The organism is Roseibium sp. HPY-6 (assembly GCF_040530035.1).
GTDB lineage: Bacteria > Pseudomonadota > Alphaproteobacteria > Rhizobiales > Stappiaceae > Roseibium.
The window spans coordinates 1-115343 of the sequence record NZ_JBEWCD010000002.1 but is presented as its reverse complement, the minus strand read 5'-3'; the positions used below and the strand labels follow the sequence as shown (position 1 = coordinate 115343).

The 115343-nt window shown below is 57.2% G+C and carries 101 protein-coding genes and 1 pseudogene (1 of these 102 running past the window's edge); 37 read left to right on the top strand and 65 right to left on the bottom strand.

Going from position 1 to position 115343, the window contains the following annotated elements; translation table 11 throughout:
• The 9 genes from ABVF61_RS12015 to gmd all read right to left on the bottom strand — a co-directional run.
• Positions 1 to 3, bottom strand: the start of a protein-coding gene (locus tag ABVF61_RS12015) for a glycosyltransferase (protein ID WP_353993795.1). Its footprint begins 921 nt before the window's first position; 3 of the gene's 924 nt are visible here — the first part of the coding sequence; the start codon lies at positions 1 to 3; its stop codon lies off the left edge, out of view.
• A 74-nt stretch (positions 4 to 77) separates the two neighbouring features.
• Positions 78 to 1259 (bottom strand): hypothetical protein, encoded by a 1182-nt coding sequence (locus ABVF61_RS12010; protein ID WP_353993794.1) that lies wholly within the window; start codon positions 1257 to 1259, stop codon positions 78 to 80.
• Positions 1256 to 2044: a glucose-1-phosphate cytidylyltransferase gene (rfbF, locus tag ABVF61_RS12005; RefSeq protein ID WP_353993793.1), complete on the bottom strand. Its 789-nt coding sequence runs from the start codon at positions 2042 to 2044 to the stop codon at positions 1256 to 1258. Before rfbF ends, ABVF61_RS12010 begins: the two co-directional genes overlap by 4 nt.
• Entirely contained in the window at positions 2041 to 3138 is a 1098-nt protein-coding gene (gene rfbG, locus ABVF61_RS12000) for a CDP-glucose 4,6-dehydratase (RefSeq protein WP_353993792.1), read from the bottom strand. The genes rfbF and rfbG overlap by 4 nt, the downstream gene beginning before the upstream one ends.
• A 29-nt stretch (positions 3139 to 3167) precedes the next feature.
• Positions 3168 to 4061 (bottom strand): NAD-dependent epimerase/dehydratase family protein, encoded by an 894-nt coding sequence (locus ABVF61_RS11995; protein ID WP_353993791.1) that lies wholly within the window; start codon positions 4059 to 4061, stop codon positions 3168 to 3170.
• Between the two features lie 251 nt (positions 4062 to 4312).
• Positions 4313 to 5164: an FkbM family methyltransferase gene (locus tag ABVF61_RS11990; protein ID WP_353996407.1), complete on the bottom strand. Its 852-nt coding sequence runs from the start codon at positions 5162 to 5164 to the stop codon at positions 4313 to 4315.
• A gap of 235 nt (positions 5165 to 5399) precedes the next feature.
• A complete protein-coding gene (locus ABVF61_RS11985) occupies positions 5400 to 6650 on the bottom strand; it encodes a hypothetical protein (protein ID WP_353993790.1) in 1251 nt (416 codons plus the stop codon).
• Between the two features lie 6 nt (positions 6651 to 6656).
• Positions 6657 to 7628, bottom strand: coding sequence for a GDP-L-fucose synthase family protein (locus ABVF61_RS11980; RefSeq protein WP_353993789.1), 972 nt, complete (start codon positions 7626 to 7628; stop codon positions 6657 to 6659).
• Positions 7629 to 7640: 12 nt separating this feature from the next.
• Complete coding sequence (gene gmd, locus ABVF61_RS11975) at positions 7641 to 8720, bottom strand: GDP-mannose 4,6-dehydratase (RefSeq protein ID WP_353993788.1); 1080 nt, start codon at positions 8718 to 8720, stop codon at positions 7641 to 7643.
• A 362-nt stretch (positions 8721 to 9082) separates the two neighbouring features.
• Between gmd and ABVF61_RS11970 the strand changes: the two genes are divergently transcribed.
• A complete protein-coding gene (locus tag ABVF61_RS11970; protein WP_353993787.1) occupies positions 9083 to 9829 on the top strand; it encodes a hypothetical protein in 747 nt (248 codons plus the stop codon).
• A gap of 8 nt (positions 9830 to 9837) precedes the next feature.
• Here ABVF61_RS11970 and ABVF61_RS11965 read toward each other — a convergent pair whose 3' ends face one another.
• Genes ABVF61_RS11965 through ABVF61_RS11955 form a run of 3 tightly spaced genes read right to left on the bottom strand, consistent with a single transcriptional unit; the run spans position 9838 to position 12497 of the window.
• Positions 9838 to 10581: a sulfotransferase family protein gene (locus ABVF61_RS11965; RefSeq protein WP_353993786.1), complete on the bottom strand. Its 744-nt coding sequence runs from the start codon at positions 10579 to 10581 to the stop codon at positions 9838 to 9840.
• Between the two features lie 44 nt (positions 10582 to 10625).
• On the bottom strand, positions 10626 to 11543 hold the full coding sequence (yegS, locus tag ABVF61_RS11960) for a lipid kinase YegS (RefSeq protein WP_353993785.1): 918 nt from the start codon (positions 11541 to 11543) through the stop codon (positions 10626 to 10628).
• A gap of 30 nt (positions 11544 to 11573) precedes the next feature.
• Positions 11574 to 12497, bottom strand: a complete 924-nt coding sequence (locus ABVF61_RS11955) for a LysR substrate-binding domain-containing protein (RefSeq protein ID WP_353993784.1) — start codon at positions 12495 to 12497, stop codon at positions 11574 to 11576.
• A gap of 172 nt (positions 12498 to 12669) precedes the next feature.
• Here ABVF61_RS11955 and ABVF61_RS11950 point away from each other — a divergent pair, with 172 nt between their 5' ends.
• Positions 12670 to 13887 (top strand): acyl-CoA dehydrogenase, encoded by a 1218-nt coding sequence (locus ABVF61_RS11950; RefSeq protein ID WP_353993783.1) that lies wholly within the window; start codon positions 12670 to 12672, stop codon positions 13885 to 13887.
• Positions 13888 to 14063: 176 nt separating this feature from the next.
• Here ABVF61_RS11950 and ABVF61_RS11945 read toward each other — a convergent pair whose 3' ends face one another.
• Positions 14064 to 15122: an N-formylglutamate amidohydrolase gene (locus ABVF61_RS11945; RefSeq protein ID WP_353993782.1), complete on the bottom strand. Its 1059-nt coding sequence runs from the start codon at positions 15120 to 15122 to the stop codon at positions 14064 to 14066.
• 370 nt (positions 15123 to 15492) lie between these two features.
• Between ABVF61_RS11945 and ABVF61_RS11940 the strand changes: the two genes are divergently transcribed.
• Positions 15493 to 16671 carry a pyridoxal-phosphate-dependent aminotransferase family protein gene (locus ABVF61_RS11940; RefSeq protein ID WP_353993781.1) on the top strand — a complete coding sequence of 393 codons (1179 nt, stop codon included), beginning with the start codon at positions 15493 to 15495 and terminating at the stop codon, positions 16669 to 16671.
• A gap of 92 nt (positions 16672 to 16763) precedes the next feature.
• On the opposite strand, the gene pap is transcribed toward ABVF61_RS11940, so the two are convergent.
• Positions 16764 to 18230 (bottom strand): polyphosphate:AMP phosphotransferase, encoded by a 1467-nt coding sequence (gene pap / locus ABVF61_RS11935; RefSeq protein WP_353993780.1) that lies wholly within the window; start codon positions 18228 to 18230, stop codon positions 16764 to 16766.
• 243 nt (positions 18231 to 18473) lie between these two features.
• Here pap and ABVF61_RS11930 point away from each other — a divergent pair, with 243 nt between their 5' ends.
• From ABVF61_RS11930 to ABVF61_RS11905, 6 genes are all read left to right on the top strand, one after another.
• Positions 18474 to 20522: a bifunctional DedA family/phosphatase PAP2 family protein gene (locus tag ABVF61_RS11930; protein ID WP_353993779.1), complete on the top strand. Its 2049-nt coding sequence runs from the start codon at positions 18474 to 18476 to the stop codon at positions 20520 to 20522.
• A gap of 162 nt (positions 20523 to 20684) precedes the next feature.
• Positions 20685 to 21113: a YeeE/YedE family protein gene (locus ABVF61_RS11925; protein WP_502949954.1), complete on the top strand. Its 429-nt coding sequence runs from the start codon at positions 20685 to 20687 to the stop codon at positions 21111 to 21113.
• A 1-nt stretch (position 21114) separates the two neighbouring features.
• A complete protein-coding gene (locus tag ABVF61_RS11920; RefSeq protein WP_353993777.1) occupies positions 21115 to 21555 on the top strand; it encodes a DUF6691 family protein in 441 nt (146 codons plus the stop codon).
• 38 nt (positions 21556 to 21593) lie between these two features.
• The gene (locus ABVF61_RS11915) at positions 21594 to 22487 is read left to right on the top strand and encodes an MBL fold metallo-hydrolase (RefSeq protein WP_353996406.1); all 894 of its coding nucleotides are present in this window, start codon (positions 21594 to 21596) and stop codon (positions 22485 to 22487) included.
• A 28-nt stretch (positions 22488 to 22515) separates the two neighbouring features.
• On the top strand, positions 22516 to 24192 hold the full coding sequence (locus tag ABVF61_RS11910) for a bifunctional protein tyrosine phosphatase family protein/NAD(P)/FAD-dependent oxidoreductase (protein ID WP_353993776.1): 1677 nt from the start codon (positions 22516 to 22518) through the stop codon (positions 24190 to 24192).
• 85 nt (positions 24193 to 24277) lie between these two features.
• Entirely contained in the window at positions 24278 to 26062 is a 1785-nt protein-coding gene (locus ABVF61_RS11905; RefSeq protein ID WP_353993775.1) for a SulP family inorganic anion transporter, read from the top strand.
• Positions 26063 to 26080: 18 nt separating this feature from the next.
• Here ABVF61_RS11905 and ABVF61_RS11900 read toward each other — a convergent pair whose 3' ends face one another.
• Positions 26081 to 26569 carry a hypothetical protein gene (locus ABVF61_RS11900; RefSeq protein ID WP_353993774.1) on the bottom strand — a complete coding sequence of 163 codons (489 nt, stop codon included), beginning with the start codon at positions 26567 to 26569 and terminating at the stop codon, positions 26081 to 26083.
• A gap of 132 nt (positions 26570 to 26701) precedes the next feature.
• Between ABVF61_RS11900 and ABVF61_RS11895 the strand changes: the two genes are divergently transcribed.
• The 3 genes from ABVF61_RS11895 (at position 26702) to ABVF61_RS11885 (ending at position 29008) form a co-directional block, all read left to right on the top strand.
• Positions 26702 to 27211, top strand: coding sequence for an MmcB family DNA repair protein (locus ABVF61_RS11895; RefSeq protein WP_353993773.1), 510 nt, complete (start codon positions 26702 to 26704; stop codon positions 27209 to 27211).
• A gap of 82 nt (positions 27212 to 27293) precedes the next feature.
• Complete coding sequence (locus ABVF61_RS11890) at positions 27294 to 28850, top strand: FAD-binding domain-containing protein (protein ID WP_353993772.1); 1557 nt, start codon at positions 27294 to 27296, stop codon at positions 28848 to 28850.
• A gap of 2 nt (positions 28851 to 28852) precedes the next feature.
• Positions 28853 to 29008: a DUF2256 domain-containing protein gene (locus tag ABVF61_RS11885; RefSeq protein ID WP_353996405.1), complete on the top strand. Its 156-nt coding sequence runs from the start codon at positions 28853 to 28855 to the stop codon at positions 29006 to 29008.
• 500 nt (positions 29009 to 29508) lie between these two features.
• Here ABVF61_RS11885 and xylA read toward each other — a convergent pair whose 3' ends face one another.
• The 5 genes from xylA to xylF form a co-directional block, all read right to left on the bottom strand.
• Positions 29509 to 30828: a xylose isomerase gene (xylA, locus tag ABVF61_RS11880; RefSeq protein WP_353993771.1), complete on the bottom strand. Its 1320-nt coding sequence runs from the start codon at positions 30826 to 30828 to the stop codon at positions 29509 to 29511.
• Between the two features lie 10 nt (positions 30829 to 30838).
• Positions 30839 to 32290, bottom strand: a complete 1452-nt coding sequence (gene xylB, locus ABVF61_RS11875; RefSeq protein ID WP_353993770.1) for a xylulokinase — start codon at positions 32288 to 32290, stop codon at positions 30839 to 30841.
• Positions 32291 to 32449: 159 nt separating this feature from the next.
• A complete protein-coding gene (locus tag ABVF61_RS11870) occupies positions 32450 to 33217 on the bottom strand; it encodes an ATP-binding cassette domain-containing protein (protein ID WP_353996404.1) in 768 nt (255 codons plus the stop codon).
• Between the two features lie 24 nt (positions 33218 to 33241).
• Entirely contained in the window at positions 33242 to 34537 is a 1296-nt protein-coding gene (locus tag ABVF61_RS11865) for a sugar ABC transporter permease (RefSeq protein WP_353993769.1), read from the bottom strand.
• A gap of 125 nt (positions 34538 to 34662) precedes the next feature.
• Positions 34663 to 35694, bottom strand: coding sequence for a D-xylose ABC transporter substrate-binding protein (gene xylF / locus ABVF61_RS11860; protein WP_353993768.1), 1032 nt, complete (start codon positions 35692 to 35694; stop codon positions 34663 to 34665).
• Between the two features lie 267 nt (positions 35695 to 35961).
• On the opposite strand from xylF, the gene ABVF61_RS11855 reads away from it, so the two are divergent.
• From ABVF61_RS11855 to ABVF61_RS11845, 3 genes are read left to right on the top strand one after another with little or no spacing between them, the layout of a single operon-like run.
• The gene (locus ABVF61_RS11855) at positions 35962 to 37227 is read left to right on the top strand and encodes an ROK family protein (RefSeq protein ID WP_353993767.1); all 1266 of its coding nucleotides are present in this window, start codon (positions 35962 to 35964) and stop codon (positions 37225 to 37227) included.
• Positions 37224 to 38651 carry a di-heme oxidoredictase family protein gene (locus ABVF61_RS11850; RefSeq protein WP_353993766.1) on the top strand — a complete coding sequence of 476 codons (1428 nt, stop codon included), beginning with the start codon at positions 37224 to 37226 and terminating at the stop codon, positions 38649 to 38651. The genes ABVF61_RS11855 and ABVF61_RS11850 overlap by 4 nt, the downstream gene beginning before the upstream one ends.
• Complete coding sequence (locus tag ABVF61_RS11845; RefSeq protein ID WP_353993765.1) at positions 38648 to 40309, top strand: CRTAC1 family protein; 1662 nt, start codon at positions 38648 to 38650, stop codon at positions 40307 to 40309. Before ABVF61_RS11850 ends, ABVF61_RS11845 begins: the two co-directional genes overlap by 4 nt.
• Positions 40310 to 40801: 492 nt before the next feature.
• Here the strand turns inward: ABVF61_RS11845 and ABVF61_RS11840 are convergent, their stop codons facing one another.
• The gene (locus ABVF61_RS11840; protein WP_353993764.1) at positions 40802 to 41548 is read right to left on the bottom strand and encodes a helix-turn-helix transcriptional regulator; all 747 of its coding nucleotides are present in this window, start codon (positions 41546 to 41548) and stop codon (positions 40802 to 40804) included.
• A 109-nt stretch (positions 41549 to 41657) separates the two neighbouring features.
• Between ABVF61_RS11840 and ABVF61_RS11835 the strand changes: the two genes are divergently transcribed.
• From ABVF61_RS11835 to ABVF61_RS11815, 5 genes are all read left to right on the top strand, one after another.
• A complete protein-coding gene (locus tag ABVF61_RS11835; protein WP_353993763.1) occupies positions 41658 to 42251 on the top strand; it encodes a VPLPA-CTERM sorting domain-containing protein in 594 nt (197 codons plus the stop codon).
• A 910-nt stretch (positions 42252 to 43161) separates the two neighbouring features.
• The gene (locus ABVF61_RS11830) at positions 43162 to 43416 is read left to right on the top strand and encodes a hypothetical protein (protein WP_353993762.1); all 255 of its coding nucleotides are present in this window, start codon (positions 43162 to 43164) and stop codon (positions 43414 to 43416) included.
• 279 nt (positions 43417 to 43695) lie between these two features.
• On the top strand, positions 43696 to 45045 hold the full coding sequence (locus ABVF61_RS11825; protein WP_353993761.1) for an NAD(P)-dependent oxidoreductase: 1350 nt from the start codon (positions 43696 to 43698) through the stop codon (positions 45043 to 45045).
• Between the two features lie 37 nt (positions 45046 to 45082).
• Complete coding sequence (gene preA / locus ABVF61_RS11820) at positions 45083 to 46396, top strand: NAD-dependent dihydropyrimidine dehydrogenase subunit PreA (RefSeq protein WP_353993760.1); 1314 nt, start codon at positions 45083 to 45085, stop codon at positions 46394 to 46396.
• A gap of 124 nt (positions 46397 to 46520) precedes the next feature.
• A complete protein-coding gene (locus ABVF61_RS11815) occupies positions 46521 to 48032 on the top strand; it encodes a BCCT family transporter (protein WP_353993759.1) in 1512 nt (503 codons plus the stop codon).
• Between the two features lie 143 nt (positions 48033 to 48175).
• Here ABVF61_RS11815 and ABVF61_RS11810 read toward each other — a convergent pair whose 3' ends face one another.
• From ABVF61_RS11810 to ABVF61_RS11765, 10 genes are all read right to left on the bottom strand, one after another.
• Entirely contained in the window at positions 48176 to 48655 is a 480-nt protein-coding gene (locus tag ABVF61_RS11810) for a DUF2269 family protein (protein WP_353993758.1), read from the bottom strand.
• Positions 48655 to 49953 carry an SDR family oxidoreductase gene (locus ABVF61_RS11805; protein WP_353993757.1) on the bottom strand — a complete coding sequence of 433 codons (1299 nt, stop codon included), beginning with the start codon at positions 49951 to 49953 and terminating at the stop codon, positions 48655 to 48657. Before ABVF61_RS11805 ends, ABVF61_RS11810 begins: the two co-directional genes overlap by 1 nt.
• 119 nt (positions 49954 to 50072) lie before the next feature.
• Entirely contained in the window at positions 50073 to 51062 is a 990-nt protein-coding gene (locus ABVF61_RS11800; RefSeq protein WP_353993756.1) for an ABC transporter substrate-binding protein, read from the bottom strand.
• A 381-nt stretch (positions 51063 to 51443) separates the two neighbouring features.
• Positions 51444 to 53291 carry a V-type ATP synthase subunit A gene (locus ABVF61_RS11795; RefSeq protein ID WP_353993755.1) on the bottom strand — a complete coding sequence of 616 codons (1848 nt, stop codon included), beginning with the start codon at positions 53289 to 53291 and terminating at the stop codon, positions 51444 to 51446.
• Positions 53288 to 54031: a hypothetical protein gene (locus ABVF61_RS11790; protein ID WP_353993754.1), complete on the bottom strand. Its 744-nt coding sequence runs from the start codon at positions 54029 to 54031 to the stop codon at positions 53288 to 53290. The genes ABVF61_RS11795 and ABVF61_RS11790 overlap by 4 nt, the downstream gene beginning before the upstream one ends.
• Before the next feature lie 2 nt (positions 54032 to 54033).
• Positions 54034 to 54735, bottom strand: coding sequence for a hypothetical protein (locus ABVF61_RS11785; protein WP_353993753.1), 702 nt, complete (start codon positions 54733 to 54735; stop codon positions 54034 to 54036).
• 9 nt (positions 54736 to 54744) lie between these two features.
• Entirely contained in the window at positions 54745 to 55194 is a 450-nt protein-coding gene (locus ABVF61_RS11780) for an ATP synthase subunit C (protein ID WP_299483593.1), read from the bottom strand.
• Positions 55191 to 56984 carry a V-type ATP synthase subunit I gene (locus ABVF61_RS11775; RefSeq protein WP_353993752.1) on the bottom strand — a complete coding sequence of 598 codons (1794 nt, stop codon included), beginning with the start codon at positions 56982 to 56984 and terminating at the stop codon, positions 55191 to 55193. The genes ABVF61_RS11780 and ABVF61_RS11775 overlap by 4 nt, the downstream gene beginning before the upstream one ends.
• Complete coding sequence (locus ABVF61_RS11770) at positions 56981 to 57604, bottom strand: V-type ATP synthase subunit D (RefSeq protein WP_353993751.1); 624 nt, start codon at positions 57602 to 57604, stop codon at positions 56981 to 56983. The genes ABVF61_RS11775 and ABVF61_RS11770 overlap by 4 nt, the downstream gene beginning before the upstream one ends.
• Entirely contained in the window at positions 57604 to 58974 is a 1371-nt protein-coding gene (locus ABVF61_RS11765) for a V-type ATP synthase subunit B (RefSeq protein ID WP_353993750.1), read from the bottom strand. Before ABVF61_RS11765 ends, ABVF61_RS11770 begins: the two co-directional genes overlap by 1 nt.
• Before the next feature lie 643 nt (positions 58975 to 59617).
• Here ABVF61_RS11765 and ABVF61_RS11760 point away from each other — a divergent pair.
• Positions 59618 to 61405, top strand: coding sequence for an ethylbenzene dehydrogenase-related protein (locus tag ABVF61_RS11760; RefSeq protein ID WP_353993749.1), 1788 nt, complete (start codon positions 59618 to 59620; stop codon positions 61403 to 61405).
• 30 nt (positions 61406 to 61435) lie between these two features.
• Positions 61436 to 62452 (top strand): 2Fe-2S iron-sulfur cluster-binding protein, encoded by a 1017-nt coding sequence (locus tag ABVF61_RS11755; protein WP_353993748.1) that lies wholly within the window; start codon positions 61436 to 61438, stop codon positions 62450 to 62452.
• A 31-nt stretch (positions 62453 to 62483) separates the two neighbouring features.
• Here ABVF61_RS11755 and ABVF61_RS11750 read toward each other — a convergent pair whose 3' ends face one another.
• The 3 genes from ABVF61_RS11750 to ABVF61_RS11740 form a co-directional block, all read right to left on the bottom strand.
• Positions 62484 to 65375, bottom strand: coding sequence for a bifunctional diguanylate cyclase/phosphodiesterase (locus tag ABVF61_RS11750; RefSeq protein WP_353993747.1), 2892 nt, complete (start codon positions 65373 to 65375; stop codon positions 62484 to 62486).
• 12 nt (positions 65376 to 65387) lie between these two features.
• On the bottom strand, positions 65388 to 66191 hold the full coding sequence (locus ABVF61_RS11745; RefSeq protein ID WP_353993746.1) for a PstS family phosphate ABC transporter substrate-binding protein: 804 nt from the start codon (positions 66189 to 66191) through the stop codon (positions 65388 to 65390).
• Between the two features lie 395 nt (positions 66192 to 66586).
• Positions 66587 to 67621: a LacI family DNA-binding transcriptional regulator gene (locus ABVF61_RS11740; RefSeq protein ID WP_353993745.1), complete on the bottom strand. Its 1035-nt coding sequence runs from the start codon at positions 67619 to 67621 to the stop codon at positions 66587 to 66589.
• 182 nt (positions 67622 to 67803) lie between these two features.
• On the opposite strand from ABVF61_RS11740, the gene ABVF61_RS11735 reads away from it, so the two are divergent.
• From ABVF61_RS11735 to ABVF61_RS11695, 9 genes are all read left to right on the top strand, one after another.
• Complete coding sequence (locus ABVF61_RS11735) at positions 67804 to 69036, top strand: ABC transporter substrate-binding protein (protein ID WP_353993744.1); 1233 nt, start codon at positions 67804 to 67806, stop codon at positions 69034 to 69036.
• A gap of 132 nt (positions 69037 to 69168) precedes the next feature.
• Positions 69169 to 70062, top strand: a complete 894-nt coding sequence (locus tag ABVF61_RS11730) for a carbohydrate ABC transporter permease (RefSeq protein WP_353993743.1) — start codon at positions 69169 to 69171, stop codon at positions 70060 to 70062.
• A 49-nt stretch (positions 70063 to 70111) separates the two neighbouring features.
• Complete coding sequence (locus ABVF61_RS11725) at positions 70112 to 70993, top strand: carbohydrate ABC transporter permease (RefSeq protein WP_353996403.1); 882 nt, start codon at positions 70112 to 70114, stop codon at positions 70991 to 70993.
• Positions 70994 to 71004: 11 nt separating this feature from the next.
• Complete coding sequence (locus ABVF61_RS11720) at positions 71005 to 72099, top strand: ABC transporter ATP-binding protein (protein ID WP_353993742.1); 1095 nt, start codon at positions 71005 to 71007, stop codon at positions 72097 to 72099.
• A 31-nt stretch (positions 72100 to 72130) separates the two neighbouring features.
• A complete protein-coding gene (locus tag ABVF61_RS11715) occupies positions 72131 to 72877 on the top strand; it encodes a sugar phosphate isomerase/epimerase family protein (RefSeq protein WP_353993741.1) in 747 nt (248 codons plus the stop codon).
• A gap of 9 nt (positions 72878 to 72886) precedes the next feature.
• Entirely contained in the window at positions 72887 to 74023 is a 1137-nt protein-coding gene (locus ABVF61_RS11710; RefSeq protein WP_353993740.1) for a Gfo/Idh/MocA family protein, read from the top strand.
• Entirely contained in the window at positions 74020 to 75063 is a 1044-nt protein-coding gene (gene mgrA / locus ABVF61_RS11705) for an L-glyceraldehyde 3-phosphate reductase (RefSeq protein WP_353993739.1), read from the top strand. The genes ABVF61_RS11710 and mgrA overlap by 4 nt, the downstream gene beginning before the upstream one ends.
• Positions 75063 to 76655 carry a glycoside hydrolase family 43 protein gene (locus tag ABVF61_RS11700; RefSeq protein ID WP_353993738.1) on the top strand — a complete coding sequence of 531 codons (1593 nt, stop codon included), beginning with the start codon at positions 75063 to 75065 and terminating at the stop codon, positions 76653 to 76655. The genes mgrA and ABVF61_RS11700 overlap by 1 nt, the downstream gene beginning before the upstream one ends.
• Before the next feature lie 41 nt (positions 76656 to 76696).
• Positions 76697 to 77752, top strand: a complete 1056-nt coding sequence (locus ABVF61_RS11695; protein WP_353993737.1) for a sugar phosphate isomerase/epimerase family protein — start codon at positions 76697 to 76699, stop codon at positions 77750 to 77752.
• Between the two features lie 210 nt (positions 77753 to 77962).
• Here the strand turns inward: ABVF61_RS11695 and ABVF61_RS11690 are convergent, their stop codons facing one another.
• The 5 genes from ABVF61_RS11690 to ABVF61_RS11670 form a co-directional block, all read right to left on the bottom strand.
• Positions 77963 to 78913, bottom strand: coding sequence for an ABC transporter permease (locus tag ABVF61_RS11690; protein WP_353993736.1), 951 nt, complete (start codon positions 78911 to 78913; stop codon positions 77963 to 77965).
• Positions 78910 to 79857, bottom strand: a complete 948-nt coding sequence (locus tag ABVF61_RS11685; protein WP_353993735.1) for an ABC transporter permease — start codon at positions 79855 to 79857, stop codon at positions 78910 to 78912. Before ABVF61_RS11685 ends, ABVF61_RS11690 begins: the two co-directional genes overlap by 4 nt.
• On the bottom strand, positions 79854 to 81335 hold the full coding sequence (locus ABVF61_RS11680) for a sugar ABC transporter ATP-binding protein (RefSeq protein WP_353993734.1): 1482 nt from the start codon (positions 81333 to 81335) through the stop codon (positions 79854 to 79856). Before ABVF61_RS11680 ends, ABVF61_RS11685 begins: the two co-directional genes overlap by 4 nt.
• Before the next feature lie 38 nt (positions 81336 to 81373).
• Positions 81374 to 82351 (bottom strand): ABC transporter substrate-binding protein, encoded by a 978-nt coding sequence (locus ABVF61_RS11675; RefSeq protein ID WP_502949995.1) that lies wholly within the window; start codon positions 82349 to 82351, stop codon positions 81374 to 81376.
• Between the two features lie 82 nt (positions 82352 to 82433).
• The gene (locus tag ABVF61_RS11670; RefSeq protein WP_353996402.1) at positions 82434 to 83318 is read right to left on the bottom strand and encodes an SMP-30/gluconolactonase/LRE family protein; all 885 of its coding nucleotides are present in this window, start codon (positions 83316 to 83318) and stop codon (positions 82434 to 82436) included.
• A 236-nt stretch (positions 83319 to 83554) separates the two neighbouring features.
• Between ABVF61_RS11670 and ABVF61_RS11665 the strand changes: the two genes are divergently transcribed.
• Together ABVF61_RS11665 and ABVF61_RS11660 are read left to right on the top strand one after the other, a co-directional pair.
• Positions 83555 to 84853: a GAF domain-containing sensor histidine kinase gene (locus ABVF61_RS11665; RefSeq protein WP_353993732.1), complete on the top strand. Its 1299-nt coding sequence runs from the start codon at positions 83555 to 83557 to the stop codon at positions 84851 to 84853.
• Positions 84834 to 85577 carry a response regulator transcription factor gene (locus tag ABVF61_RS11660; protein WP_353993731.1) on the top strand — a complete coding sequence of 248 codons (744 nt, stop codon included), beginning with the start codon at positions 84834 to 84836 and terminating at the stop codon, positions 85575 to 85577. The genes ABVF61_RS11665 and ABVF61_RS11660 overlap by 20 nt, the downstream gene beginning before the upstream one ends.
• A gap of 53 nt (positions 85578 to 85630) precedes the next feature.
• On the opposite strand, the gene ABVF61_RS11655 is transcribed toward ABVF61_RS11660, so the two are convergent.
• The 7 genes from ABVF61_RS11655 to ABVF61_RS11625 form a co-directional block, all read right to left on the bottom strand.
• Positions 85631 to 86755, bottom strand: coding sequence for an enolase C-terminal domain-like protein (locus ABVF61_RS11655; RefSeq protein ID WP_353993730.1), 1125 nt, complete (start codon positions 86753 to 86755; stop codon positions 85631 to 85633).
• A gap of 45 nt (positions 86756 to 86800) precedes the next feature.
• Entirely contained in the window at positions 86801 to 87235 is a 435-nt protein-coding gene (locus ABVF61_RS11650) for a universal stress protein (protein WP_353993729.1), read from the bottom strand.
• A gap of 73 nt (positions 87236 to 87308) precedes the next feature.
• Complete coding sequence (locus tag ABVF61_RS11645; RefSeq protein WP_353993728.1) at positions 87309 to 88619, bottom strand: TRAP transporter large permease; 1311 nt, start codon at positions 88617 to 88619, stop codon at positions 87309 to 87311.
• A gap of 3 nt (positions 88620 to 88622) precedes the next feature.
• Entirely contained in the window at positions 88623 to 89150 is a 528-nt protein-coding gene (locus tag ABVF61_RS11640; protein WP_353993727.1) for a TRAP transporter small permease, read from the bottom strand.
• Positions 89072 to 90202, bottom strand: a complete 1131-nt coding sequence (locus ABVF61_RS11635) for a TRAP transporter substrate-binding protein (protein ID WP_353993726.1) — start codon at positions 90200 to 90202, stop codon at positions 89072 to 89074. The genes ABVF61_RS11640 and ABVF61_RS11635 overlap by 79 nt, the downstream gene beginning before the upstream one ends.
• Positions 90203 to 90272: 70 nt before the next feature.
• Positions 90273 to 91526 carry an NAD(P)/FAD-dependent oxidoreductase gene (locus ABVF61_RS11630; RefSeq protein WP_353993725.1) on the bottom strand — a complete coding sequence of 418 codons (1254 nt, stop codon included), beginning with the start codon at positions 91524 to 91526 and terminating at the stop codon, positions 90273 to 90275.
• A 4-nt stretch (positions 91527 to 91530) separates the two neighbouring features.
• Positions 91531 to 93234 (bottom strand): thiamine pyrophosphate-binding protein, encoded by a 1704-nt coding sequence (locus ABVF61_RS11625; protein ID WP_353993724.1) that lies wholly within the window; start codon positions 93232 to 93234, stop codon positions 91531 to 91533.
• A 147-nt stretch (positions 93235 to 93381) separates the two neighbouring features.
• Between ABVF61_RS11625 and ABVF61_RS11620 the strand changes: the two genes are divergently transcribed.
• On the top strand, positions 93382 to 94080 hold the full coding sequence (locus ABVF61_RS11620) for a GntR family transcriptional regulator (RefSeq protein ID WP_353993723.1): 699 nt from the start codon (positions 93382 to 93384) through the stop codon (positions 94078 to 94080).
• 51 nt (positions 94081 to 94131) lie between these two features.
• Here the strand turns inward: ABVF61_RS11620 and ABVF61_RS11615 are convergent, their stop codons facing one another.
• The 3 genes from ABVF61_RS11615 to ABVF61_RS11605 all read right to left on the bottom strand — a co-directional run bounded on the left by ABVF61_RS11615 (position 94132) and on the right by ABVF61_RS11605 (position 96288).
• Entirely contained in the window at positions 94132 to 94878 is a 747-nt protein-coding gene (locus ABVF61_RS11615; RefSeq protein ID WP_502949953.1) for an aspartate/glutamate racemase family protein, read from the bottom strand.
• A 255-nt stretch (positions 94879 to 95133) separates the two neighbouring features.
• On the bottom strand, positions 95134 to 95484 hold the full coding sequence (locus ABVF61_RS11610; protein ID WP_353996401.1) for a BA14K family protein: 351 nt from the start codon (positions 95482 to 95484) through the stop codon (positions 95134 to 95136).
• A gap of 102 nt (positions 95485 to 95586) precedes the next feature.
• Positions 95587 to 96288: a Crp/Fnr family transcriptional regulator gene (locus ABVF61_RS11605; protein ID WP_353993721.1), complete on the bottom strand. Its 702-nt coding sequence runs from the start codon at positions 96286 to 96288 to the stop codon at positions 95587 to 95589.
• A gap of 124 nt (positions 96289 to 96412) precedes the next feature.
• Here ABVF61_RS11605 and ABVF61_RS11600 point away from each other — a divergent pair, with 124 nt between their 5' ends.
• Positions 96413 to 96925 carry a FecR domain-containing protein gene (locus tag ABVF61_RS11600; protein WP_353993720.1) on the top strand — a complete coding sequence of 171 codons (513 nt, stop codon included), beginning with the start codon at positions 96413 to 96415 and terminating at the stop codon, positions 96923 to 96925.
• Positions 96922 to 98784 (top strand): CHASE2 domain-containing protein, encoded by a 1863-nt coding sequence (locus tag ABVF61_RS11595; RefSeq protein ID WP_353993719.1) that lies wholly within the window; start codon positions 96922 to 96924, stop codon positions 98782 to 98784. The genes ABVF61_RS11600 and ABVF61_RS11595 overlap by 4 nt, the downstream gene beginning before the upstream one ends.
• Positions 98785 to 98886: 102 nt before the next feature.
• Here the strand turns inward: ABVF61_RS11595 and ABVF61_RS11590 are convergent, their stop codons facing one another.
• From ABVF61_RS11590 to ABVF61_RS11520, 15 genes are all read right to left on the bottom strand, one after another.
• Entirely contained in the window at positions 98887 to 99429 is a 543-nt protein-coding gene (locus tag ABVF61_RS11590; protein ID WP_353996400.1) for a cytochrome b, read from the bottom strand.
• A 310-nt stretch (positions 99430 to 99739) separates the two neighbouring features.
• Positions 99740 to 100435 carry an RraA family protein gene (locus tag ABVF61_RS11585; protein ID WP_353993718.1) on the bottom strand — a complete coding sequence of 232 codons (696 nt, stop codon included), beginning with the start codon at positions 100433 to 100435 and terminating at the stop codon, positions 99740 to 99742.
• Positions 100432 to 101127, bottom strand: a complete 696-nt coding sequence (locus ABVF61_RS11580; RefSeq protein ID WP_353993717.1) for an alpha/beta fold hydrolase — start codon at positions 101125 to 101127, stop codon at positions 100432 to 100434. Before ABVF61_RS11580 ends, ABVF61_RS11585 begins: the two co-directional genes overlap by 4 nt.
• Positions 101124 to 102257 (bottom strand): cobalamin-independent methionine synthase II family protein, encoded by a 1134-nt coding sequence (locus ABVF61_RS11575; protein WP_353993716.1) that lies wholly within the window; start codon positions 102255 to 102257, stop codon positions 101124 to 101126. The genes ABVF61_RS11580 and ABVF61_RS11575 overlap by 4 nt, the downstream gene beginning before the upstream one ends.
• 165 nt (positions 102258 to 102422) lie before the next feature.
• Positions 102423 to 103388 (bottom strand): cupin domain-containing protein, encoded by a 966-nt coding sequence (locus ABVF61_RS11570; RefSeq protein WP_353993715.1) that lies wholly within the window; start codon positions 103386 to 103388, stop codon positions 102423 to 102425.
• 24 nt (positions 103389 to 103412) lie between these two features.
• Entirely contained in the window at positions 103413 to 104381 is a 969-nt protein-coding gene (locus ABVF61_RS11565; protein WP_353993714.1) for a nuclear transport factor 2 family protein, read from the bottom strand.
• Positions 104368 to 105399 carry a LacI family DNA-binding transcriptional regulator gene (locus ABVF61_RS11560; RefSeq protein ID WP_353993713.1) on the bottom strand — a complete coding sequence of 344 codons (1032 nt, stop codon included), beginning with the start codon at positions 105397 to 105399 and terminating at the stop codon, positions 104368 to 104370. The genes ABVF61_RS11565 and ABVF61_RS11560 overlap by 14 nt, the downstream gene beginning before the upstream one ends.
• On the bottom strand, positions 105399 to 106166 hold the full coding sequence (locus ABVF61_RS11555) for an SDR family NAD(P)-dependent oxidoreductase (protein WP_353993712.1): 768 nt from the start codon (positions 106164 to 106166) through the stop codon (positions 105399 to 105401). Before ABVF61_RS11555 ends, ABVF61_RS11560 begins: the two co-directional genes overlap by 1 nt.
• Positions 106163 to 107212: an ester cyclase gene (locus ABVF61_RS11550; RefSeq protein ID WP_353993711.1), complete on the bottom strand. Its 1050-nt coding sequence runs from the start codon at positions 107210 to 107212 to the stop codon at positions 106163 to 106165. The genes ABVF61_RS11555 and ABVF61_RS11550 overlap by 4 nt, the downstream gene beginning before the upstream one ends.
• 2 nt (positions 107213 to 107214) lie before the next feature.
• Positions 107215 to 108525 (bottom strand): histidinol dehydrogenase, encoded by a 1311-nt coding sequence (gene hisD / locus ABVF61_RS11545; RefSeq protein WP_353993710.1) that lies wholly within the window; start codon positions 108523 to 108525, stop codon positions 107215 to 107217.
• A gap of 143 nt (positions 108526 to 108668) precedes the next feature.
• Positions 108669 to 109205, bottom strand: coding sequence for an ester cyclase (locus ABVF61_RS11540; protein WP_353993709.1), 537 nt, complete (start codon positions 109203 to 109205; stop codon positions 108669 to 108671).
• 42 nt (positions 109206 to 109247) lie between these two features.
• A complete protein-coding gene (locus ABVF61_RS11535; protein ID WP_353993708.1) occupies positions 109248 to 110414 on the bottom strand; it encodes a carbohydrate ABC transporter permease in 1167 nt (388 codons plus the stop codon).
• The gene (locus tag ABVF61_RS11530; RefSeq protein WP_353993707.1) at positions 110411 to 111436 is read right to left on the bottom strand and encodes a carbohydrate ABC transporter permease; all 1026 of its coding nucleotides are present in this window, start codon (positions 111434 to 111436) and stop codon (positions 110411 to 110413) included. Before ABVF61_RS11530 ends, ABVF61_RS11535 begins: the two co-directional genes overlap by 4 nt.
• 70 nt (positions 111437 to 111506) lie before the next feature.
• On the bottom strand, positions 111507 to 112712 hold the full coding sequence (locus ABVF61_RS11525; protein ID WP_353993706.1) for an ABC transporter substrate-binding protein: 1206 nt from the start codon (positions 112710 to 112712) through the stop codon (positions 111507 to 111509).
• Between the two features lie 80 nt (positions 112713 to 112792).
• Positions 112793 to 113848 carry an ABC transporter ATP-binding protein gene (locus ABVF61_RS11520; protein WP_353993705.1) on the bottom strand — a complete coding sequence of 352 codons (1056 nt, stop codon included), beginning with the start codon at positions 113846 to 113848 and terminating at the stop codon, positions 112793 to 112795.
• 149 nt (positions 113849 to 113997) lie between these two features.
• On the opposite strand from ABVF61_RS11520, the gene ABVF61_RS11515 reads away from it, so the two are divergent.
• Positions 113998 to 114981 carry a nuclear transport factor 2 family protein gene (locus ABVF61_RS11515; RefSeq protein ID WP_353993704.1) on the top strand — a complete coding sequence of 328 codons (984 nt, stop codon included), beginning with the start codon at positions 113998 to 114000 and terminating at the stop codon, positions 114979 to 114981.
• A gap of 52 nt (positions 114982 to 115033) precedes the next feature.
• On the opposite strand, the pseudogene ABVF61_RS11510 reads toward ABVF61_RS11515, so the two are convergent.
• Positions 115034 to 115343, bottom strand: a pseudogene (locus ABVF61_RS11510) (FAD binding domain-containing protein); the annotation flags it as partial.

The following is a 115343-nucleotide window of genomic DNA, read 5'->3' as shown; positions in this document are numbered from 1 at the left end:
CATTTGATGGCCCTCCTGCGCGTCTGTCACTGCACGCTAAACCCGACACTCATGAAAGATCTCGCGTAAAACAATCTTCAAACTGCACTTCTCATCTGTTCATTTATGTTCTGGATGTAGGTGCTGTTTCTCTTCGTAAACGAGTCCAGCCATTCTCGTTTCTGGTCACTATCCGCCGATCGCCCTGAAGACAGGTACTCTGCCAGTTGCGTGGCAGCTTTTTCAGGATGAGCGTCCAAATGCAAAATGACGCCTTCCGGTATTTCATCCGAGAAGCTCGTGGCATTCGCAGCAACCGCTGTCGTTGAAGCGAAGCGAATGTTCTTGACAAGAGCCCCTTCGATCGACGCCGACCAGAAGGACGGCGAAAGAACGACTTTGCAGGAAGAGACTGCGTCTCTGAGCCCGCTCGTCCAACTCATCTGAACAAAGGAACAGTTTTCAGGTGCATCCTCAACATCCGCAGGGCACTTGAACGGAAACAGGAATGAAAGCTGCGGCGCATGGCGCGCGACCGAAAGCGCCCAGCGGCTACCTTTTGCAAGAACGTCATTCCCGTGAAAGACAATATCCCACCGGGTATCGCCCGACTTCGACTCGTCCGAGCCCTTTGTGCCTGCAATCAGAGACTCTTCAATGTCCGCCGTCCAAAGACCCACGACAGGCACAGGCATTCCAAATTGCTGTTCGGCGAGCTTTGCCTGCCGTTCGTTTTGCGCCAGAAAATGAACCTTCCCGGCGCGCGCGAGTGAATGCAGCTTGCGGACAAACACGGTGGCGCTTGATGTCTGCCGGGGAAATGGCGAACACCCGTACATCTTGGCCGCGTGCTGGTCGGGGTCGCCCAGACATCGCAGACATGCCGCGTGTTCCATTGGCTGGTGATTGTAGCTGCGCACGCAGAAGAAGCTCGACTCCAACAAGTAGATCCAGCAGTTCCCGCGCAGGAATTTGATGATCCTCAACGTCGCGGAAAAGCCGAGGTCCTGCGGGTGCAGCAGGAGCACCGGCGTCTTCGACCTTCTCAGAAACCAAAGGCGCACAAAAAACAGAAGCCAGCGCGGTGCGCCTTTCAGCCACAAGAACAGTTCGCGAAACACCGACCGGTCGTCCCGCTTGTCCAGCCTGGGACCGGGCTCGATGTAGGGCAGTCCTTGCGCCACCAAGTAAGCCACCAGCTGACCGGTGCCGGATTTTCCCGCCGGAATCCCGCTCACGACTGCAAAATCACCTGAGATTTTCGGCGCGGCACCGCTCAACGGATATCCCTCCAGACTTTCCAGGGGGCATCACCGCTTTGCCACAGGTTTTCCAGATACTGCTTTTCGCGCAAGGTATCCATCGGCTGCCAGAATCCCTCGTGAACGAAGGCCGACATCTGGCCGTCATGCGAAATGCCCTTCATCGGAGCCTGTTCCCATGGAGTGTCTTCGATATCTGGGGCCTGAAGATAGGCTTCGATCTTCGGTGAGAGGACAAAAAAACCACCGTTGATCCAGCCGCTTTCCCCTCTGGGTTTCTCCACGAAGCCGCTCACTTTCGTGTCTTCTATTTCAACCGCGCCGAAACGGCCTGGCAGCCTCACTGCAGTAACTGTTGCCAGCCTGCCTTCCTTGCGGTGAAAGGCGATGCTCTCGGTGATGTCGATATCGGACAGACCGTCGCCATAGGTCATGCAGAAATCGTCATCCCCCACATAAGGCAATATCTTCTTGATCCGGCCGGCCGTCTGTGTGTTCAGCCCCGTTTCGATAAGGGTAATTTTCCAGGGTTCGGACCTGTTTTCGAGCAGCTCCACGCCGCCGTTTTTCAGGTCTATCGTGACGTTCGATACGTGCATCAAGTAGTTGGCAAAAAACTCCTTGATCATATAGCCCTTGTAGCCGAGGCATATGATGAACTCGTTGATCCCGTGCGCGGAATACATCTTCATGATGTGCCAGAGGATCGGTTTGCCACCGATTTCGACCATTGGCTTCGGCCGGGAAACCGTTTCTTCGGCCAGCCTCGTTCCAAGGCCCCCCGCCAGAATTACCGCTTTCATCTTATCGGTTCCATTTGTTCCATTGAGCTTAGAGCGGTCTCATATTCATTGATCTGGGCCAGCGTCAATGCTGTCAGATCTTCGCCGTCGTGGAAGCTTCTGTACCAGTCGACCGTTCTTTGCAGTGCAGTCCAGGTGTCCCACACGGGACGCCATCCCAATCCGAACAGCGCTTTCGAATTATCCAGTGCAAGGATCCTGGCTTCTTTCTTCTCCGCGTCAGCGTGCCCCGTAGTGCCCCAATCGGCGCTCCCGCCCCAACACGCTTTCAGGACATCCGCTATTTTCCTGACTTCCCAGATGCCTTCGACATTCGGACCGAAATTCCAGCCATCGCCAAATCGTTTCGGGTCTTCGGCGAGCCGTTCAGCAAGGAGCATATACCCGCTCAGCGGCTCCAGTACGTGTTGCCAAGGCCTGATCGCATGCGGGTTCCTTATGATTGCAGTCTCGTTCTTCATGAAAGAACCGACGATATCGGGAACAAGTCTGTCGATTGCCCAGTCGCCACCACCAATCACGTTGCCGGCCCGGGCGGTTGCCAATCCCGTCGGGATTTGCGCAAAGAAGGAATGCCGGTAGGACGCGGTTAGAATTTCCGCCGCCCCCTTGCTCGCTGAATAGGGGTCCTTTCCGCCCAGTGCTTCGTTCTCACGATAGCCCCAGACCCATTCCTTGTTGTCGTAACACTTGTCGCTGGTTATGACGACAATCGCCTCAAGCCCCGTTCCCGTCCGGAGCGCGTCAAGCAGATATGCGGTCCCCATGACATTTGTTTCGAACGTTTCGAGCGGGCTGTCATAGGACAATCGCACGAGAGGCTGTGCGGCGAGATGGAAGACGATTTGAGGGCTGCAACGGTCAATCGCGTCCCGTACTTGCGCCGAATTCCGCAAATCCATCCTGAAGTCGTTTTCCAGACCCGTGCCCGCGTCCGTGCAGACATAAAGATGCCGTTCGCTTTCCGGGTCGAGTGCAAGGCCGCTTACATTAGCGCCGAGGCTTTTCAGCCAGTGGAGCAGCCAGCTGCCCTTGAACCCCGTATGACCGGTGACCAGAACGCGCTTGCCCTGCCAAAATTCTTTTCTGAGCATGATATCTTTCTGACGCTTGATGCCCCGGGTTAACCGGCTGTGTCATCCCATTCCCGCAGCAATTCTTCAACACCTTCCGCGATTTTTATCTTCGGCTCCCAGCCACTGAATTTTGGTCCGACAAACGGCACCATGAGCTGATTGCTGCGATAAGGACGCGCGCCCCAATTGACATTCATAGCCCGGCCAGAAACCGTTTCGACAACGCGCGCCAACTCTCTCACGGTTATCACCTCATCGCCGCAAACATACTGATTTGGGTTCGGCGAGCCGGTACTGCTGCTCAGGTTCTCGAGCGCCAAAAGAACTGCAGAAACCGCGTCCCGAACGTGGAGCGGCACCATTTTCTGCAAGCCCGGGGTTGCATCCATCTCGTTGCCGGTCTTGGCAGCCGCAATCAGCTCCGGAAGAAGCTTCGGCCTGGTGTCGCCAGGGCCATACAAGTCGTACAAAACAAGAGTTATCGCATTCAAATCATGCCAGTCAGCATAATAGCTCAGCATCTCGGAAAACGCTTGCTTGGTGGCCGCGTAGAGCGAATTCGGCTTCACATCACCGTTTTCGCCAAACTGCGAAAAGGTGCCCATGTTTATAAAACCTGTGATGCCTGCCAGCCGCGAAGCCTCTAGGATCTTGCCGCCAAAAAGCAAATTGGCGTTCAGAATGTCCATGGCGTTCCCGGCAGATTCATCAGCCGGATAGATCGTCGCCACATGGATAACGCGCGATATCTCCTCGCGTTTGAAATCATCGGCAAGCTTCTGGACGTCACCGTCATCGCGAAGGATTTGACAGTTCGTATATGCCTCAGGCGGTCGTCCTGCCCTCACCAGGGCGAAGGCGGGAATGTCTCGCTTTTGGAGTTCACGCAATATGTTCCTTCCCAAGAACCCGCTCGCCCCTGTTACCAGAACAGCACTCATTCATTTTCCCTTTCAGCGGTAAAATAGCGGAGAGACGTCTCCTTCGAAGTACGGACAGTCAATAAAACGAGACGTACTGCCATCTAAAGATCCACGCTTAAACCGTTCTGAACTATCCCAGGTACCAATCACCCTTGGCAGCATGACCGACAGAGTGTGGTTGGTTGTCCGATACATATCTCACCTTGTGCGGCACTTCATTAGAACGCACGGTTTCATCTTCTTCTGACACGTTTTCCGCAAAAGAGAGCCTATTGCTTTCTGTAGAAGAGAAAGTTTGCGCGTCCGTCAGACCAAACGACTTTGTAGCCACGTTTCTTGAGAAGGGTGCTTACCTCAGTGGCCCTGCCATAAGCTACCTTGGAGGGGAAATTCAATTCATCAATTTCCAGAAGTATCTGTTTTGGAAAGAAGTCATTGGCAAGCATATGCCTGATGACTTCAATCTCCGCCCCTTCGATGTCCAGTTTGACAAGTTTGACCTGAGACCGATCGACACCCATTTCGTCAAGCAACGAAATCATATCGATTGCCGGCACATCAATGTAATCCGTCTCTTTGCTGTACTCGTTTTGGAAATTGCTGATCGAATGCGAGACGTTTTTCTTGTCCTTCGGCTCGTAGAACCGAACGGATGTCACTGCATTCCAAAGAGCCTTTTTCACAAGTATCAGCCTGGACGCATCGATTGCCGACAGTTCATACGCAGCAGGGTCTTGCTGTCCTGTAGAGTTGAAAGACTGGCTGCTTGGCAGACCAAACCTCTCGCTAATCTGTTCGAAGTGAACGACGGCTCGAGGTGTCGGATCAACGATGATTACCTTCGCGCCGTATCGATTTGCAAAAGCAACATCAAAAGAAGCGTCTTCGCCCAGTCCCGCAGATATGATCACGGAGCCGTTGAGGTCGTTGTCGTCAACGAAGGTCCAGCCGCCATACTCAGTTCCCAGCGAGCTGAGCGGATGATCACTGGATGAAAAGCGAAACTGCAACGAATGTTTCTGGCCGCGAAGCACCTTGATTTGATGTTTAGCTCTTTTGACCAGATCAGAGATCGGTCTTTTTTTCGTTTTTGACTTCGCAGGTTTCAACATTCGCCCCATTTCTTGCAAATCTTCACGCGTGATCTTGGCATCGCGCTGCCAACCTGTCTTTGTTTGACATTCAAATTACGAGGTGGTGTTCGCCGGACCAGCTCCTGGAATGCGCACCGTGACATGATGCAAAGCGTTTTCCAACATTCCCCTATAGTCGGCTCGCCCACGACCTTTATTGTTTTTCAGACAACAGCGAGCTTATCGGATCACGTCGGGTTGGCGACGATCAGCGCTCGCAGTGTTATTCTTGCGCACCTGCTCCGATCAGAAAATTGTTCTCAAGACTGGCCAGATATTTCTCCCGCGCCGCACGGCGACTGTCATGACTGCCCCCCGGCGACATAGCCGCTTCACAGATTGCCTCCGCAAAAATTTTGTCCGAGGAGGCCGCACGCGCGTTGCCACTGTTCAAAAGGTTCTGCATCGAGATCCCCTCTGAATGAATGACAAACTTTTCTGCTGCGACCGCATCCTGGATAATCCCTGACCCTTGCAGGCCATACACAGCCGTGTCGTATGGCAGCAAGATCGCATCGGCTGAAAGAAAACGGTTCGTAAACTCACTCGGGTCCAGGCGGTCAGAGAGTTTCAAAACACGAAGCATGCCCTCGTCGGCATTGAACTTGTCTGCGAAGGCGTAGACACCGCCGTCAGAATAGTCTTCTTCAGCGCCTTGAAGCAGTATCTCGATTGGTCTTTCCTGTGGCGCTGTTTTCAACCGGTCTTCGACACAGGACACAATGGCACCTATGCGTTCGTAGCCTTTTCCGGGCCGCGGTGCGCCAAAAAGCCCGATCCTGAAGGCGTCGGATTTTGGCCGCACCTGCTGTACCGGTGGGTTCGCGGGGTCGAAGCTGCACGGGAGATAAAAACCGCCCCTAACATCCAGCCCATATTGCGCATTCAAATAGGCAGCCATTTCCTCGGTTTCGCAGTAAAGCACAAGACTGTTGGCAGCGGACAAGGTCTTTGACAGAACCTTCAAACGCGCATTGCGACGGGAACTTTTGTGCTCACCCAATTCCGGATCGAGGAAGCGAAGAAGAAGGCGCGGTGTTTGGCCTTGGCTGTTTTCAACAAACCAGCATGCGGATTCGAGTGCCTCCAGATCTGCCGAGGGGACAATCAGCAGGTCGTCAGCGCTCATCTGCAACGCGCTGCAGGTCTCGGACAAGACATGACCGTAAGGTGACCCGGGCAAAGACCGGATCTGTCCCATAGCCAACGCCCGCAGAGTTGCATCGGCTTTCTGTCTCAGGGATCCGTGCCTCGTCCGCCAGGACAGTTTCGACAAGTACCTGGAGCGCTTTGACGTCTTCGCAGTCGCTTCGCCCAGGAACCCGTCGTAATCCTCCCCGGTGATCAAATGAAGATCAAAGCCCGGCAGCATTTTGCGCAACGCGCCGATCTGAGTGTGCTGGTGCCCGCGATTGCGGACGAGTTTCTGCTCGACGATGACCAGTTTTCGTTGAGGACTATCCTGGAATGACATGCCGCTTCAGCGTCCGGAACCAAAGGCCTGGGTATAGGTATCCGAGATGCCTTCGCGCAGCGGGCGGGCAGCGTTCCAGCCGAGCGAATTCAATAAGGTTGTATCGGCCAGCTTACGAGGCGTTCCGTCAGGTTTGCCTGCGTCGAATTTCAAAGTTCCGTCAAAGCCGACAATCTCGCAAACGAGTTCCGCAAGGGCCCTGATGCTGATTTCCTCTCCAGATCCGATATTCACCGGCTTTGCACCTGAATAGCTCTTTGCCAGATGTACGACCGCATCGGCGAGATCATCGACATGCAAAAATTCCCTCAACGGAGTGCCGCTGCCCCAAACCTCAAGTGTGTCCTGACCAGCTCCCTTCGCTTCGTGCGCTTTTCGCAAAAGAGCCGGAAGCACGTGGCTGAACTCAAGGTCGTAGTTGTCCCCGGGACCGTAGAGATTCGTGGGCTGGACTGAAATGAAATCGCTTCCATGCTGCGCACGATAGGCCTGACACAATTTCACACCTGCTATTTTCGCGATCGCATACCACTCGTTTGTTGGCTCGAGCGGTCCTGTCAGGAGACTGTCCTCGCTAATCGGCTGGGGCGCCATCTTGGGATAGATGCAGGTCGACCCCAGAAAGACGAGTTTTTTGACCGAAGTCTGATGAGCCGCATGAATGACATTGGCTTCAATCATCAGGTTGTCATAGAGAAACTCTGCCGGATGAGAGCTGTTAGCCTGTATGCCGCCGACCTTCGCAGCGGCCAGAAATACGACGTCAGGCCTGTTGGCATCCATCCATGTTTCAACGTCACCCTGCTGCTTCAAGTCAACTGTCTGCCTGTCGACCGTGAGAATGTCGCATGCTTCGCTCTGTAAACGGCGGCAGAGCGCGCTTCCGACCATGCCATTGTGACCGGCAACGAATACCCGTTTTGCCGCGAGATCGAATCCGGACCGGCCAGTCAGGTCGCTTGAGGGTGTTTCTTGCATGAAAGCCTCAGTTCAAGCGTCCGTCCGAGAGGAATTCTTGGCGTTGTCCAGCTCGGCCGGTACCGTTTCCAAATCGGATCGCACCATTTGCGCCACCATCTCCTTGAAGGAGGTTTCGGGTACCCACCCCAAGGTGTCGCGCGCTTTGCGGGCATCGCCGATCAGCAGGTCAACTTCAGTCGGCCGGAAGTAACGTGGATCGACCGAGACGATTACATTGCCCGTCTCCTTATCAACACCCTTTTCGTTCACACCTTCACCTTCCCAACGAAGGGCAATGCCCACCTCGCCAAAGGCCAACTCAACAAATTCACGAACGGAATGCTTTTCGCCCGTCGCGAGCACAAAGTCATCCGCGGTATCGTTTTGAACGATCCGCCACATGCCCTCGACATAATCCTTTGCGTGACCCCAGTCGCGCTCTGCATCCAGGTTGCCAAGGTAAAGCTGCTCCTGCAAACCCAGCTTGATCGCGGCAACCGCACGGGTGATTTTGCGCGTGACGAAGGTCTCTCCGCGGATCGGGCTTTCGTGATTGAACAAGATCCCGTTGCTGGCGTGAATTCCGTAGGCTTCACGGTAGTTCACAACAATCCAGTAAGCATAGAGCTTGGCTGCCGCATAAGGGCTACGCGGGTAAAATGGAGTCTTTTCCGTTTGCGGCACCTCCTGCACCTTGCCATAGAGCTCGGAGGTGGATGCCTGATAAAATCTCGTTTTTTCCGTCAGGTTCAAAAGACGAATTGCCTCGAGCAGACGAAGCGTTCCAAGAGCATCCGCGTTGCCTGTATACTCTGGCGTTTCGAATGAAACCTGCACGTGACTTTGGGCGGCCAGATTGTAGACTTCGTCAGGCTGAACTTCCTGCATGATGCGGATCAGGTTGGTTGAGTCCGTCATGTCCCCGTAGTGCAGGTGCAGCTTTACATTCTGCTCGTGCGGGTCCTGGTAGAAATGGTCGATCCGCGCGGTGTTGAACGACGAGGATCTGCGTTTGATCCCGTGAACCGTGTATCCCTTGCCAAGCAGCAGTTCCGCGAGATAGGCGCCGTCCTGCCCTGTGATACCGGTGATAAGTGCTGTTTTTGTCATCTGTCCCGAATGTATTGTGCGCGGATGCCCGTGATTGCCGACTGTCAATCTTTGAGGAATATCTGTGCCGTGAGCGCCGAACCAATTCTCACATTGAATTCAACGCGTAACCGGCTTGCCGACGGGTCGGTGGATCGCAGCGTTATAGTCGCTCCGACTTCAAAAAAAAAGCGGAAAACGCCAGTTTTCGGACGTATTGCGGCCGTATCGCACAAATCGGGATTACCGGTACTTTGGAAGAGTTCGTGCGCACCTGTTTGCGGAACAATCACTGGATTTCTGGTATCCCCATTGGCATAAGGCTTTAGTTGCGTTCGCCAGGTGGAGAGGCACGAGCCGGTTCCTTGCCGGCCCGAACAAAAATGAACAAAAAAATCCCGATCGACGTCACGCTTGTATCCGGCGCACGAACCGGTCTTCTGCAAAAAACGCTTGAGAGTTTCTCCGCGCGGCTTTTCCGGCATTTCACGCTGGAAACACTTTACGTGAACATCGATCCGTTCGAAGGCGGACCTGCGGAGGTCGAAGAATGCGAGCGCATCTGCAAAGACTTTTTCCCTGTGGTCGTGGCCAACAAACCGGACACGCCGCACTTTACGAGAGCTGTGAAATGGCTTTGGAGCCAGCCAAGTGCCGCATGGAGCTTTCATCTCGAAGACGACTGGGTGTTGATGCGCGATGTCACCTATGACGACTTTGCAAATGCACTAAAGCGACGTGTGACCCAGATCTCTCTCATGACCAAAGAGAAAAACTGGGGGTACCGCTCCCCGTTTCACTATGAACCGAACCGCTTCAAAATCCTCGGGCGCGATCTCGGAAAAGGTCTCAACAAGAAGAGACCGATTTTCACGACCAGCCCAAGTTTCGTCCAACGGGAATTTGCGCATCAATGCGCGTCCTTGATGCGCGACGAGCTCGACCCTGAAAAACAGCTGAACGTTCTCAATCCCGCACTCAACCAATACACCGCAAATTATCGCAACCATTTCATCGGAAAGCGCAGAGAGTACGTGGCTGCTGACATCGGTCGAGAGCACCGGGAAGAAGTGGGTTTGGAAAAGACGGTTGTCGCAGGAAACAGCGTCTGGACCGAAAAGGGCGAGTAAACCGCCCCTTACAGAGCGGTTGTGAAAACCGTGCCTTTTTGCGCCGCCGTATCGAAGTCAAAGCCGAACATCTCAAGATCGGACGCGTACCAGTCGGCTATCTCCTGGATTGTGCTTTTTGTGTAGAAATCCTTGTAGGAAGCGCCCGCGTTGCGGGAAACGTTTTTGGACTCGAGCCGGTCCGCAACGTTGAAATAACGCGAGACCTCATCGCTGAGGTTTTCCTGACGCAAAATCTCAACTGCGAGCTTCCCGGTTTCGTCAACAACATAGTCCGCTTGCGGATACCAGCCGAGCGACGCCCTGTGCCAGAAAAAGTCCTGGTTGCCGACGTCGTGTCGCGTATCCAGGAATTTTTCAAACCCCTGGATCGAGAGCTCGGTTTTCGGCAGTTTCCCGCCGCCGGTCTGAAGATAGAACTTGTACCGCGAAAAAGTCCGGGCCCAGGGATTCCTGATCACGGCAAAAGGGATGGTTCCGTTGCGCACCGATCTGTCGATATCGCGCAGCCGCGCATGCTCGTATCCGGGATGAAGTTTCCTGGAAGTCATGAAGTTCTGCAGCTCGTCGGCATACTTCCGGCTGATCAAGCGCCTGCGATGGGCGATGACGATGCGGTCCTTCAGGGCCGGCGCTTCACGAAGCGCGATCCCGCCATTTTTCGGGATGTGTACCAAAAGGTGTTTTTTAGCGGCAAGACCAAGACGCGCGGGCGCAAATTTCACGAAGTTTTTGAGCTGGTACTCGTCCATGTTTTCTTCTGGATCTTTTCGACCGCTGCCGGATGGGCGGCGTTTTATCGCCGCATGTCAATTTGGTGGTGCCTTATCCCAATCTTCCAGTCCTGTCCATTCATCGGCTCACCATCCAGGTTGAACTGAACGGGTTTCGCGGTCTGAATGACGATCTCGCGGGCTTTTCTCTGGACAATGCCGTTCTTCATGCCGTCCACGCCACTGTCCAGGAGTGTCGAAAGCAGGTCTGTAACCTTGCCGGATTTCGGAAACGGCACGATGGTCAGGTCAAGAAAGCCATCATCGAGTTTCGCGCGGGGGCAGAGACGGATCCCTCCACCGGCGCGCCGTCCATTGCCAACCGCAATCGCCAGAAATGCACCTTCCCAGCTAAACCCTTCCGCTTCGATACGGCCTTCGCAGGCGGCCAATTCTGAAAATCTGTGCAGGCCGGTAAACAGGTAGGCCGCCCCGCCGAGGACACGTTTCAGGTTCGGGTCCGTTTGCGACGTCACCTTTGTCCCGAATCCTCCCGTCGCCATATTGACAAAACAGCATCCGTTGACGTCACCAACATCCATCGGCTTGGCGCTGGCGCGCGCGATAAAACGCAGACAGCCCGGAATGTCGGCGGGGTCCAGACGTATGTGACGGGCAAAATCGTTCGCAGTTCCCAGCGGAAGAACCGCGAAGGAAAAAGGCGGTTTCGCGCCGTCGCTCAGCTCTTGAAGGACAGCATCCACGACTTCATGAATCGTTCCATCGCCACCGGCGCTGACCAGCGTGTCTATTTCGTCGGCCGCATGGTCCCGCAACGCCTCCTTTGCAAGCCGCGTCGTATCCCCGGCCTCGTAGGTCACACGAACCGAAACCGTATGACCCATCGCCCTGACCGCGCTCACCGCCGTGCGCACGTCATTCCGGGCGGCAGACTTTCCATTCAGGATCAGGCGCAGATGTTGCTTTTCGTTCCGTCGCATATGTTTGTCGCATTCAGTTGTTCTGGCAGTTTATTCCGGCAGCATCGTTTCCCGGTCAACCCGTGCCGTTCTCGCCTCTTCCGTGAGCCATTGCCGGAACGCGGCCACAACAGGCCGCATTGTCCGCCCCTCCGGGTAGACAAAGTAATAGGCGGTCTGCTGGTCGAGTGACAGATCAAACAAACGGACAAGACGGCCCGATGCCAATTCGGCCTCAATGAAAAAACGTGGGATGAGCGCTGCTCCAGCATGGTGAATTGCGGCCTCGGATATCATCACAAATTGTTCGAAACGTGCTCCCTGAAAAGCGCTGTCCGTTTCAACGCCGGCCAGATCGAACCACTGCCGCCATGCCAAAGGTCTCGTTGCCAGCTGAAGCCGGGGCACACGTGTCAGATCCTGAGGCGTTCGGATTTCATGCCTGTCCCGGAAGACGCGAGATGACACCGGGATGACCTCCTCGGCAAAAAGCCTTTCCGTGATCGCGCCGGCCCAAACCGGATCGCCGTGGTGTATCGCCCCGTCAAATGGTTGCTCATCAAAGTCGAAGGGCTGAAGGCGCACACTCAGATTCAGCCCGGCATGGGGGTACCGGCGTCCGAAGTCAGCAAGCCGCGGAGCAAGCCAGCGTGTTCCGAACGTGGGCAGCACCGCGAGGTTCAAAACGTCGGCGCTGCCTGCGTACGACATCACCTGACGGGTCGCCGCGGTCATCTGCTCCAAGGCTCCGCGAATGTCGTGAAGATAAAGGCGCCCGGCATCCGTAAGCACGATGCGTTGTCTGACACGCCGAAAGAGCTCGACGCCAAGCCGGTCTTCCAGATGTCGCACCTGTTTTGAAATTGCCCCTTGAGTGAGATGCAGCTCTTCGGCGGCCCGGGTAAAGCTCAGATGCCTTGCTGCGCATTCGAACGCAATCAGCGTATCCGCCGCAGGGATAAAGGCTCGCTTCATCACATTCCTTTACTTCATTCCAATTGGTTATGAACTTTGAACGAGGTTTCGCTTTTCCGCAAATGAAAATCCGTTCACACTCTCCAAATCAGAATGATCTCCGACCATGTCGCGAACGCATGCCGCTACCCGGAGGTTGACAGATTTGCCGCCCTTCAACAGGAGCTGTGCTATGAATGCACCCGTACAGATCAAGTCCTCCCCCTCCGGAGGCGGAACGTTTGACTGGGAAGATCCGTTCCACCTGCGCGATCAGCTGAAAGAGGACGAACAGCTTATCCAGGATACGGCGCGCGCCTTTGCACAGGAAAAACTGCTGCCGCGTATCATCGATGCCTATCGTGAAGAGACAACGGACCGGAGCATCTTCAACGAAATGGGCGCCCTTGGTCTGCTTGGCGTTACCCTTCCTGAAGAATATGGCTGCGCAGGAGCTTCCTACGTGTCTTACGGTGTGGTTGCGCGAGAGATCGAACGGGTCGATTCCGGCTACCGGTCGATGATGAGCGTGCAATCTTCTCTCGTCATGTATCCGATTTATGCATACGGCTCTGAAGAACAACGCCGGAAATACCTGCCCAAACTGGCCACTGGCGAATATGTCGGCTGTTTCGGGCTTACCGAGCCTGACGCCGGTTCGGACCCCGCTGGAATGCGGACCCGCGCAGACAAGATCGATGGCGGTTACCGGCTGACAGGCAGCAAAATGTGGATTTCAAACGCCCCGATTGCAGACGTCTTTGTCGTCTGGGCGAAGTCGGAAGCCCATGACGGTGCAATTCGGGGTTTCGTGCTCGACAAAGGCATGAAGGGTCTCACGGCACCCAAGGTCGGTGGCAAGCTGTCGTTGCGCGCTTCGATCACAGGCGAGATCGTCATGGACGGTGTGGAAGTCGGAGAAGAGGCTCTTCTGCCGAACGTCTCCGGATTGAAAGGGCCGTTCGGATGCCTAAACCGGGCGCGGTACGGGATCGCCTGGGGGTCCATGGGAGCGGCTGAAGATTGCTGGACCCGGGCACGTCAGTACGGTCTTGATCGTGTGCAGTTTGGCCGTCCTCTGGCTCAAACCCAGCTGTTTCAAAAGAAACTTGCCGACATGCAGACCGAGATTGCACTCGGCCTGCAGGCCGCGCTGCGCGTCGGGCAGCTGTTCGACGCTGGTCAGGCGTCCCCGGAAATGATCTCCATCATAAAGCGCAACAATTGCGGCAAGGCGCTGGAGATCGCACGGCAGGCACGGGATATGCACGGCGGAAACGGTATTCAGGAAGAGTACCACGTTATGCGGCATAGCCAGAACCTTGAAACCGTCAACACCTATGAGGGCACGCACGATATCCATGCGCTGATCCTCGGGCGCGCGCAGACCGGTCTCCAGGCATTCTTTTAAGGCGAGACGTCCAAAAAACGTGTGCGGGAATGGCCCGCACACCCTCTTTCCCTGGCTGATGCCGCTCAAATGGAGGTTTGCATCAGGATCGCGATGAAGTCCGGAACCTTCTCCAAAGGCAACAGTTTTGTTTGCAAGGATTGGCGCATGCCCGTCGATCGAGGGGCCGTGTCACTTCACTCGGCCACCAAAAGCGGCATCTGCCTCTGTAGGCTCTGAGGATCATCGCCGGGTGCAGCCTGCTGTGTCAGCGTCATGGGATCAACCGGAATTATTTCTTTTTGATCGAGCGACGCTTGCGTTTCCCCTTCATCGGATCGAGAGCCGCTTTCATCAGCCGGTTCGTCTCCGTCGCCTCGAGCAGGCGGTATGTCCGCCTCAGTCGTATATTCAACGTCTTCCGGCGGGGCCGGTGCACTTTCGTTCGCGGTCGCCGCGTGAGCCCGGTCCTGAGATCCGAGCCAATCGATAATTCTTGAGAAACTGTCCGCGAGAACGGATTGCAAGCGTGACACTCTCGTTCGGTCGGGTTCGAAGGGCGGAGATTCGTGACGCAAATAAGATCGCTGCGCCAGCAACAGGGTCAGGCTGTGAATGCCATGATCAGGCTTGCCGTAGCTCTGCACGATGTACCCACCGGTCGTTTGTTCATCAACACCGACCGTAAGACCTTCCAAACCACTGAACGAGCCGACGAAAAGGTTTCGCAGATCGGCATCACAGGACAAGCCACCGGCGCTTCCGATATTAAAGACCGACAGTCCCTTGTCAGTTACGCCTTTGATCTGCGAACGCATCGACTGACAGTCAAGCAAAACGATGTGCCGGTGCCTGCGCATCAGTCGGTCGATCTGCTTACGCAGCTCGTTGTGAAACGGCGTGTGAAACAGCAGGACGCGTTGTTCTATTTCAGTTGGACCAGGCTCTTCTCCATCCTGGTAGATCCGCTTGCCATCCAGTGTCGTTTCGGGGCAAAGGGCGGGCTTGTCTGCGTCTGCGCCCGGTTGCAGCGCCGGATCGACATCCGGGTCGATGACGTAACGCGAAACGGAAGATCGCAAGACGGTCAGGTCGAGATCGGCGTGAAACCCGAACACCCGCTCCAGCCGCCAAGCCAGATCTGCCTGCAGACGGCCGGTTGCGTTCAGCCGGCCAGACACCGCATTGGGCACATCGGTGCCGCTGTGCGGCAGGCACAGGATGATCGGGCTCTGTCCTTCATCAACCAATATCATGTTGCAACGCCTAACCGACGACACGGGACCTTCGTTAGAGTGAAGAATTTACTTTGCGGAAACAAGACATTTTCTTTTCAGCAATACGACATCCGCTTTCACGGTAAACGGCAGCGGATGCCGCAGCTGCCTGTGATTCCTAGGCTTATTACAGTCAACCCGTCTTTCCAAGGCGCGACGGAATCAACTGATCGGGATGCGGCACCCGGACCGGCCTTTCGTGCGCGCACAAAAGCCAGGGCCGGCGCGGGCCCGGCCCGCTCCCTTGACGCGCGCACCAATGCGGGCAATTTTCTGTGCATTGCTTCCAACCTGCGGGCGCAGTCGATCGCCCGGCCCAGTCTGAGAACCGACCGCAAAAGGAAACCGGATGTCACTTCGCCACGGCAAAGAATTCCTGATGATTCCAGGACCGACCAATGTGCCCGACGAGGTTCTAAGAGCAATGCATCGCCCGGCGGTCGATATCTATGAAGGCCCGCTGCTGGAGACGACGGATTTTTGCCTGACGAGCCTTAAGCGGCTGTTCCGGACAGAGGGCAAAACCTACATCTACACCGCCAACGGCCATGGCGCCTGGGACGCGGCTTTGTGCAACACCTTGAAACGCGGCGACAAGATCCTGGTTCTGGAGTCGGGCCGCTTTGCGCTCGGATGGGGGGAGGCTGCGGAAATTGCCGGGATTGAGGTCGAGATTCTTGAAGGATCCTGGGACAAGAGCGTCGACCCGGCACGTCTGGAAGAGCGTCTGCGCCTGGATACCGGGCATGATATTGCCGCGATCCTTGTGGTTCAGGTCGATACGGCTTCCGGGGTCTGGAATGACATCCCCGCCTTGCGCAAAGCGATCGACGCGACCGGGCACCCGGCACTCTTCATGGTCGATACCATCGCTTCTTTGGGGTGCATGCCCTTTGAAATGGATGCCTGGGGGGTCGATGTTGCCCTCACCGGATCGCAAAAGGGCCTGATGTGCCCCCCCGGTCTTTCCTTTGTCGCTGCAAGCGCCAAAGCGGACAAAGCACACGAAACCGCTACCTTAAGGACCAATTACACAGACTGGACCTTCCGGCAGGGCCCCGAGCATTACCAGAAGTACTGCGGCACACCTCCGGAACATCTGCTTTATGCCTTCCAGAAGGCGCTTGAGCTTTTGTTTGAAGAAGGACTGGAGCAAGCCTGGCAACGCCACGCACTTCTTGGCGAGGCCACCCGGCGCGCGGTATCAAAGTGGTCGCAAGAAGGCGCGGTTCATTTCAATATCAGCGAACCCCATGCACGTTCAGACAGTGTCACTGTCGTACGCCTTGACAGCACGCATGCCACCGAGCTGCGGGAATTCACAAAGACTGTCTGCGGTGTGACGATCGGCGGCACGATCGGCGACATATCCGGCAAAGGCATCCGCATTGCGCATATGGGTCACGTAAACGCGGTGATGCTGCTGGGCACTCTTGGCGCGATTGAGCTTGGCTTCGATAAACTGTCGATTCCACACGGCAAAGGCGGTGTTCAGGCGGCCATCGATTATCTCGCTGGGGCGCTGTAGCAAACGAGCCTGAGCTCCCTGGTTTTGGCCTTACTAAAAATCTGTTTCATTCGACGCAGCGAACGTGTCACGACGCTTAAACGTCGAAGGCGCTAAAGGGTTTCTTCCAGGCGGCCACAGATCGTTTTCAGCACCTGGATGCGTGCGTGTCTTTTGTTTTCCGACGAGACCAGCGTCCATGGAGCGTAGTTCGTCGACGTCCTGTCGACCATATCCCCAGCGGCAATGGCATACTGGTCCCATTTCAACCGGTTGCGCCAATCCTCGTCGGTAATCTTATGCTGCTTGTAGGCTGTATCCTCCCGGGCCTTGAAGCGGCGGAGCTGTTCCGCCTCGGAAATGGCCAGCCAGAATTTGCAGACGATGTAACCGAAGTCGGTCAATTCCTGTTCAAATTCATTGATCTCGTTGTATGCCCGCAGCCAGTCATCATGTCCCGCATAACCCTCGACACGTTCAACGAGGACCCGCTCATACCAGGACCGGTCGAAAATCGCGAAATGCCCCTTACGCGGAACGCGGCGCCAGAACCGCCAGAGGTAAGGGCGCGCCTTCTCTTCGTCCGTCGGTGCCGAAATCGGATGCACCTTGTAAATACGTGGATCAAGCGGACGAATGACACGGCGGATCGCGCCCCCCTTGCCAGCCGCGTCGTTTCCCTGAAACACAAGAACAACACCGGTCTTTGACATTGATTTGCGGTCGGACAGCTCTGAAAGCGTGTCCTGATACTTGCGCCGGAGTTTCTCGTATTCCTCTTTTTCCAGCTTCTCGGTCAGATCGATGGCGTCGACCGCCGTTTCCGGCTGCAGTCCACTCACCACGGGTGGTGCGGCGACGGATTGCGGTTCACCATCTTCCAGTTTCAAGCTCATCGACCTTGCCACTGTCTGCGCGAGCGCGGCGTCACGGTACTCAGGGTCCTGCGAGGGAATGACGAACCAGGGTGCATACCCCTTGCTTGTTTCAAGCACGATTTTCTCACCCGCCTCGCTTGCCCTCTTGTGATGCTTGAGGGCTGCCCAGTCGGCAAGAACATGGCGGGCAGCGTTTTTCTTCTCGATCTTTTTCAGCCGTTCCTCCTGCACATCCTTGGGCAGGAGGAACCAGAACTTGAGGATCAGCACGTCCTCATTGGAGAGCATTTCCTCAAACTTGCGAATTCTCACAAGCGCTTTTTCGAACGCGTCCTCGTCGATTTTCTTGTAGATCCAGTCCCGCAAGACGGACTGGTACCAGCTCCCGAATACAATCGCCGTCTCCCCCTTGGCAGGCAGATCGCGCCAGTAGCGCCAGAGGGGCGGACGAAGACGGGCCTCGTCGGTCGGCTCGCCGTAGGCGTTGCAGACCAGATGACGCGCGTCCATCCAGCCGTAAAGCCGCGCGACCGCTTCGCCTTTGCCGGCGCCGTCCAAGCCGTCGACGAGGATCAACGTGGAGTAGGGCTTTTGCTCAATGACCGGCAGCTGAGCCGCAAGCAAGGCTTCCCGCAACTCGGGCTCCATCTTCTTGAAGATCTTTTTCGTCATTTTTTGCGGCAAACGGGCGGATTCAAACATCAACAGCTCCTGAAAAGGCGTGCTGAGTGCATCTTGTCGCAGCCAGCGACAAAATTCCATGGTTGAGATCATTCAAGCACCAAAGCGATTTTTCGCTATTGGTTGCAAGGTTCAGCGCTTATATGAAACCCTAACCGAATCATCCGGGCCGGTTTTTTGCTCCCGGGCCCGGCTCAATTGATATGTTTTGTCGTATGCCGAGCCTTTTGAAACGTTGCTTTACAGTCAGACAGACAGACGTCCGTGACCGAACTTCTTGACCCCGTACTGAACTTTATTGCCGAAAACCCGGGGCTGGCCGGCCTGATTTGCTTTCTGGCCGCCATGGGCGAAGCGCTTTTCATCATTGGTCTTTTCGTTCCAACAACCGTTGTTCTTGTCGGTGCGGGAACTCTTGTCGGGTTGGGCAAGCTGGATCCGGTCCCACTTTTCATCTGGACAACGCTTGGCGCGACGGCAGGGGACGCAATTTCCTATTGGATCGGCTACCGGTTCAAAGACAGGATCAAAAGCATGTGGCCGCTCAACAAGTACAGCCACATGATTGAAAGCGGTGAGAAATTCTTCCAGCGCCATGGTGGAAAGAGCGTGTTCTTCGGACGGTTCGTTCCGGGCGTAAAGTCCGTCGTGCCCGGGATTGCGGGCATGGCGGGCATGAACTTCACGCGTTTTTCCGTCGTCAATGTCACGTCGGCCTTTGCGTGGACGATCGCCCATATGGGCCCTGGTATCATCGCAGGCTCCGCCCTCAGCGCCATCGGTCAGATCAGCGGCCGGCTTGCCTTTGTTCTCGGCGCCCTTTTGCTCATCATTTTCCTGATCGTGATGCTTGGCCGCTGGCTAATCCTGATCATTCTGCCGCTCTTTCCAAATGCTCATGCCGCGATCATTTCCTGGGTCGCCAAACACCCTGACAGGGTTTCGCAATGGATCGCACGCAATTTCGATCCGACGCATCCGCGCTCTGCCGGCATGCTCGCCTCGGCATTGCTGCTGTTGATCACCATGCCGGCCTTCTTCTGGGTTGTCGGGCAGGTGGCCCCAGGCGAACCGATGGTGCGCGCCGATCTGTCGATCCTGAACTTTTTTGACAGCCTGCGAACACCAGTCGGCGACAAGATCATGGTGTTCTTCACAACGCTCGGCGACGGGGTTGTGGTGACGGCGGTGACGCTGGCAGTCGCAGCCTATCTTTTTCTTAGGAAGGCCTGGCGCCGGGCCATCGGGTTCGTCATCGCCATGGCCGGAACGGCCATGTTCGTTCCCCTTTTCAAACTCCTCCTGCACCGTTCGCGCCCGATAGAACTCTACGCCGGAGCAGACGCCTACAGTTTTCCAAGTGGCCACGCCACACTGACCGCTGTCTTGTTCGGCATCTGCGCTGTTCTGATCGCCCATGACCTGAACCGCTGGCTTAAGGCCACAGTCTTCACCGTTATCGCGACGCTGGTGATCACAATCGGGTTTTCCAGGGTCTATCTGGGCGCCCACTGGATGTCGGATGTCCTTGCCGGTCTCTTGTTCGGAACGGCCATGGTTTCCGCCTTCGCCTTTGTTTTCGGTCCGATCCACAACGAAAAGATCGGACGGGCGACCCTTGCCGGTCTTGTCTTTTCTACATTGGTCATTTTCGGTGGATGGCACATTCACGCAACCTTCGACCAGGCACTTGTGACATATCAACCGCGTAGCGATACGGAAGTTCTGACTGCGTCAGGCTGGCGGGACGGAGGCTGGCTTTCGCTGCCTGCCAGGCGGATCGAATTGAATGGCGATCGGGAAGAGCCCCTTGTTATCCAGTATGCCGGTTCGCTCTCAGCTTTCGCGGCAAGCGCGGAAAAAGACGGATGGCTGCGCCCCCCGAAATGGTCTCTCACAACCGCAGGCGGTTTCGTGGAAGGCAAGACGCCTCCCGATTCCCTGCCAATCCTGCCGCGCAGCCAGAACGGCAGGCAACCGGACCTTGTCCTGATCCACAAGGATTGGGACGGCGATCAAGCTGGCCGTTGGGTTCTGCGGCTGTGGCCGAGCCGATATCAGATTCTTGAGGGTGGCAACCTGCAGCCGCTTTATCTTGGCAGCGTGGTTCACGAGGATATTCTGCGCCCCATGGGCGAGTTTTCGGGCCCCAGAACGGATCGCTACACACCACCCGTTTCCGAGAATCCGGCCCTGTTGATACCAGGAGCCCTGCAGAAGAAACGTCCTGACGGAACCGGAGTCGTCCTGAGCTTCGGCACGGAAGGTTCTGCCTCTACAGGCGAATCCGCGACAGGTGCCACCGGTCAGTAACCGGGACTTGAATCTTCGGCCTTCAGCGCGTTGTAACCGCCCATCTTCCCTAAACCGGTTTTCGGCACGGCCCGGATGAAGCCTTCCGCCAAGTGCGAAAATCGGCTTGCTACTTTTTCATTATATTCATATATTCGAAAATAATCTAAATATGGAGCCATGATGACTGACTTCACACCTCTTCAAAGCCTTACGGGCGGTTTGCTGATCGGACTGGCAGCGGTTGCCCTGATGATGTTGCACGGGCGTATCGCCGGGATCAGCGGTATTGTGAACGGGTTGCTAAGCCTGCAGTTCAATCAGGACTGGACCTGGCGTGCGGCATTTGTCGCAGGAATGATCCTCAGCCCTTTGGTTCTGCTGGTTGTGACCGGTGGGGTGCCGGAAATCGAGATACCGGTGTCGACGCCACTTCTTGCCGCCGGCGGCTTTCTCATCGGTATCGGCGTGACGCTTGGGTCCGGCTGCACGAGCGGTCATGGTGTCTGCGGAATGTCACGCCTGTCAGGACGCTCGATCACGGCAACACTCACTTTCATGACCACCGCTTTGATCACCGTGTTTGTGATCAGGCATGCTTTTGGAGGCTGACATGGCTCGCATATTCTCAGCCTTTGTCATCGGCCTCGTCTTCGGCACGGGGATCCTGGTGTCCGGAATGGGAAATCCGGCAAAAGTCCTGAACTTCTTCGATGTCGCGGGAACATGGGACCCAAGTCTCGCCTTCGTCATGGGAGGGGCCCTTCTTGTCACGGCGATCGGCTATCGCCTGGTCCTCAAAAGGTCCGAACCCGTTCTTGAACGATCCTTTGCGCTGCCCGCCAGGCGTGACCTCGATCTGAAACTTATCGGAGGTTCCGCGGTATTCGGTATCGGCTGGGGTATGGCCGGATTTTGCCCGGGTGGCCTCGTGCCTGTTCTTGGCCTCGGACTGGCCGAACCCGCTCTAGCGGCAGTTTTCATCCTGGCCGGCATGCTAGCTGCCAGATGGGCAACCCGCACAGTCCTTAGCAAACAACCGGCCAGCGCCTGATCACTTCGGCGACTGGCTTACCCCATGGAGGAAAGATGATGATCCGTTCGAATTACCCGGTCGACATGGCTGTTGTCCCCGAGGTGAAGGCGTTCTTCGATCCGGCAACGAATACCATCAGCTATGTGGTCAAGGACCCGGCGTCGAATGCCTGCGCGGTCGTCGACAGCGTCATGGATATCGACTATGCCGCCGGGCGGATCACCTATGACAATGCGGATGAAATCATCGCCTATATCCAGGACAACGGCCTGGAGCTGGAATGGCTGATCGAAACTCATGTCCATGCCGACCACCTGTCCGGTGCGCCCTATATCCAGCAAAAGCTCGGCGGCAAGCTGGGCATCGGCGACAAGATCACCGTGGTGCAGGAAACCTTCGGCAAGGTGTTCAACGAGGGCACGGAGTTCCAGCGCGACGGCAGCCAGTTCGACCGCCTGTTCCAGGACGGCGATACCTACACGATCGGCGGGATGACGGCCTTTGCCATGTCGACCCCGGGGCACACACCGGCCTGCATGGTGCATGTGATGGGGAATGCCGCCTTTGCGGGCGATACGCTGTTCATGCCGGACGGGGGCTCTGCGCGGGCGGACTTTCCGGGCGGTGATGCGGCCATGCTCTACGATTCAATCCAGAAGGTCCTGGCGCTGCCGGACGAGATGCGGCTTTACATGTGCCACGACTATGGCCCGAACGGGCGCGACATCCAGTGGGAGACCACGGTCGGGGACGAGAAAGAGCACAACATCCATGTCGGCGGGGGCAAGTCGAAGGAGGACTTCGTCAAGTTCCGCACGGAACGCGATGCGCAGTTGGCCATGCCGAAGCTGATCATCCCGTCCCTTCAGGTCAACATGCGAGCGGGCAAACTGCCACCGGCCGACGACAGCGGAAAAACCTTCCTGAAGGTCCCGGTGAACGGGATCTAGAGACTTTCGCAAACCCAGGGAGGACACAATGCCAACAAACAAGATCGATGAGCAGCTTTCCGTTGCGCCTCAAATAAAACCGGAAGATATTGCTGACATTGCGCAGTCAGGTTTCCGGTCCGTTATCTGTAACCGGCCGGATGGCGAAGGCGCAGACCAGCCGACCTTCGAAGAGATCGAGACTGCTGCGAGCAAATGCGGTATCGAAACGCATTATCTTCCCATCGTTGCCGGGAAGGTCCGGGACGAAGATGCGGCAGAGTTCGGCGATCTTTTAAAAAGATTGCCAAAACCGGTGTTTGCCTATTGCCGGACAGGAACACGATCGGCAACGCTCTGGTCACTGTCACAGGCCGGGTCGCTTTCCGTTGCCGATATCCTGGCGCGGACGAAGACTGCCGGATACGACATGGCGGGAGTAGTCCGCCGTATCGTGAATGGCGGACGCACGCCAACGGAAACCGCCGAAGACGCGCGCTTCGACGTTGTCATAGTCGGAGGCGGTGCCGCCGGCATATCCGTTGCGTCCAGTCTCCTTTCCCGGAAACCGGATCTCGAGATCTCCGTCATCGATCCAGCCGACGTCCACTACTACCAGCCCGGCTGGACCATGGTCGGAGGCGGCGTTTTCGATGCTGCTCATACCGCCAAGACCATGGGGTCGCTCATTCCCAAAGGCGTTCACTGGATCAAGTCGGCGGTCGCGGCGTTTGAACCGAAAGACAACGCGGTTGTTCTGGACGGATGCAGGGTCGTGAAATATGGCCGTCTTGTCGTGTGTCCCGGTCTGAAACTTGATTGGCATGGCGTTGAAGGGCTTGTCGACACGCTTGGCAAAAACGGCGTGACGTCGAACTATCGGTATGACCTAGCACCCTACACCTGGCAACTGGTTCGGGAGACACAAACAGGCCGCGCGGTCTTCACACAACCGCCAATGCCGATCAAATGCGCCGGTGCGCCTCAAAAGGCCATGTACCTGTCAGCCGATCATTGGCAAAAAACGGCAAGGCTCGGCAATATGGACATTCAGTTCATGAACGCAGGCGGCGCCCTGTTCGGAGTGAAGGACTACGTTCCCGCCCTCATGGACTATGTAAAACGCTACGGCATCGCGTTGAATTTCTTTCACAACCTGGTTTCGATCGACGGGCCTGCAAAGCGCGCGACCTTCGAGGTGCGCGAAGCGGACAAGGAAGCGCGCCAGGTCGATATCGAATTCGACATGATCCACGTGACACCGCCGCAGTGCGCGCCGGATTTCATCCGGGTATCGCCGCTGGCTGACGCAGCGGGGTGGGTTGATGTCGACCAGTCGACGCTTCGCCACAAGACTTATGAGAACGTTTGGTCCCTCGGCGACGTCATGAACGCTCCCAACGCAAAAACGGCGGCAGCAGCGCGCAAGCAGGCTCCAGTCGTCGCCGAAAATCTGATTTCGGATATCAACGGCCACAGTGCCACGGCTCAGTATGACGGATATGGATCCTGTCCGCTCACGGTCGAGCGCGGCAAGATCGTCCTGGCCGAATTCGGCTACGGCGGCACGCTGTTGCCGAGCTTTCCGCGTTGGCTGGTGGACGGGACCAGACCAACGCGGACGGCATGGCTCTTAAAGGAACGGATCCTGCCACCTGTTTATTGGCGTGCGATGCTGCGCGGCAAAGAGTGGATGGCGAAGCCGGAAAAAGTGTCAGCTGCTTAACAATGCTTTTGAGCAAGTTAGTGGGTGTCAAGCAAATCGAGCCGGGTAACCGGCTCGTTTCACGTCGGTGCCAGAAAGTTTGCAAATGAAATTCATACAGCGCTACCTGCCCATTCTTGACTGGGGCCGCACGTATGACAGGGCCACGGCGACGGGCGATCTCGTAGCGGCGGTCATTGTGACCATCATGCTGATACCGCAATCGCTTGCCTACGCCTTGCTTGCAGGGTTACCTGCTGAAGTCGGCCTATATGCGTCCATCCTGCCGCTGGTTGCCTATACGCTCTTTGGCACGAGCCGCGCCCTTGCCGTTGGACCGGTTGCGGTCGTTTCCCTGATGACCGCCTCGGCAGTGGGTGAACTCGCAGCGCAGGGCACACCGGAGTATTTAGGTGCCGCGATCGTTCTGGCGTTACTATCCGGCATCATTCTGCTGGTCATGGGCTTTTTGCGTCTCGGATTTCTGGCCAACCTGCTCAGTCATCCGGTGATTTCAGGTTTCATCACCGCGTCCGGATTGCTGATTGCCACCAGTCAGTTGAAGCATATCCTCGGCATACCGGCCAGTGGCCACACGCTTATTGAGATCCTGCAGTCGATATTGCAGCATGCGCATGAAATCAACTGGCTCACGTTTGCGATCGGGGCAGGCGCGACAGCTTTTCTGTTCTGGGCGCGAAAAGGTCTCAAGAAGCGTCTGTTGCGCCTCGGTTCGGGTGTATTTCTTGCCGATATTCTTGCAAAAGCCGGGCCCGTCGCAGCCGTGGCTGTCACGACGCTCGGCGCAGCCTTCTTTGGCCTGGCGGACAAGGGCGTGCGTCTTGTCGGTGACATCCCGCAGGGCCTACCAACTCCGCAGCTTCCCGGCTTTGACAGCAAACTGTGGCTTGCTCTGGCAGGGCCGGCATTACTGATTTCGGTCATTGGCTTCGTGGAATCTGTTTCGATCGCGCAGACACTTGCAGCTAAAAGGCGCCAACGGATAGACCCGGATCAGGAGCTTATCGGTCTTGGCGCATCAAACATCGCCTCCGCTGTCTCGGGCGGTTATCCCGTTACCGGAGGATTTGCGCGCTCGGTCGTCAATTTCGATGCCGGAGCCGCAACACCGGCCGCAGGAGCCTTTACCGCTGTCGGCATTGCACTGGCAGCACTCTTCCTGACCCCTCTTCTGTCCAATCTTCCGCAGGCAACGCTTGCCGCAACCATTATTGTCGCGGTCTTATCTCTCGTCGATTTTGCGGCCATCAAGCGCACATTTATCTATTCAAAAGCCGACTTTTCGGCGATGGCCGTCACAATTCTGGTAACACTTTTCGTCGGGGTCGAAACCGGTGTCGTCACGGGCGTTGCGCTATCGCTGGCGCTTCATCTTTACCGCAGCAGCAGACCCCATATGGCCGTCGTGGGCGTTATTCCGGGCACAGAACATTTCCGCAATGTCGACCGGCACAAGGTGGTGACGGGCGACAGTGTGCTAACGCTCAGGGTCGATGAGAGCCTGTTCTTTGCCAATGCCAGATTTCTGGAAGACAGAGTCTACCAGCTTGTGGCGGAAAGGCCTGAACTCAAACACATTGTGCTCATGTGCCCGGCGGTCAACGCGATTGACGCAAGCGCCCTTGAAAGCCTGGAAGCCATCAATCACCGGCTTTCGGAAGCAGGCGTTCAGTTCCACCTCTCAGAAGTCAAAGGGCCGGTCATGGACCGCCTGAAGCGCTCTGATTTCCTGCAAGAGCTTTCAGGCCAGGTGTTCCTGAGTCAGTACGACGCACTTTCAACGCTTGATCCGCTGACATCCCATATCGCGAATGGAGACGGCAAAAAAGATCCGGCTAAAACACCCGCCTGGACCGGACCTGTGATTTAAGATTTCTCCGCGAAAAACCTATTGCCCGTCTTCCGCCTTCAGGACCGGTGTGATCATTTCACAAAAGCGAAAATGAACCGGGGGCCGCTCGCCCTCCTGGACCAACAGACCACGGGTTCCGCGTGGCTGCACCGTCACGAGTTCGATCGATTCAGCGCCATTGTCCAACACGCAATTGATGGCCGCGCGCTGCGTGTCCTGCCGCCCGAGTTCGGCCCCGTAGACCTGGCAGATACGGTCGGGCATTTCCCAAAGTCCGCGATAGATGGCCAATGTGCTTCCCGGTTCGCTTTGGTCGATGCGCGAAGCCGGGCAGTCGTTCAAATCCCGCACCCAGATTCCTTGTGCGAAATCGGCAAAACGCAAATCCAGTGCCCGCCCTTTCAAAAGCGGTGCAGATTTCGGCACCTGTACTTTCAGATCACCCTTGGTGGCATTAGCGGCATTGACCGGCAGGAAGACAATTGCGGTCACCACAATTGCCCGCCGAAGAAAATCGAAACGCATAACCCCTCCTGGTTTCCTAGCCTTCACCATAGCCGCGCTGCACAAATCTAGAAACCGGCAATTTATCCCGCCTAGGAAACCGGGTTGATCAGAGCTCTTGCATTATGCGAACAAAAATGGAACAAAATAGGTATGATGGAAAATTCGCAGCACGCAAAAGGACGCATTCGATTAGATGATCCGCTGGTCGACGGACGGCAGTCGGAAACTGCGTTGAAGGTCTGGCGGGGAACCGCAAGGCTCATGCGTCAGCTGGATTTTTCGTGTCTCGCCGAGGTTACGCTTGCCTCGTCTCGCCGGGCTGATCTGCTCGCGCTCGGACCAAAGCACGAGCTCTGGATCGTTGAAGTCAAATCATCGATTGCGGACTTTCGCGCCGATACGAAGTGGCCCGAGTACAGGCAGCATTGCGACCGGCTTTTCTTTGCAACCCACCCGGATGTCCCGATGGATATTTTTCCGAAAGAAGCAGGTCTTATTGTTTCAGACGGATTTGGTGCAGAAATCCTGCGTCAAGCGCCGGAACACAAATTGGCGGCCGCGACGCGAAAGTCTGTAACCCACCGGTTCGCGCGTCATGCCGCCAACCGCTTGCAAGACATTTCCGATCCGGATGGACGGCGGTTCCCGGAGGGGATTTGATCACGGAACGCTGGAGGCGATCCATTTGTTTTGCGATGCGTAGACTGTCCCGTTACCACCGACAAATGAGCGTGCTGCATCCGTGTCTCTTACCGTACAGGTTGTCTGGTTCAAGAAAGACCTGCGCATTCAAGATCATGCGCCTTTAAAACGTGCCAGCCTGCGCGGACCTGTCTTGCCGCTCTATGTGGTGGAGCCGGATTTCTGGCGGCAGCCCGACGCCTCCGAGCGTCACTATCAGTTTTTGAACGAATGCCTCGCAGACCTGCAGCAGGAACTGGCAGTGCAGGGGCAACCGTTGATCATTCGGACCGGCGAAATCGTCGAAGTACTTGAGCATCTTTCAAAAGATATTGTGATTGCAGGTCTCTGGTCTCATGAAGAAACCGGCAACGGCTGGACTTACACGCGCGACAAGAAAGTCGCGGACTGGTGCAGACTGAAGGGCATTCCGTGGACAGAATGCCGCCAGACCGGGGTGTTGCGGCGTCTGAAAAGCCGGGATGGCTGGGCCGCAAAGTGGGACAGTTTCATGGCAGAACCTCCTGTCGACCCTCCCCGTCTGCAGCCAGTTCATGCGCTCGAACCCGGAAATCTGCCGGACGCGAGCTCGATCGGACTTGCTGCAGATCACTGCCCTCAGCGGCAAATCGGAGGGCGCGCGCGCGGTCTTGAAACCTTACAGAGTTTTCTCTTCGACCGCGGCAAGCCCTACAGAGCTGCGATGGCAACCCCGGTTCGCGCTTTTACGGCCTGCTCAAGGCTGTCTCCGCATCTCACCTTTGGAACACTTTCCCTGCGAGAAGTCGCACAAGCCACCTGGGCGCGGCAGAAAGACCTGAAACAAAACGATTTCAAGGGCCGCAGCACCTGGCAGGGCGCCATGCGCTCTTTTTCAGGACGGCTGCACTGGCACTGCCATTTCATGCAGAAGTTGGAGGATGAACCGCGCCTGGAGTTTGAAAATCTTCACTGTGCCTATGACGGGCTTCGTCCCAGGGAATCAGATCGCTCACGCCTGGCGGCTTGGCAAGCGGGCGAAACGGGCCTTCCCTTCGTTGATGCCTGCATGCGATGCCTTGCTGCGACCGGCTGGATGAATTTTCGCATGCGCGCCATGCTGATTGCTGTCTCCAGCTATCATTTGTGGCTCGACTGGCGTGCGCCCGGTGAACATCTCGCGCGCCTTTTTACAGACTACGAGCCCGGCATTCACTGGCCGCAGGTGCAGATGCAGTCCGGCACCACCGGGATCAACACGATCCGCATCTATAATCCCGTCAAACAGGGACAGGATCAGGACCCGGACGGGGTATTCGTCCGGAGGTGGGTGCCGGAACTCCAACAGATCGACACGGCCCACATACATCAGCCCTGGAAAGCGGAAAATGCAGGCAGTGTCCTCGGAAAGATCTATCCGTTTCCGGTTGTTGATCACGTGAGCGCGGCACGCGACGCACGAGAAAAGGTCTGGGGCATTCGAAAGGGACATGCCTTCAGAGGGAGGGCGGCTGACATTCAGAACAGGCATGGCAGCCGCAAGAGCGGCATACCCATGCGGGGCCAGGAGCGTTCCCGGGGGCGACGGCGCAGGAAATCTTCGCCGGACCAGGCCGATCTCTTTGGCGAAACTTCATGAAAATGCTCAGAAAAGGCGATTTGCCGCAAAAGATCTGCGCCTCATGCGGCCGTCCTTTCGCGTGGCGTAAAAAATGGGCGAAGGACTGGGACGAGGTTCGCTATTGTTCCGAAAAATGCAGGCGGCAACCGAAGCGGCACAAGAAGCCTGCGGCGTGAATGGCAGGCCCTACATCCATTTCACGATGTTATTCAGGACTTGATCCTGCAATCCATTCCGTTGCCTCTCCTCGGTGATCGGAGCCGCGGTTCGGCATGGATGCGATGATCACGTCATGGCATGACAGCGGCGGAACTATAGGGCTTGTCCGGGTGAAGTTTACACGCTCTGCGTCATTACAGGGCATGACCCAGCAATCCATCCCGTTGCCTCTCCTCGGGATCGGGGCTGCGGTTCGGCATGGATGCCATGGTCCAGCCCACTACTGTCCGTTTAACGCGAAATGGGTCTCGTGAGGCGATCACCAGCCTATGATCTTGTCATTCCGGCTGAAGCGCAGCGAAAGGCCGGAACCCAGTAGCCGACAGCTTCTCTTTTTTAGCCCCGGCTACAAACGATACTGGTTCCCGGTCTTGCCGCTTTCGCGGCAAGACCGGACGACAAGCATCCTCGCTCTGCGTGTTGAAATAGCTTCCAACCCCAGCAGTCACATCTGCCGTCAGACGAACAGGTTCGCAAGACTCTCCAGGTATTCCTGCTTTCCAGACTTCGGTTGCGGCTCCAGGTCTTCGGAATGAACGCGGTCCGCAAGCGCTTCGAGTGACGAACCGCCTTGCAGGATTGCGGCGTTTTCCGGTTTTTGCCAACCTGCATAGCGATCATCGACAAAGCCCTTCAGGCGCCCGTCCTCGATCATGGCCGCAGCAGCTTTCAGGCCACGCGCGATCGCGTCTGCCGAGCCGACATGGCCCTGGATCAGATCAACCGGATCCAGCGACTGACGGCGCAGCTTGGCGTCGAAGTTGGTGCCGCCTGTGGTGAAGCCGCCATCCATCAGGATCTCGTAGTAAGCAAGCGCCAGTTCCGGCACGTTCATGCCGAAATGGTCGGTGTCCCAGCCGCATTGGTAGTCGTTCCGGTTCATGTCAACGGACCCGAGAATGCCGAACGAACGGGCCATGTGGAGTTCATGCTCAAAGGAATGGCCGGCCAGGATCGCATGACCCTGCTCGATGTTCATCTTGACCTCGTTTTCAAGACCATAGGCCTGCAGGAACCCGTAGACGGTCGCCACGTCGTAGTCGTACTGGTGCTTACTTGGTTCCTGGGGCTTGGGCTCGATCAGGATCGTCCCTTTGAAACCGATCTTGTGCTTGTACTCAACCACCATGTTGAGGAACCGGCCGAGCTGGTCGAGCTCCTGCTTGGCATTGGTGTTCAGAAGTGTTTCATAACCCTCCCGGCCACCCCAGAGAACGTAGTTCGCACCTTTCAGGCGGTAGGTGACGTCCATCGCGTTTTTCACCTGGGCAGCGGCATAGGCAAAGACATCCGGATCCGGATTGGTCGCGGCACCCGACATGAAACGGCGGTTGGAGAACATGTTGGCCGTTCCCCACAAAAGCCTAATGCCCGTATCGGCCATCTTCTTTTCAAAAATATCCGCGATCGCATTCACATTGGCATTGCTCTCTGCCAGTGTGCTGCCTTCCGGTGCGATATCCCGGTCATGGAAGGTAAAGAACGGCATGCCGAGGATCTGGAACATTTCAAAGGCGACGTCCGCCTTGAGCTTCGCCTGCTCCATCGGGTCACCGCCGGCCGCCATCCAGGGCCGCAGGAAGGTTTCACCACCAAACGGATCGCCGCCGGGCCAGCAGAAATTGTGCCAGTAACAAACGGCAAAGCGCAGGTGATCCTCCATTCGCTTGCCCAGAACGACCTCGTCCTTGTTGTAATGGCGATAGGTCAGCGGATCGCGGCTGTCAGGTCCGGAATATTCAATCGGCTGCAGATCGCCAAAAAACCCAGTGCTCATGTTTTGCTCCTCAGAAGCCGGCCTGTTTGAATGCCGGATACAGTTTGCGCCAGCGGCCATAGGCCTCGGCATAATGTTCGGTAAGGGACGGAACCGGTTCGATGCTTGTTTTCAACGCAGGCTTTCCAAAAACGCCATCGGTCGATCCGAGCGCGGCGGCCTGACCCAGCCTCGCAGCTCCCAGGGACGCGCCGAAATCTCCGTCGACCGGGACGTCCACGATGACATTCAGCAAGCTGGCGATGATTTCGAGCCAGGCCTCGGACCGCGATCCACCGCCGACCGCAAGAACCCGGTCGATCTTCGTTCCGGCGACGCTCAATGCTTCCAGACAGTCCTTCAAAGCAAAGGCAACGCCATCGAGTACGGCGTGGGTCAGGGCGTTGTCGTCCGTTTCGTGCGAAATGCCCGAAAAACCGGCGCGGATGGCAACATCGTTGTGAGGTGTGCGCTCACCGCCAAGATAGGGAAGGAAAGAAACTGCCGAGGGTCCGGAGACCCGCCCCAGCGCCTGGGTCAAGTCTCCTGGTGTTTTCTTCAAAACCCCGGCGAGCCAGTTGAGGCTGTCTGTCGCCGAAAGGATCACGCCCATCTGATGCCAGGTTTCGGGCACCGCGTGACAGAACGCATGCACAGCGCCATCCACATTGGGCGAAAAACGATCGTTGGTGACGAAGAGGACACCGGAAGTTCCGAGCGACACGAAGGCCGATCCCGGATCGACCGCGCCGACGCCACATGCCGATGCGGCATTGTCACCACCCCCTCCGGCGACGACGGGTGGGGCCGAAAATCCCCAGCGTGAACACAGGGCCGGCGTGAGCGTTCCCGACGCTTCCGATCCCTCAACGAGCCGGGGCATTTGAGCACGCGTCAATCCGGTTGCCGCGAGGAGCTCATCGCTCCAGTCTCTTCCCGCAACATCCAGCCAGAGCGTTCCCGCACTGTCGGACATGTCGCCGGCGTATTCGCCGGTCAACTTGAAACGCACGTAGTCCTTGGGCAGAAGAACCATCGCCGTTTTTGAAAAAATCTCCGGCTCGTTCTCTTGCACCCATTGAAGTTTCGGAGCCGTGAAGCCCGGCATCACCAGGTTACCGCCAAGGGTATGAAACTTCGGTTCCGCCTTGGTCAGTTCTTCGCACTGTTTTCCCGAGCGGCCGTCGTTCCACAGAATGCAGGGGCGCAAAGGTCGTCCGCGACTGTCGAGCAGCGTCGCGCCGTGCATATGGCCGGACAGCCCGATACCCTTCACTGCGGCGAGCTCCGCCGGTGCCTTCGTCTTCAAGTCGTCCAGAACGGTCTCGCAAGCGCGCCACCAGCTGTCGGGATCCTGCTCCGACCAGCCGGGATGCGGACGCTCGACCGTGAGGTCCGAGGTTGCCGATGCGATCAGGGACTGATCTTCGCCAAGCAGAATGGCTTTGACAGAACTCGTTCCGATGTCGAGACCGATATACATGAGGTGCGTTCCTCAGACTGCATCAAAAAGAAGGCCGAGCCCCGAGGACGGGATCCGGCGGGAATTTCGCATGTGCGTTGCGGGCCGCCGACTTTTCAGCGGCGAAATCTGGCCTGCAGACCGATCCCGAAGAACCGGAGATCCGCAGGCCAATCCGGTTTAGCCCACGGCTTCGTCTTCCACAAGCGCGCCCGGGCCAGGCGTGGCGCCCGGAGGACACTTGCCGAGAATGATCATGCCCAGAACATCATCATCCGTAACGTCGGTCGTCTTGGCCGTGCCGACCAGCTGGCCGTTTTTCATAACCGCCAGGCGGTCGCACAGCTGAAAAACGTCATGGATGTCGTGGCTGATCAGGAAGATGCCGAGACCCTGTTTCTTCAGTTCCTGAATGAGTTCCGCCACCATCTGAGTTTCATGAACCCCGAGCGCCGCAGTAGGCTCGTCCATGATCAGGATCTTGGCGTTGAAATAAACTGCACGTGCAATGGCAACCGACTGACGCTGACCACCCGACAACGCTTTGACAGGCGCATGGAACTTTTTGAAGTTCGGGTTGAGCTTGCCCATGATCTTGCGGGTCTCCGCCTCCATGGCATCGTCGTCGACGAAGCCGAAGGCGGTTGTCAGTTCGCGCCCGAGAAACAGGTTTGATGCCGCATCGAGATTGTCCGCCAGAGCGAGCGTCTGGTAAATCGTCTCGATGTTGTAGGAGCGAGCATCGCGCGGCGAGTGAATATGCGCCTCGTCCCCATTGATCAGGATCTGTCCGCTGTCAGCCTTGTAGGCACCGGAAAGAATCTTGATCAGGGTCGACTTGCCCGCCCCATTGTGGCCAAGCAGTCCAACAACTTCACCCGGATAGAGATCCACCGTAACGTGGTCGACGGCGTGCACCCCGCCAAAAGAGATGCACATGTCTTTCATTTCTACGAGAGGTGCTGACATCTCTTACTCTCCCGTACGCTTGCGATAGATGATGTCGACCAGGACAGCCAGAACCAGCACGACGCCGACAACGATGTTCTGAAGCGGTGCATCCACACCGACCATAGCCATGCCTGACTGGAGCGACTGCATGATCAACGCGCCAAGAATTGCGCCATAGATCGTACCGACGCCGCCGGAAAGAGCAGTCCCGCCGATCACGGCCGCCGCGATAACCCGCAATTCATCAAGTGTCCCGATATCGTTGGTTGAAAACCCGAGGCGCGCCGAGGCGACCGCCGCTGCAAGAGCGCATAATCCACCCATGATCGCGAAGATTTTCACCGTAAGAAAACGGGTGTTGATGCCTGAAAGTTCAGCCGCATCCGGATTGCCGCCGGTTGCGAAAATGTAACGGCCGAGACGCGTGCGCCGCGCAGTCACCGTCATGGCGACGGCGACGAGTATGAGGAGCACGACCGAATAGGGAATACCGTACCCGACCTGCAAACCTTCCGGCATGGTTTCACCGGCTGCTTCAAACATCCGTTTCAGGCGAGCGGTCGGGATATGATACGCGTTCAGGATGGCAACGAAACCGAGGATGGCGAACGTCGTTATGGCACCCAGAGTCAGCTCGGCCCAGACTGGCTTCACCGGAAAACCGTGAGACGCGCGTCTGCGGCGTGAGGCAACCTGAAGCCAAAGCACAAGGCCAACGGCAAGCAGACCGAATATCCATGAAGCGCTTTCGCCCATGGTGCCGCCGATGCCGCCAAGCATTGTGAATGTCTCGTTCAGCGGTCCGATGGTCTGGCCGGATGTGATGAACCAGGCCACGTTCCTCCAGACAAGCAACCCACCGAGGGTAACAATGAATGCCGGTATGCCAAGGTAGCCGATCATCCAGCCCTGGAAAGCACCGATCAGGACACCGACGATAACACCCGCAATCAATGCCAGGACCCAGATTGCAGGATGACCGAGGCCCAGAAAGTCCGGATGCGCAAGAATGTCCGTTTGAACAACCGCCATGACAGCGGCAACCGTCGCCAGCAGGGAGCCGACCGACAAGTCAATGTGGCGGGTCACGATCACGAACACCATGCCCGTTGCCATAATGGCCACTGAAACGGTCTGGATCGTGAGATTGAAGATGTTGCGCGGCGTCAGAAACCGTCCATCGGTAAATACGTTGAACACGAGGCACAGGACAATGAATGCCCCGATCATACCCAAGAGACGCGTGTCGAGCTGCAACGCGGCAAGAAAGTTTCGAGCCGCCGGGCGGTCTGAGCCGGGCAGAGCGGTGTCGGACATCGAGCTAACTCCTGCTTGGAGACCATTACGCAAATGCGTCGGGTGGTCTGCCCGTGGTGCTTTTGCTGCACCCGTATTATTACGGCCCCGATCTTAAGACCGGGGCCGCGTTTTCGGCAAGCCGATTAGTTACAGGGAGCCGGACCGCCGGAAACACCCTGGCAAAGATCGTCCTTGGAGATCCAGCCGGCATCGACCACCGCGCTCAGGTTGTCCTGCGTGATCGGAAGCGGTGCCAGGAACTTGGCCGTCAGCTCCGTGCCACCCGGCGACGTCCAGCTTGCAGCGCCATCGACATCCGACATCTCGGAACCACCAGCAAGCGCGACGGCGATTTCGCCGGCAGCCTTGCCGAGTTCACGCGCATCTTTCCAGACCGAAACGGTCTGAGTGCCCTTGGCGACGCGGTTCAAGGCAGCATGATCGCCATCCTGACCGGAGACCGGAATGCCGTCCATGCCCTGCGCGGTAAGCGCAGCGACAACACCGCCTGCAGTGCCGTCATTGGATGCCACAACAGCGTCGACCTTGTTGTCGTTAGCGGTCAGGATCTGTTCCATGTTGCGCTGTGCGTTCGCAGGCAGCCAGCCGTCGGTGTAGGCTTCACCGACGATCTTGATGTCGCCGGAGTCAAGCGCACCCTGAATGACTTCCTGCTGACCACCGCGGAGGAAATCCGCGTTCGGGTCGGTCGGAGAGCCTTTGATCATGACATAGTTGCCCTTCGGCTGAGCAGCCAGAACAGCTGCGGCCTGCATGCGGCCGACTTCGACGTTGTCGAATGTCAGGTAAAACGCACGCGGGTCGTCAATCAGGCGGTCATATCCGACAACCGGGATGCCTTCGTCAGCAGCGGCCTGGACAGCCGGGCCGATTGCCTGTGCGTCCTGCGCCAGGATGATCAGCGCGGTTGCGCCCTGCGCAATCAGCGCCTCAACGTCGGAAAGCTGCTTTGCGGAAGAGCTTTGCGCATCAGCGGAAATATATTTTGCGCCGGCAGCGTCCAGAGCACCCTTGATGGCAGCTTCGTCTGTCTTCCAGCGCTCTTCCTGGAAGTTCGACCAGCTGACGCCAACAACAATGTCTTCTGCACTGGCAGCTGTAATAGCGGTTGCGGACAGCAGAGCGCCCGCCAGCAAAGTGGTGATTTTACGCATTGCGATGTTTCCTCCAGTTGGCGCGGCTACAAAGTCAGCCTCGCCGAAAATGCGTTATGTTTGCCGGCACCTTGTTGCGGTGCCGCATAAAGGACAGCCTTGTTGTTATTTTTTTTGGTGCCCGAAAAAAAGTTGCAGGAAAGCGCCGCTCCTGTCAACATGGTTTTGCAAAACTCTGTTCACGGAGACTATAAATTGTCATCGGAACAGAGAAAAACCGGGAGAAACCCGGGACAGAGGAAACACCTTGGGAAGAGCTGAGCGAGCATGAAACGCAAGGCGGACCGGGATCAGATCCGGCGGCAAAACAGAAGTATCGTCCTCCAGGCGTTGCGCAGGAGCGGTCCCATGGCGCGGATCGATCTTGGCCAGATCACGCGGCTCAGTCCGGCGACGGTGACGGCCATCACCTCCGATTTGCTGGATCAGGGACTGATCCTGAGCTTGGAGAGCGAGGAACCGAAAACGCACCAGGCACGGGGGCGTCCACGCACGCTCCTGAAGCTCGCACCGGGCGCCGTCTACATCATTTGCGCGCGGCTGTCGGTGAACAATATCGACCTCTCGCTTGTCAATTTCGCGGGCGAAGTCGTGCGCGACAGGCGAACGAAATTCGACAGCGCGGAGGCCGATGCCGACAGCTTTCCCGACACTTTGACCGGTGCAGTCCGGGCCTTTCTGGATGAGGCGGGCGTGGACCCGTCACACGTGTGCGAGATCGGCGTTGCCGCTCAGGGTGTTGTCGAAACTGAAACCGGTCAGGTGGCCTGGAGCCCGGCCTTTTCCGGACGCAAGATCCCGATTGTGGCACCGCTCCAGGACGCTTTTGCAGCAGAATGTTACATTTCCAACGACACCAACATGATCACCGAAGCCCTGCACTGGTCCGACCCCAGCCGGTACAGCGGAACCTTCGCCGTGATCATGCTCGATTACGGCGTCGGGATGGGCCTTTATCTGAACAATCAGCTCTTTTCGGGTGCCAGCGGAACGGCTGCAGAATTCGGTCATGCGAATCATATTCCAGGGGGAGCGCTCTGCCGGTGTGGCAAACGGGGTTGCCTGGAAGCTTATCTTTCCGACTACGCACTCGTCAGAGCCGCAAGCCATTTGCCGGAGGATACGGATCCCGTCACCATCAAGGCGGGCGTGAGCGGCCTTGCACGCCTGCTAGAACGTGCCGGATCCGGCGACGCAGACGCACTCAACGCATTCCGGGAAGCCGGTCGGGTTCTGGGCTATGGTCTTGCGCGTGTAATCGCAATGATCGACCCGAAACGGATCGTCCTTACGGGCGCAGCCGTGCGCGCGTTTTCCTTCATGGAGAAAAGCATGTGGGAAGGCCTGGAAGAGGCGCTTGTAGCGGATCTTCGGAACAACTTTTCCCTGGACGTGATGCCCTGGAACGAGGATTTCATCCGCAGTGGGTTGATCGCACAATCCATGGAGCGCCTCGACAAGGACTTTCTTGGATCCGCCTCACAACGCAGCCGCCGGATCGGGCGTGCGGACAGCGAGGAGTTATCTGCGTGACCAAATATTTGCGACTGGGCATCCTGATGACCTGCTCCTGCCTGACGTTTCCCGCGCCTCTGGCTGCTGACCCGGATCTGCCGCCCTGGAGCGAGCGAGCGATCCAGGAGGATATCGACCTCGAAGCACTTGCTGCATCCGGGCAGGATCCAATTCCCGTTCTCCAGCCGCTCGGTGAGCAGCTGTTTTCCGCCAAGTTTACAAGCCTCGACGGCGCGGGCCGGCCTGATGCAACAGGAGCCATTGTCCCGACAAAAGTTCGCCGGAAGTCGCATCTTGCGTTCCAGCGCCTGGCCGGACCGGATGCAAACGCCTGCGCGTCCTGCCACAATGAACCCGTTGTCGGGGGCGCCGGTTCCTTTACCGCAAATGTGTTTGTGTCCGAAGGGTTTGAAAGCGCCGATTTCGACACGATAGACCCGCAGTTTTCCAACGAGCGCAATACCAATGCGCTCCAGGGGGCAGGCTTGATCGAGCTGCTCGCCCGCGAGATGACGGCCGATTTGCGCACCGCAAGGCAAGCACTTCTGAAAAAGGCGCGCACCAGCGGACAACCCGAGAAGATTGAGCTTGAAACCAAGGGCGTGACATTCGGGAGCCTGACGGCCTACCCGGACGGCACACTCGATGTTTCGGGTCTGGAAGGCGTTGACGATGATCTGACCATCCGCCCCTTCAGCCAGAAGGGTGTCTTTGCCTCTCTCCGCCAGTTCACGGTCAACGCAATGAATGCCCACCACGGAATTCAGCCGAGCGAACGATTCGGCCCGGCTTGGACCGGAACCAGCGATTTCGACGCCGACGGCATCGCTGACGAGATGTCGACGGGCCAGATTTCCGCGCTGGTCGCCTGGCAGGCGACACTGCCGGCGCCGACACGCATGCAGGATCTGCCTGACGTTTGGGAGGCTGCGCGCACCAAGGGCGAACAGGTCTTCGAGACGATCGGATGCAGCTCGTGTCATATTCCGTCCCTGCCGCTGGACTCGCTCGTCTTTCACGATCCTGGCCCGTTCGATACGGCCGGAACCCTGCGCCAGAGCGATCTGGACACACCGCTTGCGCTCGATCTTGCAACGCTGGAATGGGTGCAGGCCCTGCCGAAAGACGCGCAGGGCCGCGTGCTGGTGCCGCTTTACGGCGACCTCAAACGCCACAAAATCGCAGATACGCAAAATGAGACCTATGGCAATGAACTCCTGGCTCAGAGATTTGTTGCCAGGGATGTCTTCATTACCGCCGAGCTCTGGGGGATCGGCAGCACGGCGCCTTATGGTCATCGCGGAGATCTGACGACATTGAACGAGGCGATCCTTGCGCATGGCGGTGCGGCAACGGAGAGCCGAAAGGCCTATTCGAACCTCTCGGAAGAAGAACGGCAATCCGTTATCGCATTCTTGCGCAGCCTGGAGATTGCCCAATGACGTGCGTCATTACGTCCGTGAGCGCCTTGCTGGCTGGCACTCTTGCCGCGTCCGTACTGCCCGCAGCGGCATCGGAACGGGAAATGTCCCTGGCGCCGGTTCCAGGTTTTGTCGAAGAAGCGCAGGCTGCGGGGCTCGCGCATGTCTATGACGGTGCCTGGGAGTATTTTGTCGGCGGCGGTGTCGCGATTTTCGATTGCGACGGCGATCGGCGCCCGGATCTCTTCCTGGCTGGTGGCAAAAACCCGTCACAGCTGTTCAGGAATGTTAGCCCGACCGGTGGTGAACTGGCTTTTTCAGGTGTCGAGAGCGGACTTGCGCAGAAGCAATCGGAGAAGGTGCTGGGCGCCTATCCGATCGATTTCGACAATGATGACATTCTCGATCTTGTCCTGTTGCGCCTTGGCGAGAACCTGCTCCTGAAGGGCAAGGGAGATTGCACGTTCGAAGTCGCAAACCGTGCGCTGGCGTTTGACGGCGGACGCGCGTGGACAACGGCATTCTCAGCCACATACGAGCAGGGCAGCGACTATCCGACGCTTGCTTTTGGGAACTACGTCGACCGGTCGCAGCCGGGAGCACCCTGGGGAACCTGTCACGACAATTCCCTGTTCCGGCCGGAGAAATCTGAAGGTGGCACGGTTTCCTATCCCGAGCCCATCCGTCTTTCTCCCGGATACTGCGCCCTTTCAATTCTATTCACGGACTGGAACCGTTCCGGTGAGCCGTCGTTGCGGATTTCCAACGATCGCCACTACTACAGGGGTGGACAGGAGCAACTCTTGGCGGTTCCACCGAACCGGCCACCGCGTCCCTACCGCAAGACAGACGGCTGGCAGCATCTCAAAATCTGGGGCATGGGCATTGCCTCCGTTGATCTCGACGTGGACGGCTTTCCCGAATATGCGCTGACGAGCATGGGCGATACCAAGCTGCAGAAACTTGATGTGGAATCCGACGAGACCGTTCCGGTCTATCAGGATATTGCCTTCGATCTCGGCGTGACCGCACACCGTCCCTATTCCGGAGATGACCTGAAGCCCTCCACCGGATGGCACTCGGAGTTTCAGGACGTCAACAATGACGGGCTCTGGGACCTCTATATAGCCAAGGGCAACGTTGAAGCCATGCCCGACTTCGCTGCCTTCGATCCGGACAACCTGCTGATCGGACAGTGGAACGGAGGCTTTCGGGAAGCCGGTGACCATGCCGGCATCGGGCTTGACCGGCGGGGCCGTGGAGCCGGGCTTGCGGACTTTAATTCAGACGGGCTGCTCGATCTCGTGGTCGTCAACCGCGCCGCTCCTGTCAGTTTGTTTCGCAATGTCGGACAAGGAACCGCCACAACACCTAAGCCGCTTGGCAACTGGCTCGCTCTCGACATCCGTCAACCCGGCAGCGCCAACTCAAGAGCGATCGGCGCCAAAATCAGCGTGAAAACCGGAAACCATACCATTGTTAAGGACATCCAGATCGGCGCGGGCCATGCCTCCGGCCAGCTGACCTTCGCACATTTCGGTCTCGGCGTTGCCGAACGGGCGAATGTTCGAATCAAGTGGCCGGATGGCGACTGGAGCCATGCCTACCGGGTCTTTGCCAACAGCCACGTCATCATCGAGCGCGGGGAAGAAAAAGCGCGTCTCTGGTATCCTGAATAGGCCGGAAACGAAATTCCTGTGTTTGGTTAAATGGCCGCCGTCTCAAGCTGAGCATGCTCCACCCACTTTTGTAGCATATGCAGTGAAATGTCATTGACCGTAGCGTTGATCCCAACCCCCTTCAGGGCTGCGGTGTGGCGCATCGGGAAATTCGGCGTCAATCATAGCGTTTTTGAAGATGCGCCAGACCTTTTGACCTGAGCCCTTCGGATCCCTCGTTCATTTGGAGAGTCCTTGGTTTTTTGGAGTGCAACCCAACACGCCCCCGGGACGGGCTAGAGTATTCCGGACTGAATCAGGAACACGGGCTGGCTGCGTGTTGTGATTTCGAAGCATTATTCTGCATACACTTCCCAGTAACTGACAGCTAGTCTGCGCAGCAGTCCCATATTTTTTTACCACTTCGGAAATATTCAGAGGAAATACCTCTCAATATGTCAGTACTTGCCCACAGCACAGCAACTCTGCATGGTAAACAATCAAATGATCTCTTTAATATCGTGTTAGAGAATAAGGATTGATGAGCCGAAGCCTGATTGCAACAAGCGTTGCCATGAGCTTCGAATTGACATCCAGCTTCTTGTAAATGTTGTTCCAGTGGAACCTAATCGTTCCCTTGGACACGTTTAGAATTAGCCCGATTTCCTGATCGGTTTTACCTTCTGCCGCCCAGCAAAGAACGTCTTTTTCACGCGACGTCAGATGCGGTAATGGCTTGTTCTTGAAAAAACCCTGATACCTTTCATGAAATATCGCTGAGAGAAAGAAAATATCAGACAAAACATTTGGGTCTAAAACACCGTCATTTTCAGGCCGCGAAATTCCAAGCCCCGCGATTTCACCGTGCAGATTTACAAAGGATACGCCGATACCGTCTGCGACCCCTGCTTCCTCAGCTTCGTTCATCACCTTCTTTGCCAATCCCAGGGCTTCCGGATCGCGCACCACGTGATCAACATGTGCGTTCCAGAAAAAAGGTGTCGGACTTTGCAAAAGGCGATGCCAAACCGCGTCAATCACCTGATAATTTTGCTCATTGTAGAATTTCAACCAATCTTCCGGGTAGCTTGTCGCGTGTCCATGAAAAGCAGGCTGATCAATTGACATATGGTCGGTCATCAACGTGTAGCAGGCATTGTTATACCCATACCGCTGTATTGCCCCATTGAAGGCCGAAAACGCGCTTTCATTGCTGTCAGCGGCTTGAATCTCAAGAACGGCTTTTTCCAGATCGCTCAATTATTCTTCACACCCCAATTCGGACGGACCCTGACACAAGTGTAAGCTTACGTATGAGACGTTTTGACAATAATAAATTATTAATTATTTCAGCAGCTGGTGAACCAACATGATTAGAGTTTTGACGTTTGCAGCCACATTACTTTTGATCTCTGCACTGTCAGCAAAAGCTATTCCAATCACGGAAATCTTGGATCTCTCCGGAAAAACACCGGGCATTAACCTTGGGCAATCCTTCTCAGAAACAGCTTCTAACGGAACCAAGGTTGATATTAACGCTACACTTGGTGTGTTTCTAACAACATCTACAGGTGTCGAAAATGGCAATGGTTTCATAGGTGATTTTAATCTGACGTTTGATGGTAATTCAACGCCAGTTGATGATGTATTTGCCACAGTTTCTCTCTCACAAGGTGCATTCGGAAATACAGATGTTACCTTTACAGATATTGGTGATAGTCAAAGTATCACTTTTTATTTTGGAAGTTTTGATAATCTCACAACATTTAGTTTGACCGCACTTGGAACAATTTCATCGGGACTTAGAATAGATACAAATGGAGATACATCTCAACTGACACTCTCTAAACTACAGTTCACTACAAATGATTCTATAACAGCTGTGCCCCTTCCTGCATCTTTCCCCTTTCTTGCTGCCGCTATCGGCGGAATGGCTTTAATTCGGCGACGTAAAAAGAGTTGAATTTGTTAGGGGCAGTCCAACAATATACATTTCGGGCCACCCCTAATAAATCTTAATGTTTCTGGCTGATTGCAGCTTCGATAATGTCGCCTACACCGCAAGCTTTAGAGCGCCATTCCTCAAAAGTCATGGATAGCTGTGGATCGTCTGGGCGGTCCTTGCGCAGCTTGTCCTGATACTACTTGAACGCTTCCTCGGTCGTGATCAGATCCATAATGCTGAAAGACTTAAAAGCCATGCTTGCTACTCTCTACAATGAGACAACAGGCAAGCGCCGGCAGAGATCATCTTACGATGTCGCTGTCGTTTAAAATGCGTTGCTGCTGTCGTTGAGCATGGCGATTCTGCTCCGCCGAATCCGGCATTGCAAGCGGCTCTGCGATCCGCATGTCGCTTTCATCTTGCCGGTGCGTTTATTGTTATTTCTAGAAATTACTTTTTGAGCGACATATCATCATCAAAAGGCGAAGACGGCTGTCTTTCCATGACAGGTTTTGACGGGGATAATCTTTGTCGGCTTTGCAAAAGCGCGCCCATAGCGACTTTCAGGCCAGCTGCTTCATTACATTTTCCGGGGTTCCAGAAATTTGGATTCCCTCTCGGTTGGTATGAAACGGCGGTCTGTCGGCGCGGTCATTCATTGATGAGGTCGAGCGAGTCTTGATTCAAGAGGCTGGAGCTGGGCGTTGCGTTGGGAATCGCGCGCAAGGCCTGCGACCTGCCCTGCAACACGGTCCGCTTTTCTGTGAACAACTCCTAATTAGATGCCTAAAAACTCTTTCCTGCGGCGTTTGCGTCACATTTCACGCCCTATAGTGTAGAGGTGTATTTGGTCGGCGGAAATTCGCATGCTGGTTGATGGGCAAGTGCCAGTCTCGCGAATTCCGTTAAGCCGAAGGTGGGCAGTAACATGATTGTTGGGTTTATGATCGGTGCCATATTTTATGGTGCCATGACGCTTGTTTTCCTGATCCTTTCGTCCGCGGAGCTTCTGGAAGACTACATGAGCACGCCTTCGCGGCTCGCGCGCGTGTTTGTGATTTCCGTGTTTTGGCCCGTGAGCCTCGTTCTGTTTTCCCTGAGTTTTGCCTATGCGCGGTATAGCAAGGCCCTGCATCGCCTTGGCGCAAAACCGGTGTTCCGTTTATCGCCCAGCGCTTCCTAGACCGACCCGCCAAATTTGCTTCCGAACCTTTGACGCGCTCCGATTAAGTTCATCGGGGAGCGGAGAATGATGAATGGCGAAATTTTAATCACGCCACTTTTTTCACCTAAATAATTGTGTTTGCAGCATTTTATTTGCTGAATTTTTGTCTCAACTTTTTAATCGTTCTAAAAATATTTGACTAACTGTTCAAATTTTTGCCCAATAGGCTCATGAGCTTCCTCAAAAAAATGAAGGAGGCCACCCAGAGACATGATCGCCAACCTTCCGGAGATCTCCATGACCCAGACCAAAGCCGGCCCGGACATTGCCACCGGACGCCTGCCTGAGGATGCCTATACTGAGAACTTCAGTGACCTGCATCCCCTGCTGGAACAGCACGAAGCACAGGTCGAGGCAGACCGCTGCTATTTCTGCTATGACGCACCGTGCATGCAGGCCTGTCCGACAAGCATCGACATTCCTCAATTCATTCGCCAGATATCGACCGGAAACCCCGACGGATCGGCAAAGACGATCTTCGAGCAGAATATTCTGGGCGGCATGTGCGCACGCGTCTGCCCGACCGAAACCTTGTGCGAGCAGGTTTGCGTAAGGGAAGTCGCGGAAGGCAAGCCGGTCAAAATCGGCCAGCTCCAGCGCTACGCCACCGACCACTACATGAGCGGGCACGACGCGACGCCCTTTGAAAGGGCCGCGGCCAGCGGCAAAAAGATTGCCGTGGTCGGAGCCGGTCCGGCAGGCCTTTCCTGTGCCCACAGGCTGGCCGTTCATGGCCATGAAGTCACGCTCTTCGACGCCCGCGACAAGGCCGGCGGACTGAATGAATTCGGTATTGCCTCCTACAAATCCGTCGACAATTTCGCACAGCGGGAAGTCGATTTCGTCCTGTCGATCGGCGGCATCGAACTCAAGACCGGTATGCGTCTTGGAGACAATCTCGATCTTGCCGAGCTGCGCGCGACGTTTGACGCCGTTTTCCTCAGCATCGGCCTTGGCGGCGTGAACGCGCTCAACAAGGAAAACGAAAGCCACAACGGCGTCCTCAACGCGGTCGACTATATTTCCGACATTCGCCAGGCGGACGACCTTTCACGACTGCCTGTCGGGCGCAACATCGTCGTGATCGGAGGCGGCATGACCGCTGTCGACATTGCTGTTCAGAAAAAACTGCTTGGTGCCGATGACGTCACAATCGTCTACCGTCGTGAGCAGGAACGCATGAATGCCTCGAAGTTCGAACAGGAACTTGCGCAGACGAGCGGTGTCAAAATCCTGACGAATGCCCAACCTCATGCGCTGGTCACCGAGAACGGGCATATCAGTTCCATCGAGCTGGAACGGACAGTTTCATCGGCAGATGGTACGCTGAACGGAACCGGCGAGTTTCTGTCGCTGCCCGCCGACATGGTGTTCAAGGCTGTTGGACAGACACTGGTGCGCGATGATCTTGACGCCACCATCGCCCTTGAAAAGGGGCGGATCGTCGTTGACGCGGACCGCAAGACCAGTCTCGACGACGTCTGGGCAGGAGGCGACTGCGTCCTGGGCGGCGAAGACCTGACCGTCACCGCGGTGGAAGACGGCAAAATCGCAGCAGAAAGCATCAACGCCGCCCTGAGCGCCTGAGCGGCGTCCGGCGTTTCGGATCTAGGGGAGAGTCATCATGGCTGACCTGCGTACAAATTTTATCGGCATCAAATCAACCAATCCGTTCTGGCTGGCGTCGGCGCCGCCAACCGACAAGGAATACAATGTCGTTCGCGCCTTCAAGGCGGGCTGGGGCGGCGTGGTTTGGAAAACCCTTGGCGAAGATCCGGCCGTCGTCAATGTCAACGGTCCGCGCTACGGCGCAATTCACGGCAAGGACCGTCAGCTTATCGGCCTCAACAACATTGAGTTGATCACGGATCGTCCGCTTGAGGTGAACCTTCAGGAGATCAAGCAGGTCAAGCGCGACTGGCCTGACCGCGCGCTTGTTGTCTCGCTGATGGTTCCGTGTGAGGAGGCAAACTGGATCAACATCCTGAAACGCGTTGAGGACACCGGAGCGGATGGTGTCGAGCTTAATTTCGGCTGCCCGCACGGCATGAGTGAACGTGGCATGGGCTCGGCCGTGGGCCAGGTACCCGAATATATCGAGATGGTCACCCGCTGGGTGAAACAGCATTCGCGCATGCCCTGCATCGTGAAACTCACCCCGAACATCACCGACATTCGCAAACCGGCACAGGCCGCAAAGGACGGCGGCGCGGATGCAGTATCTCTGATCAACACCATCAACTCCATCATGGGTGTCGATCTCGACGAAATGTCCCCGTCGCCTTCGGTTGACGGCAAGGGTGCGCATGGCGGCTATTGCGGACCGGCGGTCAAACCCATCGCGCTCAACATGGTTGCGGAGATCGCGCGCGATCCTGCAACGCATGGAATGCCGATCTCCGGGATCGGCGGCATCACCAGCTGGCGCGACGCAGCTGAGTTCATGGCGCTTGGGGCCGGATCGGTCCAGGTCTGTACGGCTGCGATGACCTACGGCTTCAAGGTGGTCGAGGACATGATCGACGGCTTGAGCGACTGGATGGACCAGAAGGGCTACACTTCGGTCGACCAGTTTGTCGGCAGCGCCGTTCCGAACGTTTCCGACTGGCAGTATCTCAACCTGAACTACATCGCGAAGGCCAAGATCGATCAGGATCTTTGCATCAAGTGCGGCCGCTGCCACATTGCCTGCGAAGACACTTCCCACCAGGCCATTACGAACATGGTGAACGGCGAACGCCGCTTCGAGGTGATCGACGAGGAATGCGTCGGCTGTAACCTCTGCGTCAATGTCTGTCCGGTCGAAAACTGCATCACGATGGAGCCCATGGCAGCCGGCAGCATCGACCCGCGTACCAGGAAGGTCGTTGAAAAGGACTACGCCAACTGGACGACGCATCCGAACAATCCGATGGCCGTCAAGGATGCGGCGGAATAACTCCGGACAACAATCAGCGAATCGCAGGCAAGTCCCGAACTTGCCTGCGCTTTTTCGTTTATCCGCATTGATGTTGGCCACGTGGCCCTCTAGCCTGCCCTGAAGTTAAATTCAGGTGGGCCGAATGCAAGATTCCAGGCTTCTGTTAGCAACCTCGATCGGCCTGTGCGCCGTTATCGGTTTCTGGGGCGTCATCGACCCGGCAAGCCTTCAAGCGATCGCAAAGGAAATCGTCGACCAGTATTTCTTCAGCCGCGGCTGGTTCGTCATGTTGTCCGTGACGCTCATGCTGCTCTTCTGTCTCGGGCTGACCGTCACGAAATATGGTGATATCCGCCTGGGCGCAGACACCGACAGGCCGGAATATTCAACACCCACGTGGATCGCGATGCTCTTCGCCGCCGGCATGGGTGTCGGTCTTCTGTTCTGGGCGGTCGCCGAGCCGCTCACGCATTTTTATTTCGCAAAGGACTTTCTGCCGACGCCGCTTGCAGCTGAGCAGGCTCTGCTTGCCTCAAATTTCAACTGGGGCATTCACGCCTGGGCCATCTATGGCACGACAGCGCTCACAATCGCTTATTTCAGCTTCAGGCGCGGAACTCCAATGCTTGTCAGCGCGCCAGTGAAGAACCTCTTTCCAGGTGAAAGGTGGGCAAGCGCGGTTGGCTGGTTTTCGGATTTCATGGCAATTGCGGCCATCGCAATCGGGGTCGGCGGCTCGGTCGCGATGGGCGTCTTTCAGGTCGCAGATGGTGTTACCGTTCTTTTCGGTGGTGACGTTACGCCGTCCTGGCTTATCGCTGCCGTTTTCTTGCTCATGATTGCGGCCTATATTCCGCCTCTTCTTGTTGATCTGGGCAGCGGGATGGCCCGCCTTTCCAATATCGCCATGGCACTTGCCATCGCGCTTGTCGCCTATACGGTCATTCTCGGGCCTTCCGAGTTCCTCTTGAATTCCATCATCGGCGGGATCGGAAACTATGTGGCGGAAGTTCTCCCGCGCGGGCTGCAGACTTTCACGTTCTACGGTGACGACACCAGCAAGTGGTTTCAGGACTGGACGCTTACCTACATGGTCTGGTGGATCGCCTGGGGACCGTTTGTCGGCGTTTTTGTCGCGCGCATTTCCAAAGGCAGGACGATCCGTGAGTTCGTTCTGGGAGTCTTGATCGGTCCGACCCTTTTCTCGACCATCTGGTTCGGTGCCTTTGGCGGCGTCGGTCTTTACGAAACGCTCGATGGCCAGGGCGAACTCCTTGCGATGACACAGACCAATGTCGAGCGCATGACCTTCGCGCTTCTGGACCGCTTGCCACTTGCCACACTGACGACGCTTGCAACGATCGCTGCCGCGTTTCTTTTCATTGTCACCAGCGTCGTCAGCGCCGCCTTCGTGCTCGGCATGTTCTCAACAGGCGGCAATCCCGACCCGAGTGCGAAAGTGCGGGTCATCTGGGGAGGTCTGCTCGGTGTCCTGGGCGCGGCCATGATCCTGTCGGGCTCCATGAACGCCGTCAAAACGCTGATCGCACTCGGAGCCCTACCATTCGTTTTCATCACCGTTCTCCTGATGACGTGCCTGGTAAAAGCGCTCCTTCAAGACGGAACAAGCGAGGTCAATCATGCTGATCGGTGATCCAGTAGACACTTTCCTGAACCTTAGCACCTTCGCTTTCATCGGAGCGATGATCTGGATCCTGATGCGAAAGCCCCCAGCCTAGAGCATTTCGTGAAAAGCTTTGTTTGACGGTTTGCCCGAAACGCCACAAGTCAGCCGGTTCAAATCCCAACCGTCAGATCAGGCCTTGTGAGCATCAGCCAGATGATCGCAAGGACCGCAAAAAAAGCCGGAAACCCGCACGCGAACCATATCCGATAGAGCCTGTGATATTCGTCCGGCAACGGCGCACCATCGGCGGCAGCGTCTTGCGCCAGCCGGCGCATCCTGATCTGGATCCAGACAACCGGAAGCCAGAAAACACCGACGAAAACATAAAGACACAGGGACACCAGAACCCAGCCTTCCAGGAGCGGCCAGCCGATCTCGCGTGTCAGAAGATACCCCGTAACGGGCTGAAAAATAGCCGCCGTAGCCGTGAAAATGGTATCTGCCACAACGACAATTCCGGCAACATGGGCAATCAGAACCGGGTCCTGAGACCGGTTGGACATGACCATGAAAAACGCAATACCAGCGCCGGTCCCCAGTAGCACACAGGCGCCGGTCACATGGGCAAAGCGGAGCAGATCGTACCACATCACCGTTCCTCCAGGACAAGTGCGACAAGAAGGGCGAGTGCCATTCCCGGAAGGACTTTCACAAAAACACCAAGCGGATCGAGCCAGAGGTGCGGCGTCAGGACTGATCCTGCAGTCAGATAGACCGCGGAAAGGGCAATCATGCCGAGGCATGCCAAGCGTGTCCATCGTCGGAACAAGACGGCAAGTCCAAGGACGAGATCGAAAATAGAGCCGGATACCACCGCTCCGGCCGCGAGCGATGCCGAGACCCCCTGGTCAGTAAGAACCGCCGTCGCCTTGCTGAAAGACACCAGTCCGAACATGCCGGACAACAGCCAAAACAGCGACAGACAGCCGATCGCCAGGGGGAGTGCTAGATACAAACGCGAAAACATGCGCTCCTGCGCTGTCGCAGGCATCTCGTCCAGTGTCTCGCGCAGCGATTTCAGCGGCGCGCCACCCAGTTTCTGCCAGGTGTCCGGGTCACCGGAGATCCCGGCTTCAAGCGATCGCAGGGCATTCGTTCTGAGCGGTGAACGCCAGCCCAGCCACCCGAGCGCATCGGCTGAGCGTCCCAGCAGCTTAAGTGACCACGCAGGCACTTTGACCCGGAACCGCCAGGCAGGAAATCCCAGCCAGGCGCGCAGCTTTTCGGTCAACTCGGAAAACGTCTGAGATCCTGTTTCCGTCAGGTCCGCAACAAAACGGGTCCCCATCCGGCCTTCCGCCGCTTCCGCAACGGCGTCTGCAAGATCGCCGACATGGATTGTCTGAACCTTCGCCTTCGGCATGATCATGCCCTGAACGGCGGGAAAAGCGGCCGCCGCTCGCAACAGCGCCGTACCGCCATAGGCCTGCGCCCCAAGAACAAGCACCGGACGCAACACGATCCACTCAACAGCGGACGACATGATGATCGCATCACCCTTTGCCTTGGTACGAAAAAAGTCGGTCGGCGCATCTTCCGATACACCGGCTGCAGAAATCTGAATGAATTTTGTGTTTGTGCCGGAAAGCGCCTCGCAAACACGGCTCACAGCCGTTTCGTGGATGGCTTTCAGATTGTCGCGCGCACCATCCTGAAGCGCGCCGGACGCGTTCACGACGACGTCGGCGTCTGTCAGAAGCTGTTTCCAGTCGCTTGCCGATGTTTGGGCGATATCACGGATCGACCATTCGATATCGGGGAATTCGGCTCTCGCAAGCGCTGAAGAGCGCCCGACACCTGTGACTGAAAAGCCCTTTTGCTTCAGCGCCCTGACACAGGCAGCCCCGATAAAGCCATAGGCTCCGAGAACAACGGCTTTCTTTTTCATGCGCTCTGCCTTGCTGGATGACGCCCGGTTGTGTTTTAGCTGCTTCACCTCTTCAATGAAACGTAAAAAGGCCGCCTCAAGAGGCGGCCTTTTCAACTACATAAACGTGCAAGGATCCATCACATCTTGTCGGTCACGGCCGTTGATGTCGCGCCTTCAGGCTCCTTGGTGATGACCGGATCGGAACCACCGGCCAGTAAGGATTTCACGGTGCGGTCGTAAGCGGCCATGTCGAGTTTGCCGTCAGAGCCGTCTACCAGCTTGACGATCTCGCCAACCATGCGAACCTGATGTTTTTCGGTCTGAGCGCCGGTGGCATCGTTTTCCAGAACGATTTCCGCTGCTTCTTCAGGGTTTTCCGCTGCATAAGCCCAACCCTTCATGGATGCACGCACGAACCGCGCCAGCTTGTCGACCATCGCCGGATCTTCCAGGCTTTCTTCCAGCACGTAGAGACCGTCTTCAAGTGTCGCAACACCCTGGTCTTCATACTTGAAAACCACCAGCTCTTCCTCCGGAATGCCGGCGTCAATGACCTGCCAGTATTCGTTGTAGGTCATCGTGGAGATGCAGTCCGCCTGTTTCTGCAGGATCGGATCCACGTTGAAGCCCTGCTTGAGAACAGTCACGCCCGCATCACCGCCTTCTGTCGGAATTCCGAGCTGGCTCATCCAGGACAGGAACGGATATTCATTTCCGAAGAACCATACGCCGAGCGTCTTGCCCTTGAAGTCGTCTGGAGAGGTAATGCCGGTGTCTTTGCGACAGGTCAGCATCATGCCCGACTTCTTGAACGGCTGCGCGATGTTGACAAGCGGCACACCCTTTTCACGGGAAGCCAACGCAGACGGCATCCAGTCGATGATCACATCGGCGCCGCCACCGGCGATCACCTGGGGTGGCGCAATGTCCGGACCACCGGGCTTGATGGTAACGTCGAGGTCTTCCTCTTCATAAAATCCTTTGTCCTTGGCCACATAGTAGCCGGCAAACTGGCCCTGGGTGACCCACTTCAATTGCAATGTCAGTTCATCTGCTGCCTGAGCGGCGCCGGACACCAAACCCATGCCAAGTGCAGATACAAGCGCGAGACTTTTTATTGTCTTCATTGCCATTCCCCTATTGGTTATGGACCCTGCCCATCGGCTGAGTCCTTCTCTGGAGTTTCAAACCTTTCCGCAGCAATACACCGGGCGGTCCCACCCACACCGATCATGTGCTGCAATCCGGTCAGCGCGTGAATGAACGGGCATTTTGCCTTCTGAACATCCGAGACTGACCAAATGGTCAAGAAAATCTAGAAAGGTGCTGCCTCACCGGTCAAGGTTATTTTTTCATCAAGCCCCGATTTCGGGCAATTTTACACGTATGAAACGATGCGCGCTGTGATTGCCAGTCCTCAAGCACGCATGAAAAACGGTCAAACAGCAGACCGGAACAAGGATTGCTTCGCTGTCATATCCGGCATCCTGCTGGCCATAACCGTTCCGTCAGGTTTTCGCCGTGGCGTCCAAAACGCCAGGCGCGGCATGCAAAAGCGCGACGATCCTGTCGAGCAGATCCTTGCGCTCATTACTGCCGTCAGCCGAGTAGTTGAGGTTTTTGAAGAGCGAAGTCTGTTCCGTGAAGAACTTGCGCACGGCGTCCTTGTCCTCAAAAGCAAAGTCGGTCCTGGCAATCCTGTAGACCAGATCGAATGTTTCCTGCTGGCGTGCCAGGGGCGCGGACACGTCAACATCATCGAACGCATCCTGCTGCAGGTAAACCATATCGAGAAAGAGCGCCTTCTGCTGAAGGACGAAATCCTCTGTCGAGACCCCTTCTTCGCCCGTCACCTGCATCATGCGGGTGATCTCGTCACCCTTTCGGAGAAGTTCGATCATCTCCTCGACCCGCGGCACCCAGTCGGGGCCGATGTTGTTCTGATACCAGTCGCCAAGCTGACTGTGGTAGCGCGACCAGGACAACAAGGGATCGACCGCAGGATAAAACCGCTTGTAGGCCCGCTCGGAAGAAAGCCCGAGGAACGTCTTGACGGTCCCGAGCGTGGACTGCGTTACCGGCTCTTCGAAATTGCCGCCGGCCGGAGACACCGTGCCAATCATGGTAAGGCTGCCGGTCTCGCCACCAGCCGTCCGCAGGACACCGGCGCGCTCGTAGACGCCTTTGATGGCCGAATCGAGATAAGCGGGGAATGCCTCTTCGCCCGGAATTTCCTCAAGACGGCCTGAGGTTTCACGCATTGCCTGCGCCCAACGGGACGTACTGTCGGCGATCAGCAGAACGTCATAACCCATCTGACGGTAGTATTCGCCAAGCGTGATGCCCGTGTAGATCGAAGCCTCGCGCGCAGCGACCGGCATTGAGGAGGTATTGCAGATGATCACCGTCCGGTCCATCAGCGTGCCATCTCCGGAAGGGTCCGGCTGGTGCGGGAACTCCGTGATCGTTTCGACCACCTCACCGGCCCGCTCGCCACATGCAACGACAATCACGATGTTCACTGCGGAAAAGCGCGAGATCAGGGATTGCAGGACCGTCTTTCCGGCACCGAACGGTCCAGGGATACAGCCCATGCCCCCCCGGGCAATGGGAAAGAACGTATCGATCAGGCGCAGCGTGGTGATCAGGGGTTCGCTGGGGTAAAGCCGCTCGCTTTGACCTGCCTTGACGAGACCTTCGGGAAGGGCGCGCCTTACGGGCCAATGCTGAACCATCGTCAGATCGCGGGTTTCGCCGCGATCGTTCTTCAGCGTGATCACGACTTCGCTGATGGTGAAGGTGCCTTCCCGAACCCTTTCGACGGACCAGCTTCCCGTCATGGAGAACGGCGCCATCACCTTGTGTTCGAAACGCCCTTCCGGCACCGTGCCGAGCGTGTCTCCCGCCTTGACGGGATCCCCTGCCTTGACCTTCGGCTCGAACGCCCATTTGCGGGTTTCATCCAGGACATTGGTCAAGACACCCCGGGGCAGAAAGAACCCGTGCTCAGCGGCAATTTCGGCGAGCGGGTTCTGAAGGCCGTCGAATACGGTGCTGAGCAGGCCGGGCCCAAGAGCAACAGACAGCATTTCACCGCTCTGGATAACCTTGTCGCCCACGCGCACGCCGGCAGTGCTTTCAAACACCTGCGCCTCGGCCGACTTGCCGCGCACGCGCAGGACCTCGGCCTTCAGATATTCCCTCGGCTTGCCCTCGCGCTCGGGTCCGTGTGGAATGATATAGACCACTTCGTTCTTGATGAGAGGCGCGTTTTCCAGCGGCGCAAGCGTGACCAGATCGTCCTGGACTGCAATGATCTCGGCAGTCGGTTCCGGAAGCTGAACATGGCTTGTCATGAAGAGATTCCCTCGAGCGGTGGTGAAGTGGTTGAGAGAAGGTCTGCGTTGGTCCGAGCCTTTTCTGCAGACGAACCTTCAAGCGCTGCCGTCACCAGAGTTTCGAGACGGTTACGCGCATCGGTTTCGTTGTAGCGCGACCAGCGCTCGACAATGACCCAGCGCAAGACATAGATGGCGACCGCCTCGAAATCGAATTCGTGAAGGGCGCCATAGTGATCGAGCTGACGGAACACCTGCGTGAGCGACAGCCGCTCCATGGCAATATGGTCGCCAGACTGCATCAGGCGATATGCTTCCGCGATCCATGGCATGAAATGCCCGAGCCCAAAGGCCGGATCGCTCCAATTCGCCTTGATTTGCGCGCACCAACGGCCATAGCCCCATAGCGCAATGTCTCCGGCGGCTTCCTGACCGTCCCGCCGCCTGCGCAGGGCTGCGATCAGTGTTCTGGTCTCCATGCGCGTTCCAACCAGGTGCTGCAGATCCGGGTAGTCCTTCAAGTCGTCCATGACCTGTTTCGCGCGACGGATAACCTCCAGATCCTGATCATATTTGGCTACACCGGCCCATGCAGTGATTTCCACCAGTTCGCGCAGGAGCTTTCTGTGGTCCGTTTCCAGCATCGACAAGCGTTGCCTTAACCGGAATTCGGAAATTGGAACCTCCTTGCGGGTGAACAATTCACCCAGATACGGAAGGCTGGTCACCAGTGCGATATATTGGTGCGGTGCGGACATGGTTACCGGAGAACCCCTTCCATCACCGCACGCAAACGTGGCTGAAGATGACGCTTCAGCAAGCTTGCGATTGCTTCTTCGGTGAGATCGATGGAGACATTCCTGTCGGTGAGCTTGACCTTGATGCCGTCAAAACCGGGAGCGGTGGAGAAGGTCACACCCTCACGCAGTGCCTCGCCCGCGAGCGCGATGACGAAGTGGGTCAGTGTGCCCGGCTCAACCGCCTCAGGCGACTGCTTCAGTTCCTCGAAGGTTACGACCTTTTCGGGCAGGATGATTTCCATCGGCTCCGTGTCGCTGACAGATGCGTTGTCCTTGGCGTTGGCCGCCATCGCCAGAATGAGCTTTTGCAGATATTGCTGGTCGTCGAGCGTCGTGCCCACAAGCCGGCCTGCTTCCTGCTGGATCCGGTCGCCGAGTTCATTTCTGAGGCTGAGAACCAGGTCCCGAGCGGCCACCTTCAATCCGTCTTCGGTGGCCGCCTTTTCCTTTGCCGCTTCTGCCCGTGCCTCATTGAGCATGGCATCCGCTTTCTTCTGGGCTTCATTTACGATGTCCTCGGCCTTTGCCTTGGCCTTCGCAAGGATTTCGTCACCCTCGTTTTGACCGGCCGACACGCCCTCCGATTTCAAACGTTCGATCAATGCCTGGACGCCCGCACCGGCGGCATTTTCAAGATCGGTCACCTCTTTGTCCCTGGACATGTCCGTCTCCTAGCTCGGGATAGAGCCGGCCAGCACCAGCGCAAAGACAAGGGCGAAAACCGAAAACCCCTCAAGCACTGCCGCCGGGGCGAGCGAGATCCCGAAAATCTCAGGCTTTGCCTTGGACGCATGGATCGCCGACGCAAGCACTTCGCCCTGGCGGATCCCGGTGACAAGCATCGTGAATCCGGACAGAACGCCTATGCCGAAGAGCGCCGCCCCGTTCGCCGCATCCACACTTGATTGCTGCAGCGAGAACATGATCACGATGCCGTAGATCACCTGAGAAGAGGGCATGAGCGATACGCCGATGAAACGGCCGTAACCGCCGTCACTGTCCAACATGGCGCCAATGGCGGCGCTGCCGCCAAGCGCGCACCCCCAGGCACTGCCGATCGCCCCGAGGGCAACCGGCGCGTACAGCCCGAACCAGCCGAGAGCCACAACGAATTCGTTCACAGGCGTGTCTCCTCTTTCTTGAACGGACGGAAAGGCTTGCCTTCGTCCTTCAAACCCCAATTGAAAAACTCAATGACATTCAGACGCAGTCCATGAACACAGCCGGCGATCAGACCGAGCCCTATGTTGATCGCATGGCCAATGGCAAGCACGAGGATCGCAATCAGAATGCCGATCCCCGGAACCGCGTGGTTTAGCTGTCCGGACAGCGAGTTGATGGTCTCCGCCAGAGAAGCAGCTGCAAGCCCCAGGGCAAACAGGCGCATGTAGCTTAAAACGTCGGAGAAGATGTTGACGATGCGCGCGAGCGCCGCCAGGCCGTCGAACACACGCAGCCCGCCGGACGAGACGGAATCAACTTGCCGGTCGCTGCCGAAAAAGCCAACTAGAAGCAATCCCCCAACGACCGACACCGGTCCGCTGGTCGCAAAAAGCGTACCCTGGCCCAGAAACGTCGCAAGCCCGCCAAGAGCGACCATGCACCAGCCGAACGGCTGAAACCGGGCGCTCGGTGTCTTCGCGTTGAGCGCACGCATGATATTTGCCAGAACGATATGAACCACGCCGATTGTCAGCGTGATCTTCATCATGGCGTCGACGTTTTTCAGATCGAGAACCTTGAGGTGCGCCAGAAAGCTGCCCTGCGGCGGGGCGATGCCAAAGTAGCTGCCTGTCGCAACGCCAAAAGCCGTTGTCGAGATCATCAGCCAGGTCGACATGCGCAGCATGCGGACTCCGAGCTCAGAACCGGCAAATCGCTTCCGGAAGAGGAACAGGACGAGCAACAGCAGAAGCCCGTAACCGGCATCGGTCATGATCATCCCGAAAAAGATGATGAATGACACATAGACGATCGCCGACGGGTCCCAGTCCCGATAACCGGGCGTCTGGTAGAACTCAACAAGGTCTTCGCCACCTTCCATGGAAGGCATGTTCTGAAGAAGCGTCGGAGGTCTGTCCTTGTCCGAGACCTCTTCGAACAAAACCGCTACTCCGAGCCCGCCGGCAAGATCCTCTATCCCGGAAATCTGGTCCTGGCGCGCCCAGGCCTGCAACACGAAGACGCGTTCACTGTCTGCCGTTTCAAGGCCGGCCCGCTGCCGGGCCGAGCGGTCTCGTGCCGCGGCAAGGTTCTGTCCCAGAACGTAACGCCACTTCGTGAGAGACTGCCGCTCCAGTTCAAGGTCTTCAAGTTCTATCGCGGCTTGTTCATGACGCTGCCGGAGTTGCGAAAGCGACAATGCTCCCACGTGAACGCGCGGAACGGGCATGGCATCGGACGGCGGTTCGTCAGGCGACAGCACGACCACATAGGCCCGATACCTGTCTCGGTGCACGACTTCCATAACCTTGCCGGCAGGGTCGATCAGGTCGATTTTTCCTGTCGGTACAACGTAAAACCACAATCGGTTGTCGCCGATTTCGGCAAGATCGGAAAAGCTGAACTCACCCCAGGGTTCGACATCCCGTATCCGGCGCTCCAGCTGTACAAGGCGGTCCTGGCAGACCTTCAATGACTTGCGATTGTGAAGCGCCTGAGACACGACGCCTTCCAGATCGAAGTCGTCTGAAACAGTCACAGGCCGTCGCTGCACCGGGCCCTCCACAAGCCAACGCAAAGCCTCCACTGCTTCGCGCCCCAGGCCTTCCGGCACCGCCTCCAATTCCTTTTGCGCAGAACTGAGCGGTATCAGATGAAGAGAGCCGAATGTCTGTGCGGCCTCCAGCACCTTGTCCTTGTCATCCAGGATGCCGATCAAATTGACCTTGACGAGCGGAACGATGGTCATAAGTCGGCCATCCTTTCCTCCGCTGCGCGCGCCGCCGTCTTCCGCTTGGAAATCTTTGCGCGCACCACCGCGTCACGCTCGGCGTCTGCCAGCGCCATGCGGATCTTCTTGATGTTCTGCGCCGCTCTTGGGATAAGCACCTTCTCGAACAAATTGACCCGCCGCGAGATGACGGCCTCAGCCTCGACAAGCTTTGCAATCCTTTCGCGGGCGACCTCGCGTTCCAGATTGAGACGCAGCAGGTCCCGCATCCCTTCTACGTAGGGGTCGACCCAGTGCGGTCGTGCGAGCAGCGAATAGGGTTCCGTTTCAACTTCAATATCTTCCAGAACAGGCAAGATCGTTCCGGAGAGGTTCTGCTCGCCCCTGACTGCCGCCTTCAGTCTCACCAAACCCTCAAGCGGGACATGCGTGTTGGCGATCATTGGCAAGGTCGCTGCAAGATCCTTGAAGCGCTGCTCATAGTCCTTTTCAAGACGTGCGAGCGTTTCCTTGGCCTTTGCCCGTTCCGCCATGATTTGCAGCCGCTTCAGTTCAAGCGACGGCAAGAAGCGTTTGTACTCGGCAAGCTGTGTGCTTTCCCTTGCAAGCGACGATTTGTTGAGTGCCAGTTTTGCCATCAGGCAACAGCCTCTTCAGCATCGTTCGAGGCTGGTTTTTTGCCCTTCGGAAAATACTTGTCGATCAGTCCCTGTTTCATCAAAAGCTGCTCAGGCTCGAAACATTCGGCCAGTGTCTGCCAGCAAAGGTCCAATGCATCTTCGAGCGGCCGGGACACTTCGATATCCATGAAACGCTCGCGGAACAGCGCGCCGAATTTCAGGAGCTGGCGATCATAATCGGAGAGTTCAAACGCCATAGACTGCTTCTGCTCGGCATCGCGTGCACCGGAATAGAACCGGATCATGGTGTTCATGATCTGGTTGTGATCCTCCCGGGTGACCTTGCCGATCACATGCTGTTTGAGCCGCGACAACGAGCCAAAGGGGTCGATGACCCCGCTGTGAAGGTAGAACTGGCCTTCGGTTATGTAGCCGGTGTTATCCGGCACCGGATGGGTGACATCATTCCCGGGCATGGTTGTGACCGTCAGGATCGTTACCGACCCCGAGCCCTTGAAGTCGCAAGCTTTTTCATACCTTCGTGCGAGCTGCGAATAGAGATCTCCCGGATAGCCGCGGTTTGCCGGAACCCGCTCCATGGCAATGGACACTTCCTTCATGGCGTCTGCGAAAGCTGTCATGTCCGTGAGAAGAACCAGGACCCGCTTTCCTTCTTCAACCGCGAATCTCTCTGCGACGGCTAGCGCCATGTCGGGGACTTGCAGCCGCTCGACGACCGGATCAGAGGCCTGGTTGATGAACATGACCGTCCGGGGGAATACACCTGCGTCTTCAAACTGCTTCCGGAAGAACGCATAATCGTCGAAAATCAGGCCGAGACCACCGAAGACCACGATGTCCGCATCCGCCTGAATACCGATGCGCGCCAGAAACGGGTTGTAGGGTTCACCCGAGACCGAGAAGATCGGGATTTTCTGGCTCTCCACGAGGCAATTGAAAATGTCGATCATCGGCACGTCGGTGCGGATCATCCGCGATGCCAAAACCCGTTTCATTGGATTGGCAGACGGTCCGCCGATCGGAACGGTCGGATCACTCGACAGATCCGGCCCCTGATCGATCGGGTGTCCGGCACCGTCAAAGACCCGCCCCAGGATATTGTCTGAATAAGTTACTTTTGCAGGCTCACCCAGGAAACGAACGGCGGCATTGTTTGCAAGTCCCTTGGTCCCTGAGTTGACCTGAAGGGAGACCATGTCCTTGTCGATATTGATGACCTGCGCCAGCGAAGTGCCGCCGTCTCCTGCCTCGACCACCGCAAGGTCCCCGAGGCAGGGCCGACCTTCAGACTCCGATTTCGACGCAGAGACCTGGATCCGAATGATATCACCGACAATATCGACAATGCGGGTATGGGAGACGAGCATTTTTGCCCCTTGGAATGAAACCGAGCCTTTTTCCAATACACCGGGCGAAACCGGCAGACCGCGCGCGCCTGACGTATCCGGTGCTATCTTAAGCGGGTTTTTCGACCAGACACAACCAGTGCATGAAGCACCAGAGGTCACCCCTCTCAACCGGATCGAAGTTAATGGACGAATGATAACGCGCGTATGACCTGGATCATTTTTGCCACGACCCTTTCATCATTTGAGCGGCGTCGCGTCGCGATGACCAATCCGTATTGTCACCAGGGGCGTCTGAGCCAGGCTACGCAGGAATGGTGCGGGAGCCTCCATGCGTTGCAATCGGCAGCAGTTTTTACTCAGCCACAGAGACACTCGAACACGGTAAGAAGTAACCGTAATCAGTTTGAAACAGCAAAAAAAGCTTCAAAAAATACAACCATGCCCACAATTATTGGTTATATCTTCCCATACGTAAATTTTTACATTGAACAATGCACTCATTAACCACAATCCATCATTTAACTGGGCATTTTGTACAATTTTCTATTTATTTTTTGCTGCGTTGATGTTTTGTTAACTTAACAATTCAAATTCCAAACAGTTTTATGCACTAACTTAGACACTTTCTTGGTTTTTGCTATTGGTGCGTGTGGAGGGCAATTTGACGGACCATGTGACTGATCACTCTCTTGAACTCACGCCACCGCCAAATTCAGCTGACCGTACTGCATCCAGCTCCCGTCCAGACAAGACCCGACCCGCTTCCGGTTCGCCAGAAGCGCCGAAACCGGTGGTGCGGAGCGATCTTGGAACGATCCTGCTTCATTGGACGCTTGTGGTTGCAATCGTCACCAGCCTGGTAACCGGCCTGAGGTTGTCAGCGGATGCGGAAGAATCGTGGTTCGCCAAGCTCTTCGAACCGATTTTGCCACAAGGTGAAATCTGGACCTGGCACTACCTGTCTGCAGTATTCGTTCTGGCCCTGATTTTCGCCTACGCAGCCTATATGTCCGCCGCTCGGCTGAAACGACGCGTGTCCTCGAAAAAAATCGTGGTCCTGTCACTGCCAGCAAGCAACAAGCTGCGCATCGCCGCAGTCAATGTCATTGCCTACTGGATCCTGTTCGCTGCGGTCCTTGTTCTGACTGCAACCGGTGTTCTGCTCTATCTTGGGCATGGCGGCCTTTGGGTGACGGTTCACTATGTGTCAGCGCTCACTGTTCTGGGCTACATCGTTGCGCACGTTGTTCTGCACTACTTCTACGGCGGGCTTGCCCAATTGCTCCGGCTGTTCCGGCCCCAGCCGCTTCGCCAGTTCCCGGGAATGGGAAAGTACCCGCTCGCAAAGTCGGCCGCACTCGGGGCCGTTGTCATCGCGGGTGCTCTCCTGCTGGATTTCGGCACGCGTGACGATCTGGTCGTGTCTCAGGCCTCTGCTCTTCCCAAACTGGACGGCGTTCTTGACGATGCCGCCTGGCAGGATGCACGTCCTGTCTTCGTGCGGACCAATCAGGGTGCCGGTTTGAGCGGCACGGGAGAGTCGATCGTTGAGGTTCGTGCAGCACAGGTCGGCGACAAGATCGCCTTCGCATTCCGTTGGGACGACAGCAACCGCTCCTTGAAACGCCATCCGCTCGTGAAATCCGAAGACGGTTGGCGGATGCTCAACAACCGGGCCGACATTTCCGACGAGACCGCGTACTACGAGGACAAGTTTTCCGTCGCATTTTCCAAAACGGATGCATTTGGCGGCGGTGACTCGACCCATATGGGCCCGAAACCTCTGGGTGACAAACCGCCCTCCCTGCACGGGCGCGGGCTTCACTACACGACAGACGGCAGCCTTATCGACGTCTGGCAATGGAAAGCCGCCCGCGGGGGCATGTTGGGCAAGGTGGACGATATGTGGTTTGGCACGCCTTTGGAGCCGAGCGAGGCACAGGTTGCCGGAACCAAGCGTTACAGCGCCGGATACGGCGCTGACGAAGGCAAATCCTTCTATGTCTACAACTACAAGAAACAGCCGGGATCGGATTACGGCGGAACCGTCGACGTCCTTCGCCTTCCTGCGGACCATATCAAAACGGCGGGACTGATGGGGAACCTCGATATGTCTATCGAGGCAACTGACGACGAGGGCTCCCAATGGTGGATGTTCGACAATGAGAGCGTTCCCTATTCCGCCGAGAAAGACAGCGAGATTCCTGTGGGCACTGTCATTCCAGGCGTCCTGATCACCGGCGAATATCTCGGCAGCCGCGCCGATCTGAACGGCGGTGCGAAGTGGCAGGACGGTTATTGGACGCTTGAAGTCGTTCGGGACATGGATACCGGAAATCATCAGGATCTGCCGATGGAGGATGGTCTTTTCGTGTGGGTGTCCGTCTTCGACCACAATCAGACCCGCCACACGCGTCACTCACGTCCCGTTCGACTGACAATCAATTGACAATGCAACGCACCATCACGGACAAAAACAATGTCGAAGAGCACCTGCACGGTTACGATCAACGGTAAGAAAATAAAGGCAAATGTTGGCGACACACTCATAGATGCGGGGCTTGGCGGAAGACTGGTCTTGCCGCACGACTGCTGTTCGGGCCAATGCGAAACCTGCAGAGTGCGTGTGCTCAACGGTCATGTCGACGCGCTCGGCACGGGTGAAAAGAGCACTGTGCTTGGCTGCCTCGCGGTGCTCGAGGGGGACGCGGAAATCTCCTATGACCCGGTTCCAATCGTGAAAACCCTGAAGGGCTCGGTGGAGGGTATCCGGAAAATCAAAGACGATTATCTGGAGATCCGCATTCGAACCGCCAAGCCCGTCACGTGGCTGCCTGGACAGTATCTTCGCGCCACGTTCAGCGGGTTTCCCGCCCGGGACTACAGCCCCACAACGCCGCTCAATCTCGATGCTGAGCAGGATGTGATCGTCTTCCACATCAAGGTCTATCCGAACAGTATTGTGTCCTCGAAACTCGGGTCTGACATTGGAATAGGTCACCCCGTGAAACTACGCGGTCCCTTCGGAAACGGTTTTTTGCGCAGGCAGAGCGAGCCCATCGTCCTCACGTCGACCGGAACCGGCTTTGCTCCCATATGGTCAATCGCGGTCGCAGCCATCCTGGGTCAGCCGGACCGTCCGATCAGACTTATCGTCGGCTCAAGGACACGGGATGGTCTTTACATGCGGGATGCCGTTCGCTGGCTTCAAACCCGTGGCGTCCCTATCACATTGACGGCAAGCGACGGCGACGACGATACGGTGATGACCGCGCGCCCCTGTGAACTTCTCGGCGAGCTGACATCCGATCATGTGATCTATTCGGCCGGAGCGCCTTCACATGTGGAAGCGACGCGGGAAATTGCGCGTCAGGCCGGCGCCACGTTCTACGCGGATCCATTCTATGTAGCTGAAGAGACTTCGGGATTGAAAAGCCTCGCCACCAGCCTCATTCGCAAGGCAAAAACACCTTTCGTGACTGCCGCAGCGCGGTGAGAGCGGACTGCCGGACGTTAGAGGCCCAAGACTATTGCGCAGCTGCCGTTAGTGGCGGCTGACAATCGAAGAGCAGCTCGTCCAATTGGGACACCGGCATTGGATGCCCGAGGAAATACCCTTGCGCGTCGGTGCAACCGATGTCTTTGAGCATCTCCAGCAGGAGTTCAGTCTCGACGCCCTCGGCCGTGGTTGTCATATCGAGGTTTTTCGCGAGATCTATCACAGCCTTGACGATCGACACGGATTCGTCCGAATAGGCCATTGACCGGACGAATGACTGATCGATCTTGATTTTGTCGAACGGGAAACGGCGCAAGTAACTCAGCGATGAGTACCCCGTTCCGAAATCGTCCATGGATATCTTGACCCCCAGCGTTTTGGCCTGGTGCAAGGCATCGAGGATCTCTTCCGATTCTATGAGCAGGACGCTCTCCGTCACCTCCAGCTCGAGCCGGTCCGCCCTGAAGTCCGATTTGGAAAGCGCACCGATGAGGACCGGTCCAAAGCCATGACCGCGCAGCTGGCGCGGCGAGAGATTGACGGCAACCCGCAAATGATCCGGCCATTCAGAGGCCCTGCGGCAGGCCTCGTTCAAGACCCATTCGCCGAGTGGAACGATCAGGCCAGTATCCTCAGCAAGCGGGATGAACTCCATGGGCGGAACCATGCCACGCTTGGGGTGGTTCCAGCGTACAAGCGCTTCAAATCCGGTGATTGCGTTGTTTGCGAGCGAATACTGCGGTTGGAAATAAAGCTCCAGTTCGTCGTTCGCGATTGCGTGGCGCAGATCCGTGATCAGTTCACGACGCTCATTGACCGCGGTTCCCATGTCGGACTCAAAGAACCGATGCGTGTTGCGTCCGTCTTCCTTGGCCTGATAGAGCGCAAGGTCAGCCTGTTTGAAGAGCTCATCGCCGGCGACATCGGCCCCATGCGACAGGGTGATGCCGACACTCACGCCGATGACGATTTCGTGGTCTGCAATCTGGAAAGGTTTGGACAATTCCCAAATAACCGATTGCGCCAGTTCATCGACCGCATAGACGCTCACCGGAAGATCCGTCAGGATCGCGAACTCGTCGCCACCCAAGCGGACGACCAGTTCTCTCTCGCTGATCAGGTCCTTCAGCCGCTCGGCGACCTGGCGCAACAGTTCGTCGCCGATCGGATGACCAAGGGAGTCGTTGACCGTTTTGAACTCGTCGAGATCAAGGCACAAAATGCCAAATTCGCCGCCCTGCGATTTCTGCCGCTTCAGCAGAGCTTCCAGCTGATCCCGGAACTCTATCCGATTGGGCAACTGGGTCAGCATGTCGTGCCGCGCAAGGAATGCAAGGCGGTCGCGCGCTTCCTGCCGTTCGGTGATGTCCTCGGAGATCGCAACCCAACCGCCATCACAAAGCGGCTGACGGGTCGTCAGAACGATCCTGCCCGAACGGATCCTGACCATTTCAGTGCTTTGCTGACCGCCTTTCGTCCGTGCGAAAGGCAGGTTGGTCTCTTTGGTGACCGGTACATCGGTTTCCACCAGTTCGACATCGAGCACGTCCGCAATGTCGGCCGAGGACATGCCGGGGCGTATCGTCTCTTCGCTGAGTTCGAACAACTCGGCGTACCGCTGGTTGGAAACGATGAGCCTGCCCCTCGAGTCGAACATGCAAAGTCCGTGGGACATGTTGTTCAAGGCGGCATCAAACAGAACATTTTGCTCCCGCAGCTTCGCTTCCTGGGACCTTAAGATAGTGTTCTTTTCGTGCACCCTTACCCGGAGGGCGTCGCGTTCCTTGACCGACCTTTGCAGCGACACGACGGATCTGGCGATGTCGCCAACTTCATCGAGACGCTCCGTGCCCACGACCCGGTTTTCGAAATCGCCGGCAGCAATGCCCGACAGAACTCTTGTGATCTTTGTCAAGGGACGCGTGATCTGCCGTGAAAGCAGAAAAGCAACGGCTGCAAAAGCGGCAAGGGCAAGCAAGCCGAAGAGAAACAGCCGCTTCAGCAATTTGGATTCTTCTTCTGTACCGATCCTTGTAAGCTCGCTCTGCGTTTCCGTGAGCTGTTCAATCGGCAGGAGCGCGCATATCGACATGGGAGCAATCGGCATCCCGCATTTGATCACGTGACGGCCTCCAGCGGTGATATGGCGCGCATCGGCAGAAGCCTCGATGTCTTTGATGGATCCACTGAAACTGGCTCTGGAGATGATCTCATTGTTGTGGACGACCACCAGGCCGAATGAGTTGATGTCCGCCAGGTCGGTCAGCATGGGCTCATGCTCCCGCAGCCAGCGTTGCGCCAGCAAGCCTCCGACCACATAGCCGAAATCATCGAAGACAGGCACGAACATGACCTGTGAAAGGGCGTTCACGTTTTTACCGGGAACAAAAACCCGCGACTCTTCCTTTGTCAGAATACGGTTAAAGATCAGAGGTTTATCTGGCATGCTGTCACGCAATGAACGCGTGATGTCTTCATGAAACCCAAGTTTCGGGAGCTCGGACCCAAGCGCAACGATGTCCGTGTCATAGGAGGAAGATCCAACGATGCGCCCCCGATCGTCCAGAACGACAATTCCATCGATATCGTCCAGCGCGGCGAATGGTCCAAGCAACTCGGACATAGCGACATTGTTTCGTGACTCGATCGCTTTTGTGATATTCGGGTCTGCCGCAATTGCACTCACCCGCCTGACACGGTCCTCGAACAGAAACTCGAGCCGCTTTCCGGCCAGCTTCACGTCTGCATTCAGCGTCTCCAGAACTCTGGACTGCGACAACTGAAGCAACTCGCTCTGCTGCCGCGCCATGCTGTCTTCCAACTGATACGCGACCAGTCCGATCAAACCTGCAAAGGCACACAGCGCTGTGAAAACAGCGCCGTATGTATAATGCCAGAGAAGGGATGAGTGACGTATCATTTGGTCAGGGTGCTATTGCTTTACGGGAACACCGCCGAAATTCTCGATCAGTTCACTTGCACCATCCGACCGGCTGAAATCGATGAAGGCCTCCATCTGACCGTCCATCGTCCCCTGCTTGTAGATAAGGGCCAAAGTGACTGCACTTGGATAGCCTGCGTCAGTCGGGTGATTTCCGTCGACTTTGAGTACGGACAATCCATCTTCGAGAGGCTTTGAATAGGGGCCGAACGCAATCGCACCCTCAACGTCCTTTGCCGTGTTGATTGCTTCTTGGGTTGTGACGGCCGTTTTCGACCGGGGCGAGAACTTCAACTGTTTCCAGCCCGGCATGGAAGAACGCAGAACCTGGAGCGTGCTGTCGGCATCTTCGCGCCGGACAAGCTTCACGCGCATGTCCGCGCCACCAAGATCGGACCAGTTGCTGATCTCACCGGTAAACAGTTTTACCAGATCTTCGCTCGAGATAGAGGTGATGCCAGTGGAAGGATGCGCAAAGATCGCACTCGGGATTTTTGCGATCGGCAGGTAAACGAGGCCGAAGTCAACTTCGCTATCCTTCAGGGGTCTTGCGACCCTGCCAAGCCGTTCTGCACCAGAACTCACGGCGGCAATCCCACCACCGGAACCGATGCTCGGAGGAATCGAAAGTTCGATGTCCGGATGAGCGGACTGGAAACCCTCTCCGATTTCGCGGAGCATTTCCAGACCGTCGCCTGTTCCGACCACGTTCAGTGTGGAATCAGCCGAGACAGAACCTGTTTGAGAGAAAATAACGCCCAGCGACAATGCCAAGCCAAATGCAAAGGTACGCATTACGACCACCCATGTTTATTTTGACAATCAAAGTGCCATCTCCAAGTTAATTAAAAACTAAAGTACCGATATTTTTTACAATTAACATGTTGTAAGAATTAATGAATGCAATAAATACGTATGTTGTTACAACTCAATTACAACTTAACTTTGCACGACATCTTCCCAAAGGTAATTTTTTCCTATTCCAGATCGCAAAATGCAATCACGAAAATCACACGGGCTTCCCGGGTTCGCTGGATTTTTTTAGAGAAAGGTTGAATTACTCAATTAAAGCCGGGGCAAAATCTGCCCGACAACTTAGTAATTGCAATGGCTTGCAGTTCCCGTTTCTTTTTGGGATTTTTCCATGGAGTTGGAACAACTGGAGGCTGTTTTCAGCTTAACAAAATTTTTCATGCCACCGGCGCAGCAGAACTGTTGCGAACAACAAGTTCCACATCAACAAAAACCGGCTTATCTTTTGCTATCTCGGCGTTCTTGTTCAGATCGATACATTCCAGCAGCAGAGCAGCCGCCTTTGTTCCGAGTGCGTGCCTGTCCTGACGAATGGTGGTCAGGGAAGGAACGTAAAAGTCCGACAGTTCAATGTCGTCAAATCCCACGACGGAAATATCTTCAGGCACCCTCAAGCCTCCCGCGGTCAAAGTGGACATCAGTCCGAAGGCCACCTGGTCCGAAGCGCAGAAAACCGCTGTCGGGCGATGCTTCATGCCGAGGATCCTGGTTGCTGCCAACCGGCCGGACTCAAGGGAAAAATCGCCTCGGATAATCCACTCATCGCGCGACGGCAAACCGAGCCGGGCACGCTCTTCCAGCATTCCCTCCCGGCGCGCATGTGTGAGGACGTTGTCAGAAGGCCCCGTGACATGCGCAATTTTTCGGTGCCCGAGCTCATAAAGATGTTGTACCGCGAGCCTGGCGCCCTGGATGTTGTCGCTTCTTACCGAGGGCAGCTGAGCGTTGTGCACCCATTCACAGGCAAAAACGATCTTGTCCGCGACCCCGTTTTCCCGGAATTGATGAAGCTCCTTTTCCGAAAGCCCACCATCGAGACAAATCATGCCGTCGATCTGAGAATCGAGAAAGTAGTCGACAAGGAACTTGCCGGTCGTTGCATGATCCTTCGTGTCTGCGATCAGAACGGATGTGTCTTCATCGCCAAAACGCTCGCTGATGCCTGCAAGTATTTTGGAAAAGAACGGATTTCCCAGGTTGGGCACGAGAACCAGCACGGCGCCCGCCTGACGCGTTCTGAGCGTTCGGGCCGCCTTGTTTACGCGGTAGCCGGTGGAGCGGATAGCGGCAAAAACACTTTCGCGGGTCGCTTCTGTCAAAAGGTTGGGATTGCTGAGTGCGCGGCTGACAGTGGCCGTTGAAACACCCGCTGCCCGGGCGACGTCTCGAATGCGCGCATTTTTCTGGACCAATGCCGTCTCCGGAAGTTTGTTTTGCGTTTGACCACATTCCGGGTTGACACAGAGCCATTTCCCTAGAATGATAAATGTAATCGATTACATCAATGATACTACAAAATGTAATCGATTACAAAGTGAGGCGAAAGCCACATTCAGAGGACAATCGAACACGCGGTGTTCGATGGGAGGATAACATGAAGTCATTACGCGTAGTTTTTGCTGCATCCACGGCTCTTTGCGCTGCAACGGCCGCAAACGCAACCGATCTCGAGGTTACCCATTGGTGGACATCGGGTGGCGAAGCGGCTGCTGTTGCTGAGTTCGCAAAGGCATTCGACGCAACGGGCAACAAGTGGGTTGACGGCGCTATCGCAGGTTCGGGTGGCACAGCACGTCCGATCATGATCAGCCGTATCACGGGCGGAGACCCGATGGGCGCCACGCAATTCAATCACGGCCGTCAGGCAGAAGAACTGGTCGAAGCCGGCCTCATGCGCGATCTCACCGATATTGCAGAAGAAGGTAACTGGAAGGAACTGGTGTTCCCGCCCTCCTTGCTCGACAGCTGCACGCTGGACGGCAAAATCTACTGCGTGCCGGTCAATATTCACTCGCCGCAATGGCTCTGGCTGAACAACGCCGCGTTTGAGGACAACGGCCTGGCTGTTCCCACCAACTGGGACGAATTTGTCGCCGCTGCACCTAAGCTTCAGGAAGCCGGCATCGTGCCGCTGGCAATGGGCCAGCAGCCTTGGCAGACAACGCTTGCGTTCCAAACGCTCCTGACTGCCCTGGCAGGCCCGGAAACCTACACGAAAGTTTTCGGCGAAAAGGATGCTGATATCGCTGGTGGGCCAGAAATGGCCAAGGTCTTTGAAGCGGCCGCAACGGCCCGGGATCTGGCGAAGGATTCCAATGTTCAGGCCTGGAACGATGCCACGAACCTGGTCATCACCGGCAAGGCCGGCGGCCAGATCATGGGTGACTGGGCGCAGGGTGAATTCCAAGTCGCCGAGCAGGTGGCCGGCAAGGACTATACCTGTCTGCCGGGCCTCGGCGTGAACGAAGTGATCCAGACAGGCGGTGATGCGTTCTACTTCCCGAAAGTGGATGACGAAGCGATCACGGCGGCACAGGGTGAACTTGCCAAGGTCATGATGGCTCCGGCGACGCAGGTCGCCTTCAACCTGAAAAAAGGATCTCTTCCCGTGCGCGGAGACGTGGACCTTTCAGCGGCGAATGACTGCATGCGCAAAGGCCTCGATATCCTGGCCAAAGGTGACATCATTCAAGGCCCCGACCAGCTCATGTCCGCCGACAGCCTGACGCAGGTCAACGACCTGTTTGTCGAGTTCTTCAACAATCCGGAAATGTCCGCCGAAGACGCACAGAAGCAATTAGCGTCGATCATCAGCAGCGCGGACTGATCCCGTCACCCTCCGCCGCCCGGACCGTCGTCGTCAACTTACGTCCGGGCGGCGTCCTCCAGCCCTGCGCGCAGAAATGCGCGCAGGGACTTCCGGGTGCATGCCGATACTTATTCAAAAAGGCTCTAGGACATGGCCGCAGCAACAGGCCCATCTAGGTGGCACAAGAATCTAAGCGCCAAAGTGGCGGCGCTGCCGATGATCACAACCGCTGTCGTCGTCTTCATCGGCGGAACGGCCTGGACAGTGGTTTATTCCTTCACGAATTCCAAGCTGCTTCCCAGAGAGAAATTTGTCGGCTTTGCGCAGTACGAGCGTCTCTGGAGCAGCAGCAAATGGTTGATATCCATTGAGAACCTGGCGATCTACGGTGCGTTTTCGCTGATCTTTTCGCTCCTCATCGGCTTCATGCTTGCAGCACTGCTCGACCAGAAGATCCGCTTTGAAGACACGTTCCGGACGATCCTGCTTTATCCGTTTGCGCTGAGTTTCATCGTGACCGGTCTTGCCTGGCAATGGATCCTCAATCCGGACTTCGGCGTGCAGGAGGTCGTGCGCAGTCTCGGCTGGGAGAGTTTTGCGTTCGATCCGCTTTATAATCCCGAAATTGTCATCTACGGCATACTCATTGCCGGTCTTTGGCAGGGGACGGGCCTTATCATGTGCCTCATGCTGGCGGGTTTGCGCGGCATCGACGAGGATATCTGGAAGGCCGCAAAGATCGACGGCATCCCGATGTGGAAGACCTACATCTTCATCGTCATTCCGATGATGCGGGGTATCTTCATTACCGCCATCGTCCTGATCGCATCCGGCATCATCAAGGTTTATGACCTGGTCGTTGCTCAAACGGGCGGCGGTCCCGGCATCTCCTCCGAAGTGCCCGCCAAATACGTCTACGACGCAATGTTTCTCTCACAAAACCTCGGGCAGGGCTTTGCCGCTTCGACCATGATGCTGCTCACGGTGGTCATCATCGTTGTGCCGTGGGCCTATCTCGAATTTGGAGGGAAGCGCCGTGGGTAACGTGACCAAAACCTCCGCTCAAGTAGAGCTCGCGCCCGCCGCTCAGGAGATGACCGGGCCACGCGGACGCAAGCCGCGCAAAGCGCTGTCGCGCCGCAATATCATGATCTACGGCACATTGATCGTGGTTTCGCTTTACTACCTCCTGCCGCTCTACGTCATGATCGTGACGTCGCTGAAGGGCATGCCCGAAATCCGGCTAGGCAACATCTTCTCGCCGCCGGTTGAGATCACCTTCCAGCCGTGGGTGAAGGCCTGGGCAGAAGCCTGTACTGGTCTCAATTGTGACGGCCTGTCGCGCGGGTTTTTCAACTCGGTCAGAATTCTCGTACCGTCGGTCATCCTTTCGATCGCGATTGCCTCCGTCAACGGCTATGCGCTCGCCAACTGGCGTTTCAAAGGATCCGAGACGTTCTTCACAATCCTGATCGTCGGTGCCTTCATCCCCTATCAGGTGATGATCTATCCGATCGTGATCATGCTGCGCGAAGTCGGCCTTTACGGCAGCCTGACCGGCCTGGTGATCGTGCACACGATTTTCGGCATGCCGATCCTGACCTTGCTGTTCCGAAACTACTTTGCATCGGTTCCGCAGGAGCTGTTCAAGGCCGCCCGCGTTGATGGCGCGGGGTTCTGGGGGATCTATTTCAGGATCATGGTTCCGATGAGCCTGCCGATTTTCGTGGTTGCAATGATCCTGCAGGTCACAGGTATCTGGAACGACTTCCTGTTCGGCGTCATCTACACCAAGCCGGACCTTTATCCGATGACCGTGCAGCTCAACAACATCGTCAACTCCACGCAGGGCGTTAAGGAATACAACGTCAACATGGCCGCGACGATCCTGACCGGGCTCGTGCCTCTCACCATCTATTTCATCTCCGGCAAACTCTTTGTCCGCGGCATCGCCGCCGGCGCCGTGAAAGGCTGAAGAGACGTCTCATGGAAACCAACTACAGCATCTCTATCAAGAACCTGGCTTTGAGCTTCGGAGCCCTCGATGTCCTGAAGGACCTCAACCTGAATGTCGGGCAAGGCGAATTTCTTGTTTTGCTCGGATCTTCAGGCTGCGGCAAGTCAACGCTGCTCAACTGCATCGCCGGGCTTCTGGATGTTTCGGACGGTCAGATCTTCATCGGCGGCCGGAACGTAACCTGGGAAGAGCCTTCCAAGCGAGGTATCGGCATGGTGTTTCAAAGCTATGCGCTCTACCCCCAGATGACCGTTGCCGGAAACCTGAGTTTCGGGTTGAAAAACGCCGGGTTGCCGAAAGCCGAGATCGAGGAACGGGTCAACCGCGCAGCGAAGATCCTCCAGATCGAGCCGCTGCTCAAGCGCAAACCCGCCGCTCTCTCCGGAGGACAACGCCAGCGCGCGGCGATCGGCCGGGCCCTTGTGCGCGATGCCGATGTCTTCCTGTTCGATGAGCCTCTCTCCAACCTCGACGCAAAGCTGCGCGCGGATCTCAGGGTCGAGATCAAGCAACTGCACCAGAAACTCAGCAACACGATGATCTATGTCACGCACGACCAGATCGAAGCGATGACGCTTGCCGACCGGATCGCGATCATGCGCGGCGGCCAGATCCTGCAGCTCGCCTCACCAAACGAGATCTACAACAGGCCCGCCAGCAAGTATGTCGCCGAATTCATCGGATCACCAACCATGAATTTCTTCGACGGCGAGATCGTCGGCGGCGACGGGCTGCGCTTTTCCACCGGCGATCAGCTGTTCCCGCTTGAGGGCTATCAGTTCCGGGACGACCTTCCGGTTCAGGGCCCTGCCTGGTTCGGCATACGGCCGGAACACATGGCCACCGGGGTCGAAGCACAGGCAGCCCCGATCCAATTGAACGGGCAGATCGAATTGCTGGAACCCCTCGGATCAGACACGCTTGCGCGGGTCGATATCGGCGGCCGGTCCATCTGGGTACGCATGGACGGACAGGCAAACGTGCATGACGGTGACAGCATCGTCGTCGGGTTCGACCCGGCACGGGCGAATATCTTCGAAAAATCAACTGAAAACCGGATCTAACAGACCTCCTCCAACCTTCAGGACAATCGTCATGAACGTGTCTTTTCAACTTTACTCCGCGCGCAATTTCTCACCGTGGGAACCTGTGCTCGAACATCTTGCAAACCTTGGCTACACGCAGGTGGAAGGGTTTGGCGCCGTCTACGAGGACGCCTCTGCCTTCAGAGCTCTTCTGGACAAGCATGGACTTGCGATGCCGTCGGGCCATTTCTTCCCGTTCGAGCAGTTCATGGATGATATCGGCAAGGTGCTGGATACGGCAAAAACGCTTGGGATGAAGCGTCTTTTCGTGCCCGCCATACCGCCAGAGCAACGCGCCGCGGATGCGAGTGCGTGGGTATCGCTTGCTCAAAATCTTGAGGAAATCGGGAAAAAAGTGCGCGACGCGGGACTGCGGTTCGGCTGGCACAATCACGATTTCGAGTTTGCCGCCTGCTCGGACGGCCGACTGCCCATGGATATCCTGATGGAAAGCGCGCCGAGCATCGAATGGGAGGCCGATATTGCCTGGATTGTTCGTGGTGGCCAGGATCCGCTTTTGTGGATCGACCGCTATGCCGACCGGATCACAACGGCCCACGTCAAGGATATCGCCCCTGAAGGCGAGTGCATTGATGAAGATGGCTGGGCCGATGTCGGTTATGGCGTCATGGACTGGAAAGGCCTGACCACCGCCTTACGCAACATCGATGTCGACCTGTTTGTCATGGAGCACGACAACCCCTCCGATTTCGAGCGCTTTGCGAGCCGCTCGATCACATCGTTCCAAAAGTTCTGAGGACCTGACATGACTGACAAACTTGGTATCGGCATCCTTGGATGCGGAAATATTTCGGCTGCCTACATGCGCCTTGCGCCCCTGTTTGAGGGCATCGAAGTGCGCGCATGCGCGGACCTCAATTCAGACGCCGCTAAGGCGCGGGCTGAAGAGTTCAACCTGAGAGCGGAAACCGTCGACGGCCTTCTGGCAGCAAACGATATCGACATCATCGTCAATCTGACGGTTCCAGCAGCGCATTTTGACGTCTCGAAAAGCATCCTGGAGGCAGGAAAACACGTCTATTCAGAAAAGCCGTTCGTCCTCAGTATTGAAGAAGGCCAGGCTCTTGCCAAACTCGCGGCCGAGAAGGGACTGCGTGTCGGATCCGCGCCAGATACGTTTTTGGGCGGCGCGCATCAGCTCGCCCGTCATTTGATCGATCAGGGTGCGGTCGGCCTCGTCACCTCGGGAACCTGTTTCGTGCAGAGCCCCGGCATGGAGATGTGGCACCCCAATCCGGACTTTTTCTTCCAGCCCGGCGGCGGCCCAATCCTCGACCTCGGCCCCTACTACGTTTCCAATCTTGTGCAACTGCTCGGGCCGGTCAAGCGGGTGACCGCCATGAGCTCATCCGGTTCGGAATACCGCACGATAACCTCCAAACCGCGCCATGGTGAAAAGATCAAGGTGGAGACACCAACAACGATCCATGCGGTCATGCAGTTCCATTCCGGCGCTCAGGTGACCTATTGCGCCAGCTGGGATGTCTGGCAGCACGGGCATTCCAACATGGAGCTGTACGGCCAGAACGGCACCCTGCACGTTCCAGATCCGAATTTCTTCGGCGGAGAGATCCGGATGACGGAGAAAGGAGCTTTCGTGACGGTGTCGGAGGACTGGAAACATCCCTTTTCCGTCGCGAATGACGGACCGCACGCGAATTACCGGACCGCTGGTCTGGCCGACATGGCCCTTGCCATTCTGCAGGGGCGCCCGCACCGATGCTCGCTTGAGTTTTCGCTCCATGTCGTAGATGTGATGACATCTATCCTCGCTTCCGGCGACGCGGGTGAGTACAAGGACATTCTCACCACATGCGAACGTCCTGAGGCCCTTGGCCCGCAAGCGGCGCAGGACCTGCTGGCTCAATCGGAGACATCATGACCTGGCAAGCTGCACAAGCACGTTATGACACTATGGAATACCGCCGATGCGGGAAATCCGGCCTGAAATTGCCGGTCATCTCGCTCGGCCTCTGGCATAATTTCGGCGGCGACACGCCACATGAACTGAAACGGGACATTGTCCGGACCGCGTTCGATCACGGCATTACCCATTTTGACCTCGCAAACAACTACGGTCCACCCCCCGGATCCGCCGAAGAAGCCTTCGGCGAGATCCTCAAGACCGACTTCGCGCCTTACCGGGATGAGATCATCATCTCCTCGAAGGCCGGTTATCGCATGTGGAGCGGACCCTATGGCGAATGGGGCAGCCGAAAGTATCTGATTGCGTCCTGCGAACAGTCTCTCAAGCGGATGGGCCTCGACTATGTCGATATTTTCTATTCGCACCGCTTCGACCCTGAGACGCCCCTGGAAGAAACGATGACGGCGCTGGACCAAATCGTGCGGTCCGGCAAGGCGCTTTATGCGGGCATTTCCTCTTACAATTCCAAAAGAACCCGTGAAGCCGCCGCTATCCTGAAAGAACTCGGAACCCCGTGCCTCATTCACCAGCCCAGCTACTCCATGATCAACCGCTGGGTGGAGGAAGACGGCCTGCTCGATACGCTTGAGGATCTCGGCATCGGATCCATCGCCTTTACGCCTTTGGCCCAGGGGATGCTGACGAATAAATATCTCAAGGGCATTCCGGAGGGCAGCCGGGCGACCCAGGGCAAATCGCTCAAGAACGAGTTTCTGAGCGAAGAAACGCTCAATGCGATCAGATCGCTCAATGCAATTGCCGAGCGGCGCGGGCAGAGCCTTGCACAGATGGCGTTGGGCTGGGTCTTGCGCAAGGGCCGCGTGACAACGGCGCTTATCGGTGCGAGCCGGCCAGAGCAGGTCACAGACTGCGCGGCGGTCGTGAACAACATGGAGTTCACGGACGCGGAGTTGCAGGAAATCGAAGCCACCACGGTTGAGGCGAACGTCAATCTCTGGGCGGCTTCTTCCGAGCGACAAGGACCGTCCCGCTGATGATCCGGAACCCGATCCTGCCAGGCTTCAACCCGGACCCTTCGATTTGCCGGATGGACGATGAGTATTTCATCGCCACCTCGACGTTCGAATGGTTTCCGGGTGTTCAGATCCACAGATCGAAAGACCTGGTCAACTGGGATCTGGCCTGCCGGCCGCTGGATCGGGCCTCGCAACTGGACATGCGCGGGAATCCTGACAGCGGCGGCATCTGGGCGCCATGCCTCAGCTATTCGGACAACCGTTTCTGGCTGGTCTATACCGACGTCAAGCGCCTTGATGGCAACTTCAAGGACGCGCACAACTATCTTGTGACGTCGCCAATGATCGGGGGCCCGTGGAGCGATCCGGTCCACCTCTCTTCGCACGGTTTCGATCCTTCGCTCTTCCACGACGATGATGGCCGGAAGTGGTATCTGGTTCTGCAATGGAACCATGTATCAAGTTCGGTCGGCGGCAAACCGCGGACATCGGCATTTGACGGCATTCTTCTTCAGGAATGGTCGGAAACGGAAGGCCTGATCGGCGAGCCTGAGACGATCTTCTCCGGCAGCTCTCTCGGACTGACGGAAGGACCGCATCTTTATAAACGCAACGGCTGGTACTACCTCACCGTTGCCGAAGGCGGCACCGGCTATAATCACGCGGTCACAATGGCGCGGTCCCGGTCGATCAAAGGCCCGTATGAACTGCACCCTGATACGCATCTGATCACCGCGAAGGACGTTCTCGACTGGCCGCTGCAACGGGCAGGCCATGGCCAGATCGTTGAAACGCCTGATGGCGGGGTCTATCACACGCATCTTTGCTCCCGCCCGCTTCCCGGCCGGTTTTCGCCGCTCGGACGCGAAACCGCGATCCAGAAATGCGTCTGGCGCGACGACTGGCTCTATCTTGAAAATGGCGGGCCGCTGCCGCAGGTCGAGGTGCCGGGTCTGAACGCAGCGGTCGCAAGGCCGCCGCAAAAGACCGAACGGATTTTTGTCGGCAACGAGTTACCCCCGGAGTTCCAGTGGCCCAGAACACCTCATCCGGAGCGGCTGTTCACGCTCACCGGGTCCGAATTGCGTCTTACCGGGCGGGAGAGTATAGGCAGCTGGTATGAACAGTCTCTGGTCGCGCGCAGACAAGAGCATATCACCTACCGTGTCGAGACAACGCTTTCCGGCTTCAAACCGGACACCTACCAGCAGGCGGCCGGTCTGACGACCTACTACAACCGGCACAAGTTTCATTTACTCGCTGTCAGCCGGACAGAGGAACTCGGCCGCTGCCTGATGCTGATGTCCTGCCCAGGGAACTGGCCGGATGGCAACATGGAGTTTCCAGCTGCTCATATCGCGATCGAGGACGGTCCGGTGGACCTAGCCGTCGAAGTGACCGGCGCACAACAGCAGTTTTTCTGGCGGCAGAAGGCCGATTGGTCACCGTTCGGGCCTGAGCTTGATGCGAGTGTGATTTCGGACGAAGGTGGCCGCGGAGAACACGCATCCTTTACCGGTGCGTTCGTCGGCATGATCGCTTTCGACACAACAGGCTGCGGCAAGACGGCCGAGTTTCAACGATTTTCATATGCACCTGAAGGAACCTGACAGCCAAGACGGTTGCGCGTTCGACAAACTGGGAGGACCCCATGGCAGGACTGATAAAAGGGCCGGCAATTTTCCTGGCACAATTTGGCGGCGACGAAGCGCCCTTCAACAGCCTTCCTTCGATCGCGAAATGGGCCGCCGGGCTCGGTTACAAGGGCATCCAGATCCCAACCTTCGACAGCCGCCTGTTCGATCTCGACAAGGCGGCGGAAAGCCAGGCCTATTGCGACGAGGTCAAGGGCATCTGTTCGGACGCCGGTGTCGAGATCACGGAACTCTCCACGCATCTGCAGGGGCAACTGGTCGCAGTCCATCCTGCATATGACTTGGCATTCGACGGTTTCGCGCCGGCCAGCCTCCACGGCAATCCGGCAGGTCGGCAGGAATGGGCGGTTGACCAGATGAAAAAGGCCGCTGTCGCCAGCCGCAACCTTGGCCTTGATGCCTCTGTCAGTTTCACGGGTTCACTCGCCTTTCCGTATCTTTATCCCTGGCCGCAACGCCCGGCCGGGCTGATCGAAGAGGCCTTTGCGGAACTGGCAAGACGGTGGAAACCGATCCTGGACGTCTATGAGGACCATGGTGTCGATGTCGGCTATGAAATCCATCCGGGTGAAGACGTATTCGACGGCATCACATTTGAAATTTTTCTGGATGCGCTCAACGGCCACAAACGCTGCCAGATCAACTACGACCCGTCGCACTTCCTGCTGCAGCAGCTGGACTATCTGGCATTCATCGACATCTATCACGAGCGCATCTGCGCCTATCACGTGAAAGATGCGGAGTTTAATCCCGACGGGCGGCAAGGCGTCTATTCGGGTTACCAGGGCTGGGTCAATCGCGCGGGCCGCTTCCGGTCCCTCGGTGATGGCCAGGTCGACTTCTCCGGCATTTTCTCAAAGCTTGCGCAATACGGGTACGACAGCTGGGCCGTCCTGGAGTGGGAATGCTGCCTGAAATCGCCCGAACAAGGTGCGGCTGAAGGCGCACCTTTCATCGAGAGCCACATTATCGAGGTGACCGACAAAGCATTCGACGACTTTGCCGGTGGCGATACGGATCAGGAACAGATCCGGAAAATGCTCGGGCTCTAGGGCTCCGGACAAACCTGTCCGAAGTCAAAGCCACCCGAGCCCCCACCCCTTTTACCTTCCCACAGGGCGTCAGGGGTGGGGGTCATCCGTTCCTGTGGTCAACAGGCCAAGGGATGGAAAGTGCCCGCGCCTGGAAAACCGACACCTGATCAAGACTGAGCCTGACGCCCGCGATGGGGATGTGGCTTATCTTGCAGGGCCTCCAAGACCTCACCTGCTTTCCCTTCGACCGCCCGCAAAAGTCACAACACCAACGATGATCAGGCCGGTCAGGATCAATCTCAGGCCTGCTGCAGCACCGAACGTATTCAGCATTGCCACCAGCAGGAAGAGAAAGAGCGCAGATCCGAAAATTCCGGGAACATTGGAATTGCCCCCGGCAATCGACGAACCGCCAATCACCACGACCGCGATGGAAGCGAGCAGATATTCCTCGCCCATGTTCAGTGACGAGCCGCCGGAAAATCCAGCCAGAAACACACCGCAGAGAGCAGCGAGGACGGCCGAGAGCGTGTAGGTCAGGTACCTTATGCGCTCAATCGGGACGCCCGCGAGCCGCGCCGCGCGCGTGTTCTGACCGAAGGCCGTCACGGACCTTCCGTAAATCGTGCGGTTGAGCACCACTGCCATGAGAACTGCAAAGGCAATCACCAGAAGCGCGAGAATGGGCACGCCAGCGATCTTTGCGGTCGAGATCCATTCCAGTGCGAGCGGTGGCTTTATCTTGACGCCGCGCCCAAGCGCTATGGCGCTCGATTGCACGAGAAAACTGGACGACATGGTGGCGATGATCGGCGGAATACTCAGCACACGGATCAGGCCGTAGTTGAACAGGCCGACAAGGAGGCCGATACCTACCGCGGCCAAAACGCCAGGCACAATCATGGTGTTCGATCCGTCCATCACCATCATCGACACGACTGCAGACAGAGTAATCGTGGAGGGTATCGACAAGTCGACGTTGCCCGGTCCGAGTGTGATCACGAACATCTGTCCGATGCCGACCATCACGAAGAAGGTGGAAAACGACAAGGCCGTTGATGCCAGCGCCAAGCCGCCCGTTCCACTTATGTAAGCTGCTGTAACCGCCCAGGTCGTGAATGCTGCAAGAAACGACCAGCTCCAGGGATGCTGGCGCATGAAGGACTCTACCCGTTTCATCGGCGTGCCTCCATCCGGTTCACGATGGCTCTCAATGCCAGCACGATGATCAGGACCGCACCCTGCGCACCGATCTGCCAGTCCGGCGAAATGCGCAGGAAGGACAGGAATGAGGCCGTTAGTGTCAGCGTCATGGCACCGAGGACCGCGCCCACTGGTGAGATCCGGCCGCCGACAAACTCACCTCCGCCGAGGATAACGCCGGCAATGGACAGAAGCGTATAGCGCAGAGCGATATTTGCATCGGCGGACGTGGCCAGACCAACCAGCGTCAATCCCGCCAGAATGCCGAAGACCGCCGTCATCGCATACATCGTCATCTTGAGCTTCAGCACCGACCAACCGGCGCGCGTAATTGCTCTTTCATTGCCGCCGACACCGCGCATCAGAACACCCCAGGAGGTGCGCATCAGCGCGAAGTGGACCACAAGCGCCAAAACGACGGCGGCCAGTATCGGCATGGGTATGTAAGGCGGCTTGAAAGTGACCAGGGCCCGAATCCAGTCCGGTGCGCTGCCACCCGGCGTCGGCAAGAGCAGAACAGCGCAGCCGGACCAGACAAAGGACATTCCAAGCGTGACGACTATGCTCGGCAGCTGCCGGATATAAATCAGTGCTCCCATCGCGGCATAGACCAAGATACATCCCAACAGCGCCGCGATGCCGAGCAATGGTGTTTCGTGCAGCCAGGTCGCGCCGATACAGGCCACAAGCGAGACGAAGCTGCCGATCGACAGATCGAGGTCATTTACGGCGATAACGAACATCTGCGCGATCGTTGCAAGCGCAATGGGGACGGCCAGATTGAACAGCAGATTAAGTCCGAAATAACTCATTGCGCGCGGTTGGAGCCAGAACACACCCAACAACACGAAGGTGAGCGACAGCGCAGGCAGCGCCCCGCGCCAAAAGCGGGCGGATGTAAAGAATTGCAGTCCGCTCATGCCGCCCCGCTCACCTGCTTGAAGGACGCCTGCAGCAAGTTTTCCTCGGTAATGTCGCTGCCGACCAGTGTCTCGCTCAACAGCCCGTCGCGGAACACATAGACCCGATCGCAATAGTCCAATTCTTCCATCTCGGTTGTGTACCAGAGGAACGTCCTCCCCTGAGAGGCTTCCTGCCGGATGATCGCGTAGACCTCGTTCTTCGTGCCGATATCAACGCCGCGCATAGGGTCGTCCATGAGGACAATATTCGCGGCGGACCCCAACGCTCTGGCGAACAGCACCTTCTGCTGGTTGCCTCCCGACAGGGACAGTATGGGGGCCTCTACATCCGGTGCGCGAATTCCGATCCGGTCCTTCCAAGCTTCGGCGAGCTCCTGCTCCCGTTCGTTTCTGATCAGGGCACCGGAGCGCAGCCTCCTTAAGGACGCGATCCCGATATTCTTGCGGATTGACCAGAGCGGCAGTACTCCATCCACCTGCCTGTCTCCAGCAACAAAGCAGCAATCGTTGCCGCCACGGCCGGACGGCAAGACGCCGTGACCCTCAAAAATCTGCAACAAGGCTTCCGTCTGACCCTGGCCGGCTAAACCCGCAAAGCCGATGACTTCACCTGCCTGTGCGCGAATGGTCTGCTCATCCGGCTGACCGGACGGGCGCATGTGGATCCGTTCCTCGCCGATCGCCTGCCCGGCTTGAGCGTCCCGGCGGGGTGCGGCCCCTGCCACCAGTGTGCTGCCCATGGCTTCCACAAGACTGCCGCGATCAAAATCTGATGCGTGTCTGAAGGCGACGACACGTCCATCCTTCATCACCGCGATCTTGTCGGAAACCTGCAATATTTCGCCCAGCAGATGCGAGATCAGAACCACGCTCGTCCCGGAGACTGTAATTTTTTCGATGTACTCAAGCAGCTGGTTCGCAACGCGGGCATCCAGCGAGGATGTCGGTTCGTCCAGAATGACAAGCCGCAGATCTGTTTCCGTGACGGTGAAGGCACGCGCGATCTCAACCATCTGCCGTTTTGAAATCGAGAGATCGCCAACGATGTCGAAAGGCGAAATTCCGTGCCCCGGAAAGATTCGCTCCAGCTGATCCATTATCAAGACAGAAGCGCGTTTGCGCCATGCGAAACCCTTCAGAACCGGATGAATGATCCGTGTGTTTTCCGCGACCGAAAGGTTGGGACAGAGCGACAGTTCCTGAAAGACACAGCGGATGCCCAGTCTCCCGGCATCCTGCACGGCATAGCCCCGGCCAAGATCCTTATCCGCAATCGACAGGCTGCCGTCGCTCGCTTCCAGGGTCCCGGCCAGGATGTTCATCAAGGTGGACTTGCCGGCGCCATTGTGGCCGACAAGTCCGAGACATTCTCCGGCATGGATATTCAGATCCACACCGCTCAGGGCCTGTACCGCCCCGAAGACCTTTTGAATTCCTGTCAGGGAAATCAAAGGGCTCACAGTTTCCGTTGTCATTGCTCCTCCGGAAATCGAACGGACGGTACCGGCACTTTTTACTTTACGCTTTCCAGATAGGCCTTGGCGTCATCGAGTGAGTATTCGACGTTGGAGACGCCGCCCGGCTCGGTGTTGGCCAGGCCCTCTTCGAGGTCCGCCTGATCAATCTGCAGGAAAGGCACAATCAGTTCCTTCGGTACATCCTGTCCGTCGAGGATCTGCTGCGCAACCCAGAAGGCCAGCGTCGAGACGCCGGGTGCAATGGAGACCGACATGGTCTCATAACCATTGGCGTCCTTCTGCTCCTTCCACCATGTCAGTTCATCGTGACGGTTGCCCATGATGATGATCGGCGTCGGCCGGCCGGCAGCCGCGAAGGCCTGGGCAGCGCCATAGCCGTCACCACCCTGTGTCACGACCGCGACAATCTCAGGCATGCTCGGCAGAATTCCGGCAACCGCCTTTTGAGCGACCGTCTGTGTCCATTCGCCATGAACGGATCCGGCAATGTTGAACTTGTCATGGTTGGCGACACCCGCCTCAATACCCGAATGGATCTCGTCGTCGACGAAAACACCTGCAAGGCCGCGGATTTCAAGCAGCTCACCGCCATCCGCCAAACGCCCGGACAGATAATCGACCTGGATTTCACCCATTTTCTTGAAGTCAACCGCAATGCGCCAGGCGCACGGCTCCGTGACAACACCGTCGAAGGACACGACGACGATGCCCGCATCACAGGCCTCCTTGACCGCGCCGTTGAGCGCTGTCGGCGAGGCTGCATTGACCACAATTGCATCATACCCCTGAAGGATCAGGTTCTGGATCTGTGCGGCCTGTTCGGTGGCCTGGTTTTCTGCCGTAGTGAATGCATCGCCGGCAGCAACAACACCTGCGCTGACCGCCTGATCGGCATTTTTGCCCCAGGACTTGAGCATGGCCTGACGCCAGCTGTTACCTGCGTAGTTGTTCGACAGCGCAATCCGCTTGTCAGAAGTATCAGCCACCGACGGCTGAAGAGCTGCAACAGTCATGGCAAGAGCGGTAGTCGCAAACAGTAGTGATTGACGTATTCTCATGATTTCCTCCCAATCATTCGTAATTCGCTTCAGGTCGTCAGAAAGCACTCCTCCGGGTTGATCCTCGAACACCCACATAGATCGCATAGAGCGACGTTGTTGCCGTAATGAAGAGGCGGTTGTTCTTGGGGCCACCGAAAGTCAGGTTGGACACCGCCTCAGGCACTGCGATGCGCCCCAGAAATTCCCCCTCCGGTGAGAAAACCTGAACGCCATTGCCCGAACTCGTCCAGACGTTTCCGAATTCATCGAGCCTGAACCCATCGGGAACGCCCGGTGCTATTTCAGCGAAAACACGCTCGTTTTGAACCTTCTCACCCGCCACCAGATCAAAGACCTTGATATGATGAGGCCCGTCCGTCTGGTGTGATACGCCCGTATCCGAAACGTAGAGACGTCTTTCATCGGGTGAAAACGCCAGTCCATTCGGTTTGACCATCGTGCGTATCACAGCATTGATTTCGCCCGTTTCCGGCTGAAGCCTGTAGACATAACACCCGTCCTGCTCAGGATCCGCCCGTTCGCCTTCATAATCTGTAAGGATCCCGTATGTCGGGTCTGTGAACCAGATCGTCCCATCCGACTTGACGACGACATCATTCGGCGAGTTCAGTCTTTTGCCGTCAAAATGCGAGGCAAGGACCGTCCGGGTCCCGTCGTGTTCGCGGCGGGTGACCGCGCGGCTGAGATGTTCGCAGCTGACCAGGCGGCCTTCCCCGTCGATTGTGTTGCCGTTGGCGTGATTTGAAGCGGCACTCAACGTTCTTGTGCCCAGGCCTTCAACCCATTGCAGGATGCGATTGTTCGGGATGTCAGACCAGACAACGCAATCCGATGCGGCAAGATATGCAGGTCCTTCGGCCCACAGGCACGTATCGAAAAGGCGCTCAAGATGACAGATCGGGATCACTAGATCCTTCATCCGGTCGCACGCTATTTCAATGCCGTCGTGCACTGGCCGCTCGCTCCCTTTATGCGCCGGTCGCGAGATCCGATCCGGCGTCGTTTTTCGTTTGTTTGAAGAGCTTTTCATGCGCCCTGCAGAATGTATGCTGTAGTTTCGGCAAGAGTTTTGCGGGAACCCGCATCGATTGCTGCAGATTTCAACGCCTTCTCGGCGGAATGAGCGTGGGAGATAAGGACCGGAGACCGCTATCCTTGGAAGACCAAAGCAAAAACACCGGAGCAAGTGCCATTAGCACCGAAGCCATGCTGCAGCGGTTTCTGCTGATCTCCAGAGCCGTTGCCGGTCAACTGGATTTTCAGTCACTGATCCAGAAAGTGTCTGAAGAAGTCGGTTTTTTTCTTCCTCATGATCATATCGACGTCTGTATTCTGACGGGCGAAGGCGACATGCACGTCGCGTACGAAGCCCGCCTCCATACGGGGTGGGGCGACGCGCCGGAACCGGTTCCGATTTCCGTCAGCCCGATCCGCAGCATCCTTCGCGGCAAGGAAGACTTCATCCTGACCGAGGACGCACAGCTGGACGAACGCTTCCACTTCGACGGTGCATTCAGCGACCCGATTTTTGATGCCCGCCTGCGCAGCCGCTTGCACGTGCCGCTTCAGGTGGAGGGCAAAGTGATCGGCGCGCTTTCCTACTCCTGCCACGCGCGCGGCGTTTATAACGACAGCCACGTCACAATCGCGCAGTATGTTGCCGATCTACTGTCTTCCTATATCCACGCCCTGAACCAGGGAGAGCGTGCGCGTAAAGCCGCTATCCGGCAGGCGGAAATTCATGCCCATGCGGAGGGCCTGCGCGCCGGAGCGCTGCGGTTGACCGAAGCGCTTGAGCTGGAGCGGCAGCGGATCGGCATGGATCTGCACGACCAGACACTGGCCGACCTGACGCGGCTCAATCATGAACTGCGCAGGCTTCGGCAAACGCCGAAGATCCCGGGCGATGCATTGCATGCAGTTACAGACCGGCTTGAAGGCTGTTTGCAGGAACTCAGGGGTATTATTGAAGACGCCCGGCCGAGCGTTCTGAAGCTGTTCGGCTTCGAACAGGGGATCGAAGCCCTGCTCGACAGGGCGGTCGCCTCACAGGAGCGGCCGATTGAGGTGGAGTTTGCCGATGAAACCGTCGGTGCGGGCAACAGGCTGCAGGAAACGCTTCAGATCGCCCTGTTCCGAATCACGCAGGAAGCGGTCAACAATGCAATCAAGCATGCAGATGCATCGCGCATATATGTGTCGCTGTCAGAAGGCGGCGGAAACCTTTGCCTGTCCGTATCCGACGACGGGCGCGGGCTGACACACGGCGACACAGATCATCTGGGCGGTATTGAAAACATGCGCACACGGGCAACGCTCATCTCGGCCGACTTCAGTATTGAACCCTGCCAGAACATGCCCGGCACACGCGTCCGCGTGACGTTGCCGGTCGCAAGCGCCGCACCAAGTGCCATTACGGAGCCGGAGCGAGAAGATGCGTATCTTGATAGTTGAAGACGACGTGCTGCACCGGTCGTTTTTACGTGAGGTCGTCGAGCGGGAACTGCCCGACGTGACGGATCTGAAAGAAGCGCGAAATGGTGATGAAGGCATTGCACTTGCCATGGAGCACCAGCCGGATGCGATCGTCATGGATCTTCAAATGCCCAACCGGACCGGCGTCGAGGCAGCCCGCGCCATTTGGCACCGGGAACCGGAAACCCGGATTCTGTTCTGGTCGAACTACGCCGATGAAGCCTATGTGCGCGGAATTTCTCGTATTGTGCCCGCAGGAGCGTCCTACGGATACATATTGAAATCAGCGTCCGAAGACCGTTTGAAACTGGCCCTGCAGGGCGTCTTTGTCGAAGAGCAGTGCATCATCGACAGGACTGTGCGCGGTGTTCAGCAGCGGGCGGATGATCGTTTGCAGGGCCTGACAGATTCCGAATATGAAGTCCTGATAGACATTGCGCTTGGCCTGACTGACAGAACAATCTCACGCAGGCGGGGAATATCGCTGCGGAGCGTCCAAAGCCGTTTGCAATCGCTCTACGAGAAACTTGGCTTGGATCAGGATTCCGACAGAGACGCGGATGGGGCCGCTGTTTTCAACAGCCGCTCACGCGCCGTCAGCATCGCCTTTGTGCGGCGCCTTGTGAACGGAAAGGCGATTGAAGCCGCCGAGCTCGACTACCAGGCATGGGCCAACTCGACGAGCCAGGGTGAACCGCACTAGCGAGTTCACTAACTGTCGCAATGAAGCCGCAAAGCAACGTGGCTCGCTCGGCATTACCCCAACACCTCTGCGACGGCATGTTTGGAGAGTTTTTCCGGATCGACCCTGACGCCGAGACCTGCTCCTTGCGGCACGTAGACCCGCCCGTTTTTCACCGGGAACGGGTCCGCCAGAATATCATCTTCTGCATAGTAGGTCGCCATGTAGAATTCGCATTCAAGGATCAGATCCGGCACCGCCGCCATGAGATGTGCGCCGGCGGCATGTGCAAGACCGGTCTCGAACATGCAGCCGCCATAGACCTCGATCCCGGCCGCGCGAGCGATCGTCGCCACCTCGAGCGCGCGGCGGATACCGCCAGATTTCATGATCTTCAATGAAAAGATGTCAGCCATACGGATCTGCGCTGCATAAAGCGCGCCCTTCGGATCGAAGACGCTTTCGTCAGCCATAATCGGCGCGTCGATCACATCAGTCAGATGCGCCATGACCTCGCGCTCGTGCATTTTGACCGGCTGCTCGACAAAGGTCGGGCGAAATGCCTCAAGATCGCGGACACGGCGTACGGCATCGTAGGCTGGCAGCCCCTGATTGTAGTCGATGCGGATATCTGCTTCCTCGCCATAGATCTCACGCATTTTCTCCAGACGCATGAGGTCGAAACGGTGATCTGAAAAACCCGTCTTGAGCTTGAAGATCCTTACGCCGTCCTCCCACATGCCGGCAACGTCTTCCAGGTCCTTGCCGAAATCGGGATTGGCGATGGAAAAGCTCATGCCCATGTCGTCGCGCATCCGGCCACCGACCAGTTCTGAGACCGACAGGCCCGAGATCTGCCCGGTTATATCCAGAAGCGCCATTTCGAGCGCGGCCTTGGCCTCCGGATGCCCGACAACGATCTTGTCCGCCATCGACATATGCTTTTCGACTTGAACCGGATCCTGACCGATCAGTTGCGGCCGCAGATACACATGCAGGGCCGCAGCGCATCCTTCCGCCGTGCCGGTGAACACTGGCCAGGGCGAAGCTTCTCCCCAGCCTTTGATGCCTGTGTCGGTGGTTATTTCCAGGATGGCGACGTTGATCCCGGCAACGTCGCCGCTGCCATGCGAATGCACCGCCTTTGCGGGGATGCTGATCCTGTGGATGCGGATTGTCTCGATTTTGTGCCCGCTCACGCGAACCTCCGATATCGGTTTGATGCGACTTTCGGGCTTTGATACCTATTCGGGCCGGACGACCAGAACCGAGCACGACGCAAAACGCGACACCCGGGCCGCATTGGGGCCGATAAACAAATCCTTCACAGTCGGTCTGCTTGCGCCGATGACGATAAAGCGTGCAGCCAGGTGCTCTGCATGTTCGATCAGCTTTTCGTAAACGACGCCGCGCAACACATCGCTCGAATATGGCACGTCTTGCCAATCGAACTCGCCTGCATAAGCGGCGAGATCCTTGCGTGCGTCCACTTCGACCTGATCGCGCATCTCGTCGGGAATGTAGGCCTGCACATAGGTGTTTTGCTGATCCGGTATCACAAAGACAAGTTCGACGGTGGCCGCATGGCTCTGTGCCAACATGATCGCCTCGCGGACCACACAGGCATCGGACTCCCTGTGGTGCAGATCGACGGCGGCAATGATCTTGACGTCTGCCATCACGAGACCTCTTTGAACGCTAACTGCAATTGCGGACCAGGAGGCGGCAGCGGCCTGCCGCCTCCTGCCAATGTCATCCTCGAGGACCGCGCATGTTGTCCGGCAGGAAGGTGGCCAATTCGGGCAGGAAGATCATCACAAAAACCATCAGCACCATGATCAGGAACAAAGGGATCGCGGTCTTGGCGATGTAGCCCATTTCGTGGTCGGTAATCCCCTGCATGACGAACAGGTTGAACCCGATCGGCGGCGTGATCTGCGCCATTTCAACCACGATCACAATGAAGATCCCGAACCAGATCAGATCAATGCCTGCGCCAACCACCATTTCCTGAACAATCGCCATGGTCAGAACAACGGACGATATCCCGTCGAGAAACATTCCGAGCAGGATGTAAAACAGCATAAGCGCCATCAGGAGCGAGAATTGGGAGAGCTGCAGGCTCTCGATAAACTCCGCCAGGGCGCGCGGCAATCCGGTAAAGCCCATTGCGAGCGTCAGGGCCGTCGCTCCCATCAGGATCAGCGCAATCATTGCCGATGTCCTGGTTGCGCCCAGCAGGCTGTCGATGAATGTCTCTTTCGTGAGCGATCCTTGCGCGGCCGCCAGGATGAACGCGCCAATGACACCGATCGAAGCCGCTTCGGTTGCAGTTGCCCAACCACCATACATCGATCCGATGACAACAAGGATGAGCAGGATGATCGGGATCAGAAAGCGGCTTTCACGCAGCTTTTCGGAAATGCTCATGCGGTTGGCGATCTTCGGCACTTCCGCGGGGCGAAGGAATGACCAACCGGCAACGTAGGCCATGAACATGCCTGCAAGCACGATGCCTGGTAAAATGCCTGCCATGAACAGCTTGGAAATCGACTGCTCGACAGCAACCCCGTAGACGATCAGCGTCAGCGACGGGGGGATCATGAGACCGAGGGTTGCCGCTCCGGTCAGCGTTCCGATCGTCATGTATTCGGGATAACCGCGTTTGCGCAGTTCCGGGATAGACATCTTGCCGACAGTTGTAAGCGTTGCCGCCGAGGACCCGGAGACCGCGGCAAAGATCGTGCAGCCGACGATGTTCACATGTACCAGACCGCCCGGCATTCGCTGCATCCACGGACTGAGACCACGGAACATGTCCTGCGACAATCGGCTTCGGAACAGGATCTCGCCCATCCAGATGAAGAGCGGCAGTGCAGTCAGGGTCCAACTGGAAGACCCGGTCCAGATGCGCGTCAGCATGGCATCGCCAGCCGGGCGCGAGGTGAACATTTCAAGTCCGAGATAAGCAACACCGAAAAGCGCCAGCCCCACCCAGACGCCCGTCCCGAGAAGCAGGAATAGAACGAACAGGAAGATGAGAACGAGGTAGATCTCTTCCATGTCTTACTCCCCCTGCGTTTTGGTCGCGGGGACGTGGATATTGTCCCGGCCGGTAAACAGCGTTGTCACGAGATTGTCGAATGCACAGATGGCCAGAAGCACCGTTCCGGCAGCCATGGACATCTGCGGTATCCAGATCGGCCAGGCATCGTGACCCTGGCTGATTTCGTTGAAGCGGTAGCTTTCGTAGGTGAACTTGATGGCATAGCGCGCGAACAGATATGTCAGATAGCTGGCAATCGCCCAGCACCAGATCTCACCGAATTTTCGGTAGCGCCCGAGCGCGGTCAGCAAAAGACTGACCCGAATGTGGCTGCCGCTGTTGAGCGCGTATGGCAAAGCGAGGAAGGATGCCGCCGCCATGCAGTAGCCCGTGAAGTCGGGCGCGCCGGTGATGATCCCGCCGCCCCATCTTGCGACCATCTGCGAGGCCACGAAGAACAGGATGAGGATCAGGAAAACCGCCGCCAGATATCCGGCGAATTTGTAAAGCGCATCAAGACTGGTGCGCAAAAGCTTGAAAATAGCCACCGCCGTCCCCCTTCAAAGGCATGAGTGCCCGACAGTAGAAACCGCCGGGCAGAAGTGTCATGCGGGCCGGTTATTGTTTGGCCTTGAATGCGTCGACGATGGCCTTGCCCTGTTCGCCTGCAGTCTCCAGCCACTCTCCCGGTCATGGTCTCACCGATGGCCCGCAGTTCCCCGGCCATCGTGTCGCTCACGCGGCCGGTGGTCATGCCGTTCTTGCCCAGCTCGTTCACGGTGAACTCGTTGTACTGGATGGAGCGCCAGTCACCGGCATATTCGGCCATGGCCGCACAGCCGTTGATGACGTTCTTGGTGGTGTCATCCAGGCTGTTCCAGCTGTCCATGTTGACCATGACATAGTTCCGCGGCAGCCATGCATCGGCGGCATAATAGTGAGACAGGCTTTCCCAGATCTTGCGGTCATAACCGGTGGAGCCGGAAGACACCATGCCCTGTGCAACGCCCGTCGCGAAGGCCTGGCTGATTTCGGCGGCTTCGATCTGCACCGGCTGCATCCCGGCGAGCTCAGCCATGCGCGCGCTGGCGTTGTTATAGGTACGGAATTTCAGACCTTTGACGTCTTCGAGGGAATTCACCTCACGGTCGAAATAAAGGCCCTGCGCCGGCCACGGCACGGAATAAAGCAGGTGCAGGTTCTGATCTGCCAGAATTTTGGTCAGCGGCTCTTTCGCCACCTCCCAGAGCTTTTCGGAATCTTCGAATGAGGTTGCCAGGAAAGGCACGGAATCGAAGCCGAAGATTGCGTTCTCATTCTGGTGACCGGAGAGCAAGCGCTCGCCGATCGGCACCTGTCCGGTCTGGATCGCGCGTTTGATCTCGGCACCCGAATAGAGCGAGCCGCCCGGGTGGGTCTTGATTTCAAGTGTACCACCAGTGCCCAGGGTCACGCATTCGGCAAACTTCTCACCGGTTGCCGAGTGGAAGTTGGTGGCCGCGTACGCCATGGGCATATCCCAGGTTTCGGCCGATGCCGCGCCTGCTGCGAGCGTTGATACGGCAACGCCGGCCATGAGTACTTTCGTCAGTCCGGACATGGAAAACCTCCTCGTTTTTTTGTCCCCTCATGCCCCGCGGATGCGGGACACGCTGCTCTCGTTGACCGACCTAGAACCTTTGCGGATCATAGGCCGACAGGTCGATGTTCTGGCGATTTCCGGATATGAGCCCGGCCAGAATTCGTCCGGTCTTGGGTCCGGCCGTGAGGCCGATGTGATGGTGTCCAAAACCGGCAAAGACACCCGATGCCCCGATTTCTCCGATCAGTGGCAAACTGTCGGAAGGCGCCGGCCGGTGCCCGAGCCAGCTCTCTTCCTTTTCAAACGACAATTTCGGAAAGGTCTGTCTGACCTTCTTGCGCAACAATTCCAGCGGAGCTTTTGACGCAGGCGCATCCAGCCCACCGAATTCGACAACACCCGCACAGCGCAATCCCGCTTTCATGGGCGTGGCGACGAACTTTCCGCTCGTGATCATCATCGGGGTCCGTGGCCCGTCTTCAGCGGCCTGGAACACGATGTGGTATCCGCGTTCGGATTCCAGCGGCACTGCCAATCCCAGTTTCTTCGCCAGATCGCCGGACCAGACACCCGTCGCCAGAACCACTCGTGTGCAGTCCAGGGTCTCCCGCGAGGTGATCACGCCGCAGATGTGACCGTCCACAAAGCTGAAATCCTTGACTTCCGCCTGATGAAAGATCGCACCGAGTTTTTTCGCTTCTTCCGCAAGTGCTGCGATATAGAGACCGGGGTCGCGCACATAGCCATGGTCATGCATCACCGCGAGAAGGCCGATCCTGTCCGACAAGGCCGGTTCGAAGTCCCGGATGTTGTCGCCTTGAAGCACATCCGGCTCGAACCCGGCGTGCCGACGAAGCATCCAGGTATAGGCATCCGCATCGAAGGCTTCCTTCGACGGATAGGCAAAGCTGTAATCGGCATTGACCAGCCACTTTTCGGCGTCCGTTCCCTTGGCGAGCGCTTCATGTTGTGACGGGGAATCGTAGATGATCGGCGCCAGGCTGTCGGCAATGCGCCGGGTGTCCTTGTCGTTGGCATGCGACAGATATTTCAAGAGCCAGGGCATCAGTTTGGGCAGATACGACCAGCGCAGAAAAAGCGGGAAATCCGGATCCAACAGCATTTTCGGGCTTTTGCGGACAAGTCCGGGTGCCGTTACGGGGGCGACGGAGCACGCGGCAAGTACACCGGCATTTCCGTAGGACGTTGAAGACGAGCTTCCTGGTTCAACCCGGTCCACAACAGTGACTTTGACACCTGCCCGGCGCAACCAGATTGCTGTCGACACACCCACGACGCCAGCGCCGATTACAACAACATGTGCCGATGCCGACGCGTTCATGTCCTCAACCCATCCAACGCCGCACCGGTGCGGCCGCTTCTTCAAGAGGTTGGCAGATCACGTCAATAAGGGTCGGCCCCTCATGGGCGAGGGCTTCCGTCATGACCCTGCCGAGATCCTCCGCATTTTCCACCCGCCAGGTTTTCAGGCCGAAGGCTTCAGCGACAGCCGCCTGGTTGGTCCGGTTGAAGTCCACATTGTAATAACGCCTGTTGCAGTCGGCATATTGACTTGCCTTGATCCAACCGAAGGCCGAATTGGAAAAAACGATATAGGTGATAGGCGCATTGGCGCGAACAACAGTTTCCAATTCACCGCAGGCAAACGCAAAGGAACCGTCTCCCATCATGGCCACGACCTTGCTGTCCGGCCGTCCATACCAGGCCCCGAGCGCGGCAGAGAGCGCATAACCCAACGCACCATGCGCACGGTTGGTGATGTATTGCCGGCCAGGATGCTTTTGCTGCGAATAGGCATTGTAGTAGGGGCAGCTCGTTCCCGGATCCGAAACCACGATCGCATCATCAGGAAGCTTTTTGTTCAACGTGTCGATGATCTGTTCCGGGACGATCTCACCGGTTTTGCCTCGGGCGAGCTCCTGGAACTTCGCGAATTTGCGGTCCTTGATATCGGCAACCTTTGCGGCGCCGCCGAATGCCGGCAGTTCACCCGGGCGCACATCGAGATAGCTGTTTGCCGTTTCAAGAGCGAGTTTCAGATCCGCGACCACGCCGACTTCGGTCGGATAGTTGGCGCCGATCACCATGGGATCACTGTCGAAATGCACGATCCGCTGCCCAGGCCTGGGTGCCTCCCAGCGCGACGTGGTCGTGGAACCGGCACGGCATCCCATGAAGACAACCAGGTCGGCTGCCTCCATCAGTTCCCAGGTTTCGTCCGTTCCGCCATTCGATCCTACGACCCCGAGGGAAAGCGGGTGGGTGTCAGCGAGCGACCCCTTGCCGGAAATGGACGTTGCAACGGCCAGATCGAGACGCCTCGCCAGACGGTCCAGGCTTTCCATGGCACCAGAGATTACAACGCCGCCACCACAAACGATCAGCGGGGATTTCGCCGTCAGGACGGCTTCAACCGCTGCCTCCACTGCGCCCGGTTCAGGAGCGCCGCGGTAGGCGGGAAAGGTCTGATGTCTGGGATCGCCCCAGATATCTTCTGAAGCAACAGGATCATACTGAATGTCATACGGCAGACCGAGATGGGAGGACCCAGGCCTGCCCGTTGTCATCGCGCGGAAAGCCTGGCGCACCATGCGGGGAATATGATCCGCCCGCTTTATGACCGTATTGAACTTGGTCAAAGGGCGCATCAACGCTTCCTGGTCAACCTCGGTCAACGGATATTTGCCGTAGGATGCGACCGAGATGTCGGTCGTGATCGACAAGACCGCATAAGAGCTCTCGTTCGCTTCGATAAGCCCTGGAAGAATGTAGGTGGCTCCTCCCCCTGACGGGCCTTCGCATACGCCGACCCGCCCGGTCACGCGCGCATAAGCGTCCGCCATATAGGCCGCACTGCGCTCGTCCCTTGTGAGGACGTGGGTAATGTCGTGATCGAGGGTAAACATGGCGTCATAGAACGGCAGCGTCGTGTCACCACACAGCCCGAAGATGTGCCTGACGCCGTGTGCCTCTAGCGACCGCACCATCGCTTCGGCACCATTTAACGCATTACGAATGGTTTCTCCCAAGCCAGACGCCTCCCTGGGACAGCAATCCTTAACTGCACTCAATATTGTATACAGCTCTGTAGGCAAATGTGAAGGCGCAAATGTTCACAAAACCCGTTTTTTGATCTATCAGGAGACAACGCGATCGGATCGGCAGGGCAGGAACACATGACTAAACGTCTCAGCAGCGTTGACCGCGTCTACGAGACATTGCGCGACATGGCGATCCATTTCGACTTCAAGCCAGGCGAACGCATCAACGAGTCGGCTTTGACAACAAAGCTCGGCACCAGCCGGACACCTCTGCGCGAAGCGCTCAACCGCCTGGTTGCCGAAGGATTCCTGACGCTTGCGAAAGGTCAGGGCTTTTTCTGCCGCCCGCTTGAACCGGCAAAAATCCTGGAGCTTTACCAGGCCCGGTGCGCGATCGAGACCGAGGGAATCATCCGGGGCATCGAAAATGCCAGCGACGAAGAAATCCTGGCGCTTTGTGACTATCTCGACGATTTTGAAAAGACGTATTTCACGTCAACAGATCTGACGGAGGTTCTGCAGCAGGACGAAGAATTTCACCTGCGCCTTGCCGCACTGTCCGGCAATGGGGAACTCGTGAGGCTGCTCAGCAACCTGAATGAGCGTATTCGTTACGTGCGCCTCATCAACTTCCGCCAGATCCGCGAGCAGATGAAAGACGGCGAAAAAGAAGATCCGTCACTGCCGGCTCATCGCCGGATCGTCGATGCGGTCAAGCGCCGCGACACGGATGCGGCCGTCAAAGCGCTCCGCAGTCATATCGAACGGCGCAGCGGCGAAACCATCGAGCTCGTCCGCCTCGCCTATTCGCAGCTCTACGTGCCGAGTTACTGAGAGATGAGCCCCGCAGCAACGAAGCGTGACCTGCGTCAGGGAACAGGATTTTCACCAGCGCGGATCATCCAGCTCCAATGCAAAACGGGCTGGAGCGAGGCTTTGCTGGAACCAGAGTACATAGTTGTAGATCGAATAGACGGGTAAGCCCGTCAACCGGCGGATATCTGCGGCATAGGGCACCATGTTTGTGCATTCCAGGACAATGGCACCCAAGTCGCTATTGTTCGCGACGAGTTCCCTTGCTGCATCGCGCATGTCCTCAAGGCAAGCTGAAAAGTCGATTTCAGGCGCATCACCCAGAATGTCCCGCGTGAAGACTTTGCCGCGTTCCGTGCCGACAATCGGTGTGTCCAGCGGGACATTTGCCGCTTTCAAATGATCCTCGGTGAGGGTTTCCCGGGATATGGTCAGGATGCCGACCCGCCTGCCGGGAGGCAGCGTTGCCTGGACCATCGGAACCTGCATCAGGGATGAGGTTGCCAGCGGGACATCTATCTGCTCAGCCAATTGATCCTGCAGGATCGACAGGAACCCGCAATTTGTCGTAATGCCGTCGCAACCACTTGCAACAAGGTCCTTCGCCGCCCCGATAAAGGTATCCAACAGCGGACGTGCATCGGACCTTACAACAAGATCGGGCGATGCGCCGCGCACGACCCGGTATTGGACAGGGAAGGGCCAGGTCAGGGCGTTGCCCATGTCACCTGGAATGCGCGGAAAGCGCGTTTCAAGCATCAATATGCCGACACTTGCACCGTAAACGGTTTTCCCGCCGCGCTGAACCGTCACTGCCATTTCCTTCGTGGTCGAGGATGCGCCTCCTTCAAGATATACATTTTTGAACGCAGGTCTGTATACAATTTATTTTCCGGTAGTATCAACGCAGTCGAAACTGCTGGAGACCGGACCCAAAGGCGTCTTCAGAGAGGATTGCCGGATCGCTTCTTCGACAGGTACTGAGGACGGAAGAAGGTTAAATAAAGCAGAGGGACTAGGAGGAACGATGCGGGTCCCGGTCAGGACCCGCTGTCGATGTAAACGACTGGTTTATCAGTGAAAGAAAGGGGAGCGGCATTTCTTGCGCGGGCCGTTATATGGCCGGAACGTGTTGTCATAGGAATTATAGGTTTTGAAACGCTTGCTGCACCAGCCGACATGCTTCTGCCATGCTCTGTTTTTGCCGTATCCGAAGCCGTAAAACGGTTTTACCTTGACGTAGCCGAAGCTCTTGCCGTGGTGTTTTCCATAGCCATAGTTTCCGGCAGACGCGGTGGAGGCACCGGCTACGATCAAAGAGACGGCGACTGCTGCCAGAGAAAAAGTTTTAACAATCGATTTTTTAAACATTACTGCATCCTTGTGTTTTTGCGCGCTGGTCACTTCTGTCGTGCCAGCGAGCATCACGTAAGAATGCAATGAGGTGTTTGCCTGTGACGGGCGACACGCCAAACCGGCGGGCCCCAAAAGGGCCTTGCTGCTTATGGAAGCAACCGACCGTCCAGATCAGTCGTCTTCGGCTATCGCTTCAAGCGCCTCTCTATTGTCAATGATCAGCCAACCGTCCCGTAGTGTGATCAATTCCGCCTTCTGCCACTTTCGCAGACAGCGATTCACGTTTTCACGGGTGTTTCCAATCATGCTTGCAAGCTCGGACTGGGACTGTGAAAGTTTTTTCAGCGGCTTATCCTCTGAGCCGGGAGGCGTCACCGTCAGGCGGATTACAAGTTTCGCGAGCCGCACCGGAAGATCCAGAAACGCGATTTCGATCATGCGCTCATCCGAGCGCCGGACGCGTTGACACAGGAGTTCGATCAGCGGAATGGACAGGCCGGGGTTGCGCTGCAGGACATCCAGGAGGGAGCGCCTTTCGAGCACTATCAGCGTGCAATTGGTGAGAGCCTTTACGCTGGCGGAGCGCTCACCACCGTCGAGCAGCGCTATCTCCCCGAAAACATCGCCGGCCTGCAAGTCGTTGAGCGTAATCTCGCGCGCGCTCGGCGTCAGCATGCTTACCCGCACAGAGCCTTCAGCGATCGCCATCATGCTTTGCCCCGGGTCGCCCATGGTAAAAATGGTTTCTCCGGATTTGTAGCGCTTCACAAAGGCAAAACTTGCCAGTTCCCGCTTTGCCTGGTCGTCAAACGCATCGAACACGAAACTCTTGCCGAGAAGTTTCTCCTTGTTGAAATCACGGTCGACTTCCATGTTCTGCTCTCTTTCTGCATTATTTCGGCTTAAATCGCTTGCTACAACATTAAGCACATATACGGATCGACATCGTGGTATGGATCCAACGGGGTCGATAAAAGACATTTTCGGGAAGGTGACAATGAGAAACTTCGTCCTGCTCACGGTGCTCACGCTTCTGATCACTCTGTCACCTCAAGGAGCGGTCGCGCAATCACTCGTTGGCTGCACGGCATCGAACCTGACAGATCCGCCTCGCATCGTTTACCAGTGCGAAGGGGGCGTGGTTCTGGAAGCCGAAGCCGCTGCAGCGCTCGGCATCGTGACATCAGGCGCTGACAACAGACCGACGGACGTGGACGTGTCGTCCGACGCCGTGTTGATAGAAGTCGCACCCGGCAGCGGACCGTTTCAGATCCGGACACCGCACGCAATCGCGGCCGTGCGCGGAACAGTCTATGCCGTCGACGTCGAGGACGGAAAAACCGCCGTCTTCGTAAGTGAAGGCGAGGTTGCGGTCTCTCGCCCGGACGGGTCCGATCAGGTTCTTTTGGGTCAAGGCTTCGGAGTTGATGTTGCGCCCGGTGAACCGCTTGTCGCTCGCGAATGGGGCGCCGAGAGGGTCAGAAATCTCCTAAGCCGTTTCGGTCGATGAAATCGACCGTTCCGCGCTGGATTGTTGCCCTTGCTTTCGTAAGTGGCCTGGCTTGGAGCGGATATCTCGCCCAGCGGCATCTTGCAGGCACCGCGAGCGTGCTCGACAGGTTCGAGACTGTTTTGCTTGATCTGCGCATCATCCTGACCGGTGAGCGGAAAGCTCCGAAGAACGTGACAATTGTCGCGATCGACGATCAAACGGTATCGATCGTTGGAAAATATCCGCTCACACGGTCACAGCTGGCAGAGCTGGTCGGGAAGATCGAGGCTGCCGGAGCCCAGGCGCTGGCGATCGACATTCTGTTGTTCGGCGCATCGGACAGTGCGGGCGATGCCGCCCTGGCAAAGCAGTTCAAAGCCCTGCCGGTGGTGATTGCCGCGGCAGGGCACAGCGGGAACATGTCTTCGTCGGCGAGTTTCGTGCCGACCGTTGCAAGCATCCTGCCACCCACGCCGGAAATCGCCGATGCCGCCGAAGTGGGCCTTGCAAATGTCGTGACAGATACCGGCGGTACTCCCAGGCACATCCCGCTCCTTTTCCTGACTGACGCAGGACTGCAGCCATCCTTCAGCCTCAAGGCACTGGAGCTTTATTCAAACAAGACGCCCATTATTACCGAGTCTGGCCTCAGAACGGGCAACCGCGATCAGGTTCTTGATGCCGGTTGGCATCTTGCGCTCAACTACTATGGGCCGGGCGGGACGATCCGGACGGTCAGCGCCGAACGTCTGCTCACCGACAAAGCCCCGGATCTGACCGGTCAGATCGTTGTTCTGGGCGTCACCGCGACCGGTGTCGGCGACAGGTTCGGCACGCCCTTCGACCCTGTTTTGCCCGGCGCTGAAGTGCAGGCAACCGGCATCGCCAATCTTCTTGACGGGACTGCGCTTGCCCGAAACGACATCATACGGCTTGCGGATGGCACCGCTGCAATTGCCATCACCGTTCTCGGCCTTGTTGCGGTCGCCTTTCTACCGCTCGCACCGGCGTCCGTATTCTACATCTTTCTGCTGGCCTGCTGGCTGCTCGCGGGTTTTTTACTTTTCGGGCAGTCGCAGTGGCTGAATGGCGCCCTGCCATTTGCCGCCAGCCTGCCGCCGGTGGTCGGGCTCCTGGTCACAAGGCAGATTTTTGACCGGTTCCATTCGCGGCGGCTGATGCAGGCCCAGACAGCATTGAGCCGCTTTCAATCTCCACGGCTCGCCGATCGCATTGCCGAAGATCCGGACTTTCTTGCTCACCCGCGAGAACAGGACGCGGCCATGCTGTTCATCGACCTGTCGGGTTACACCGGGCTTAGCGAACAGCTCGGCCCCGTCAAAACCCGCGATTTCCTGAAAACCTTCCACACGATCGTTGTCGATGTCGCCGACAAAACGGGCGGCGCTGTGCTGGATTTCATGGGCGACGGTGCCATGCTCGGTTTTGGCGTTCCCGATGCATCGCAAACCGATCCGGTCAACGCGGTGCGCTGTGCGTTTCAGTTGGAAAGCACGATTAGCGGATGGTTGGGAAACTCCAACGCGGCAACGCACATCAGCGCTGTGCGCGTGGGCGCACATTTCGGAAAGGTTGTGCTCTCCAGACTAGGACATGACAGGCAGCAGCAGATCACGACGACCGGCGACTGCGTCAATGTTGCCAGCCGGTTGCTGGAGATCGCAAAAGGCCACGATGCGTCAATCGCATTTTCGGTGGATCTGCTCGACGCGGTAGCCAGCCGGTCGGGCAACAGGATGCCGACACCGCGACTTGAAACCGTCTCGATCCGTGGACGCCAGCAGGATTTGCAGGTTGCGCTGTGGCGGACCGGGGAATTTCCCGCCGTTCCAGTTCGCGTTTCCGGATATTCCTGAACGCCTTGGCTTATCCATGTGCAAGCGCTCTTCATCGCAAGAGGACGGCCGGCACGTCAATGTACCAGCCGTCCGCGCGCTTCGTTGGTGCAAGGCAATTGCCTAAAGTATCTTGTAGAGAGTCATGTCTTTCTTAAGCATGTGATGAAACAGTACGGCACCTATGTGAAGCGCGAACAGGGCAAGCAGGATCCAGGCACTCCAGGCGTGAATGGCTGAAAGCGTCCAGGCGATATCCGGGCTCTTGCCGATGGGACTCCAGACCTGAAACAGACCAAACCATTTCAGCGGAAACCCGTGTGCATTGGTCGCCAGGAAACCAGAGACCGGCATGATGATCAGGAAGAGGTAAAGCAGACCATGAACCGTTGTGGCAGCGTAACGCTCCAGAGCCGGTCCTTCGTGCGGCGGCGACACCGCCGTGAGCTTGTTGCCTACCCTCAAAAGCATCAGCCAGATCACCAGAAAACCGAAACTTTCATGGAGAAGGTAGAAAGTCGAAACCACATCCTTTTTGGCAAAACCGATCATCAGCCCGAGGGGCCAAGTCACAAGGACAAGGACAGCAACGGCCCAATGCAACAGGCGCGCCGGAGTGCCGTAACGGGAAACGGACTGAACTGATTGTCCGCCGATCCCGGACATTCCTTCTGAAACCATTCGTTCTGACACTGCCCACTCCTGTTCCCGCTGTTCGTCATTGCATTGACCGTCTTGGCCGCGTGTTGCCGTAGCATAGTGGATTCATCCACCTTTACACGCATCTTGCCGCCAAACGTTTCCAGCAATCGAAAGACTTTCCGTCCGTCGATGATCAAAACGTAAGGCATCACTTGCCGCACGACCTGTGACGCGCGACACTGTCATTTGACGAAAACAAAAAATTGGGATGAGGACCGTCGGGACCCTCATGGCCGTGGCGGATCGACGTTTTCCGTGCTGGAAAGTCCGGTTGTTACGTGCGGGCTTTTTCGAATGCCGCCCACGCCGCTTCGAACTTTTCAAAATCGAAACCAGGTTCCCGGGCCGGGGCCAAAACGAGCTGTTCCGTGTCCAGAAGCTTACGGATCGCGTTCGCCAGATCGGGGATCACTGTTTCGGGGACAACCAACGCGCCGTGCCGGTCCGCATGGACAAGTTCGCCGGGATGAATGTCCAGACCGAAGATCTTGACGGGTCCATCTATTTCCTTGACGTGAACATAGCCGTGGCTCGGTCCAATCGATCCGGCAACGACCGGAAACCCGTCCGGCAAGTCGCCAAGATCGCGCATGACCCCATTGGTCAACGTTCCTGAGAGCCCCAGACCCTTGTGCACGGTCGTGTTGATTTCCCCCCAGAAGGCGCCGATGGCATTCGGGAAATCAATGTCCTCAACGACAGTCAGCGCCGGGCGGGGTCCCTCGGACATGTACCGGTAGTAATCCATCCGTCTTGCCTTGATGACTTCAGGCGGTTCGGTCGGCGGTGCCAAGGCGGAGATCTTTGCGGTGCGCGCGAAGCCCACCATGGCAAGGGCCGAAGGGTCGGAAGCCAGCATGGTCCCGCGCGTGAAACGGTTGAAGCCGCGTTTTCCCTCCGCCACTTCAATCGCATTGCACACTGTCGGCGTGTCGACGGATTTCAGGAGGTCCAGGAGCTCGGTGTTCATTGGATTTCCAGCCAGGTCTTGAAGGCCGCGTTCACGGCCTCGGGTTGTTCGAGGGTCGGCAGATGGCCTGCTTGTTCAACGATCCTGAGATCGGAACCCTCGATAAGCGTGTGCATCAATTCATGCCGCTCCAAAGGGCAGAGCCGGTCTTCCTTGCCCATCAGGATCAGGGTCGGCATTTTCAGCGCTTTCAGCGTTTCCTGCTGATCAGGCCGCGTTTGAAGAGCCCTTGACTGTCGCTCGAAAACCTCGGGACCAAGATCAAGAGCCATCGCCATGCACACCTCCAGGACGTCCTGCCGCAGCGGGCCATTTGCGAGGTAATTCGGCTTGAGTTCGTCTCTCATCACCTCGCGCAGTCCGCCTGCCCTTACCTTGTCGATCTGTGGCTCGCGCCGTTGCTTGACTTCCTCAAGTTCCGCCCGGGGATTTGTATCCAGCAAGGCCAGTCTCAAAACCCGGTCCGGAGCCTGCTTCACGACTTCCATCGCAACGATCCCGCCCATTGAAAGCCCGGCCAGCGCAAATTGCGCCGGTGCGCTCGAAAGAACATCTGCGGCGAGCTCTTCTACTGTGGCGCAGTCTGTGATCGGAGCCAGATGAATTGGCACGCTTCCAGACAGCGCGGCAATCTGAGGGCCGTAGAGCCGCGCATCACACATCATGCCCGGAAGCAGGACGAGTGGGGTCACGCATGTCCTCCGGCAATTGCGGCACCGTCGGCAAGTGCCTTCAGCTTGGCAAAGGCGATCTCCGGATCAACAGCGCCAAAACCGGCGAAAGTCCCGAAGCCGCAGTCCGATCCGGCGATCACCCGATCGGCGCCGACAATCGGTATGAACCGGTCCAGACGCTGCGCGACCACTTGTGGGTGCTCCACGAAATTCGTGGTCGTATCGACCACGCCCGGCACAAGAATCTTGTCGTCCGGAATTTCAGATTTGCGGTCACGGAAAACGGTCCACTCATGTGCATGTCTGGGATTGGACGTCTCGAACAGCACGTAGCGGGCACGCGCCGACATCAGGGTCGAGAACACCTTGTCCATGGAAATGTCGCAGACATGCGGGCCTTCGTAGTTCCCCCAGCAGATGTGAATGCGCACCTTTGCCGGGTCAATGTTCTGAAGCGCATGGTTCAGCGCATCGACGTGGCTCGCCGCGATCTTCAGGAATTCATCATCCGACAGATCGGTGAAGAGCATATGCCTTGACAGGGCGAGGTCCGGACAATCGAGCTGCAGGTTCAGTCCCGAAGCGACGATGGTCTCGTATTCCTCCTTCATGACGTCTGCGAGCGCCTGCAGATAGGCTTCCCGAGACGGGTAGTAATCGTTCTGGAGAAAGAGCGAAATCACCCCGGGCGAGGCCGCATTCATGAAACCGTGTTCCGCCCCGTGTTCTGCCATTGCAAGTTTCAGATGGCGGATGTCCTTGATCAGCTCGCCCTGCCCCTTGGAGCGGACTTCGCCGGTGCACATCGGACGCGCGTATTGGGGTGTGCCGCCGCTTTCCGCGATCCGTTTCAGAAAGCTCGGATACATCTTCAAGTCGGCGGGCGCATTGCGGGGACTGTCGCCGGAAAAACCCGTGTAGCGGTCTTTCACATAGGTCGCATAAGAGATTTTGGAGGTCTCGCCGTCGCTGACGATGGTGACGCCAGCCTCGACCTGCTTGCGCACGGTCTCCGAAACGGCGGCCGCCATGGCCGCATCAAAGGCAGCCTCGTCATAGGCTTCGCCCTTTTCCCGGGCAAAGATAAAGTCGACGACTTCCTGTGTTCTCGGCAATGAGCCGACATGGGTAACGTCAATCTTGCTCATGGTCTCCCCCAGTGTTTCCGGCATATTCTTTCGCCATGCCTTTGATATGTTTCGAACTGCTATGACCTGTCTGCGCCTTCCAGGGCAAGCGGGGCGCGAGCCGTGACGGGCGTCTTGGTCAACCACCGTCTGCGAAAAATTCGCCGGGGCAGCATTGAACCTTCATCAACTAACCCAGGTCGGTCCCGCCGGATCATCGGTGTTCATGACACGATACAGGCTGGCTTCGCCGCTCATGGAGGGCACGAGGCTGTGTTCGAGCCCCGGCGGCACAGCTGCTGTGTCACCCGGCGCAAGTATCTTCTCGCCTTCTGCCCAACTGAGTTTCCAGTGGCCGCGCATCACCATCAGAATTTCATGACTGGCGAGACTGTAGCTCGTTTCCGGAATTGATCCGCGGGTCAGGAACTCGACCTCAAAACCCGGTTTGTCTTTCAGCAGCCCGGCTTCGCCGATTACCCGGCAGGGCGTTTTGGCGGAGAGTGCCGTCATGTCCCAGTAACGCGCAACATAGTCCCTGATGACGGCTTCATTGCCCGGTTCGGGAAAGGCCTGAAGCTGTTCGTCAGTCAAAAGCGGCATCGGCTTGATGCCTTCCGGCAGCACCTGCCCCTTCTTTGTGTCGTAGAGAACACCGTTTTCGCCGAGAACAAGACCATGATCGGCTGCGTCTTCAATGACCTGGGGCGCCCAGGTCACGCCGCCACCGGCATCATCACCACCAAGGATCGCCATGATCATTCCGTAGTCGGTGCCGATGTTTTCAAAGCCTCTGAAGATGCCCGTCGGGATGTTGAAAATGTCGCCTTCTTCCAGAACAACTTCACCGGCTGATCCCCAACGGCCCCAGAAAAACCGCCAGCGGCCCTTCAGGACAAAGAACACCTCTGCCGTAGTATGCGAATGCAGCGAGTTGCGGCATTTCGGGGGCTGGCCTGCCGCCCCGATATTGAAGCCTGGCGTTTCCTTGATATGCACGTGCTGGTCCGGACTTTCGGAGACCCCGCCTCCGATGATTGTGAAATTTTCCTTCTGATCCGAGCCAGGCGTGTGGGCATCGATAAATGCCGTGCGGCACGGTTTCAGATCGCCATAGCGTACAATCCGGCTTTCCATTTCTTGAGGGGTCATAACCAACCTGCCTGTTTGCTCACATCATCCAGTTTTCAGTGCGATCTGCTTCCAGATCGCCGTCTCGTCAAAAAGCGCGTATTCGCGTCTCAGCCCCCAGGGACCGAATTCGGCGTGGCACGCGCCCATGACGTAGACATCTGCCCCGGAGGGTTCCCCGAAGGCGCCCCAACCATCATGTTTGCCGGAGAGCGACCAGCGGATGGCCGCACGCGGCGGCATCAAGGGATCGTCGCGTCCGATCTGATGCTCAATCTTGAATTCGGCGGACGGAAAGCTGGACCGCAGTCCCATCCAGAACCTGTCTGCAGCGGCCCAGGAATAACCGTTGACGAAACCGGGATAGGCAAGCTCGCACGCGCGGTCGTATTCCGCCTCGATCGCCGCCATGTCCGCATTCATGAGACGGCCCAGAATATCGGCGTATTTCGCGCCCCATTCACTGTCGTTGCCCTTTCCCGTGTAGGGGCCGGCCTTGTCCATCGCTGCCGTAAAGGGCCGGACGCAGTTTTCCGGTCCGCCCTCGCGCGCTATGAGATCACGCGCATAGTCTTTCGGATCCCATCCCATTTGCCGGACAATTGCACCCTGGTCGCGGATCAGCCATTCGTCGTTGATCTGATTTTCGATGGCGTGGCAGTCGGCGATGATCCGGTATTGAAGTTTCTTGCCGGTCGCCTTTCCATAGACGCCGTCACCGAGATGGGTCGCGGTTGAGATGATACGGTGGGACGACAGCATGCCGTCTTCCGGTGTGCCGGACCAGATGACGTCTTCGCCGTAAAGGGTCCGGTCGGGAAATTCCGACAGGGTTGCCATCGTCGCGCCAATCACATCCTTGTTGCCGACCACGAGCGAGCCCGGCGACCGAACGATGATGTCGCTGGAATAGTAGTGATGCAGCGTCGCGATCTTGCGCTCTTCCCAGATCTCCTTCGTAATGCCGATTATGTAGTCCGGAAAATCCTTCCAGCGCGGGTCAAAGCCTTTCATCGGGCCATCCTTCGGGTATGCGCGCGGAGCCGCGAATCATGAGCGGTCCGTCGATCTGTATTTTCTGAACGTCGTTGCTGCCCTCTTCGATCCAGCCAAGCAGCGTGGAGACAGTCGCTTCCACCATCCGATTCGAAGGCTGCCGCAAGGTCGTCAGATCGTAGGCAGGCCACGAGGCGAGCGGCACATCATCGTAGCCGACCACGGACACGTCGCCCGGAACGTCGAGTTTCAGTTCGAACCGCAGGACATCCATCACGGCAAACGCCATGTGATCGTTACCGACAAAGACCGCGTCGGGCGGTTCTTTTCCGGAGAAGATTTCGCGCGTTGCCGCAGCGGCCGTCTCCCGGTTGTACATCCCGTCGATACAGCAGGTTATGTCAAGTCCAGCAGCGTTCAGTCCGGCCCGGAATCCAGACTGTCTGTCGCGGCCTGTCGACGAGCCCGACCAGCCAGCAATATGCGCGATCCTGCGGTGGCCGCCGGCAACAAGGAACTCCGCGATCTTGCGACCACCCTCAATATTGTTCGACGTAACCTGATTGAGCCGTTCGTCGTCCTGGCCACGGTTGAAAAGAACCACCGGCACCCCGGCCGCCGCGCAGCGGGCAGCCAAAGCGTTGGACATGCCGACGGATGCGGTAATGATGCCGTCGACCTGATAGTCCAGCAGTTCTCCCATCACCTTGTCGACGCCGGCGTCATCATTGGAAACCATGAAAACGAGAATGTGGTAGCCATGGGCCTGCAGCGCCGTGGAGAGCTTTTCGAGCGCGTCCGGATAAAACTGGTTTTCCAGGTAGGCGACCACCAGCCCGATGATGCGCGACCGCCCGGTGATCAGCGAACGCGCCAGAACATTGGGCCTGTATCCGAGTTCCTGAGCTGCCTTGAGCACTTTCTCCGCCATTTTGGGAGAGACCGATGCCCCTGGCGTGAACACGCGGCTGACCGCGGACTGGCTGACACCTGCCATTTTCGCAACATCAACGGACGTGACTTTCTCAGCGCGCATCAGTCCGCCGTCCAACCTCCGTCAACAATCAGCGACGTGCCTGTGACCAGCGCAGACGCGTCGCTTGCCAAATAGAGAACGGCACCCATGATGTCCTCCACCGTGCCGGTCCGGCCAAGCTTGATCTTTTCCTCGATCCACTTGACCCGGTCCGGGTTGTCGAAGGTTGCTTCGGTGAAGGGCGTGCGGATGAATGTCGGGCAGATCGTGTTGACGCGGATCTGTTTCGGACCGAACTCCAGGGCCATTGCCTTGGTGAAGCCCTCGACAGCAAATTTCGAAGCGCAGTAGACCGCCCGGTCGATACCGCCGACATGCGCCATCTGCGAGCTCATGTTGATCAGCGACCCCGGCCTTCCAGCTGCAATCAACCCCTTGGCAACGCATTGCGAAACGAAATAGGCTCCGCGGAGATTGACGTTCATAACAGCGTCGAAGTCTTCCGGCGTCGTTTCCGTTGCGGGTGTGTGACGCGCAATGCCGGCACTGTTGACCAAGACGTCGAACGGGCCGTGCCTTTCGACGCTGACCTGGACTTCCAGAACATCGGCCACGTCCAGTTGAAGCGACGAGGCCTTCCAACCCTTTGCGGTCATGGCCTCAACGGCTTCGGCAAGTTTGTCCTGCCGGCGCGCGGCCAACACCACTTCGCCGCCCGCTTCGGCCAATGCGGTCGCGCAGGCAAGTCCAATGCCCGACGAGGCGCCGGTGACAAGCACCTTCTTGTCTTTGAGCGAAAAGCTCGGCGTGGAAGGAAGGTCAATCATGTCAGGGACACTCCGGTTTCAGGATCAAAGCCAGCACGGGCCTTGTTGAATTCCCGAAGTCGCCCGAAAACGTCAACCCCCAACTGGTCGTACGCATGCAGGAGGTCAACCAGCACCCAGTTTTCTCTGATCAAGCCGTTTTCAAGCCGCCAGAAATCGAGGCTGCGCATGGTAATGCGCTTGCCGCTTGGTGCGATCCCCATCCAGCCGTCGTGACTGACAGTCTGGATCATGTTCGGCCAGCCGGTGACCGCCGCATATTCACGATCGCCGAAGAAATGATACGTGATTTCGTCGACATACTGACCACGATCCGGCATGCCGTTCAGGAACGGGATCTGATGCCACTTTCGGAAGCCCCTTATGCCACGGCCCGTACCGATGCCTGACGGACCGTACCAGCTCATGCGCGGGTGCCAGAAGCGCGGCATTTCCATCACTTCCGGACCGCCCTCAGAAGGGTGCTTTTTCAGGTATTCCAGCATGTCGATGATATGCTGGCAGGTGCGCTGACCGGATTCGGCGTCATAAGGTCCCGGCACGATACCGTTCTCGGTCGCCGGACCCGGCACATGCCATTCGCGCCCGAGACTTGGCGCCATCGGCCACGCATTCGCCTGCATCATGATTTCGGGAATGTCCCAGATCGCCTGGAACTCCACGACCTTGTCGTCCACAAAGCGATAGAACTCGTGAAAGCGCATTGCGACTTGGTGGCCCGTCGCCGGAATATCAAGCCACGGCTTTTCGAACGAACCAGTGTAGTAACCGCCACAACCGACCCAGTCGTCGCCTTCAGGCGTCGGGCCGGCCATCACAATCGTGTCGCGGCGCTCCAGATCCGGAATAGCCGTGAATAATGGCCGGAAAGCCTTGTTGTAGAAAGCACCGGCACCGACCGTATCTCCAAACGGGTGGCACAGTCTGAAGGTGGCATCCGGCGCACACAGACCCTCGAGCGTCTCACGAACAACGGCTTCCTCGAAATCATACATTGCCGCCCGCAAGGGGGCGATCAATGCCTTATGGGCCGTGTGCTTGTCCATTTCTACTCGGCAGCCTCTCCGTAAGGCACGTTTCCGCCGCCATATCTGCGAACACGAACATTTGCCTGTTCCGCGTGGCCGACAAAACCCTCAAGCATGCACAGGCGCGAACAATAGGCGCCAATCTCGGCAGCCGCGTCGTCCGTGAGCACTTTCTGGTAGGAATGCGTTTTCAGGAACTTGCCGACCCAGAGGCCGCCCGTATAACGCCCGGCCTTTTTCGTCGGCAGCGTATGGTTCGTACCGATCACCTTGTCGCCGTTGGCAACGTTGGTTCTGGCTCCCAAGAACAACGCGCCATAGCAGGTCATATTGTCCAGGAACCAGTCGTCCCGGTCGGTCATCACCTGCACGTGCTCAGAGGCGATGTCGTCGGCAACAGCGAGCATCTCGTCATAGGTGTCGCACAGGATCACTTCGCCATAGTCCTCCCAGGATTTCGACGCGGTGTCGGCTGTTGGCAGGATCTTCAAAAGACGTTCGATTTCAGAAAGTGTCTCGGTCGCGAGCTTGCGTGAGTTGGTGACCAGAACCGCTGGTGAGTTGTAGCCGTGCTCTGCCTGGCCGAGCAGGTCGGTCGCGCACATTTCCGCATCAACCGTCTCGTCGGCAATCACCATCGTCTCGGTCGGACCTGCAAAGAGGTCGATGCCGACACGCCCGAAAAGCTGGCGCTTGGCTTCGGCAACAAAGGCGTTGCCAGGACCAACCAGCATGTGGACCGGGTCGATAGTCTCCGTCCCGATTGCCATGGCGCCGACGGCCTGGATGCCACCCAGAACATAGATCTCATGCGCGCCACCAAGATGCATCGCGGCGATTACAGCCGGGTTCGGCGCACCTTTGAAAGGCGGTGTTGCGGCGATAATGCGCGGCACTTCTGCAACGGATGCTGTCGCGACCGACATATGCGCCGAAGCAACCATTGGAAACTTGCCGCCCGGCACATAGCAGCCGACCGACTGCACGGGAATGTTCTTGTGCCCGAGGATCACGCCCGGCATCGTTTCGACTTCAATGTCCAGCATCGAGGCACGCTGCGCCTCGGCGAACTTGCGCACCTGTTCCTGGGCGAACTTGATGTCTTCCATGTCCCGTGGCGAGACCTGGTTCATCAGGGCTTCGATTTCCGAGGCGCCCAGCCGGAAGGAAGCGGGCGTGTAATTGTCGAATTTCTCGGAAAGTTCCCGAACCGCAGCATCGCCGCGCAATTCTATCTCCTTGAGCGTTCCCTCCACGATGGAGCGAACCTTGGCATCGTCTTCCGAGCGTTCGGCTTCGGGCTTTCCGCGCTTCAGATACTCAGTGGCCATGTTTCATCCCTTTCACGGCGCGAGCGGAAAATCTTCTTGCGGATCTCAAACGCCACGCGCTTATCGTTTTCATTCAGTTTGCATACGTATGCAGAAAGTTCAAGTGACCTTCTGCGAAACATGAAAAACTACTTAGTTTTCCGTCACGCAGCTTTTTCTGGCGTTGGCGGGACACGCTCGCCGCGATCGAAGGACTCCCAGCCCTGACCGTCAAATACATCCTTGCCGAGCTGGGCCAGAACATGCGGGAAGTCGACCATCACCCAGTTGTCGACGATCTTGCCGTCGACCACTTTCCAGAAGTCCATGTACCGGATCTCGACCCGCTTGCCGGTTGGCGCGAGCCCCATGAACTCGCCGGAGTGAGTCGCTTCCTGGCGCCCAAAGGCCGCGGCCCATTCGCCCATATAGAGCCGGGCCTCATCGACGCAGACCTTGTCCGAAAAAGCCGCCTGAAACGGTTTTTGCCAATTGTCCTGAAATTCCTTGAGCCCGGTCTTGGTTCCGCACCCCGTGTTTCCCAGCCACCGGAAGCCTTCGGAGAAGAACTCCCCGATGTCCGCGATGCGGTGATCATTGAGGCCATCGACCATGTCCTCAATGACGCGGCGGGTGTCTTCCGTCTTGCTCATGTCCGTGTCGCGGCTCAGCACCGCCTGTTCGGGACGTGATCCCTTCATATTTCACCTGTTACTGTAATGCTTGTTGGAACGACTCAAGACCTATCCCTTCACGGCTCCGGCTGTGAGGCCCGACACGATCTGGCGCTGGAAAATCATGATCAGCAAGAACAGCGGTGCGATGATGGACACTGCCGCAGCCACGGCTTCAACCTGATCCGTCGTGGTCGTTTCCCGGTTGAAGTAGCCGGCGATGGCCGGAACCATGGTCTGGTTCTGTGCGTCCAAGAGAAGCGAACAGACCAGATAGTCGTTGTAGGCGAGCAGGAAGCTGAAGAGGCCCGTCGTGATCACGCCCGGCCACATCACCGGCATGATCACCCAGCGGAAAGCCTGAAAGTGGGTGCATCCGTCCACGCGCGCCGCCTCGTCCAGCTCATTCGGGATGTTCTGGAAGAACGAACGCAGCATCCAGATCGTGAAGGGCTGGTTGATCGACACCAGAACCGCGATGACGGCCCAGGGTTTGCCGTACAGCGTCGGCGCCGCCTCGCCGAGGAGCGGGCGCAGGATTTCTGCCGAGTTGATGAACGGCGGAAGGTAACCGGCAACAAGGACCGAATGCGGCAATGCGCGGAAGACCAAAGCGATGATCAGGATCCAGAAGGCGATGACCGATCCAGCCGAGCCCGACCTTGCCAGACCGTAACCGGCAAGGGTTCCAACCGTCAGGGACACCGTCACCACACCAACCGTTACAATCAGAGAATTGATGAAGTTCTCGTAGAACGCGTTTTCAACCCAGACCGCCTGATAATGCTCCGTCGTCAGCCCGAGGATCGGTTTGCCAAACGGGCCGAGCACGGAGTTGAGCGCACCCAGAACCGGCGGAAGGATCCCCGCGAACACAATAAGGAACCCGATTGCGAACACCAGCGCGCCGATAATCCAGCCCGGGACGAGCAAATGGGGCGGTGTGTATTTGTTGACCATCTTCGGGAGAAGCGTCAGGGCCAGGTGGATCGTGTACCAGAGAAACGCGATACCGACGATGATGCTGAAAATCGACAGTCCGCGTCCGGTCGCAACGGTTTCCGGTCCGAAAATCACGTTGAGCGGGTTCGAAGCAAAGGCGTCGATCGGGTCCTTGAAGCTCATGACCGCGATCCAGAAGATCGGGAACGCCGCGATCAGACACCAGAATGCCAGGAAGCCGGCTGAGGACAGTTGCAGCGCCATGGGCTGCTGCATGGATTTTGGCAGGCTCATACCCGTCCTCCCTTGTGATCGCGCCAGGTCTTGCGCAGCAACGGTATCAGCAGAACAACAATGCCTATCATGGTGAGCATCGCACTTGCGGAAGCGCGTGAAATCGACCGGTTTCCGCTGTCATCGGGTGTCAGCAGGTCGTAGGTCAGCCATTGCAGGGAAATGCGGTAGGCCTGGCTCGAGAAGCCGACAATCTCCTCGAAGACGCGATAGGAATCCATCAGGTGGATCAGCGAGACGAAGACAATAAGCGGCATCAGGTGCGGGATGATAACGTACCGCAACCGTTCCCAGCGGCTCGCGCCGTCGATCACCGCGGATTCGAGCGTGTCCTGGTTGACGGTTTGAAGGCCGGCGTAAAAGACCAGGAATGCAAAGGGCGCCACATGCCAGACACGGTAGAACATCATCAGGAGTTCGATTGTCCAGCCCTGTCCGAACATGGAAATGTCCCGCCCAAGCCACCACTCCAGAAAGGCCGTCATGATGCCATCGCCGATGAACAGCCAGCGGATTGACAGCGCGCCGATGACCGGCGTGATGATGAAGGGGAGCAGTGAAACGAAAATGATGGGGCCACGTATCATTCGGGTGGCATTGTTGACCGTAATCGCGATGGCCAGCCCGACACCGATAACAAGGGGAAGCGTTACCAGCGTGAATGTCAATGTGAAGCGGAGGGCCTTCCAGAAATCGATAGTCAGCAGAGCATCGAAATCAAGAGCGCTCAGGGCTTCCCAGGCACGGCCCGGCTCCAGCACGTTGGAATAGCTCTCCAGACCGACATATTTCACCGTCGTGACGACCTTGCCGTCTTCTCCGATTACCGGTTGTATTTTTGTTTCGGTGACGCATGTCTGGTTCGGAAAGCCGGGGGTGCAGGTTTCCACTTCGACCGGTTCGAACACCGGTTGCGTGACATAGAAACTCTGCATGAAAACGCTGATCAGCGGTGCAGCGATGAAGAGCAGCATCAGGAAGATGGACGGGCCGACAAAAGCGGCAAATGTCTTGGTGTTCATGCTGCCCTCCCGTGAAAGTGCCTGGATAGGGCGAAGGGCGCGGGCGCCCCTCGCAAATGCTGTCGCAGCCTTACTTGATCAGTCCGGCTTCCTTGGCCGACGTCGTGTAGGCTGCAGCGATGTCCTTCAACGTCGTTTCAGCGTCTTTCGCGCCAGTCAGGAAATCGGCGACACCGTTGCCGAGCGCTGTGTGCATCAGGCCCATCTGCGAGCTCGCCGGGTAGGGCAAAGCGCCGGCCTCAGCTGTTTGAACAACACCGAGTGCGAGAGGTCCGGGTTCGTAGCCTTCAATCAGCCAGACAGCGACGTCATTGTTTTCCTTGACCATTTCAGGTGTCATGCCATTCATAGCGACGCGGAAAGCAGCTTCAGCTTCTTCATCGGACGCATTTTTGGCGATGACGATGCCATCCCACCACAAAGTGGACGCAGCGCGCGCATTGGCGCTCGGTGCACCGGCCATCTTGACCTTGCCGACGACCTGGGATTCATTCGGATCGTCCATCGCCCCTGCGCGGCTGGCCCACAGGTTCGCCATGGCAATCTTGCCCTGCTGGAATTGCTGCTGCACGTAGGTGGAGTCCGAAACGAGATATTCCGGATCCATGTATTCGGTCAGCTTCTTGAGCATCTCAAGAGACGCAACACCCTGCTCGTTTTCAATGGTCGCGGCATTGTCAGGACCGAAGAACTCGCCGCCCATGCCGAGATACATGTTGACGAATTCCTCGCCGAGGTTCCAACCGGTCTTGAACGTACCGCCGATCGGATATTCGACGACACCGGCTTCCTTGATCTTGGCGGCCGCTGACAGCACTTCGTCATAAGTTTTCGGCACCGGGATGCCGAGATCGGTCAGAATGTCCTCGCGGTACATCAGGTGCTGCGCGTTCACCATCATGGCAACGGCCATGGTCTCGCCGTTGATCTTGATCAGCTGGTTTGCAGTCAGGTTCTGACCGTGTTTTGCAATAAGATCATCGAGAGGACGCACAGTTCCTTCGTTGAGCAGCGGAACGAGCGTTCCGTTGGCAACACCGCCGATCTGGTAGAGTGACGGGTTGGCGGCAAAGGCCGCGGGCTGCTTGGTACGGAATTCCTGGTCAAGTTCGGCTTCGAAGTCGCCGCACTTGGCCATGAAAGACGTCACCGCTTTCCAGGCTTCAAAGCCGGCGGTAAGAGACTTTACCGGTGTCGTATTGGTAAAGTCACAGGCGCTTGCCGCACCCGTGACTGCCAGCGACATCGCACCGGCAAGAAGCAGTTTCTTCAACATCTGTCAGGTCTCCCTGCTGTTCCATGCGCCTATAGGCGCTGCTCTGGTTTTTTTCGGCACAATGCCGGGTCCGGACCGGCTTAAGCGTCAATGCGCGCGCCTGTCTCGTGATTGAAAAGATGACAAATTTCGGCAGGAATGTGCAGCCCGACTTTTTCGTCGATCTCGATCCGGTAGTCCTTGTTGGCCTTTACCGAGACCAGCGCGCCACCGGCCTTCACCGTGATCATCGTAGCGTCGCCAAGCAATTCCATGGTGTAAACCGGTGCGCTGATTTCGGCTTCCGCGTTCGTTCCGGCAACAGATGCGTCTTCGGCCCGGAAACCCAGCGTGACGGGACCGTCCGGTGCGCTGAGGCCGGAAATGGACACGTTTTCGCCAGTGAAGGTACCGCCGGATAAAGTTCCTTCCATCAGGTTCATCGCAGGAGAGCCGATAAAGCTGGCAACAAATGTGTTGGCAGGCCGGTCATATATCTCCGTCGGAGATCCGACCTGCTGGATAACCCCGCGCTGCATCACCACGACCCGGTCCGCCAGCGTCATCGCTTCTATCTGGTCGTGTGTAACGTAGATGGTTGTCACCTTCAGCTCATGCTGGAGATTTTTGATTTGCGCTCGCGTCGAAACGCGTAGCTTGGCATCAAGATTGGAAAGCGGCTCGTCCATCAGGAAGACGTTCGGCTCGCGAACGATCGCGCGCGCGAGTGCCACGCGCTGACGCTGGCCACCGGAGAGTTCTGCAGGTTTGCGATGCAGGAATTCGTCAAGCTCGACCATGGCGCTCGCTCGGCGCACACGGGCATCGTGGGTCGCCGGATCGACCTTCCTCACCTTCAGTGGAAAGCGGATGTTCTCATAAACATTCATGTTGGGGTAAAGGCCATAGGACTGGAACACCATGGCAATGTCGCGGTCCTTGGGGTCCAGGTCGTTGACGACCCGATCTCCGATAACGATCTCGCCGCCGGTTGCGTCTTCAAGGCCGGCGATCATGCGCATGGTGGTCGTCTTGCCGCAGCCGGACGGGCCAAGCAGGACCAGAAATTCGCGGTCGGCAATGGTCAGATCGAAGTTGTCGACACCGACAAAGGATCCCCAGCGTTTTGAAACGTTTTTCAGCTGAATCTCAGCCACTGCGTCCCCTCCTCAGCAATCCGAGCGCCAATCTTGCATTCCTATGCAATTCAGCTAGACACAGAGGAAAGACTTTGGCAATGATTTTTTGCATACGAATGCAAAATTGTTGCTATACGTAAAACTTCGCAATTGTTGCAAGGCACCAAATGTCCGATTTCCGGCTCAAGCCACAGAGCTTTCTCGACCTCATCCTCACGGCACCAGCGAACGAGATGAGCTCTTTAATTTCCAGTCACTTAACCGACGAAGTTGTTTGGGATGTCGCCTATCCGGTAGAGCGTCTTTCCGGGAAGACACATGTTCTGGAGGCCTTCTTCGAACCTCTGAGAAGCGCTTTTTCCCATGTCCGCCGGCGCAACGAGATTTTCATTGGCGGGCCGAACCGCCGGGCGCCGGGAGGACATTGGATCGCCAGTGTTGCTCACTACGTAGGTAACTTCGAAAATCCGCTTTTCGGTGTTCTGCCATCTGATCACTTGGCATTTCTTCGGTCCGGCGAGTTCTACCGGATCGAACCGGACGGGCGCATTTCGGAAGCCAAGATCATCCTCGATCTGATCGATCTGATGCGGCAGGCCAACCGGATGCCGCTTCCAGGCATGCTCGGCACCGAAATGCTGTTTCCGGGCCCGGCAACCCATGACGGTGTCCTGCCGCTCAATCAGGGAGACGGCGAGCGGACGCTGGACCTTTGCGAAGCGATGCTTGCAGATCTCAAAGCCTACGATCCGAACACATTCACCTCCAAGGGCCAGACCGGCGAAAACGGCTACTGGCACGACGACATGCTTTGGTACGGGCCGGGCGGGATCGGATCGAACTACCGTTGGAGCGGATTTGAAAAGGATCACCGGGCCGCGTTCTTAACCGCCTTTCCGGACCGGGTCGGCGGGGACCATTATTGCCGGATCGGTGATGGCAACTACGCCGCCGTCAGCGGCTGGCCGTCCATGACCATGACGCATAAAGTCGACTATCTGGGTGTTGCGGCTACCCATAAAGCGCTCACGCTAAGGGTCATGGACTTCTACCGCTGCGCTGGTGGAAAAATCATGGAAAACTGGGTTCTGCTCGACTATCTCGACCTTTTCCGGCAGATGGGCCGCGACCTGATCGCAGAGCAGTGTTAAGGAAACACCGGCGCGCGAAGGCGCACCGGTCTCTTTTGTTATTGCCTCGTCGTCAGGCAGCAGCGCTGACGGCTCGTTTTGCCATGACGGTAACGAGGTTTGCTCTGTAGGCTGCGGATCCGTGGATGTCATTCAGCATGGCGCCGGCGTCCACCTTGATGGAAGCGACCGCGTCAGGCGACCAGTTGCCGGCAAGCGCTGCTTCCATGCCGTCGACCCGGAAGACGCCGTTATCGCCCGCCCCCGTCACTGCAACCCGCACAGAGCCGTCCTGGTGCTTGGCCACATAAACACCCGTCATCGCATAGCGCGAGGCCGGGTTCGGGTATTTCGCATAGGCCCCCTTCTCGATCAGCGGGAAC

Coding starts and splice junctions, on each gene's coding strand:
- ABVF61_RS11800 (WP_353993756.1), bottom strand. CDS start 51,062: ATGAAGACAATAAAAAGTCTCGCGCTTGTATCTGCACTTGGCATGGGT.
- ABVF61_RS11750 (WP_353993747.1), bottom strand. CDS start 65,375: ATGATACGTCACTCATCCCTTCTCTGGCATTATACATACGGCGCTGTT.
- ABVF61_RS11620 (WP_353993723.1), top strand. CDS start 93,382: ATGACTAAACGTCTCAGCAGCGTTGACCGCGTCTACGAGACATTGCGC.
- ABVF61_RS11700 (WP_353993738.1), top strand. CDS start 75,063: ATGATCCGGAACCCGATCCTGCCAGGCTTCAACCCGGACCCTTCGATT.
- ABVF61_RS11810 (WP_353993758.1), bottom strand. CDS start 48,655: ATGTGGTACGATCTGCTCCGCTTTGCCCATGTGACCGGCGCCTGTGTG.
- ABVF61_RS11765 (WP_353993750.1), bottom strand. CDS start 58,974: ATGCTCGTCTCCCATACCCGCATTGTCGATATTGTCGGTGATATCATT.
- ABVF61_RS11895 (WP_353993773.1), top strand. CDS start 26,702: ATGATGGAAAATTCGCAGCACGCAAAAGGACGCATTCGATTAGATGAT.
- gmd (WP_353993788.1), bottom strand. CDS start 8,720: ATGACAAAAACAGCACTTATCACCGGTATCACAGGGCAGGACGGCGCC.
- xylF (WP_353993768.1), bottom strand. CDS start 35,694: ATGCGTAAAATCACCACTTTGCTGGCGGGCGCTCTGCTGTCCGCAACC.
- ABVF61_RS11555 (WP_353993712.1), bottom strand. CDS start 106,166: ATGATTGACCTTCCTTCCACGCCGAGCTTTTCGCTCAAAGACAAGAAG.
- ABVF61_RS11900 (WP_353993774.1), bottom strand. CDS start 26,569: ATGCGTTTCGATTTTCTTCGGCGGGCAATTGTGGTGACCGCAATTGTC.
- ABVF61_RS11950 (WP_353993783.1), top strand. CDS start 12,670: ATGAATGCACCCGTACAGATCAAGTCCTCCCCCTCCGGAGGCGGAACG.
- ABVF61_RS11730 (WP_353993743.1), top strand. CDS start 69,169: ATGGCCGCAGCAACAGGCCCATCTAGGTGGCACAAGAATCTAAGCGCC.
- ABVF61_RS11835 (WP_353993763.1), top strand. CDS start 41,658: ATGATTAGAGTTTTGACGTTTGCAGCCACATTACTTTTGATCTCTGCA.
- ABVF61_RS11870 (WP_353996404.1), bottom strand. CDS start 33,217: ATGAAAGACATGTGCATCTCTTTTGGCGGGGTGCACGCCGTCGACCAC.
- ABVF61_RS11710 (WP_353993740.1), top strand. CDS start 72,887: ATGACTGACAAACTTGGTATCGGCATCCTTGGATGCGGAAATATTTCG.
- xylB (WP_353993770.1), bottom strand. CDS start 32,290: ATGTATATCGGTCTCGACATCGGAACGAGTTCTGTCAAAGCCATTCTG.
- ABVF61_RS11815 (WP_353993759.1), top strand. CDS start 46,521: ATGCAAGATTCCAGGCTTCTGTTAGCAACCTCGATCGGCCTGTGCGCC.
- pap (WP_353993780.1), bottom strand. CDS start 18,230: ATGTTTGAATCCGCCCGTTTGCCGCAAAAAATGACGAAAAAGATCTTC.
- ABVF61_RS11530 (WP_353993707.1), bottom strand. CDS start 111,436: ATGAACACCAAGACATTTGCCGCTTTTGTCGGCCCGTCCATCTTCCTG.
- ABVF61_RS11570 (WP_353993715.1), bottom strand. CDS start 103,388: ATGACCCCTCAAGAAATGGAAAGCCGGATTGTACGCTATGGCGATCTG.
- ABVF61_RS11610 (WP_353996401.1), bottom strand. CDS start 95,484: ATGCTCGCTGGCACGACAGAAGTGACCAGCGCGCAAAAACACAAGGAT.
- ABVF61_RS11560 (WP_353993713.1), bottom strand. CDS start 105,399: ATGCGCGCTGAGAAAGTCACGTCCGTTGATGTTGCGAAAATGGCAGGT.
- ABVF61_RS11600 (WP_353993720.1), top strand. CDS start 96,413: ATGAGAAACTTCGTCCTGCTCACGGTGCTCACGCTTCTGATCACTCTG.
- ABVF61_RS11915 (WP_353996406.1), top strand. CDS start 21,594: ATGATCCGTTCGAATTACCCGGTCGACATGGCTGTTGTCCCCGAGGTG.
- ABVF61_RS11995 (WP_353993791.1), bottom strand. CDS start 4,061: ATGAGTGCTGTTCTGGTAACAGGGGCGAGCGGGTTCTTGGGAAGGAAC.
- ABVF61_RS11590 (WP_353996400.1), bottom strand. CDS start 99,429: ATGTCCGGGATCGGCGGACAATCAGTTCAGTCCGTTTCCCGTTACGGC.
- ABVF61_RS11945 (WP_353993782.1), bottom strand. CDS start 15,122: ATGATATTGGTTGATGAAGGACAGAGCCCGATCATCCTGTGCCTGCCG.
- ABVF61_RS11785 (WP_353993753.1), bottom strand. CDS start 54,735: ATGTCCAGGGACAAAGAGGTGACCGATCTTGAAAATGCCGCCGGTGCG.
- ABVF61_RS11965 (WP_353993786.1), bottom strand. CDS start 10,581: ATGGACGAGTACCAGCTCAAAAACTTCGTGAAATTTGCGCCCGCGCGT.
- ABVF61_RS11675 (WP_502949995.1), bottom strand. CDS start 82,351: ATGACTGTTGCAGCTCTTCAGCCGTCGGTGGCTGATACTTCTGACAAG.
- ABVF61_RS11955 (WP_353993784.1), bottom strand. CDS start 12,497: ATGAAGCGAGCCTTTATCCCTGCGGCGGATACGCTGATTGCGTTCGAA.
- ABVF61_RS11805 (WP_353993757.1), bottom strand. CDS start 49,953: ATGAAAAAGAAAGCCGTTGTTCTCGGAGCCTATGGCTTTATCGGGGCT.
- ABVF61_RS11770 (WP_353993751.1), bottom strand. CDS start 57,604: ATGGCAAAACTGGCACTCAACAAATCGTCGCTTGCAAGGGAAAGCACA.
- ABVF61_RS11990 (WP_353996407.1), bottom strand. CDS start 5,164: ATGGGGCGAATGTTGAAACCTGCGAAGTCAAAAACGAAAAAAAGACCG.
- ABVF61_RS11715 (WP_353993741.1), top strand. CDS start 72,131: ATGAACGTGTCTTTTCAACTTTACTCCGCGCGCAATTTCTCACCGTGG.
- yegS (WP_353993785.1), bottom strand. CDS start 11,543: ATGCGACGGAACGAAAAGCAACATCTGCGCCTGATCCTGAATGGAAAG.
- ABVF61_RS11725 (WP_353996403.1), top strand. CDS start 70,112: ATGACCGGGCCACGCGGACGCAAGCCGCGCAAAGCGCTGTCGCGCCGC.
- ABVF61_RS11550 (WP_353993711.1), bottom strand. CDS start 107,212: ATGGACAAGCACACGGCCCATAAGGCATTGATCGCCCCCTTGCGGGCG.
- ABVF61_RS11685 (WP_353993735.1), bottom strand. CDS start 79,857: ATGAGCGGACTGCAATTCTTTACATCCGCCCGCTTTTGGCGCGGGGCG.
- rfbG (WP_353993792.1), bottom strand. CDS start 3,138: ATGCTCAGAAAAGAATTTTGGCAGGGCAAGCGCGTTCTGGTCACCGGT.
- ABVF61_RS11790 (WP_353993754.1), bottom strand. CDS start 54,031: ATGTCCGCACCGCACCAATATATCGCACTGGTGACCAGCCTTCCGTAT.
- ABVF61_RS11985 (WP_353993790.1), bottom strand. CDS start 6,650: ATGTCATTCCAGGATAGTCCTCAACGAAAACTGGTCATCGTCGAGCAG.
- ABVF61_RS11845 (WP_353993765.1), top strand. CDS start 38,648: ATGACGTGCGTCATTACGTCCGTGAGCGCCTTGCTGGCTGGCACTCTT.
- ABVF61_RS11885 (WP_353996405.1), top strand. CDS start 28,853: ATGCTCAGAAAAGGCGATTTGCCGCAAAAGATCTGCGCCTCATGCGGC.
- ABVF61_RS11910 (WP_353993776.1), top strand. CDS start 22,516: ATGCCAACAAACAAGATCGATGAGCAGCTTTCCGTTGCGCCTCAAATA.
- ABVF61_RS11925 (WP_502949954.1), top strand. CDS start 20,685: ATGACTGACTTCACACCTCTTCAAAGCCTTACGGGCGGTTTGCTGATC.
- xylA (WP_353993771.1), bottom strand. CDS start 30,828: ATGAGCACTGGGTTTTTTGGCGATCTGCAGCCGATTGAATATTCCGGA.
- ABVF61_RS11670 (WP_353996402.1), bottom strand. CDS start 83,318: ATGAAGGATCTAGTGATCCCGATCTGTCATCTTGAGCGCCTTTTCGAT.
- ABVF61_RS11775 (WP_353993752.1), bottom strand. CDS start 56,984: ATGACCATCGTTCCGCTCGTCAAGGTCAATTTGATCGGCATCCTGGAT.
- ABVF61_RS11690 (WP_353993736.1), bottom strand. CDS start 78,913: ATGAAACGGGTAGAGTCCTTCATGCGCCAGCATCCCTGGAGCTGGTCG.
- preA (WP_353993760.1), top strand. CDS start 45,083: ATGGCTGACCTGCGTACAAATTTTATCGGCATCAAATCAACCAATCCG.
- ABVF61_RS11630 (WP_353993725.1), bottom strand. CDS start 91,526: ATGAACGCGTCGGCATCGGCACATGTTGTTGTAATCGGCGCTGGCGTC.
- ABVF61_RS11565 (WP_353993714.1), bottom strand. CDS start 104,381: ATGAAAGGCTTTGACCCGCGCTGGAAGGATTTTCCGGACTACATAATC.
- hisD (WP_353993710.1), bottom strand. CDS start 108,525: ATGGCCACTGAGTATCTGAAGCGCGGAAAGCCCGAAGCCGAACGCTCG.
- rfbF (WP_353993793.1), bottom strand. CDS start 2,044: ATGAAAGCGGTAATTCTGGCGGGGGGCCTTGGAACGAGGCTGGCCGAA.
- ABVF61_RS11825 (WP_353993761.1), top strand. CDS start 43,696: ATGACCCAGACCAAAGCCGGCCCGGACATTGCCACCGGACGCCTGCCT.
- ABVF61_RS11735 (WP_353993744.1), top strand. CDS start 67,804: ATGAAGTCATTACGCGTAGTTTTTGCTGCATCCACGGCTCTTTGCGCT.
- ABVF61_RS11855 (WP_353993767.1), top strand. CDS start 35,962: ATGAAACGCAAGGCGGACCGGGATCAGATCCGGCGGCAAAACAGAAGT.
- ABVF61_RS11795 (WP_353993755.1), bottom strand. CDS start 53,291: ATGACAAGCCATGTTCAGCTTCCGGAACCGACTGCCGAGATCATTGCA.
- ABVF61_RS11720 (WP_353993742.1), top strand. CDS start 71,005: ATGGAAACCAACTACAGCATCTCTATCAAGAACCTGGCTTTGAGCTTC.
- ABVF61_RS11695 (WP_353993737.1), top strand. CDS start 76,697: ATGGCAGGACTGATAAAAGGGCCGGCAATTTTCCTGGCACAATTTGGC.
- ABVF61_RS11540 (WP_353993709.1), bottom strand. CDS start 109,205: ATGAAGGGATCACGTCCCGAACAGGCGGTGCTGAGCCGCGACACGGAC.
- ABVF61_RS11615 (WP_502949953.1), bottom strand. CDS start 94,878: ATGGCAGTGACGGTTCAGCGCGGCGGGAAAACCGTTTACGGTGCAAGT.
- ABVF61_RS11830 (WP_353993762.1), top strand. CDS start 43,162: ATGATTGTTGGGTTTATGATCGGTGCCATATTTTATGGTGCCATGACG.
- ABVF61_RS11535 (WP_353993708.1), bottom strand. CDS start 110,414: ATGAGCCTGCCAAAATCCATGCAGCAGCCCATGGCGCTGCAACTGTCC.
- ABVF61_RS11650 (WP_353993729.1), bottom strand. CDS start 87,235: ATGGCAGACGTCAAGATCATTGCCGCCGTCGATCTGCACCACAGGGAG.
- ABVF61_RS11865 (WP_353993769.1), bottom strand. CDS start 34,537: ATGTCCGACACCGCTCTGCCCGGCTCAGACCGCCCGGCGGCTCGAAAC.
- ABVF61_RS11980 (WP_353993789.1), bottom strand. CDS start 7,628: ATGCAAGAAACACCCTCAAGCGACCTGACTGGCCGGTCCGGATTCGAT.
- ABVF61_RS11605 (WP_353993721.1), bottom strand. CDS start 96,288: ATGGAAGTCGACCGTGATTTCAACAAGGAGAAACTTCTCGGCAAGAGT.
- ABVF61_RS11575 (WP_353993716.1), bottom strand. CDS start 102,257: ATGAGCAAGATTGACGTTACCCATGTCGGCTCATTGCCGAGAACACAG.
- ABVF61_RS11970 (WP_353993787.1), top strand. CDS start 9,083: ATGAACAAAAAAATCCCGATCGACGTCACGCTTGTATCCGGCGCACGA.
- ABVF61_RS11905 (WP_353993775.1), top strand. CDS start 24,278: ATGAAATTCATACAGCGCTACCTGCCCATTCTTGACTGGGGCCGCACG.
- ABVF61_RS11940 (WP_353993781.1), top strand. CDS start 15,493: ATGTCACTTCGCCACGGCAAAGAATTCCTGATGATTCCAGGACCGACC.
- ABVF61_RS11645 (WP_353993728.1), bottom strand. CDS start 88,619: ATGGAAGAGATCTACCTCGTTCTCATCTTCCTGTTCGTTCTATTCCTG.
- ABVF61_RS11745 (WP_353993746.1), bottom strand. CDS start 66,191: ATGCGTACCTTTGCATTTGGCTTGGCATTGTCGCTGGGCGTTATTTTC.
- mgrA (WP_353993739.1), top strand. CDS start 74,020: ATGACCTGGCAAGCTGCACAAGCACGTTATGACACTATGGAATACCGC.
- ABVF61_RS11525 (WP_353993706.1), bottom strand. CDS start 112,712: ATGTTGAAGAAACTGCTTCTTGCCGGTGCGATGTCGCTGGCAGTCACG.
- ABVF61_RS11635 (WP_353993726.1), bottom strand. CDS start 90,202: ATGTCCGGACTGACGAAAGTACTCATGGCCGGCGTTGCCGTATCAACG.
- ABVF61_RS11755 (WP_353993748.1), top strand. CDS start 61,436: ATGTCGAAGAGCACCTGCACGGTTACGATCAACGGTAAGAAAATAAAG.
- ABVF61_RS11515 (WP_353993704.1), top strand. CDS start 113,998: ATGTCCGATTTCCGGCTCAAGCCACAGAGCTTTCTCGACCTCATCCTC.
- ABVF61_RS11585 (WP_353993718.1), bottom strand. CDS start 100,435: ATGAACACCGAGCTCCTGGACCTCCTGAAATCCGTCGACACGCCGACA.
- ABVF61_RS11660 (WP_353993731.1), top strand. CDS start 84,834: ATGCGTATCTTGATAGTTGAAGACGACGTGCTGCACCGGTCGTTTTTA.
- ABVF61_RS11595 (WP_353993719.1), top strand. CDS start 96,922: ATGAAATCGACCGTTCCGCGCTGGATTGTTGCCCTTGCTTTCGTAAGT.
- ABVF61_RS11680 (WP_353993734.1), bottom strand. CDS start 81,335: ATGACAACGGAAACTGTGAGCCCTTTGATTTCCCTGACAGGAATTCAA.
- ABVF61_RS11920 (WP_353993777.1), top strand. CDS start 21,115: ATGGCTCGCATATTCTCAGCCTTTGTCATCGGCCTCGTCTTCGGCACG.